90 protein-coding genes and 1 tRNA gene (2 of these 91 cut by a window edge) are annotated in these 115,343 nt (G+C 31.6%); 66 read left to right on the forward strand and 25 right to left on the reverse strand.

What is annotated here, in order from left to right; genetic code table 11:
* The 4 genes from LBP67_08760 to LBP67_08775 all read left to right on the forward strand — a co-directional run.
* A protein-coding gene (locus tag LBP67_08760; GenBank protein MDR2085067.1) for a carboxypeptidase regulatory-like domain-containing protein crosses the window boundary here: on the forward strand, positions 1-309 show its 3' portion. 2,652 nt of this gene lie to the left of the window's left edge; 309 of the gene's 2,961 nt are visible here — the last part of the coding sequence; its start codon lies beyond the left edge, outside the window; its stop codon occupies positions 307-309.
* Between the two features lie 232 nt (positions 310-541).
* A complete protein-coding gene (locus LBP67_08765) occupies positions 542-1,957 on the forward strand; it encodes a leucyl aminopeptidase family protein (protein ID MDR2085068.1) in 1,416 nt (471 codons plus the stop codon).
* A 16-nt stretch (positions 1,958-1,973) separates the two neighbouring features.
* On the forward strand, positions 1,974-3,254 hold the full coding sequence (locus LBP67_08770) for a T9SS type A sorting domain-containing protein (protein MDR2085069.1): 1,281 nt from the start codon (positions 1,974-1,976) through the stop codon (positions 3,252-3,254).
* 35 nt (positions 3,255-3,289) lie between these two features.
* Positions 3,290-3,778: a hypothetical protein gene (locus LBP67_08775; GenBank protein MDR2085070.1), complete on the forward strand. Its 489-nt coding sequence runs from the start codon at positions 3,290-3,292 to the stop codon at positions 3,776-3,778.
* On the opposite strand, the gene LBP67_08780 is transcribed toward LBP67_08775, so the two are convergent.
* Positions 3,775-6,228 carry a bifunctional UDP-N-acetylmuramoyl-tripeptide:D-alanyl-D-alanine ligase/alanine racemase gene (locus LBP67_08780; protein ID MDR2085071.1) on the reverse strand — a complete coding sequence of 818 codons (2,454 nt, stop codon included), beginning with the start codon at positions 6,226-6,228 and terminating at the stop codon, positions 3,775-3,777. The two genes, LBP67_08775 and LBP67_08780, sit on opposite strands and share 4 nt — an antisense overlap.
* 46 nt (positions 6,229-6,274) lie before the next feature.
* Here LBP67_08780 and hflX point away from each other — a divergent pair, with 46 nt between their 5' ends.
* Entirely contained in the window at positions 6,275-7,459 is a 1,185-nt protein-coding gene (hflX, locus tag LBP67_08785) for a GTPase HflX (protein MDR2085072.1), read from the forward strand.
* A gap of 153 nt (positions 7,460-7,612) precedes the next feature.
* On the opposite strand, the gene LBP67_08790 is transcribed toward hflX, so the two are convergent.
* The 5 genes from LBP67_08790 to LBP67_08810 form a co-directional block, all read right to left on the reverse strand.
* Positions 7,613-8,113: a hypothetical protein gene (locus tag LBP67_08790; GenBank protein ID MDR2085073.1), complete on the reverse strand. Its 501-nt coding sequence runs from the start codon at positions 8,111-8,113 to the stop codon at positions 7,613-7,615.
* Positions 8,114-8,134: 21 nt separating this feature from the next.
* Entirely contained in the window at positions 8,135-9,082 is a 948-nt protein-coding gene (locus LBP67_08795) for a GSCFA domain-containing protein (GenBank protein MDR2085074.1), read from the reverse strand.
* Positions 9,079-11,004: an HD domain-containing protein gene (locus tag LBP67_08800; protein MDR2085075.1), complete on the reverse strand. Its 1,926-nt coding sequence runs from the start codon at positions 11,002-11,004 to the stop codon at positions 9,079-9,081. Before LBP67_08800 ends, LBP67_08795 begins: the two co-directional genes overlap by 4 nt.
* A 90-nt stretch (positions 11,005-11,094) precedes the next feature.
* The gene (locus tag LBP67_08805; GenBank protein MDR2085076.1) at positions 11,095-12,777 is read right to left on the reverse strand and encodes a glutamine--tRNA ligase/YqeY domain fusion protein; all 1,683 of its coding nucleotides are present in this window, start codon (positions 12,775-12,777) and stop codon (positions 11,095-11,097) included.
* A 182-nt stretch (positions 12,778-12,959) separates the two neighbouring features.
* Entirely contained in the window at positions 12,960-13,670 is a 711-nt protein-coding gene (locus tag LBP67_08810; protein MDR2085077.1) for a M48 family metallopeptidase, read from the reverse strand.
* A 248-nt stretch (positions 13,671-13,918) separates the two neighbouring features.
* Between LBP67_08810 and LBP67_08815 the strand changes: the two genes are divergently transcribed.
* From LBP67_08815 to LBP67_08835, 5 genes are all read left to right on the forward strand, one after another.
* Complete coding sequence (locus LBP67_08815; protein ID MDR2085078.1) at positions 13,919-15,439, forward strand: glycine--tRNA ligase; 1,521 nt, start codon at positions 13,919-13,921, stop codon at positions 15,437-15,439.
* 13 nt (positions 15,440-15,452) lie between these two features.
* Positions 15,453-15,860 (forward strand): hypothetical protein, encoded by a 408-nt coding sequence (locus tag LBP67_08820; GenBank protein ID MDR2085079.1) that lies wholly within the window; start codon positions 15,453-15,455, stop codon positions 15,858-15,860.
* A gap of 41 nt (positions 15,861-15,901) precedes the next feature.
* On the forward strand, positions 15,902-17,770 hold the full coding sequence (locus tag LBP67_08825; protein ID MDR2085080.1) for a methylmalonyl-CoA mutase family protein: 1,869 nt from the start codon (positions 15,902-15,904) through the stop codon (positions 17,768-17,770).
* Between the two features lie 11 nt (positions 17,771-17,781).
* On the forward strand, positions 17,782-19,914 hold the full coding sequence (gene scpA / locus LBP67_08830; protein MDR2085081.1) for a methylmalonyl-CoA mutase: 2,133 nt from the start codon (positions 17,782-17,784) through the stop codon (positions 19,912-19,914).
* Between the two features lie 92 nt (positions 19,915-20,006).
* Positions 20,007-20,077, forward strand: a tRNA-Cys gene (locus LBP67_08835).
* An 8-nt stretch (positions 20,078-20,085) separates the two neighbouring features.
* Here the strand turns inward: LBP67_08835 and LBP67_08840 are convergent.
* From LBP67_08840 to rpiB, 3 genes are read right to left on the reverse strand one after another with little or no spacing between them, the layout of a single operon-like run.
* Positions 20,086-20,343 (reverse strand): hypothetical protein, encoded by a 258-nt coding sequence (locus LBP67_08840; protein ID MDR2085082.1) that lies wholly within the window; start codon positions 20,341-20,343, stop codon positions 20,086-20,088.
* Entirely contained in the window at positions 20,333-21,703 is a 1,371-nt protein-coding gene (locus LBP67_08845) for an LUD domain-containing protein (protein ID MDR2085083.1), read from the reverse strand. Before LBP67_08845 ends, LBP67_08840 begins: the two co-directional genes overlap by 11 nt.
* Positions 21,703-22,152, reverse strand: coding sequence for a ribose 5-phosphate isomerase B (gene rpiB, locus LBP67_08850; GenBank protein MDR2085084.1), 450 nt, complete (start codon positions 22,150-22,152; stop codon positions 21,703-21,705). The genes LBP67_08845 and rpiB overlap by 1 nt, the downstream gene beginning before the upstream one ends.
* 494 nt (positions 22,153-22,646) lie before the next feature.
* On the opposite strand from rpiB, the gene LBP67_08855 reads away from it, so the two are divergent.
* The 3 genes from LBP67_08855 (at position 22,647) to LBP67_08865 (ending at position 25,374) form a co-directional block, all read left to right on the forward strand.
* Positions 22,647-24,143 (forward strand): hypothetical protein, encoded by a 1,497-nt coding sequence (locus tag LBP67_08855; GenBank protein MDR2085085.1) that lies wholly within the window; start codon positions 22,647-22,649, stop codon positions 24,141-24,143.
* A complete protein-coding gene (locus LBP67_08860; protein ID MDR2085086.1) occupies positions 24,143-24,589 on the forward strand; it encodes a nucleoside deaminase in 447 nt (148 codons plus the stop codon). The genes LBP67_08855 and LBP67_08860 overlap by 1 nt, the downstream gene beginning before the upstream one ends.
* A gap of 119 nt (positions 24,590-24,708) precedes the next feature.
* Positions 24,709-25,374: a hypothetical protein gene (locus LBP67_08865; GenBank protein ID MDR2085087.1), complete on the forward strand. Its 666-nt coding sequence runs from the start codon at positions 24,709-24,711 to the stop codon at positions 25,372-25,374.
* A gap of 4 nt (positions 25,375-25,378) precedes the next feature.
* Here the strand turns inward: LBP67_08865 and LBP67_08870 are convergent, their stop codons facing one another.
* The 5 genes from LBP67_08870 to LBP67_08890 all read right to left on the reverse strand — a co-directional run bounded on the left by LBP67_08870 (position 25,379) and on the right by LBP67_08890 (position 36,170).
* A complete protein-coding gene (locus LBP67_08870) occupies positions 25,379-27,904 on the reverse strand; it encodes a hypothetical protein (protein MDR2085088.1) in 2,526 nt (841 codons plus the stop codon).
* 955 nt (positions 27,905-28,859) lie between these two features.
* Positions 28,860-30,323: a cardiolipin synthase gene (gene cls / locus LBP67_08875; protein ID MDR2085089.1), complete on the reverse strand. Its 1,464-nt coding sequence runs from the start codon at positions 30,321-30,323 to the stop codon at positions 28,860-28,862.
* Between the two features lie 56 nt (positions 30,324-30,379).
* Positions 30,380-32,248 carry a tRNA uridine-5-carboxymethylaminomethyl(34) synthesis enzyme MnmG gene (mnmG, locus tag LBP67_08880; protein MDR2085090.1) on the reverse strand — a complete coding sequence of 623 codons (1,869 nt, stop codon included), beginning with the start codon at positions 32,246-32,248 and terminating at the stop codon, positions 30,380-30,382.
* 141 nt (positions 32,249-32,389) lie between these two features.
* Positions 32,390-32,818: an rRNA maturation RNase YbeY gene (ybeY, locus tag LBP67_08885; protein MDR2085091.1), complete on the reverse strand. Its 429-nt coding sequence runs from the start codon at positions 32,816-32,818 to the stop codon at positions 32,390-32,392.
* 7 nt (positions 32,819-32,825) lie between these two features.
* Positions 32,826-36,170: a DUF4175 family protein gene (locus LBP67_08890; GenBank protein MDR2085092.1), complete on the reverse strand. Its 3,345-nt coding sequence runs from the start codon at positions 36,168-36,170 to the stop codon at positions 32,826-32,828.
* A 290-nt stretch (positions 36,171-36,460) separates the two neighbouring features.
* On the opposite strand from LBP67_08890, the gene LBP67_08895 reads away from it, so the two are divergent.
* From LBP67_08895 to LBP67_08960, 14 genes are all read left to right on the forward strand, one after another.
* On the forward strand, positions 36,461-37,555 hold the full coding sequence (locus LBP67_08895; GenBank protein MDR2085093.1) for a mannose-1-phosphate guanylyltransferase: 1,095 nt from the start codon (positions 36,461-36,463) through the stop codon (positions 37,553-37,555).
* A gap of 15 nt (positions 37,556-37,570) precedes the next feature.
* Positions 37,571-39,385: a penicillin-binding protein 2 gene (mrdA, locus tag LBP67_08900; protein MDR2085094.1), complete on the forward strand. Its 1,815-nt coding sequence runs from the start codon at positions 37,571-37,573 to the stop codon at positions 39,383-39,385.
* Between the two features lies 1 nt (position 39,386).
* On the forward strand, positions 39,387-40,655 hold the full coding sequence (rodA, locus tag LBP67_08905; protein ID MDR2085095.1) for a rod shape-determining protein RodA: 1,269 nt from the start codon (positions 39,387-39,389) through the stop codon (positions 40,653-40,655).
* A gap of 88 nt (positions 40,656-40,743) precedes the next feature.
* The gene (pheT, locus tag LBP67_08910) at positions 40,744-43,218 is read left to right on the forward strand and encodes a phenylalanine--tRNA ligase subunit beta (GenBank protein ID MDR2085096.1); all 2,475 of its coding nucleotides are present in this window, start codon (positions 40,744-40,746) and stop codon (positions 43,216-43,218) included.
* 5 nt (positions 43,219-43,223) lie between these two features.
* Positions 43,224-44,507: a sigma-54 dependent transcriptional regulator gene (locus tag LBP67_08915; GenBank protein ID MDR2085097.1), complete on the forward strand. Its 1,284-nt coding sequence runs from the start codon at positions 43,224-43,226 to the stop codon at positions 44,505-44,507.
* Positions 44,494-45,009, forward strand: a complete 516-nt coding sequence (lptE, locus tag LBP67_08920) for an LPS assembly lipoprotein LptE (protein ID MDR2085098.1) — start codon at positions 44,494-44,496, stop codon at positions 45,007-45,009. The genes LBP67_08915 and lptE overlap by 14 nt, the downstream gene beginning before the upstream one ends.
* Positions 45,009-45,626: a hypothetical protein gene (locus LBP67_08925; protein MDR2085099.1), complete on the forward strand. Its 618-nt coding sequence runs from the start codon at positions 45,009-45,011 to the stop codon at positions 45,624-45,626. The genes lptE and LBP67_08925 overlap by 1 nt, the downstream gene beginning before the upstream one ends.
* Positions 45,627-45,630: 4 nt before the next feature.
* The gene (secG, locus tag LBP67_08930) at positions 45,631-45,969 is read left to right on the forward strand and encodes a preprotein translocase subunit SecG (GenBank protein MDR2085100.1); all 339 of its coding nucleotides are present in this window, start codon (positions 45,631-45,633) and stop codon (positions 45,967-45,969) included.
* 213 nt (positions 45,970-46,182) lie between these two features.
* Positions 46,183-47,880 carry a carboxylase gene (locus LBP67_08935; protein ID MDR2085101.1) on the forward strand — a complete coding sequence of 566 codons (1,698 nt, stop codon included), beginning with the start codon at positions 46,183-46,185 and terminating at the stop codon, positions 47,878-47,880.
* 28 nt (positions 47,881-47,908) lie between these two features.
* Positions 47,909-49,420 (forward strand): lysine--tRNA ligase, encoded by a 1,512-nt coding sequence (gene lysS / locus LBP67_08940; GenBank protein ID MDR2085102.1) that lies wholly within the window; start codon positions 47,909-47,911, stop codon positions 49,418-49,420.
* Between the two features lie 43 nt (positions 49,421-49,463).
* Positions 49,464-52,727: a T9SS type A sorting domain-containing protein gene (locus tag LBP67_08945; GenBank protein ID MDR2085103.1), complete on the forward strand. Its 3,264-nt coding sequence runs from the start codon at positions 49,464-49,466 to the stop codon at positions 52,725-52,727.
* 2 nt (positions 52,728-52,729) lie between these two features.
* Positions 52,730-53,515, forward strand: a complete 786-nt coding sequence (locus tag LBP67_08950) for a PorT family protein (protein MDR2085104.1) — start codon at positions 52,730-52,732, stop codon at positions 53,513-53,515.
* A gap of 69 nt (positions 53,516-53,584) precedes the next feature.
* Positions 53,585-54,454, forward strand: a complete 870-nt coding sequence (locus tag LBP67_08955) for a hypothetical protein (protein ID MDR2085105.1) — start codon at positions 53,585-53,587, stop codon at positions 54,452-54,454.
* A 65-nt stretch (positions 54,455-54,519) separates the two neighbouring features.
* On the forward strand, positions 54,520-55,035 hold the full coding sequence (locus tag LBP67_08960; protein ID MDR2085106.1) for a DUF2781 domain-containing protein: 516 nt from the start codon (positions 54,520-54,522) through the stop codon (positions 55,033-55,035).
* 54 nt (positions 55,036-55,089) lie between these two features.
* Here the strand turns inward: LBP67_08960 and LBP67_08965 are convergent, their stop codons facing one another.
* The 4 genes from LBP67_08965 to LBP67_08980 all read right to left on the reverse strand — a co-directional run bounded on the left by LBP67_08965 (position 55,090) and on the right by LBP67_08980 (position 59,793).
* Entirely contained in the window at positions 55,090-55,278 is a 189-nt protein-coding gene (locus LBP67_08965; protein MDR2085107.1) for a hypothetical protein, read from the reverse strand.
* Positions 55,279-55,484: 206 nt separating this feature from the next.
* Positions 55,485-55,901, reverse strand: a complete 417-nt coding sequence (locus LBP67_08970) for a hypothetical protein (GenBank protein ID MDR2085108.1) — start codon at positions 55,899-55,901, stop codon at positions 55,485-55,487.
* A 323-nt stretch (positions 55,902-56,224) separates the two neighbouring features.
* Entirely contained in the window at positions 56,225-56,890 is a 666-nt protein-coding gene (locus LBP67_08975) for a ComF family protein (GenBank protein ID MDR2085109.1), read from the reverse strand.
* Positions 56,891-57,060: 170 nt separating this feature from the next.
* Positions 57,061-59,793, reverse strand: coding sequence for an LPS-assembly protein LptD (locus LBP67_08980; protein MDR2085110.1), 2,733 nt, complete (start codon positions 59,791-59,793; stop codon positions 57,061-57,063).
* Positions 59,794-60,038: 245 nt separating this feature from the next.
* Here LBP67_08980 and LBP67_08985 point away from each other — a divergent pair, with 245 nt between their 5' ends.
* A complete protein-coding gene (locus LBP67_08985; protein MDR2085111.1) occupies positions 60,039-61,205 on the forward strand; it encodes an N-acetylmuramoyl-L-alanine amidase in 1,167 nt (388 codons plus the stop codon).
* On the opposite strand, the gene LBP67_08990 is transcribed toward LBP67_08985, so the two are convergent.
* The 3 genes from LBP67_08990 to LBP67_09000 are packed head-to-tail and all read right to left on the reverse strand — an operon-like array spanning position 61,206 to position 62,767.
* Complete coding sequence (locus tag LBP67_08990) at positions 61,206-62,201, reverse strand: HipA domain-containing protein (GenBank protein MDR2085112.1); 996 nt, start codon at positions 62,199-62,201, stop codon at positions 61,206-61,208.
* Positions 62,202-62,238: 37 nt separating this feature from the next.
* Positions 62,239-62,562: a HipA N-terminal domain-containing protein gene (locus LBP67_08995; GenBank protein MDR2085113.1), complete on the reverse strand. Its 324-nt coding sequence runs from the start codon at positions 62,560-62,562 to the stop codon at positions 62,239-62,241.
* Between the two features lies 1 nt (position 62,563).
* On the reverse strand, positions 62,564-62,767 hold the full coding sequence (locus tag LBP67_09000) for a helix-turn-helix domain-containing protein (GenBank protein MDR2085114.1): 204 nt from the start codon (positions 62,765-62,767) through the stop codon (positions 62,564-62,566).
* 175 nt (positions 62,768-62,942) lie between these two features.
* On the opposite strand from LBP67_09000, the gene aspS reads away from it, so the two are divergent.
* A complete protein-coding gene (gene aspS, locus LBP67_09005) occupies positions 62,943-64,712 on the forward strand; it encodes an aspartate--tRNA ligase (GenBank protein ID MDR2085115.1) in 1,770 nt (589 codons plus the stop codon).
* 7 nt (positions 64,713-64,719) lie between these two features.
* Here aspS and recO read toward each other — a convergent pair whose 3' ends face one another.
* The 3 genes from recO to folB form a co-directional block, all read right to left on the reverse strand.
* Positions 64,720-65,469 carry a DNA repair protein RecO gene (gene recO, locus LBP67_09010; GenBank protein MDR2085116.1) on the reverse strand — a complete coding sequence of 250 codons (750 nt, stop codon included), beginning with the start codon at positions 65,467-65,469 and terminating at the stop codon, positions 64,720-64,722.
* Positions 65,470-67,806, reverse strand: a complete 2,337-nt coding sequence (locus LBP67_09015; protein MDR2085117.1) for a hypothetical protein — start codon at positions 67,804-67,806, stop codon at positions 65,470-65,472.
* A gap of 65 nt (positions 67,807-67,871) precedes the next feature.
* Entirely contained in the window at positions 67,872-68,231 is a 360-nt protein-coding gene (folB, locus tag LBP67_09020) for a dihydroneopterin aldolase (GenBank protein ID MDR2085118.1), read from the reverse strand.
* A gap of 63 nt (positions 68,232-68,294) precedes the next feature.
* Between folB and LBP67_09025 the strand changes: the two genes are divergently transcribed.
* The 15 genes from LBP67_09025 (at position 68,295) to LBP67_09095 (ending at position 87,652) form a co-directional block, all read left to right on the forward strand.
* Positions 68,295-69,845 (forward strand): TrkH family potassium uptake protein, encoded by a 1,551-nt coding sequence (locus LBP67_09025; protein MDR2085119.1) that lies wholly within the window; start codon positions 68,295-68,297, stop codon positions 69,843-69,845.
* 5 nt (positions 69,846-69,850) lie between these two features.
* On the forward strand, positions 69,851-70,786 hold the full coding sequence (locus tag LBP67_09030) for a diacylglycerol kinase family lipid kinase (protein MDR2085120.1): 936 nt from the start codon (positions 69,851-69,853) through the stop codon (positions 70,784-70,786).
* Positions 70,787-70,815: 29 nt separating this feature from the next.
* Positions 70,816-71,688 (forward strand): permease-like cell division protein FtsX, encoded by an 873-nt coding sequence (locus tag LBP67_09035; GenBank protein MDR2085121.1) that lies wholly within the window; start codon positions 70,816-70,818, stop codon positions 71,686-71,688.
* Between the two features lie 151 nt (positions 71,689-71,839).
* On the forward strand, positions 71,840-72,115 hold the full coding sequence (locus LBP67_09040) for a DUF3098 domain-containing protein (GenBank protein MDR2085122.1): 276 nt from the start codon (positions 71,840-71,842) through the stop codon (positions 72,113-72,115).
* Positions 72,115-72,897, forward strand: a complete 783-nt coding sequence (locus tag LBP67_09045; protein MDR2085123.1) for an undecaprenyl-diphosphate phosphatase — start codon at positions 72,115-72,117, stop codon at positions 72,895-72,897. Before LBP67_09040 ends, LBP67_09045 begins: the two co-directional genes overlap by 1 nt.
* 4 nt (positions 72,898-72,901) lie before the next feature.
* Positions 72,902-73,609, forward strand: coding sequence for a tRNA pseudouridine(55) synthase TruB (gene truB / locus LBP67_09050; protein MDR2085124.1), 708 nt, complete (start codon positions 72,902-72,904; stop codon positions 73,607-73,609).
* 134 nt (positions 73,610-73,743) lie between these two features.
* Entirely contained in the window at positions 73,744-74,799 is a 1,056-nt protein-coding gene (queA, locus tag LBP67_09055) for a tRNA preQ1(34) S-adenosylmethionine ribosyltransferase-isomerase QueA (GenBank protein MDR2085125.1), read from the forward strand.
* Positions 74,800-74,831: 32 nt separating this feature from the next.
* A complete protein-coding gene (ahcY, locus tag LBP67_09060) occupies positions 74,832-76,229 on the forward strand; it encodes an adenosylhomocysteinase (protein MDR2085126.1) in 1,398 nt (465 codons plus the stop codon).
* Between the two features lie 162 nt (positions 76,230-76,391).
* Positions 76,392-76,709 carry a hypothetical protein gene (locus tag LBP67_09065; protein MDR2085127.1) on the forward strand — a complete coding sequence of 106 codons (318 nt, stop codon included), beginning with the start codon at positions 76,392-76,394 and terminating at the stop codon, positions 76,707-76,709.
* A 3-nt stretch (positions 76,710-76,712) separates the two neighbouring features.
* Complete coding sequence (locus LBP67_09070) at positions 76,713-77,138, forward strand: hypothetical protein (protein MDR2085128.1); 426 nt, start codon at positions 76,713-76,715, stop codon at positions 77,136-77,138.
* Between the two features lie 101 nt (positions 77,139-77,239).
* Positions 77,240-80,977, forward strand: coding sequence for a TonB-dependent receptor (locus LBP67_09075; protein ID MDR2085129.1), 3,738 nt, complete (start codon positions 77,240-77,242; stop codon positions 80,975-80,977).
* Between the two features lie 36 nt (positions 80,978-81,013).
* Positions 81,014-85,606: a T9SS type A sorting domain-containing protein gene (locus tag LBP67_09080; GenBank protein ID MDR2085130.1), complete on the forward strand. Its 4,593-nt coding sequence runs from the start codon at positions 81,014-81,016 to the stop codon at positions 85,604-85,606.
* 32 nt (positions 85,607-85,638) lie between these two features.
* Positions 85,639-86,694: a PorV/PorQ family protein gene (locus LBP67_09085; protein ID MDR2085131.1), complete on the forward strand. Its 1,056-nt coding sequence runs from the start codon at positions 85,639-85,641 to the stop codon at positions 86,692-86,694.
* A gap of 86 nt (positions 86,695-86,780) precedes the next feature.
* Positions 86,781-87,257 carry a transcription elongation factor GreA gene (gene greA, locus LBP67_09090; protein MDR2085132.1) on the forward strand — a complete coding sequence of 159 codons (477 nt, stop codon included), beginning with the start codon at positions 86,781-86,783 and terminating at the stop codon, positions 87,255-87,257.
* Between the two features lie 2 nt (positions 87,258-87,259).
* Positions 87,260-87,652, forward strand: a complete 393-nt coding sequence (locus tag LBP67_09095) for an HIT family protein (GenBank protein MDR2085133.1) — start codon at positions 87,260-87,262, stop codon at positions 87,650-87,652.
* 27 nt (positions 87,653-87,679) lie between these two features.
* On the opposite strand, the gene LBP67_09100 is transcribed toward LBP67_09095, so the two are convergent.
* A complete protein-coding gene (locus LBP67_09100; protein MDR2085134.1) occupies positions 87,680-89,590 on the reverse strand; it encodes an amidophosphoribosyltransferase in 1,911 nt (636 codons plus the stop codon).
* Between the two features lie 213 nt (positions 89,591-89,803).
* Between LBP67_09100 and LBP67_09105 the strand changes: the two genes are divergently transcribed.
* The 22 genes from LBP67_09105 to LBP67_09210 all read left to right on the forward strand — a co-directional run.
* Positions 89,804-90,685, forward strand: a complete 882-nt coding sequence (locus LBP67_09105; protein MDR2085135.1) for an NAD kinase — start codon at positions 89,804-89,806, stop codon at positions 90,683-90,685.
* 31 nt (positions 90,686-90,716) lie between these two features.
* Positions 90,717-91,478, forward strand: coding sequence for a DUF6089 family protein (locus LBP67_09110; protein ID MDR2085136.1), 762 nt, complete (start codon positions 90,717-90,719; stop codon positions 91,476-91,478).
* Positions 91,478-92,215 carry a di-trans,poly-cis-decaprenylcistransferase gene (gene uppS / locus LBP67_09115; GenBank protein ID MDR2085137.1) on the forward strand — a complete coding sequence of 246 codons (738 nt, stop codon included), beginning with the start codon at positions 91,478-91,480 and terminating at the stop codon, positions 92,213-92,215. The genes LBP67_09110 and uppS overlap by 1 nt, the downstream gene beginning before the upstream one ends.
* Positions 92,205-94,823: an outer membrane protein assembly factor BamA gene (locus LBP67_09120; protein ID MDR2085138.1), complete on the forward strand. Its 2,619-nt coding sequence runs from the start codon at positions 92,205-92,207 to the stop codon at positions 94,821-94,823. Before uppS ends, LBP67_09120 begins: the two co-directional genes overlap by 11 nt.
* Before the next feature lie 238 nt (positions 94,824-95,061).
* The gene (locus LBP67_09125) at positions 95,062-95,574 is read left to right on the forward strand and encodes an OmpH family outer membrane protein (protein MDR2085139.1); all 513 of its coding nucleotides are present in this window, start codon (positions 95,062-95,064) and stop codon (positions 95,572-95,574) included.
* Positions 95,575-95,669: 95 nt separating this feature from the next.
* Positions 95,670-96,182 carry an OmpH family outer membrane protein gene (locus tag LBP67_09130; GenBank protein ID MDR2085140.1) on the forward strand — a complete coding sequence of 171 codons (513 nt, stop codon included), beginning with the start codon at positions 95,670-95,672 and terminating at the stop codon, positions 96,180-96,182.
* 103 nt (positions 96,183-96,285) lie between these two features.
* Positions 96,286-98,139, forward strand: a complete 1,854-nt coding sequence (locus tag LBP67_09135; protein ID MDR2085141.1) for a 2-oxoacid:acceptor oxidoreductase subunit alpha — start codon at positions 96,286-96,288, stop codon at positions 98,137-98,139.
* 2 nt (positions 98,140-98,141) lie between these two features.
* Positions 98,142-99,164, forward strand: a complete 1,023-nt coding sequence (locus tag LBP67_09140) for a 2-oxoacid:ferredoxin oxidoreductase subunit beta (protein ID MDR2085142.1) — start codon at positions 98,142-98,144, stop codon at positions 99,162-99,164.
* Between the two features lie 239 nt (positions 99,165-99,403).
* Positions 99,404-100,186, forward strand: a complete 783-nt coding sequence (locus LBP67_09145) for a porin family protein (protein MDR2085143.1) — start codon at positions 99,404-99,406, stop codon at positions 100,184-100,186.
* Complete coding sequence (locus tag LBP67_09150) at positions 100,183-101,223, forward strand: S41 family peptidase (GenBank protein ID MDR2085144.1); 1,041 nt, start codon at positions 100,183-100,185, stop codon at positions 101,221-101,223. Before LBP67_09145 ends, LBP67_09150 begins: the two co-directional genes overlap by 4 nt.
* A gap of 6 nt (positions 101,224-101,229) precedes the next feature.
* Positions 101,230-101,796 (forward strand): aminoacyl-tRNA hydrolase, encoded by a 567-nt coding sequence (gene pth / locus LBP67_09155; protein MDR2085145.1) that lies wholly within the window; start codon positions 101,230-101,232, stop codon positions 101,794-101,796.
* A gap of 1 nt (position 101,797) precedes the next feature.
* A complete protein-coding gene (locus LBP67_09160; protein ID MDR2085146.1) occupies positions 101,798-103,411 on the forward strand; it encodes a S41 family peptidase in 1,614 nt (537 codons plus the stop codon).
* Positions 103,412-103,577: 166 nt separating this feature from the next.
* Positions 103,578-104,036: a hypothetical protein gene (locus LBP67_09165; protein ID MDR2085147.1), complete on the forward strand. Its 459-nt coding sequence runs from the start codon at positions 103,578-103,580 to the stop codon at positions 104,034-104,036.
* 472 nt (positions 104,037-104,508) lie between these two features.
* Positions 104,509-105,048, forward strand: a complete 540-nt coding sequence (locus tag LBP67_09170; protein MDR2085148.1) for a UpxY family transcription antiterminator — start codon at positions 104,509-104,511, stop codon at positions 105,046-105,048.
* A 64-nt stretch (positions 105,049-105,112) separates the two neighbouring features.
* Positions 105,113-107,038 carry a polysaccharide biosynthesis protein gene (locus LBP67_09175; protein MDR2085149.1) on the forward strand — a complete coding sequence of 642 codons (1,926 nt, stop codon included), beginning with the start codon at positions 105,113-105,115 and terminating at the stop codon, positions 107,036-107,038.
* Positions 107,039-107,043: 5 nt separating this feature from the next.
* On the forward strand, positions 107,044-108,348 hold the full coding sequence (locus LBP67_09180) for a UDP-glucose/GDP-mannose dehydrogenase family protein (protein MDR2085150.1): 1,305 nt from the start codon (positions 107,044-107,046) through the stop codon (positions 108,346-108,348).
* A 46-nt stretch (positions 108,349-108,394) separates the two neighbouring features.
* A complete protein-coding gene (locus LBP67_09185; GenBank protein MDR2085151.1) occupies positions 108,395-109,711 on the forward strand; it encodes a nucleotide sugar dehydrogenase in 1,317 nt (438 codons plus the stop codon).
* Positions 109,712-109,846: 135 nt separating this feature from the next.
* A complete protein-coding gene (aepX, locus tag LBP67_09190; protein MDR2085152.1) occupies positions 109,847-111,154 on the forward strand; it encodes a phosphoenolpyruvate mutase in 1,308 nt (435 codons plus the stop codon).
* A gap of 1 nt (position 111,155) precedes the next feature.
* Positions 111,156-112,283 (forward strand): phosphonopyruvate decarboxylase, encoded by a 1,128-nt coding sequence (gene aepY / locus LBP67_09195; protein MDR2085153.1) that lies wholly within the window; start codon positions 111,156-111,158, stop codon positions 112,281-112,283.
* A gap of 1 nt (position 112,284) precedes the next feature.
* Entirely contained in the window at positions 112,285-113,403 is a 1,119-nt protein-coding gene (locus LBP67_09200) for a phosphonoacetaldehyde reductase (protein ID MDR2085154.1), read from the forward strand.
* A 66-nt stretch (positions 113,404-113,469) separates the two neighbouring features.
* Positions 113,470-114,354 carry a glucose-1-phosphate thymidylyltransferase RfbA gene (gene rfbA / locus LBP67_09205; protein MDR2085155.1) on the forward strand — a complete coding sequence of 295 codons (885 nt, stop codon included), beginning with the start codon at positions 113,470-113,472 and terminating at the stop codon, positions 114,352-114,354.
* A gap of 75 nt (positions 114,355-114,429) precedes the next feature.
* On the forward strand, positions 114,430-115,343 hold the 5' portion of the coding sequence (locus tag LBP67_09210; protein MDR2085156.1) for an NAD-dependent 4,6-dehydratase LegB. 64 nt of this gene lie beyond the right edge of the window; only the first 914 of its 978 coding nucleotides appear in the window; the start codon lies at positions 114,430-114,432; its stop codon lies beyond the right edge, outside the window.

Below are 115,343 nucleotides of genomic sequence, written 5' to 3' on the forward strand. Positions count from 1 at the left end.
ACAACTGTTGATAAAGCCGGACAAGAATCTGTTGACTCGGAAAATCTTGAAATTATAACAAATTTTATGGGAATAGTTGATTTTGATAAAAGTTCTTTTATCATCTATCCTAATCCTACTAGCAATATTTTAAATATCAAAACAGAAACAAACAAAAATAATATTGTTGAAATATATAATATTTCGGGCAATATTGTTGGAAAATATGAAATGTCAAATAATGCTCTTAATATCGATGTTTCAAAATTATCAAACGGTATTTATTTTATTAAACTTGGAAAGTCTGTTCGGAAGTTTATAAAGCATTAACTAGTAATTAATCTTAGACCATATTTTAAGGAGGTATATATTTTGATGTACCTCCTTTTTATTTATTAAATTGTTTATATCGTATGGATTAATCATATCAAAAATATAAAACTTTCTAAGTCTATAAGACTTGGAAAGTGAAACAAAAATCTTTCTTTTTTCTTAAAAAAGATTCATTCTTTAAATTATATATTTAAATTTGCATGTAAAATAATTGATTATCTACTTAAAAATGAAAATATCCACTACAAAACAAAAAACATATCATAAGGTATATCTTGATTATAGTTTAGATATAATAGAACGACTTGCTTTTACTGAAAAAGAAGTTGTATATATCAAGGAAAAATATTTAACTGATAAAAAGAAACAAATAATTGTTTTAAACAGGTTTGATGAAAAATTGTTTCTCTGTTTATGTCAAAATGATGATTTGGAAAATTTCAGATGTTTGGGGAATGATATTCAGAAGTATATTAATGAAGATAAAAAAACCATTTTTTCTTTTGAAAGTTTTATTGATAATGAAGATTTCTCATTTGCTTTTCTTGAAGGTTTAATTCTCGGCAATTACGCTTTCGACAAATATCTTTCAAAAAAGAAAGAAAAAATCGAACATATTATCATTCTATCTGCTTTTTCTAAAGAAAACACAGTCTTGTTATTAAATCTTTGTGATGCAGTAATTATTGCTCGTGATTTGGTTAATGAACCTGTTACAGCAGTAAATTCAATTATTTTTGCCGAAAAAGTAAAAGAATTAGGTAAAACCGCAGGGTTTAAAGTTGACATCTTTAATAAAACAAAATTAGAAAGTTTGAAATTCGGCGGATTACTCGCTGTAAATAAAGGAAGTATAGATCCTCCTACTTTTTCTATAATGGAATGGAAACCAAGAAATCATATCAACAAAAAACCTTATATATTTGTCGGTAAAGGTGTTACTTATGATTCAGGGGGAATGAATATTAAGACAGACAGATATATGGAAGACATGAAGAGCGACATGGCTGGTGGTGCTGTTGTTGCAGCACTTTTATATATTGTTGCAAAATCAGAATTACCGATTCATGTCATCGGCCTTGTCCCTGCAACTGATAATAGACTTAATGGAAACGCTATGGTCAGCGGAGATATTATTACAATGTTCAATGGAAAGACTGTGGAAATTACTAACACTGATGCGGAGGGACGACTAATTCTTGCCGATGCTTTGAGTTTTGCGGACAAATATTTGCCGGAGCTTATTATTGATATTGCAACCTTAACCGGCGCAGCTTCAAGAGCAATCGGACCTTATGGAATTGTTGCAATGGGTAAAGATTTCGGAAATAATATGTCTTTATTAAATTCTGCCGGCAATCAAGTTTATGAAAGAATTGTAGAATTTCCTTTCTGGGAAGAATACGACAAACTTAACATGTCTGAAATTGCAGATGTTAACAATGTAAGCTCAGGAGGCTATGCAGGAGCTATTACTGCAGGAAAGTTTTTGGCCAATTTTACCGAATCTCCTTATATTCATTTGGATATTGCGGGCCCTGCTTTCATCAAGAAAAGAATGGAATACAGAGTATCCGGAGCTACAGGTTGCGGTGTAAGATTATTATTTACGTTTCTAAAAAATCTTTTAAATAATAATTATTAATTTAAAACCTTTTACTATGAAAAAATTTACCCTAAGTCTTTTATTAATTGCGTTATTTTGCTTTTCAATAAATGCGCAAACTTCATTAACCACAGCTGTCGATTTCGAAACAACAGACTGCCATGGAGAGCCTTTTCACCTCTTTGAAATTTTAGATGGAGGTCAATATGTGTTAATCGATTTCTTTTTCGTTAATTGTGGTCCTTGTCAAACAGTTACGCCTAAAATTGCCCAAGCATACGAACTTTTAGGTTGTAATGCTCATGACATTTTCTTTTTGGAAATATCAAGTATGGATTCGGATGCGGCATGCCTGACATGGGTAGAAACATACGGCATTGAATATCCAACTATAAGCGGTCAGCAAGGCGGTGGAAGTTCAATTTGTAACAATTATGGAATTCCTGCTTATCCGACAATTATTCTCATTGCCCCCGATAGAAGCATTGTTATTCAAGACTTATGGCCGATTTCAGATGCGAATAATATTGTTAATGCTGTGGGTGCATATGGTGTTAACCCTAACGATTGTGACGCTACTTTTGCTCCTCCAACCAATTTAATTTCTTCACTTGATTTCAATGTTGTTGAATTAACTTGGGAAGCACCGGAAGGAAAAAGTGAAGTTACAGGATATAATGTATACAAAGAGAATGAATTAGTGGCAGAAAATATAACAAATACAGAGTTTTCTGAAGAATCGGAAGGAGGAACATTCGAATATTGTGTTACAGCCATTTATTCTGATATAGAATCAGGAGAAATTTGTACTTCTGTAAATGTTATCTTTTGTGATGATGAGATTGATGTAATTCAATTAATCATATGTAAAGATGAAGCGTTAGTTCATATCGAGTGGACGCATGTTTTTAATCAGCATTCCGGAAATTTCCTACATTATAATGTATATCGTGATAATGAAGTTATTATAACAACTACCGATAGTTATTATATAGATATAAATCCTCCTTTAGAAAGTCATATGTATATGATTTCTGCTGTATATTCAGACGGTTGTGAAGCTTTTTCCAATGAAATCGAATGTTATCCAAGTATTATCGGTATAAAAACATATAATTCAACTTTTAATATCTATCCTAATCCTGTTGATGATTATATTAATATTAAATTAAATGACGGCACTTTATCAAATAAATATGTTGAAATATATAATCTTGTAGGAAATTTAGTTTTAAAACAAAAACTTTCAAATACACAAATAAATGTATCGGCACTTTCTCCCGGATTATATATCATCAATGTAAATAATGTGCAACAAAAGTTTATTAAACAATAGATTTATTGAAAAAAATAATTTATATAAAAAATAAAATGAAAAAAATAATTTTAATTTTAATCCCTTGCATAAGCATATTTTTCTTTGCATGCAACAGAGATTTGAAAAACAGTGAGGCTTTTATAGGCGATTATACCGGAGAAGCCACCGCGACCGGAGAGTATACAGCAGTTGACCCTTCAACCGGTGAAAGCATCGTTAATGATATTAATGAAACCGCTGATCTCAATTTTTCCGTTAAACTCGGGGAAGTTGATAATGAAATTGTTTTTTATAATCTGATTAATAATAATACCGAACTTTCTGCTGAAGTAGATGGAAAGGATTTCATTATTAAACCGACAAAAATTATTATGAATATGTTGTTTTATATAATTAATCTTGATGTTTCGGGCAGCGGAACCCTTGTTGATGATAATCTTTCTTTCTCTATTGAAATGAGTGGATCGGGATACGGATTATTAGAAGAATCTTCTACCATTCAGTATACTTCAACAATCACGGGTACGGCAATAAAAAATTAGTAGTAATAAACTCTTTTAATTCTCTGCGAAAGTGTTGATATGATTTCATAAGAAATCGTATCGGCATTTTTTGCCAATTCATCAATTGAAATATTGTTACCGAAAAGTTCCACTTCTTCGCCTTCGGAAATATTTTTTCCGCTAATATCAACGTAACACATATCCATACTTATTCTCCCTATTATCGGAAATCTTTTTCCCGAAATAAAAACTTCCGCCTTATTAGCTAATGACAATTTTAATCCATCGGCATAGCCAATTGGTAAGATAGCAATTTTTGTCTTCTTTTTTGCTTCCCATTCCATGCCGTAACCAATTTTTTCTCCTTTTTCTATTGTTTTAATTTGAGAGATAATAGTTTTCAATCTCAATGCTTGCTCAACATTTAAAATTTCACGAAGTTTTTCATCAGCTCCGTAAAGTCCGATTCCAATACGAACCATATCCATTTGTGCTTCCGGAAATCTTGCAATGCCGGAAGAATTTAATATATGCTTGATGGTTTTATATCCCAAATCTTTTTCAATCTTCGCGGAAACTTCTTTAAATAATTTGATTTGTTTCTTAGTAAATTCATCCATTTTAGGATCATCAGCACAAGCCAAATGTGAAAAAATTGATGCGACTTTTACAAGATTTTTATTTTGTTTGATTTTTTGAATGAGCTCCTCTACTTCATCTTCGGAAAATCCGAGTCTGTGCATTCCGGTATCAATTTTTAAATGAATTTTATATGGTAAATTTTCGTTACCACTATTTTTTAATTCAACACAAATCTGCTCAAAACGTCTAAAACTATAAACTTCCGGCTCAAGTTGATATGCTATCATCTGACGAAGAGCGTTTGTTTCCGGATTCATAATCAAGATCGGATGAGTTATCCCTGCTTCACGAAGTTGAATTCCTTCATCTACAAAAGCTACTGCGATATAATCAACATTGTTTGCCTGCATCAAATCTGCAATTTCAACACTTCCTGCACCATATGAAAAAGCCTTCACAATAGTCAATATTTTTGTTTGAGGTTTAAGCTGGTTTTTAAACTTATCCAAATTGTGTTTTATAGTCTCCATATTAACTTCCAGAACAGTTTCATGTTCTTGTTGTTGAAGCATATTGCTCAGATTTTCAAGTTGAAAATTTCTTGCACCTTTAATCAAAATCGCTTCATTAGAAAATCTTAATGAGTTAATTTTTTTAAAAAATTCTTTTGTGTTTTTAAATGTTTCTATCTTCTTATTAAAAAGATATCTATACGTTTTTAACGTTTCACCTATTAAAATTGCTCTGTCAATCGGCTTATTATTAATAATATCAGCAACTTGTAAATATATCTGGTATTCAATTGCTTCATCTTTTATAGGAGCAAAATCTGAAATAATTATTGTTTTCTTATTAAATCTACTCTGTTGCACAAGAGTATCAATTGCTATTGCAAAAGAATTAATATCCAAACTATAACTATCATTCAGAATAATGCAATTATTCAATCCCTTTTTTATCTCAAGCCTCATTTCAACCTGTGCCAATGCAGCAATTTGCTTTTTAAAATCATTTGGATCATAACCTAAGACTTTTAAAACAGTAATACAATGACCGAGATTTTCTAGAGATGCTTCATTTTTAAATTCATTCGGAAGTTTTACATCTTTAAGAAATCTTACAATTTCTTTCATCTTCCATGTTATTAAGAGTTTATCCGGATAACACCTGTCTATCATTTGTAATAATTCTTCATCATCGGCTCTAAAAATTATTTTTTTCGATTCCTGAAAGAGCTGAATCTTTTCTTTAATTATATCTTTTTTGTTTTCGAAATTTTCCGAATGTGCCTGTCCTATATTCGTTAAGATTCCTATTTCCGGAGAAATTACGGAATTTAATTTTTCCATTTCATGATGTTGCGAAATTCCGGCTTCAATTATTCCTATGTCGCTGTCTCTTTCCATTTTGAGAATAGAAAGCGGTACGCCTATCTGGGAGTTATAGCTTTTCGGACTTCTAGATATTTTAAGTTTCGGAGACAATAATTGCCATAACCATTCCTTAACGATCGTTTTTCCATTGCTTCCCGTAATTCCAATAATCGGATAAGTCAGTGATTTTCTATAATTTGTCGCCAATTGCTGTAAAGCGGTAACAGTATTATTTACCAAAATTAAATTACAATTTCCGAAATCAGTTTTTTCACTCATTGCTTTATTAAGAGTAATAAAATCAATAGAGGAAATTAAAAAATTGCGTACACCTTTTGTCACAAGTTCGGGAATATAATTATGACCGTTGTTTCTTTCCGTTTTAATTGCAACAAAGAGGACATTCTTTGTTTTGCCGATTTGCCTGCTGTCAATTAAAATTTCAGTAACGATTTGTTCTTCTTTCGATGAAGAAATAAGTTTTCCCGAAGTTATTTTCAAGATTTCTTCAATTGTAAATGAGGCACTATTCATACAAAGTCAAATATTTTGATTTAATTTGCAAAATAAAAAAATTTTTATGATAGAAACAACACCTTTAATTGAAACCGGAATTCTTGTTGCGGTCATTCCGCAAAAAAATACTTTTGCAGAAGTCAAAGAATATCTCGATGAATTATCTTTTTTATACGAAACGGCTGGCGGACAAGAAATTGGAAGAGTGTATCAAAAAGTTGAATTTCCTAATCCGAAAACCTATGTCGGTAAAGGAAAATTGGAAGAAATTAAAAATCTTTGTATTGAAAAAGAAGCAAATACTGTTGTTTTTGACGATGAACTAAGTCCTTCGCAACTAAGAAATCTTGAAGACTTTTTGAAATGTAAAATTTTAGACAGGACAAGTTTAATATTAGATATTTTTGCTAAAAATGCACATACGGCTCATTCAAAAGTTCAGGTTGAGCTTGCACAATGTCAATATATGTTGCCCCGATTGACCGGTTTATGGACTCACTTGGAACGTCAGCGTGGCGGTATCGGAATGCGTGGGCCGGGTGAAACAGAAATTGAAACCGATAGGCGTATTATCCGAAATAAAATTTCTCAATATAAAGAGGAATTAAAGAAAATCGATATGCAGAAATCAATTCAACGGGGAAATCGTGGAACAATGAAACGTATAGCCTTGGTTGGATATACAAACGTAGGGAAGTCAACAATTTTGAATTTACTTGCAGGTACCAATGTTCTTGCCGAAAACAAACTTTTCGCAACTTTAGATACTACAGTCAGAAAGATTGTCATAAACAGTCAGCCTTATCTTATTTCGGATACCGTCGGATTTATCAGAAAATTACCAACAACTCTTATTGAGTCTTTCAAATCTACACTTGATGAAACACGCGAAGCGGATCTGCTTCTCCACGTTGTTGATATTTCGCATCCTAATTATGAACAGCAAATTGAAGTTGTAAAAAATACTTTGATGGAAATAGGTGCGGCAGATAAACCTGTGATTTATGTATTTAACAAGATTGATGCGTTGAAAGAAGCAGAAAAACCCGATGTACCGGATTATCCCGAATTACTAGACTTAGAAAGTGGAGAGAATGTGGAAGTTATAGAGCAAGAAAAGGATACCCATTCTCTAGAATATTTAAAAAAACTATGGATTGGAAAGAAAAATACTCCTTCGGTTTTCATTTCGGCAAAAAATAAGGAAAATATTAACGAGTTGAAAGAAGCAATTGTGAAAGTCTTGTGATTTTGGAGGAAATTTCATTTTTATAGTTTATCAGGGATAAAACTAATAAAATGTATTCTTAATAAAATTGTTTTTTATACTTTCTAAGTTTAATGCTATTTATACGGAATAAATAACAATTAATAATGAAGACTTTCTAAGTCTAGGGAAAAATTAAAAAGTCAATACAAATCCTATTCCGTTTGATGTCATTCCTAATTCCATACCAATAACAGGTTTTTCTATTTCTTCTAATGTATTATTGTAAATACTTACACCTTTATTTACATTTTTGCCAGCAGTAGTAACAAAAGGAATAGTAAATCCAATAAATCCGATACATGTACCAAATAATATCCATGTTATTTTTTCCATCCCAAAAATTAAATTGCCCAAACCATAACCTAAACAAAACCCTCCTATAGATGCAAAAACATTTGCCGTAATATTCAGTTTTTTTGCTTTTATTATGTATTTGTATGCTTCTTGATTATTAACCGTTATCCCTAACATTTGATTTATTGACAAGTGTATATTGTTTTGATAATATAAAGATTTGTTTTTATTCTGAATTATTGTTATCGGTTTTGCCTCGGGTTGATAAACAATTACCTCTTGACTTTTGCAATTAATTGCTGTCAGTATTATTACAGCTAATAATAACAGTTTTTGCATTATTACTACGTTTAATATATATTAAATAAATTCATTTCTCATCTTCGCAACTTTATTCCGTTGTTGTTCAATATATTCTTGATATTTTATATATTCAATTCCTTCCGACTTTTCAACCCTGTGTTGTAATGCTTTATTTAATTTTTCAATTTCTTTTATCAATTCATAAGAAGATTCGTTAATATAATTCTCTTTGAATTTTTTCCAAATATAATCAATCGCCACATTATTAAGATGTAACATATCCTCCGAATAAAATCTGTAATCACGTAAATCATCCATAATAATTTCATAAGCAGGAAAATAAAATACATCTTCATTAGAGCTGCAAACTTCATCTACTGCAATAATTAATGTCGATTTACTTCTTTGATTTTCAACAGCTCCATTTTTCCAATGTCTGATCGGACTAATAGTCAAAATAATTTGTAAATCTTCTTTTAAGTTTCGAATATAATTTATGATTCTGTTTAATGATTCAACAGTTTCATCTAAACTTAATCTTCTTTGATAAAATTGATTTGAGGGGAATTTGTGACAGTTACCTACAGGATAATCATTATCTATATTAAAATATACTATTGATGTTCCAAGAGTTAGAAAAATATAATCAGCATTACAAATAAAATCATGGGCTTCGAGTATTGATGAATTAATTTTCATTAAACTTCGTGCTGCTTCAAAATCGGAAAATATTCCATGATGATTAAAACTTAACCATTTATCATTAAAAAAAACTAAATCATTATGTTTGTATTGTTTTTCTTCGGAAATTTCCTTAATCATCGTTTCAATCGAATACGGATTATATAAAATTCCATACGGATTAACAAGCGTATTAAATTGAAGTTGCGTCAAAATATTTCCGATATTTTCACTGAAGCAGGAGCCTATCAATAAAATATTGTCGTTATATGAAATATTTAATTTTTTATCAATTGGAAATGTTGTTCGAAATTCATTTGTCATATGTTTAATTGATTTTTTGCATTAAACCATTTCAATTCAAGTATTTTATATGAGTACCTCGAATATAAATAAGCTGCATTCGGGCATTTTCTGTTATGAATTTTAATGTCGGCATTTTGAGAAATAAATCCGAAAACCTCATCACCCGGATTTACTTCACAACAACCCGCAAAAACGCCTTTAACTCTTGTTTCATCTTCAACCATAACAAGATACATGTTATGCGCAGATTTACTTTTAGTCTGAATTGTTTCTTTCTTTCCCTCGGACAGCTCCTTCATATTGTCGAGAAACCTTTTAACTTTTTGAGGACTAAGTCTCTCAGTCGCAATATCATGATATAAATCATTTCCAAATTTATAATCGAAATAATTTATAATTTCATTAATTACCTCAACAAAATCATATTTCCAATTCTTTATCTTTCTTTTAAGAATATCTTTTCCAAGCTCAACAAGTCGTTCATATTCTTCATTTAATGATTTTCTTATTTGATATTTTGCCTTAGTTGTTGTTGCTATCTTTAACCATTCAACTGTAGGTTTCTGGGTTTTTAACGTCCGAATAAAAATTGTATCACCATTTTGAAGCTTATAGGCCTTATCAACATTTTTATTGTTGATTATGCCGCCAACACATTTATTTCCTATTTCGGAATGAATTTCATAAGCAAAATCAAGTAAAGTTGCACCGGCATTGAATCTTTTAATTTGTTTATTCGGCGTAAAAACAAAAATTTCATCAATTAAGGATTCCGGTTTCATATTTTCGAGGATTTCCGCAAGAGCAAGCTTATCATTTTCAAGAACTTCTCTGATATCCTCCAGCCATTTCTCCAAAGAGGTTGTTTTGGTTTTATCTTTATAAGACCAATGTGCTGCGGGACCATATTCAGCAACTTTATCCATTCTCTTCGATCTGATTTGAACTTCAACCCAAGTGCTGTTTTTACTTTGTACCGTTGTATGAAGAGATTCATATCCATTTTCTCGAGGAATGCTTATCCAGTCTCGCGTGCGAGAAACCATAGGAGTATAAACATCTGTTATTGCAGCGTAAATCTGCCAACATAAAAGTTTTTCATCATTAAAATCAGAATCAAAAACAATTCTAATAGCATAAATATCATGTATATTTTCAATTGAAATATTCTGATTATTAATCTTTTTCCAAATAGAAAAGGGTGATTTTATCCTACTCTTTATTTCAAAAGGAATATTAATTTCTTTTAGTAAATCTTCTATCGGCTTAATAAAATCCGACAAAAAGTTTTTATCCTTTTCAATTATCTCATCAAGCTTGTTCTTAATTTCTTCATAATCAACCTTATTAGTATGCTTAAATGATCTCGTACTTAATTCCGTATAAATATTATACAAACCCATTCTATGTGCCAGCGGAGCATAAAGATACATTGCTTCAATACTAATTTTCTTTTGATAATCATTATTAAAACAAATTATCTCACGCATAGTAATAAGCCTGTCTATCAATACTATCATCACAACTCTAATATCAACGGAAACGTTAATTAAAAGTTTTCTGAAATATTCGGCTTTCGCTTCTACATCAATAAAATCGAGCTCGGTTATTTTTTGAATATTTTTGATAAACCCGATTGTCTCCGAAGACAATCTTTTTAAAAGACTGTGATTCTGATAATCTTCAGGAATTTGATTTCGCGCCAACAGAGTAGCAATAACAGAGTCAATATCAAGGTTTAATTCTCTAAGAACAATTATTGTTACTTTCAGATTATGTTGGTATATATTGAACCCATCTAATATATGCGGAGTCACTACATTACTTAGCTTTTCTTCGGCATAATCATTTATCTCTAATAAAAGATTATAATCACTTTCGGAAAAACGTGCTTTTCCTTCACTAAACAATATTTCTTTAAGCTCAGTTAATGACTTCATGAAAATAATTTGTTGATAAATAAGACTTTCTAAGTCTAGAGAATTTTGTTAAACTTAGAAAGTATCATTCATTTTAAATTCAATATTACTCTAAGAATTTTTCTTAGACCAAGTATCTTTCAATCCGACAGTTTTATTAAAAATCAGATTTTCATTATCAGCATATTTATCCAAACAAAAATATCCTAATCTTTGGAACTGATATCCGATTCCTTTTTTTGCATTTGCTAAAGACGGTTCCAACTTACAATTATTTTTTACTGTAATAGATTCCGGATTTAAAAATTCAAGATAATCGATGTCCTTATGACCATCCGGGTTAGGATCGTTGAATAATCTGTCATAAATTCTAACTTCAGCATTTATAGCATGTTTAGCCGAAACCCAATGTAAAGTTCCTTTAACTTTCCTATTCGACTGAGGTGCACCGCTACGAGTTTCGGAATCATAATCACAATGAATTGCAATAATTTTTCCTTTTGAATCTTTTTTTACTGAAGTGCATTTAATGATATAAGCACTTTTTAGACGAACTTCGTTTCCAGGACTTAGTCTGAAGAATTTTTTGGGAGGATCTTCCATAAAGTCTTCTCTTTCGATGTAAAGTTCATTACTAAAGGGAATGTTTCTTGTTCCCGCATTAGGATCTTCAGGATTGTTTTCCGTTGAGAAATATTCAGTTTTTCCTTCCGGATAATTATCTATTATCAGTTTAACCGGATCTATGACAGCCATAACACGCGGAGCTTTTTTATTAAGATCCTCACGAATCATAAACTCAAGCAATTCCATCTCTATAACGTTTTCCCTTTTTGCAATTCCTACTTTTTCATGAAAAGTGCGAATTGATTCAGGCGTATAACCCCTTCTTCGTAAACCTGAAATGGTTGGCATTCGGGGATCATCCCAACTATCAACATAATTTTTCTTAACAAGCTCCAGAAGTTTACGTTTACTCATGACCGTATAACTCAAGTTAAAACGTGCGAATTCGCGTTGTTTATTACGGATTTTTCCGGGAGTATAAACCTGATCCAAGAACCAATCGTAAAGCGGTCTATGTACTTCAAACTCAAGAGTACATAATGAATGAGTAATTCCTTCTATATAATCGCTCTGGCCATGTGCCCAATCATACATGGGATATATGCACCATTTGTTACCGGTTCTATTATGCTTAACATGCATTATTCTATACATAATTGGATCTCGCATATGCATGTTGGGCGATTTCATGTCAATCTTTGCTCTCAAAACTTTTTCACCATCATTAAATTCACCCGTTTTCATTCTTCTAAATAAATCCAGATTTTCTTCAACAGATCTGTTTCTGTACGGACTTTCAATTCCCGGTTCTGTTGGCGTTGTACGTTGTTGATTAATAATCTCTGCAGATTGGTCATCAACATAAGCTTTTCCATTTTTTATCAACAACTCAGCCCAATCATACAATTGATCAAAATAATCAGAAGCATAATATTCTCTATCCTCCCAGTCGAAACCAAGCCATTTAATATCTTCTTTTATAGATTCTACATATTCTTCTTCTTCCTTTGAAGGATTGGTATCATCAAATCTTAAATTTGTTTTGCCCTTATATTTTTTAGCAAGTCCGAAGTTAAGGCAAATAGCTTTAGCATGGCCAATATGGAGGTAGCCATTAGGTTCCGGTGGAAATCTGGTAAGTATTGTATTATTATATTCCGGTTTTTGTAAATCTTCTTCGATAATTTGTTCTAAGAAATTCAGCGGTTTATGTTCGTTGTTTTCCATATATATAAAATTTAATACAAATGCAAAGATAGAAAACTATTAAAAATTAAAAATTAAAAATTAAAAATTAAAATGACTATTTTGATAACAAGGGAATTAAAAAGAAACTCTAATGTTTTACAGAATCTTCAAGTTTATATATTTTTATTCTCCTAGACTTAGAAAGTCTTAAAAAATCTATATTATAAAATATGATATTCTTTTAATTCTTTTATTAAGTTTTTCTCCTGTCCCAGACAATAATAATCAACTAACTTATGGAATTCTTTACTATGGTTTTTATGAACTGTATGACAAAGTTCATGAATTATTACATAATCTATTAGATTTTCCGGCAACATTACTAGATATTTACTCAAGTTAATATTATTTTTTCCGGAGCAACTCCCCCATCGTGTTTTCGCACTTGTTATTTTTACGGAATTATATTCTAACTTTACTTCCAGAGAAATTTCTCTAATTCTATCTAATAAATAATTATTTGCAACAACAGATAATAATTTATCCAAACATTTTCTAATCTGTTCCTGTGATGAGGTTTTATTAATATCTATATGCTCAGGAAAAGTTATTGTCATTTCCGTCATATTTTCAACCTTAAAACTAATGATATTTTTTTGTTCATTTTGAGAAATAATATTCAAACTTACTTTATCATTGTATTGTTTTAATCCATATAAATAAACTGTTTTTTTGCTAAGTCTGCTTTTAGAATTTATAATCCAATTTTTTTTTGATAAAACAAATTTTTCAGCTTGCTTTATAGTTCCAAACAGCGGAATCGTAACATGTATCTCTTCACGCGAATTTACTTTGATGCGATAGCTTCTTGCTTTGTTGTTTTTTTTATATAAAACACTACCTATTTCAGGATAATTTCTCTCCTCCATCATGAAAGCAAAAGTAATAAATTTTTATGTTTGAAAAATTATTTGAAACTTACAGATTGTTTTTACTTTCTAAGTCTTAAGAAAAATATTATATCAATAAATGTTGTAACCAAAATTGTTTTTATCACCTTCTAAGTCTATAAACTTTTAAAGTAGAACAAAAAAGAGATTTTCACTATAACTCCATCAATTACAAAAAACTCTCAACTCTTAATTCTCAATTCTCAACTATTTACTATCTTTGCCGCATGATTAAACATGAAGATTTTTTCAAGAATTTAGTAGCTCACTGCAAAGAGTATGGCTTTATCTTTCAATCGAGTGAGATATATGACGGGCTTAGTGCCGTGTATGATTACGGTCAGATGGGCGTGGAGTTAAAAAACAATATCAAGCAATATTGGTGGAAATCTATGGTTCAATATAATGAAAATATTGTTGGTATTGATTCCGCAATCTTTATGCATCCGACAGTTTGGAAGGCTTCCGGACACGTTGATGCTTTCAATGATCCGCTAATCGATAATAAAGATTCTAAAAAACGTTATCGTGCAGATGTTCTTATTGAAGATCATATAGCTAAAATCGAAGGAAAAATCGAAAAGGAAGTAGAAAAAGCACGTAAACGTTTCGGTGATTCTTTTAATGAAGAACAGTTTATCTCAACTAATGAGAAAGTTTTGAAATATAATGAAGATATTAAAAATATTTCAAAACGTTTGGCAACTGCTTTAGAAAACAATGACTTGGCAGACGTTAAACAAATTATCATTGACCTTGAAATTGTTTGTCCTATTTCAGGTTCTAAAAATTGGACGGATGTTCGCCAGTTTAATTTGATGTTTTCTTCCCAAATGGGTTCAGTTAATGAAGATACTTCCACAATTTATCTGCGTCCGGAAACGGCTCAAGGTATTTTTGTCAATTTTCTTAATGTACAAAAGACAGGAAGAATGAAAATTCCTTTCGGAATTGCACAGATAGGCAAGGCTTTTAGAAATGAAATCGTGGCCCGTCAATTTATTTTCCGTATGAGAGAATTCGAACAAATGGAAATGCAGTTTTTCGTACGTCCCGGAACAGAACTCGAATGGTTCAAATATTGGAAAGATGAAAGAATAAAGTGGCATAACGCTCTCGGAATGGGTAATGAGAATTATCGTTTTCATGATCATGAAAAGTTAGCTCACTATGCAAATGCAGCAACAGACATCGAATATAATTTTCCTTTCGGGTTTAAAGAACTTGAAGGCATTCATTCTCGTACTGATTTCGATTTGAAAGCTCACATCGAACATTCAGGTAAAAAATTGCAGTATTTTGATTATGAGCTTAATGAAAATTACGTTCCATATGTTATTGAAACATCTATCGGTCTTGATCGAATGTTTTTGTCTGTTGTTTCTTTTGCTTATAACGAAGAAACATTGGAAGACGGTTCCATTCGGTCTGTAATGAAAATCCCGCCTATTCTTGCTCCAATTAAAGCTGCTATTCTGCCTTTAACAAAAAAAGATGGTTTAGCAGAAAAGGCAAGAGAAATTATGGATAAACTAAAATATGATTACATGTGTCAATACGATGAAAAAGATGCCATTGGAAAACGTTATCGCCGCCAAGATGCCATCGGTACTCCTTATTGTATTACCGTCGATTATCAAACTTTGGAAGATAATACTGTAACTATAAGAGAACGAGACACAATGACTCAAGAACGAATTAATATTTCTGAGATTTCCCAAATTATACAAACTCGCATTAAAATTAACTAAAAAAATATTTAAGATGAAAATAATTAAATCAATTACTTGTGCTTTAGTGTTATTGATAACTCTAACTTCTTGTGGTAAAAAAACCGACGAGCAAATCATAACGAATAACGTTAAAAGTTTTGCAAAGGCATTGTATTCCGGTGATTTCAAAAAAGCTGCAAAATATTGCACTAAAGATGCGGCAGAATCTATTATTATGATAGAAGGTTTGATAACAGAAGATATGCTTAAGGATATGAAAAAAACTAATCCTTCTGTAGAAATAATAGAAATTTCTATCGACGAACTTAGTCTTACTGCTCGTGTAAAATGTATAATAAAAGGGGCATACGACTTAAATTCAAAAACCGGAATCAGTCCTGATGAAATTCCTACTTCTTTTATTTTATATAAAGAAGAAAAGAAATGGTTAATAAATTAATTTCGATTACTATATATTGTTTAATCAACATATTATAATTTATGAATGATAAATTGTTCACTCAATTCCCCCCTATTTCTACTCAAGAATGGGAAGATTTGATATTAAAAGATTTAAAGGGTGCCGATTATGAGAAAAAGTTGGTTTGGAAAACTAACGAAAACATCTCTGTCCAACCTTATTATAGAGAAGAAGATTTAGAAAGTGCTTTTCAACTTTCAAAAAACGGCACTTTCCCCTATCGTAAAATGAATGATTCCAATTGGAAAGTACGACAAGATTTTTTTGTTAATGATGATCTGTCGAATATTAACGAACAAATTCATACCGCAATTAACAATGGCGTAACTTCAATCGGCTTAAATATTACAGACTTAGAAAGTCTTGATAAAGAGTATCTCTATAAACTTTTAAGGGGAGTTTGTCCGGAAATGACAGAAATAAATTTCATCTGTAATGATAATGTATTAAAACTTCTCGGTTTAATTAAAGATTTTTTTACGGATGAAAAATTAATTGCTGAAAGAATTTATATAAATATTGAATTTGATCCTTTTGAAAAATTCATCACCGAAGGAAAAAGTTCTCTCGAAGGTATTGAAACCCTCCGTTTGCTAATTTTAAATAGCGGTTTCGCACCTAATATGCGTGTCGGAGTTATTAATGCCGGACTTTTTGCAAATTGCGGTGCAAGTATTGTCGAAGAAATTGCTTTTGGAATTAGTGAATTTGCCGATCTACTTGATTATCTCACCGAAGCCGGATTAACAATTGATGAAATCGCTAAGAGATTAAAATTCAAGACTAGTATTGGATCAAATTATTTTATGGAAATAGCAAAAATAAGGGCTATTCGTTTCATTTGGACAAAAATTGTTGAAGCTTACGAACCGACAAATATTGATAATTGTAATATTTATCTTCATGCCGAAACTTCTTCTTGGAACAAAACTTTGTATGATCCGTATGTGAATATGTTGAGAACAACAACAGAATCAATGTCTTCAATTTTAGGAGGAATTGATTCTCTAAATATTCTTCCTTTCAATTTTATTACAATGCAAAATGATGATTTTGCGTTTAGAATTGCCCGTAATCAACAACTTCTTCTTAAAGAGGAATCTAATTTTGATAAAGTTGCTGACCCGGCTGCCGGTTCTTATTATATCGAAAATTTAACTTCTCAAATAATTAACCGTACTTGGGAACAGTTTTTAATGATTATTGAAAAACACGGATTTATTAATTGTTTCAAAAATAATTTTATTCAAGATATTATTTCCGAATCTTCTACCAAAAGGGATAATGCTATTGCAACCAGAAAAGAAAATTTTGTAGGAGTAAATCAATTTCCTAATATTACTGAAACTATTGATTTCGAATTAAAAGACAACGAAGAAACTCCGGAAATACCATCATGTTGTGCAGGTGAAGAATCTGACAGTTTTAAAACTTTACAAACATATAGGGGGCCGGAAGCTTTTGAAAGACTTCGTTTAAAAACAGAACTTTTTACAAAAGAAACCGGACACAGGCCTACTGTTTTCTTGTTTACTTATGGAAACCTTGCTATGAGAATAGCTCGTGCCGGATTTGCTTCCAATTTCTTTGGTTGTGCCGGTTATGAAATTATAAATAATAACGGATTTACTTCTGTGGAAGTAGGAGTTGCCGCTGCTAAGGCTTCTAATGCAGATATTGTAGTTATTTGTAGTGCCGATGAAGAATATGAAGTAATTGCTCCTGAAATTTATAACGGACTAAAAGATGATGCAATAATAGTTATTGCCGGCAATCCGAAGGACTCAATGGATAAATTAACTTCTATAGGAATTAAACATTTTATTCATGTTAAAACCAATCTTTTGGAAAGTCTTGAGTATTTTCAGGATATAATTCTTAATTACTAAATTTTTTTGTTATGCAACCGAAATATAAGAATATAAATATTAGCAATGTTGAAGAAAATAAAGCTGTTAATAATTCCGGAACTTCTTGGATTACAGATGAACATATAGAAATAAAAAAGGAATTTTCGAAAAAAGATCTTGATAATATGGAGCATTTGCATTATGCTGCCGGATTGCCTCCTTTCTTGAGGGGTCCCTACTCTACTATGTATGTAATGCAACCTTGGACAATTCGTCAATATGCCGGATTTTCAACAGCTGAAGAATCAAATGCTTTTTATCGTAGAAACTTAGCAGCCGGACAAAAAGGCTTGTCTATAGCTTTCGATTTGGCAACTCACAGAGGTTATGATTCCGATCATCCGCGTGTTATCGGAGATGTAGGTAAAGCAGGAGTAGCCGTCGATTCTATTCTGGATATGAAAATTTTATTCGACCAAATTCCTTTGGATAAAATGTCTGTATCAATGACGATGAACGGCGCTGTTCTTCCAATTTTGGCTTTTTATATTGTTGCCGGTCTGGAACAAGGTGTTTCCTATGAACAGATGCAAGGCACTATTCAAAATGATATTTTGAAAGAATTCATGGTAAGAAATACTTACATTTATCCACCGGCCCCATCTATGAGAATTATTGGCGATATTTTTCAGTTTACTGCCCAAAAAATGCCTAAATTCAACAGCATAAGTATTTCCGGTTATCACATGCAAGAAGCCGGCGCAACTGCCGATATCGAATTAGCTTATACTTTAGCAGACGGTTTAGAATATCTAAGAACGGGTGTTAACTCAGGAATGAATATTGATGATTTTGCTCCCCGTCTTTCTTTCTTTTGGGGTATAGGAATGAATCATTTTACTGAAATTGCGAAAATGCGAGCAGCAAGAATGTTATGGGCAAAAATTGTAAAAGAGTTTAATCCCAAAAATCCTAAGTCGATGGCTCTCAGAACTCACAGTCAAACTTCGGGTTGGAGTTTAACAGAGCAAGATCCTTTCAACAATGTTGCTCGTACTTGTATTGAGGCAATGGGTGCCGTATTGGGACATACTCAATCTCTTCATACTAATGCCCTTGATGAAGCTATTGCATTACCTACAGATTTTAGTGCAAGAATTGCAAGAAATACACAATTATATCTTCAAGAAGAAACCAATATTTGTCGTTCAGTTGATCCTTGGGCAGGTTCCTATTACGTTGAGTATCTAACACATCAAATTGCTCACAAAGCTTGGGATCTTATTCAGGAAGTTGAAAAACTCGGCGGAATGGCTAAAGCTATTGAAACCGGAATTCCTAAAATGCGCATTGAGGAAGCTGCTGCCCGTAAACAAGCCAAAATTGATACGGCACAAACCACAATCGTTGGTGTTAATAAATATCGTCTCGAAAAAGAAGCTCCTATTGAAACTCTTGAAGTTGATAATACAGCAGTTCGTGAAGCACAACTTCGCAGACTGGAAGAGTTAAAAACAAACAGAAATAATGAAGAGGTAAAAATTGCTTTGGATGCAATTACAAAATGTTGTGAAACCGGAGAAGGCAATTTACTTGAACTTAGTATTGTTGCGGCTCAAAAGAGAGCTTCATTAGGAGAAATTTCAGATGCTTGTGAAAAAGTTTTTGGTAGATATAAAGCTGTGATACATTCAATTTCAGGCGTTTATTCTTCAGAGTCTAAGGATGACGCACAATTTAAGAAAGCTCAGGAACTTGCAGATAAGTTTGCAAAATTGGTAGGTCGCCAACCAAGAATTATGGTTGCCAAGATGGGTCAAGACGGACATGACAGAGGTGCGAAAGTCGTTTCAACCGGATATGCAGATATTGGTTTTGATGTTGATATGGGACCTCTTTTCCAAACGCCGGAGGAAGCAGCTCGTCAAGCTGTGGAAAATGATGTTCATGTTCTTGGTGTTTCGAGTTTGGCTGCCGGACATAAAACTCTTGTCCCAAAAGTTATTGAAGAACTCGAAAAATTAGGCAGAGGCGATATTATGGTAATTGTCGGAGGTGTTATTCCTCCGCAAGACTATCAATGTTTATATGATGCCGGAGCTGCTGCAATTTTTGGTCCAGGTACTAAAATTACTGATGCCGGTATTAAGATTTTAGAATTACTATTAGAAGCGTATAGTTAATGAAAGACAATGGAAGCAAAAACCATTTCCATTGTTTTTTACAAAGAAATATTGCTCATTAATAAAATTTTATTATCTTTGCATTCCATTTAGGTGTCGTGGCCGAGTGGTTAGGCAGCGGTCTGCAAAACCGCCTACAGCAGTTCGAATCTGCTCGTCACCTCTTCCCGTTTAATTATTTCTATATTTGTAATATAAAAACAAATCGCAGCTTACTAATAGTGCATTAAAAATATACAAATACATTACTAAATCATAATTATAAAGAATTTTGTGGATAACTCCCATAATATATCCTATAATTATAATAATCATAAATGCCGGACTTTTTCCTGTAACTTTTTTTGTTTTAAGTGTTTTGGCAATAGATACGGGCCAGCTGAAAGCAAAACACATTAACATTAATATTTCAAAAATACTATAATTCATTTTTTTTCTTTTCAGTAAATTGTTTTGAAAAACTTTGTTTCGCGAATTCCGGTAATTCTCTCTGATTACCCCAAGGTTTTCTCATCATTCTTTTATACTTCAATCTTTTAAAAGCATAATTCATACCATTCATTCGCCCTCTTTTTAATGTTTTATTATACAACGTTTTAATTATCTTATCATCTGATAAAGAATGAATTTCCCTTTTTACAATTTCATTTCGCGTATTTATAATAATATTATTAATATCAATATTAACAGGACAAACTGTGGAACATTTTCCACATAAAGTAGAAGTATAAGGCAAATGTTTAAAATTCTTCATTGATTCAATAAAAGGCGATGCAATAGTTCCGTAGGGCCCGGGGAAAGCATTTGCGTAAGCATAACCTCCAACTTTTTTACATACAGGACAAACATTGGAACAAGCACCGCATTTTACACATCTTAATACACTTCTTAATTTGCTGTTTTTCAATAATTCCGTTCTATTATTATTAACAAGAATTACATATAAATTTTTATCTTTTTCTTTTGTAGGTGTAATAATTGTTCCGAATGTCATCATTTTTTGTCCAGTGGAAAAAGACGATAATAAAGGAAAAACCACATCCAGATCCCTAACCTGTCCGTATAATTTATCAATTCCTGCCACAATTATATGTGTCTTTGCTGTACTTATAGATCTTAAAATATTTCCTTCATTTTCAATAACCACTAAAGATCCCGTCTCCGCAATAACTGCATTTGCTCCACTAATTACCGTATCAGCATCCAAAATTTTTTCTCTTATTTTTTCGGAAATAAAGTGTGTAATTCCCTCATTAGTGAGAACATTATCTTCAACAGTATATTTTTCTTTTATTATTTCTAAAATTTCTTCTAAGTTATACTCTACAGTTGATAAAACAATATGAGACGATTTTGTTCTTACAATCTTTTCTATATGTTCGGCAATATTTGTAAAAGTAATATCTTCAACTTTTTTATTTATTGATTCTCTTAGATTTATTTCTTCAAGAGTACTGCTTTTTGATAGCAAAACTTTTTTTGATTGTTCTTCTTTTATTATTTTTAATATAATATCCAATACATCTTTTGTATTAGGAACAATAAATAATTTTCCTCCATTTGAAATAAAATTTTTTTCAAATTTACTTATTACGCTATTAAGATTGTATAAATTTTTTTCCTTAATAGAAACTAACTTTGCTTTTGCCGTATTAATATCAGAAAATTGGGAAATTGCATAATTTTTTCCCTTTTCCCATCTATTTAAATTGTTAATAATAGACTTATTAATTTCGATATTAATATTATTCTCCTCCGACGAATAATCAACAAAAGTCATTGTTTCCATTAAAGTAATATTTTATTAATTTTATCTATTCTTTCTTTATGTCTTCCCCCTTCAAAATCTGTTTTTAAGAAAGTACAAACTATTTTTTCTGCTTCATCTTCGGAAATAAATCTCGCCGGAAGAGACAAAACATTAGCATCATTGTGTTTTCTTGCGAATTGTGCAATAATTTCACTCCAGCAAAGAGCAGCTCTAACATTCGGATATTTATTAGCTGTCATAGAAACACCATTTCCGGAACCACATAAAATAATTCCATGTTCAATTTCGCCTTTATTTATTTCGGAAGCTAATGGATGAATATAATCAGGATAATCTACACTTTCTTCACTATTTGTTCCAAAATCATTTACTGCATAACCATTCTTAAGAAGAAATTTTTTTACAGATTCTTTCATTGCAAAACCAGCATGGTCACTTGCCATTCCTATAATATTATTTTTTTTCATAAAAATTTTTTACAAAGATAATATGTTTTTTATCAATTTGTTGTGATGAAAGAAAAAAATACAACTTTCTAAGTTTATAGAAAATTTTTCACTTGTTAAATCAATGTTAATTTTTACACAATTTTCTGTTAATATTTTTTTTTATTTGTTTAAAAATATTTCATTTATAAGTTATCATCAATTTTCGCTGTCAAAAGTTATTATATAAATATAATTTTCAACTGTTAGCAAAATATACGTCTATTATCAATATATTTTGTTAATAATAAAACTATATTTATAAAACTCTTATTTAAAATAAAGTATGTTCATTGAATATTTTTATTTTGAACAAAATACATTTTTTTTTTGTTAATAAATAAATTATCAACAAAATTCACAACATCATCATTAAACAAATCATTTTCTTTTTAAAATAAAAATATTTTTAATAATGATAGATTGTTAATTTCCATTTTGATTAAATAAATAACTTTGCAAAAATAATTCTAAACATGAAATATAAATCTTTTTTGTTTTTCATTTATATGTTTACTTGCGTTCATTTGTTTTCTCAGGAAAATATTGAATATAAAAAGTTCTATTATAATAACGGAACTTTGTCAAGCGAAGGAACTTTAACAGATGGTAAACCAGATGGGTACTGGAAATCATATTACAACACAGGTATTTTAAAATCTGAAGGAAATAGAGTTGATTTTGTTTTAGACGGTATATGGAAATTTTATTCTGAAGATGAAAAATTAAATTTGTCTATTGAATATAGAAATGGGAAAAAAGATGGGAATAGAATTAGTTATCAACAAAATATAATTGTTTCTGAATCTTTTAAAGATGATAAAAAGAATGGGATGACTTATACTTATGATTATAATAATAATGTTTTGAAATCAATCAATTATATTGATGATCTGGAACATGGTTGGATGAAGGAATTTGATAATACTGGTAGAATTATACAAATTACAAGATATAGAAATGGATTTATTATTAGTAGTGAATGGATTAATAGACTTGATAAAAACGGTTTAAGACAGGGAAGATGGGTAGAATTTCATGAGAATGATAATATTTCAAAAGAAGAATTTTATATAAATGATAAATTAACAGGATATGCCAAGTATTATGATAAAAACGGAAATTTAATTGATGTATTCAAGTATGAAAATGGAAATAAAGTTGTTGATTCTAAAGAAGTTGTCAAAGTTGATATAAAGAAAGATTATTATCCGAACGGAAAATTAAAAACAATAGCTACATATAAAAATAATATTCCTGATGGGGTAAGAAGAGATTATGATACAATAGGAAATATTACTGATTCTTTTCTTTTTGAAGATGGAATTGTTATTGGTGAAGGAATTATTGATGAACACATGAAACGTCACGGACAATGGAAGGATTATTATAAAGATGGTTTATTGAGGGCTGAAGGAAGATATAATGACGGAAAAAAAGTAGGAAAATGGATCTATTATCATAATAATGGAAATATTGAACAAGAAGGATATTATAATGAAAACGGAGATTATCAAGATATTTGGATTTGGTATTATTCAACAGGTGAACTTTTAAGAGAAGAAACATTTATTAATGGTTTCGAAAATGGAATATTTTTTGAGTATTCTGAAGAAGGAAATATATTAGTTCAAGGTAATTATAATTATGGTTTAGAAGATGGTTTATGGACATATAATGTTAATGAAATTCTTGAACAAGGATACTATAAAAATGGGAACAAGGATGGAGAATGGATTACGAAAAATAAAGATGGAATAATAATTAAAAAGGAGAAATTTCTTGATGGGAATCCGGATGGAAAACAGTTTTATTATTATTCGGACGGAAAGATATATAGAGAAGAGAATTATATAAATGGTTTTGAGGATAACGATTGGTATTATTATGATAAAAATGGTGATATTTTTCTAATAATTAAATATGATTCTGGACAAGAAATAATGTATAATCAAGTTAAAATAGTGTTTTAATGTATTATACAGATGAATATTTTATGCGAGAAGCTTTGAAAGAAGCACAAAAAGCATTTGAAGAAGGAGAAGTACCAATAGGAGCAATTGCGGTTTTTGAAAATAAAATAATTGCACGATCTCATAATTTGACTGAAAAATTAAAGGATTGTACTGCGCATGCAGAAATATTGTGTGTTACAACAGTAAATGAAATTGTTGGTTCAAAATATTTACATAATATTAGTATTTATGTAAGTTTAGAACCTTGTGTAATGTGTGCTGGTGCGTTGTTCTGGTCACAAATAAACAAGCTTATTTATGCTGCGGAAGATGAAAAAAGAGGATTTTCTAAATTTGGAAATTTATTACATCCAAAAACAGAAATAATTAAAGGAATACTAAAAAAAGACTCGGAAAATTTAATGAAAGAATTTTTTTTGAAGGTTAGACAACGTAATAAATAGATTTTTATTTAAACTTAGAAAGTCTTAAAAAAGTAATCTTAATATTGGTAATGTTTTTAGGTTTTATGCAATTATATTATATAGTAATTAATTTTTTATTAATTAAATATAAATATGTTATGCGTAAAACTAATTTTAAAAATTTATTTGCTTCAATGATTGAAGAAAGAATATATCATATTTTCAATCAGGGAAATAATAAGGAAGATATATTCCGCAGTGAAGAAAATAAAAGATATTTTATGGAAAAATTAAATAAATATATTGGTCCATTTGCTGATATTGGAATAAAATGTTTAATGAATAATCATTTCCATATTGTTTTAAAGATTAAGCCATATAAAATTATGGCATTACAGATTCCACATGTAAAAGGATTAACACAAGTAATAGAGAGACATAAACGAATTGGTAAACGCAATGAAGATAGTATAATAATAAGTGAAATGTTACGAAGATTTTTTATGTCTTATGCTAAGGCTTTCAACAAAATGTATAATAGAACGGGTAGTCTGTTTAGAAAAAATTTCAAAAGAAAATTAATAACAACAAAGAGATATTTGCGAAACATATTGTTGTATATACATAAAAATCCTAAAATTCATAAATTTACAGATGAATTTATAAATTATCCGTGGAGTAGTTACCAAGAATATTTAATAGGAGATATAAAAAATAGTTTTGCCAAACAGATACTTGAATTATTTGATAGTCAGAAAGATTATATTTGTGCTCATATAAAATATGTAATAGAAGATGATGATGACATAATAATATTAGAATAAAAACCTATTTTAATAAAGGTAAAATAATTTGAAATAAAGCACCATTTTCTGAATGTAAATTATAAATTTCACCACCTGAACCTTCAATAATATTCTTAACGATAGCGAGCCCAAGCCCTGTCCCACCCGACTTTGTTGTAAAATTTGGAAGAAAAATTTTTGTTTTCATCTTATTGGATATACCTGGACCATTATCTTGTATTTCTATTATTACTGAAGAATCATTAATATAAGTATTGATATCAATTTTTAAAACTTTTTCAGGTTCTTTTTCATTTTTAAAGGCTTGAATAGAATTTCTAATTAAATTATGAAAAACACGAGTTATTAAATTTTGATCAGCATAAATAAAAATATTTTCTTCATTTGAATGAAGAATAATCTTGATATTTATCTGATTATAAAAATCTATTATTTGATTAATTGTTGCAATAATATTTAATTTTTCATTTTTTGCTTCTGGTAAGTTCGCAAAATTACTAAAAGCTGTTGCAATTTCCGATAAAGAGTCTATTTGGGAAATCATTGTCTCTTTATATTTTTCTATTTGTTTATCAAAGCTTTCCTGATCTTCCTTCCAGAGTTTATAAATATATTGAGTAGAAAGTTTCATTGGTGTTAACGGATTCTTTATTTCATGTGCGATTTGTTTAGCCATTTCTCGCCAAGCACTTTCTCTTTCAGACTTAGAAAGTAGATTAACACTTTTTTCTAACTCATCAACTTTCAGATTATATACTTCAACTAATTTTCCTATTTCATCATCTTGAATGTAATCTATTTTTTCATTTGTTTTTTGTAAACTAAGACTTGAAAGTTTATCTTTTAGCATTCCAAGAGGACGGGTAATAAACCTGGAAAGTATATATGTCATAATAATTGCAACAATAATGATTATCAAATATAAGTTTATAAAAGAAATAATATAATTTCTGATTTCATTCTGTAATTCAACTTGTTTGGTAAAGTATGGAATGTTTAAAAAGTATATCTTATCATTTTTATCTGAAAAAACCATATAAGAAGAAAGATATGTATATGAACCAATGTTTTCCTTATGTAAAAAGCGATTATTATTCTGTAAATTCTGAAAGGCATCAATATTGATTAAAGATGAAGATATATTATTTAAAAGCATTTCTTCATTTGATGTTCCGATAAGAAACCCGTCTTGATCATAAACATTTATGTCTAGAAAATGAATACCGGAAAGATTTACTAATATTTCATTTAAATAATCGTGTTGATCTTCAGAATAGTTAATTATTTGTGCTAATTCTTTACTAAGTGAATGTGTTTTCTCAATTAAAATATCTTCGTTTTTATTATTATTTAGCGAAATAACAAGGGAAATTGAAAATATGCCAATTATTAAGCTTATTATTATAAAGAAAATAATGGATGAATTCTGAATTTTCTGCTTTAAACTTGTATTACCGAAAGACTTTTGTTGTGAGAAAAAATTAACTATTAAACAAGACAAAAAATATACAAATAATAAACAAATAAAAATCAATGAAAATACTGAAAATATGTAAGTTATTATGCTATATGATTTACTTATTATAATCAACAAATCATCTTCTGTCTTATTTTTAAAAACAAAATGTTTATATCCGTGTTCAACGTAATAATAATCTCCATCTCTGCTTTTTTCATCTTCAGAAACATAATCTTTATAAGAATATTTTCCGATGCTTCTAATTAGATAATTATCAATATAAATACCAATTGAATATTTGCTAAGATTAATACTATATAGCTGAGACTCAGGAGTTGATAATATTTCAGAATAACCAATTCCTTCTAAATTATATTTTGGAATAATATCAAACCAAATATCATAATTTTTTGTTTTTAAATGATAAATATAGTACGGAACATCATGAAGATCTCTAATGTAATTTAAATTATTATCTAAGGTTTTTATTCCATAATTTTCTGTAAACCAATTGAAATAATTATTGCAATTGTAAATATTTGTGTCATTATCTATTTGTATTGTTGTTGCAGAATCGGCAATAATATATTTAACATAATATTTTGATAAATAACCGTAATTGAAATGTTCATTAATTAAATTGTTTAGATAAATTGAATTTTCATTCTGTATTAAATTATTCATTGACAAATTGTAAATCAAAGAATCATTTTTAAATTCGCTAAGAATCCAGGATAATGTTTGTTCAACTAAAGAATTTCTTATAAAAATATTATCATTTGCAATTAATTTTGCGTTAATTTCTTCTTTTTTATTGTTTGAATTGTTAAATAAAACAGTTAAAAGAATAGAAATAACAAAAACAATTGAAAGTATAACCGGTGATAGAACCTTATTGGTTTCTTTATTTAATATTCTGAAAATTAAGTTTGAAGAAATTATTATTATTGAGGTAGCAGTTAAAAGAATAGAAAGATATATTAAAATAGAAAAAATATTAGTTTTCGATAATTGTAAAAAGACAATATCAGTTGTGCTGATAATGAATATTTTATTGATAATAAAAAAACATAATAAAATTATTATCATAAAAATGAGGTAGAATATAACGTTTACAAGAGGCTTTTTTCTTGAATTATATTCTTTCTTGTCAATATTAAATATAAAAATAATAATTAATAAAAAGAAAAAGGAACTGATTAATAAATCTCCAGGGTTATCTAACAAAAAGTAAATATTTGAAAACTTTTTATTAAAAATAGGTGAGCAAAAAAATGAAAAAGAACAAATAAACTTAGAAAGTAGTCTTAACGCAATGGTAATTAATATTCCAAAAAGGATTTTTCTTTTTGTGTTAATATGATTATTCGAATTTAGAGAAAAGAACAAGAAATAATAAAGAATAATACATATAAGAAATATAAACAAAATTGAAGATGTTTCTGAAATACAGTATAATAACGATGAATTGTTTTTATAATTTATAGAAAAAATAAAGTCTTTTTCCGAATTAAATATATCACCTTCGTTATTCGTGCTTGAGGAAAAATTGAAATCAAATTTTTCCGAAATTTTAAAATAAGAATTTATTTTATTATTTATATATTGATTTTCTATATTATATGTATTCTTAAGTGGAAGTAAAGTTATAAGTATAATGTTTTTATCTTCGTATTTTTTACTATAATTAATAGAATTATTGGTATAATAAATAGAATTATTTTGAAGGGTAGAAAAAACGATAGGGTAGTTACTTTCATTATTTGACCAAAAAACTAGGGAGGAATCTATATATATTAGAACTGTGGAATAATTTGTAAATATATTATTTTCAATAAAAGACAAACTATCATCATTATTATTTACAAAAAAATCTTCAGCAAAAGAAATAGAATTCTTTTCAAAATTCAAAATTTTATTTTGAACTCTTTTTTTGGTTTGATTAAAGGTATTTGTTGAATAATTGAATAATTCAATACTAACAATTGTACAAACAATTAAAAAACAAAGAGAAAGTAAGATTTTTTTATTTCTATTCATAAACTTAAAGTAGAGGAGCAAATAATCGACAAATAGATTCTTTTATTTTTGTGCCAATTGAACGTTTTTTCCATTCTGAAAGTACAAGTAAATCACAACTTTCTAAGTCTGATTGAAACATCTTCCTCATTTCCGTATTAAAGTGTTTATCATAAAACAAAGCATTCAATTCATAATTGGAAAAAAATGAACGGTAATCATAATTTGTACTCCCGATTGTTGATAGAGAGTTATCAACAATCGTTATTTTAGAATGAATGAATCCTTTTTTATAAATATAAAATTTTACTCCAACAGAAGCTAAACTATCTATATATGAATTTGTTGCCGAAGTTGTTATTTTATTATCGGATTTTTTTGGAATAATAATTTTTACGTCAACACCACTTAATGCGGCATTTTGAAGAGCCATAATTATTTCATCAGGGGGTGCAAAATATGGTGTTTCTATTAAAATTTCTTTCTCAGCATTTGTTATTGCAATGAAAAGAGTATTCAGAATTGATTGATATTCGGAATCAGGACCGGAATCTACTAATTGTACTATACATTCTTTTTCGGTAGAGAAATCACCGGAAAAAATTTCAGATTCGAAGTCATTATTTTGTTTACTAACAAACTTCCAGATGTTAAAAAACTGAAGTTGGAAAGACTTAACAGCATCTCCGCATACACGTACTGCAGTATCTCTCCAAAAGCGTTTATTTTTTGGATTTCCGTTGTTAATATATCTATCGGCAATATTCATTCCGCCGGTATAGGCAATATTACCGTCAATAACGACAAGTTTTCTGTGATCGCGAATGTTTACAAAACGGAAAAGTTTTGGAGTGAATATAGGTAGGAATGAGAAAACTTCTATATTGTTTTCACGAAGTAATCGGAACATTTTTTTGTTAATCGAACGAGAACCGAAGCTATCAATTATAAAACGTACTTTAACTCCTTCATTTACTTTTTGAATTAAAATATTAAGTATTTCATTTCCAATGACATCATTATCAAAAATATAAAATTCTAAATGTATATGTTTTTTTGCATCTTTTAAATCTTTAATTAAATGCTTATAGAATTCTTCTCCGTTTATTAATAGTTTAATGTCATTGTAATAGGTAGGAGAAGCGTTATCAAAAAGAAATAACATGTTGATTATCTTATTCCATTCTTTAAAAGGAGAATTTCTTTTTGTGGATTTTTCTTCTATCATAGAATACATTTCTGTTTTCCAGAGACTTATCTTTCTTCTTTCGCTGTGCCACTTCTTTGATACAAAAGTTGATTTGTTCATTTTGTAAGCTAAAAAAAGAAAAAGAATTAGTCCCACAATTGGAAAAACAATAAGTAAACCGATGAGAGCTGCGGAGTATATTGGTTTTCTGTTTTCTAAAAGTACTTTTATAACTATTGCAATAATTATAATATAGTAAATAATAGAAAGAATTAATAAGATTTTATCAACATGTAACATAAATTAAACAATAAGATGAAAATCAATAAAATATAATAAATGTTCCACGTGGAACACTATAACCCTAATAATACAATTAAAGCCGCAACATCAGCAGGAGAAACACCGGGAATCCGCGATGCTTGTCCAACAGTAGAAGGTTTTATCCTTGATAATTTTTCTCTTGCTTCATAGGATAAATTTGTCATAGAAAAATAATCCAGATCGTGTTTTAAAGGAATCTTATCTATTGAAGATAATTTTTCTGCCAAAGATTGTTCTTTACTTATATATCCTTGATATTTTATGTTTATTTCGGCTTGCTCAATAATTTCTTCGTCTAAATTCCTTTCATTAATATAATTTGCTAGTTCTGTTGAAAAACTTTTTAGTTCAGAAATATGAATGTTAGGTCGGAGAATTAACTTTCCAAGTTTACTTCTTTCCGATAAAACTCCTGTTTCTTTACTTTCAAGAAAACGATTGATTTCTTTTGGAAGTATTGAAATAGAATCTAAGAATTTAATTAAATCTTCGGTTTTTTCTATTTTTTCCTTTACACGTATATACCTTGCTTTATCAGCTAATCCTAATGAATAAGATATTGGCGTTAGTCGAATATCAGCATTATCCTGGCGTAATAAAATCCTATGTTCTGCGCGTGAAGTAAACATTCTATATGGTTCATCAACGCCCTTGGTAATTAAATCATCAATTAAAACACCAATATAAGCTTGTGAACGACTTAATATAAATGGTTCTTTGTCATTAATTAAATTATGTGCATTAATTCCGGCCATCAATCCTTGGGCAGCGGCTTCTTCATAACCCGTTGTGCCGTTAATCTGGCCGGCAAAAAACAAAGATTTGATGTCTTTTGTTTCTAAATTTCTTTGTAATTGAGTAGGGGGAAAGTAATCGTATTCAATAGCATATCCTGGTTTTATAAATTTGGCATTTTCAAAACCTTCAATAGATTTTATCGCTTTATATTGAATATCTTCCGGTAAAGATGAAGAAAATCCGTTTAAATATATTTCAATAGAATTCCATCCTTCGGGTTCGACAAACAATTGATGTTTTTCTTTATCGGCAAAACGATTTAATTTATCTTCAATAGAAGGACAATATCTAGGACCCACTCCTTTTATTCTTCCTTGAAACATCGGCGACTTTTCAAACCCTTCTTTTAGAATTTTATGAACTTTTTCAGAGGTATAAGCAATATAACAACTCTTTTGATTTTTAATCTTCGGGGTATCTGTAAAACTAAAATTTCCTCCGTCTTCATCGCCTTTTTGTTCAATTAATCTTGAGAAATCAATAGTCCTGCCGTCAATTCTGACAGGCGTTCCGGTCTTTAGTCTGTCAACAAAAAATCCGTGATTTTTGAGTTGTTCGCTTATACCTATAGAAGCAGTTTCCCCTATACGACCGCCCGGAAAAGAAATTTCACCTATATGTATAATACCATTCAAATATGTTCCGTTTGTTAGAATAACAGCCTTAGAATGAATTTCTTTTCCAATCATTGTTCTAACACCGGTAACACGATTGTTTTCTAAAATCAAACCGGTTACATTATCTGAAATAAAATCAAGATTTTCAATACTTTCTAATATTTGCAACCACTTTGCCGAAAACATCATTCTGTCGTTTTGTGAGCGAGGGCTCCACATCGCAGGGCCTTTTGATCTATTCAACATCCTGAACTGAATCATCGAATGATCGGCAACAATTCCCGTATATCCGCCCAAAGCATCAATTTCACGAACAATTTGTCCCTTAGCTACACCACCGATGGCAGGATTGCATGACATTTGTGCAACTAAATCTAAGTTCATGCTTATTAATAAAGTTTTTGAACCTAAATTGGCCGCTGCAGCCGCAGCCTCGCATCCGGCATGACCACCGCCAACAACAATTATGTCATATTTTTCAAACATAGTTTATATATAAAAAATCAAAATTTTAAGTCTTGATTTTTATTGTTTATATAGATTTTATATTCCAGATAATAAAAATTAATTATTTAAAGATTTCAAATTTATTTTTTATCTTCATTTGTTCCACGTGGAACAAATTCATTATTTATATGATTTTAAATATTTTTCTTGTAGATAAAACATTTTATCCGAAATACTATTTTCTGTTTTATCTTCATATCCGCATAAATGTAATGTACCATGAACCATAATTCGTACTAACTCCTTTTGAATAGAAGTTTTGAAGGTTTTCGCATTTTCACGAACCATGTCGAGGCTAATATAAATATCCCCGAAAACCTCGTTATCACTATCATTATAAGAAAAAGTAATAGTGTCTGTGTATGTATCATGTCCCAAAAAATCAATATTGATTTTTAATAGAGTTTCATCATCAGTTAAAATAATATTTACCTGTTCGGAAATGTTCTTCTTTTCTTTCTTTATTATCATAAATAATAATTCGCGAATTTTTTTCTTATCGCGAATTATATAATTGATATTTTCCGTAAAAAAATTAATTGCTGGCATGTGATATTTATTCTTGATTATTTAAACCGAATCTATATTGATCAACTTTTTGTTTATAATAATTATTTAAATTAGGCGGAACGGTTTTTAATTGATCCGTCATTCCTTCTTCATTATTTTTGATAAAAAAGATTTCTTCAGGAGATTTCCTATCGAAAATTCTACCGCTGTGAGATTCTCTTTTCTCATCTTTTTCTCTTTCGCGGGTAGCTTTTTCCGAAGTTAATAAACGGGTTAATATTTCTTCTTGTCTTTTAAGCATTGCGTCGGTTAATCTTTTGTTAATCAAGTCGGTTTCTGTTTTTTCCATAGCATTGATAGCTTCTTGTAAAGAACCATCCAGATTTTGACCTTCGCTGCGCAATTCTTTTTGTAATTGTTCCAATTGTCTACGAATAGCCTCTTGCTGTGCAGCCATCTTAGCGTAAGCTTCACTTCCGGTACCTCCGGGAATTGGCATGCCTTGTCCTTTCTGCTGCTTCATCATATCTTTCATTTGTTCATTCAATTGTTCTTGTAATTGTTTCATGGTTGAAATATCAGGTTTATTACCTTTTCCTGGTTTTTTCTTTTTACCATTAGGACAAGATGAAGAACACATTCCCGAATCATCATCATTATTATTATCTAAACTTTCAGATAATAATAACGCTAACTGATTTAATGAAGTCATGCTGTGTTGCAGATTTGTCATCGCTTGGCGAACATTTCTATCTGTTAAATTTTTCGTAGCATCTGAAGAGTATTTCTTTAATTGAGACAGTTCATCAAAAATCACCATACTAATTTCAAAATTTCTTCTCGCTAATGCACTTAAAGAATCTTCTACTAATTTAAGTTGTTGGTTAACTTCATTTTGTCTTAAAATAATTTGAACATATTGAGGATCAGCACGTCTAATACTCTTTAAATCTTCAATATAAGATTCTTCTTTAAATGATAAGTGAATTATATTCTGTAATAATCGACGAATATTTTCTGCATCTTCAGCTTGTTGTTGGCCAAAATCAGCATCGAATTGAATTTGTAAATTTTCGGATAAATCCTTCATTTTCTGAGAGCCGGATTTTTGATCCTTTGAAGCTTTACTATCTTTATTGTCTAATTTGTTTTTTGAATTTTTCAGATCATTACTTATATCATTCTGCTGTTTTTGTTCAAAATCAATTTTATGCTTTTCTTCTAATTTATTATTTAGATCATCTAATTTATTCAATTGATTTTTAATATCATCAAATTCTTTATTTATTTTTTCCTGTTCGTCAGAAAGTTTATCAAAAGAACTATTTTCAGGATTTTCTGTCTGTTCTGCCAATTTATCTAATTTATTAGCAAGACTATCTAAGTTTGCAATAGCTTTATTAAATTCCTGTTCGAATTCCAAACGTTTAAACAATTCAATAGTTTGATCTAATTGTTTTTCCATTTCTTCTGTACTAACCTTTAAGTCGCGCAGTTGCTGATCCATTTCATTTTTGTTGAATTTCTCAAGCATTTTTTCAAGATCAGCTATCAGTCTTCGCATTTCTTCGTCTAAAATCTTATTATATAACTCCTCCAGTTTTTCCTGCTTCTTTAATATATTTTCGTTGAATTCATTATATTCATTTTGATTCATTTTGTCTATGTTCATATTTTCGACTTGTTTTTCAAATGAATCTCTAATTTCTTGATGTTTTTGCAACAGATTTTCCAGTTTTTCCTTGTCCTGAAAACTCAAATTTTCCTTTTCTTTTAAGTTTAGAAGAAAATCGTCAATTTCTTTTTTGATATCTTTTATATCCTCCAAAGAAGTATCAATATTGCTTTTAAAAGCTTCTCTGTTGGTATCGCTTAATTTATCTAATTGAGATGCAGTAAGTTTATTAAAAATATTTCTTGAAGAACTTGTACATTTATAACCTTTTTCCTCATCATTATCACAAACTTCAAAATAATATTCCAAAGCATCGCCCTGAAATAGCCCAATATCATCACTGTTTATCGACCAATAAAAGTTTTGCAGAGTAACATTTTTTTCAAAAGGAACAGCCATGTTCCAATAGTTACCGTAGGGATGATCCCCTTGAAAAATACGATAATAGAATTTCAAAGATGAGAATCCGTAATCATCGGAGATTAATCCGGAGAAATATAAATTCTTAAAGAAAACGGAATCTCTAAGTTCAGTAATTTTAATATCCGGAGCCAGATCATTGTTTACTCGAATGTTAAACCTTAAAGTATCCTCATTATTAATATATTTATTGAATAAAATAATGTCAATATCTGTGTTTTGTGTAAAACGCGAATCGAAAGAGAAAGTATTTACAGCATTAGTAAGTAAAGTATCGGGCGAACCGTTTTTAAGGAGAATTATTCCGTCGGTGTCGCGAGTATAGAATTTCCAATTTACTCTTGTTCCGTAAATTACATTAAAAGTACCGATATTTTCTATTGTTTCTTGAGGATGACCTGTATATTTTGGATAGTTTAATGAAATTTCGAAATTTAGCAAAGACGGTTTTGGTAAAACTTGTAGGGTATAAGTCGGCGAAGAAACATTCTCGCCAATGGCATAAAAAGAAATATTCTTTTGCAATCTTTTTAAAGTGAATTGATATAAAGAATCATTAATTTTTGTCATGTAAGTATTTTCAATATTTCCGGAATTGTTTCCGAAATAAAGCAAAACATTTTCAGGGTATTTTATTCCGCTGATACTGAACAAAATGGTATAATCACTATTTTGGACAGTTGTTAAGTTTTCATTCACTAAATTGATATAAAAATCCTGCGGCTTAACAAATTCCTTTTTATAGTTTATAATCCTTTCGGTTGAGCTTTTAACTAAAACCGGCTTTATAATAAAAATGAGAAAAAAGATAACAATTACCGGAAGAGCGTAGAAAAAATATTTTTTAGTTGCTTTGAAATCAACAGCTTTTGAAAAGTTAAGTGGTTGTAAAGCTTCAATTTTTTGATTGATACTTTGGATGATAAGATCTTTATTATAAGCATCATCCTGGTTCATTTCTTCAAGTTGAAGATAATTTAAAAGTTTATCTCTAATTTCGGGAAAATGTTTTCCAATAATACGTGCGGCATCATGATAGGAAATATATTTTCCAAGTTTAAATAATTTCAATAAAGGAATAATGATGAAATAAATGCTTATTCCTGCCGCACTCAAAATCATTATCCAGAATAAAATAGCCCTGCCTAAAGAATTTAACCAGCTGAAATGTTCGATAAAAATAAAGATCAGTAAAAGACTTATAATTATTCCGAAAAGAATAATTATTCCGGTAAGTATTTGATTATAATAATACTTACGAATGAATTTGTCTATCTTATCTCTAAGTATTCTCACTATTAGCTTAATAAAAATATTGAAAGCAAAATTACAAAAAATTTTGATAGTCAGAGAAAGTTAGGAAATTTTGGGAGAATGAGATAATTAATTAAGAATTTGTTATGGATTATTATATATTTAATTATGTTTATTAGTTCGATTAAAAAAATCATTTAGACTTAGAAAGTCTTAATTATCAATTATCAAATTTTCCTTGTAGTTTGTGAGAATTTGTAAAGTAAATTTAACAATGGAAAAACAACTCCCAATTCTTAATTTATATTTAATTTTGCAAAAATATACATAGAATGAATAAAAATTTTTATGCAATCATAATGGCGGGAGGAGTTGGAACTCGCTTTTGGCCAATGAGTAGGACTCAAACGCCTAAACAATTTATTGATATTCTCGGAACCGGTGAATCTTTACTACGACAAACTTTTTTACGATTAAACAAAATTTGTCCTGCCGAAAATATTTTTGTAGTAACAAGTGAACAATATCAAATATTAACTTTAGAACAGTTACCCGAATTAAAACCGAATAATGTTCTTTGTGAACCGATTAGAAGAAATACAGCTCCGTGTATAGCTTATGCCAACTATAGAATTTTAAACCAAAATCCGGCAGCACAGGTAATTGTTGCTCCTTCGGATCATATTATTCTTAAAGAAGATGTTTTCATTAAAGTAGCTACCGAGGCTCTCAACGAAGCAGAAAAGCATGATTGTTTGATTACTCTCGGTATTACTCCTTCGAGACCGGATACGGGTTACGGATATATTCAAATTGATGAAGATAATAAGGAACGACTTAATGGTAAAATATTGAAAGTTAAAACTTTTACGGAAAAACCTAATTATGAACTTGCCCTTTCTTTTCTTGAAAGCGGTGATTTTGTTTGGAATTCGGGAATTTTTATATGGTCGGCTAAATCTATACAAAAAGCATTTAAGAAATATCTGCCAGAAGTTGATGAGCTGTTCGAAAGAGGAAAAAGTTTGTACGGTACATCTTTGGAAAAAGAATTCATTGAAAAAACTTATTATATCTGCGAAAGTATTTCTATTGATTATGGAATTATGGAAAAAGCCGATAATGTCTTTGTTTATCGAACAGATTTCGGTTGGTCTGATCTTGGTACCTGGGTTTCTCTTTTCGAAAATTCTTTAAAAACCGAAGATAATAATGCTTGCATCGGAACGGATATTTTAACATTGGAAACTAATAATAGTGTTGTTGTTTCTCATAATAATGATAAACTAATTGTTATTCAAGGCCTGAATGATATAATTGTTGTTGATGAAAAAGATGTTTTACTTGTTTGCAATAAAAACGATGAACAGAAGATTCGAAATATTGTTGATATTGTAAAACAAAAATATGAGGATAAATATATCTAATATCCTGCTAAATAGATGAGAAACGATTTTTTTGAAAAAAGAAAATATTTAATAATAGGATTTATCAGTGTTATATTTTTAATAATGCTGGTAAAACTTTTCTTTATTCAAATAGTTAATAAGTCGTATAAAATCTATGCAGAAAATAATTCTGTAAAGGAAAAAATAATTTATCCGGGACGAGGATTAATATACGATAGAAATGATAATTTAATTGTTTGTAATGAAGCTGTTTACGATTTGCTTGTAACACCGAATATGGTGAAGAAAAATTTTGATACAACCGCTTTTTGTAAATTGGTAAATATTGATATTGAAAAATTTGAAGAATTACTAAATAAAAGTAAGAGATATTCAAGATATAAGCCGTCGGTTTTTATTTCACAAATTCCAAAGGAAGAAATTGCAAAAGTTGAGGAATCTCTTTACATGTTCGATGGTATAGAAATACAAGCAAGAACAGTCCGCAGATATCCCTATCCGGTTGGAGCTCATCTGTTTGGTGATGTAGGAGAGGTTAGTGAAAATTTCCTTAGAAATAATCCTGAATATAGACTTGGAGATTATACAGGCTTGAATGGCCTTGAAAAAAAATACGAAAAAAATCTCAAAGGTGTTAAAGGAGTTAAACAAGTTCTTGTAAATGTTCATAATGTGGAAATGGGTCCCTATAATAACGGCGAAAATGATATTTCTGCAAAACAAGGCGACGATTTAATTCTGGAATTGGATATTGATCTTCAGACTTATGCTGAAAAATTAATGAAACATAAGAAAGGAAGTATTGTTATTATTGACCCAAAAACCGGAGGAATTTTAACATTAGTTTCCGCTCCTTCTTATGATCCGAATTTGCTTGTAGGAAGAGAAAGAGCGGCAAATTATAGAATGTTGGTTAACGATACAATATATACTCCTTTGTTAAATAGAGCTTTAATGGGAGAATATCCTCCAGGATCAACTTTTAAGATGTTTAATGCCTTAGTTGCACTTCAAAATGGAAATATTACTAATTATACACGGTTTTCTTGTGCAGGTCCTGAGGCAACGCCGATAAAATGCACCCACTATCATGAATCACCACTAAACGTAGTTGCCGCATTACGAGAATCTTGTAATCCGTTTTTTCGAATATCTTTCGAAAATTATATCAACTCTTTTAGTTCTTCTGCTGAAGGATTAAACAACTGGGCGGAAGCAGCAAGAAGTTTTGGCTTGGGAAAAACTTTTGAAACTGATTTAGCGTACAGCAATAAAGGAAATATTCCGGATGCAAACTATTACGATAGAATGTATAATAATCAAAGATGGAAATCAAGCACAATTCGCTCTTTATCAATTGGTCAAGGAGAAATTTTAGTTACTCCGATCCAGTTGGCTAACTTTGCAGCCGCAATTGCTAATGATGGCCAATACATTGACCCGCATTTTGTTAAAGCCGTTATTTCAAGAAATGATACAATCTATCCTTTTGAAAAAAATGTTCATCAAACACTTATTGATAAGAAACATTTTGTTCCGATCAAAGAAGGTATGTACGAGGTTATTAAGAGAGGAACCGCAAGATGGTACGGACAAGTTGAAGGAATTGAAATTTGTGGAAAAACAGGAACAGTACAAAATGCCGGAGAAAATCACGCGTTATTTATTGGTTTTGCACCGAAAGATAATCCGGAAATTGCAATTGCTGTTGTTGTTGAAAATTCCGGTTACGGAAGTACCTTTGCTGTGCCGATAGCTTCTTTACTCATTGAGTATTATCTTAATAGAGAAGTAAAAAGAATAAATGTAGAAGAATATGTTCTTAACACTAAATTAATTGAATATTGATATGTCTAAAAGAGGTTCAATAATAAAAAGTATGGATTTCGGCATAGTATTAATATATGTTGTTTTAGTAGCATTGGGGTTGTTAAATATTTTTTCTACTACAAGCGGGCCAAATCCTGAAAATATAAATTTTAGTTTTTCAACAAATTATGGACGACAAGCTCTGTTTATCGGAGTGTCTTTTTTAATTGCTTCTGTAATATTATTGATGGACGCAAACTTCTTTAATAAACTTTCTTATGTGATTTACTTTTTAATATGTTTACTCCTAATTCTGGTTTTAATAATCGGAACTGAAATATCGGGAGCAAAAGCTTGGATTCAGATCGGATCGTTTTCTCTGCAACCGGCAGAGTTTGCGAAATTTGCTACCGCATTAGCACTTTCTAAGTTTATAAGTGAAAATCAATTTTCTAAAATGAACAACAAAAACAAGCTAATTGTAATGGCAATAATATTTTTCCCCGTAGTATTGATTATGTTACAACCCGATGCAGGCTCAGCGCTAGTGTTTTTCTCGTTTTTTATTGCCTTGTTCAGAGAAGGTTTATCAATGAATGTTATTTTTTTAGCATTTTATTTCCTCGTTTTAATAGTACTTTCTTTATTGGTTAATCAATTTATTCTTCTGGGAGCAATCTTTGTAATCGCAATATTTGCATATTTCTTATTTCGAAAACAAAAAAGAGTAATCCCGTATCTTATAACTTCCTTTATTCTTTCGGCAATATGCATTTTTTCTGTCGATTATGTTTATGATAATGTTTTACAAACGCATCAGAAAGATAGAATAGAAGTTCTTTTAGGTTTAAAAGATGATATTAAAGGAGTTGGCTATAATGTTCATCAATCGAAAATTGCGATTGGCTCCGGCGGATTTGCCGGAAAAGGTTATCTCAACGGAACACAAACAAAATTCGATTTTGTGCCCGAACAGCAAACAGATTTTATTTTTTGTACGGTAGGTGAAGAATTTGGTTTTTTGGGAAGTATGGTCGTCTTAGGTTTGTTTTTAACATTAATTATCAGAATTATTCTTTTAGCGGAACGACAGCGTTCCTCATTCAGCAGAATTTATGGCTATTGTGTTGCCGGAATTTTCTTTTTACATGTAGCTATAAACATTTCAATGACAATAGGATTACTTCCTGTTATAGGAATTCCTCTACCATTTTTCAGTTACGGAGGATCCAGCTTAATGGCATTTACAATTTTGCTATTTATTTTTGTAAAGTTAGATGCAAATAGATTTAATCAACTTGGTAATTAAAGTAAAAAGATATTAGGGGGAAAATAAAAAACTTATATTTCTTAACTATTTATTATCTTTGCAGGTTATATAAATCAATAAAGATAGAATGAAGATATCATACAGCTGGTTAAAAGATTATGTAGATTTTGAATTAACTCCTGAAGAGATTGCCAATAAATTGACATTTTCGGGATTAGAAGTTGAAAGTGTTGAAAAAGAAGAAAACATAAAAGGCGGTTTGGCTGGTGTTTTTGTGGGTGAAGTTCTTACATCCGTTGAACATCCTGATTCCGATCACCTTAAATTAACTACGGTAAACATAGGTAATGAAGAACCTCTGAATATTGTCTGTGGAGCACCTAATATTGCTGCCGGACAGAAAGTTGCAGTTGCTACTATAGGTACAAAACTTTATTTTACAGACCCTCCATTGACAATAAAAAAAGGAAAAATCAGAGGTGCAGTTTCTGAGGGAATGATTTGTGCTGAAGATGAATTATGTATAGGAAACTCACATGAAGGAATCATGATCCTTGATAAACATGCTGTTCCCGGAACACCATTCAGAGATTATCTAAATATAAAGGATGAGTATATTCTGGAAATCGGTCTTACTGCTAACCGGTCGGATGCAATGGGGCATATCGGTGTGGCTCGTGATATAGCAGCACTCCTGAGTGTTGATAATTACAATGCCGGAAACAAAACATCAGTAAAGCTTCATCTTCCTGATGTTTCTTCTTTCAAAAATGATAATAATGATCTTCCTGTCGAAATCATCATTGAAGATGTAAAAGCTTGTCCGCGTTATGCCGGAGTGAGTCTCAAAGGCGTGAAAGTGCAGGAATCTCCGGATTGGCTCAAAAACCGGTTGATTTCGTTAGGATTGAAACCGATTAATAATATTGTCGATATCGGTAATTTTGTTCTCTTTGAAACAGGTCATCCTCTTCATACTTTTGATGCCGATGAAATTCTCGGAAATAAAATCATTGTAAAAAAATTACCTAAAGGTAAAAAAATTACAACTCTCGATGGAATCGAAAGAACTTTGACAGGAGAAGATTTAATGATTTGTAATGCCGAAGAACCTATGGTTATTGCCGGTGTTCTTGGCGGAAGTAAATCTGGAATTTCAGAAAAAACTACTGATATTTTTATAGAAAGTGCTGTCTTTGATCCTGTAACAATAAGAAGAACGGCAAAACATCACGGCATTTCAACGGATGCGTCTTTTCGCTACGAAAGAGGTGTAGATCCCGAAATGACAATCTATGCTTTGAAAAGAGCAGCTCTGCTCATCAAAGAAATAGCAGGCGGTACAATCGCTTCTGATATTAATGACGTTTATCCGTTTCATATAGCAAGAAAACAGGTAAAAATAAATTTCGAACATATAAGATCCGTAATAGGAAAAGAAATTCCTTCGGAAGAAATGCTTTTTATTTTGAAAGCAATGGATATGGAAGTTCTTTATTCGGATGAAGAAGATGCTGTGATTGCTGTTCCTACAGCAAAATACGATGTTACACGTGAGGCGGATTTAACGGAAGAAATTCTTAGAATTTACGGATATAATAATATTGAAACAGAAAATTATCATAATTTTTCACCCGATTCCGGCGTACAAAATAAAAATGATAAGTTTGTGAACAAAGCTGCAGATTTTCTCAGTTCCAACGGTTTTAGAGAAATAATGAATAATTCGCTTACAGCTGATGTTTATACTGAGTTATCAGACAAATTATCTTCGGAAAATAATGTCAAAATTTTAAACCCGCTTTCTAAAGAATTAAATGTTATGCGGAGAGATTTACTTTTCGGCGGATTGGAAACAATAGCTTATAATATCAATAGAAAAGTTAAGGATTTGAAGTTATTCGAATTTGGGAATATTTACAGCTATAATCCTGAAGTTCCGCAAGATGCGGACGTTAGAAAAAGATATAACGAAGAATATCGTCTTTCTATTCTAATAACAGGCAATGAAATGCATGAAAATTGGTATGAAAAAAGTAAAGAAGTATCTTTCTTCACTTTAAAATCCATTGTTTTAAGAATGCTTCATACCTTAGGCTTGAATGATGCTACAAAAGACGAGGAAGTTATTGATGACGGAACTTTCGGCGAAACTTTAAAAATTTCTTTCGCTAAAAAACAAATTGCTGAAATTTCTATCATCAAGAAAAATATTCTCACATATTTTGATATAAAACAAGCGGTTTATTATGCCGATATAAATTGGGAAAATGTTTTGAATTTACTTGCGACTAACAAAATACAATTTAAACCTGTTCCGAAATTTCCTGAAGTTCGAAGAGATTTGGCTTTATTAGTTGATTCCGATCTGAAATTCGCTGATATAGTTTCTCTTTCTAAGTCTAAAGGAAGCAAACTCATAAGAGAAATAAATCTTTTTGATGTTTATGAAGGCGAAAAGATAGGTTTAAATAAAAAATCTTACGCTGTTAGTTTTATCATTCGTGATAATGAGAAAACTTTAACTGATAATCAAATTGATAAAATAATGAATCAATTGATAGAGTTATTTACTAAAAACCTTAATGCTTCAATACGATAAACATTATGGCTGATATACAATCAATAAAAAAAAGATTTGGAATTATCGGAAATTCTCCTTTGATCAATCGTGCGATTGATATTGCATGTCAGGTCGCGCCAATTGATATTACAGTTCTCATTCTCGGAGAAAGCGGTGTCGGCAAGGAAGTTTTTCCTAAGATAATTCACGAACTTAGTCCGCGCAAACATGGGAAATACATTGCTGTCAATTGTGGTGCAATTCCCGAAGGAACAATCGACAGTGAATTATTCGGTCATGAAAAAGGTTCTTTTACCGGAGCTCATGAAGCACGCCAGGGATATTTTGAAGCTGCCGACGGAGGAACTATTTTTCTTGATGAGGTTGCCGACTTACCTTTAGCAACGCAAGTTCGATTATTGCGTGTGCTCGAGTCCGGCGAATTCATTAAAGTTGGTTCTTCAAAAGTTCAAAGGACAAACGTGAGGGTTGTTGCGGCTACTAATGTAAATATTACGGAACTTATTCAAAGAGGCAAATTCCGTCAGGATTTGTATTATCGCTTAAGTACGGTTCCAATTTATGTTCCGCCTTTAAGAGAGAGAAAGGAAGATATTTATCCGCTTTTTAGAAGTTTTGTTTCTGAGTTTTCCGAAAGAAATAAAATTCCGCATATTAATTTAACTACCGAAGCACGTACTGTTCTTGAAAATTATCGTTGGGAAGGTAATGTTCGCCAGTTGAAAAATATTTGTGAACAAATTTCTATTATTGAAAAAAACAGAGATATTGATGCCGAGACTTTAAAAAAATATTTGCCCGATGAAATTAATTCTTTACCTGTTCTTTACACTCAGGATAATAAAGAAAACTCATCAGGGAGCAATTATTCGGAAAGAGAAATTTTGTACAAGGTGTTGTTTGATATGAAAAAAGATATCAATGATTTACACAATATGATTAATGAAATTGTTTCCGTAACACCGGATTTCAAATTTTCCAAAAATCATAGTGACTTTCCTGCCCGTACCGATGATAAAATAATGTCTTCTTTTAAAACGGAAAATGATGATTATGTTTATAATCCTGTAGTTCAAGTTACAGATACGAGAAAAACTCCTAAGCAGGAAGAATCCGAACCGGAACAGCATGTTCAGGTAGCTGAGGTAGTTGATGATAATTTATCTTTATCGCTTATTCAAAATGAAAAGAATTTAATAAAACGTTCCCTTGAAAAACATAAAGGAAACCGTAAAAACGCTGCGAAGGAACTTGGTATTTCTGAGCGAACTTTATATAGAAAGATAAAAGAATATGATCTTGAATAAAAAAACATATATATTAATGATGATTGTCGGGATGATTTTTCTTTACACTTCGTGCGGAGTTTATTCATTTACCGGCGCTTCCATTGAACCGGAAGTGAAAACGGTTTCTATCGATTATTTTCAGAATCATGCAACTCTGGTAAATCCTGTTTTAAGTCAGACTATAACAGAAGCATTGAAAGACAGATTTCTATCTCGCACTTCCTTAAAATTAATTGATGAAGAAGGTGATTTGCAATTCAGCGGAATAATTACGGGTTATAACACATCGCCTCAAGCTATAACCAGCGATCAAACTGCCGCATTGAACAGACTTACCGTAACTGTAAGAGTTACTTTTATAAATACAATTGATGAAAGAAAAAACTTTAATACTTCTTTCTCAAGATATGTCGATTATGATAGTTCTTTGAATTTGAGTGATGTAGAAGGCTCTCTTATGGATGAAATTGTTGCGGAATTAATTAATGATATATTTAACAGAGCAGTTGTAAATTGGTAATGATTAATAAAGATAAAATATTATCCTATATTAATTCTCCTTTTATGGAAAATGATAAATCTATGAATGATATAGAGTCACTTATAGAAAAATATCCTTATTTCCAAACGGCTCATTTATTATTTATAAAATTTCTTTTTGAAAAAGATGAATATGCTTTTTTCAGTAAGGAATTAAGTAAATCGGCTTTTATTATTTCGGATAGAAATAAATTAAGAGAATTACTTGAATACAAAAAACAAGAGAAAAAGGAAGATTTGAAATTTGTCGGTGTTGAATTATTTGAACCGGAATTTAATTTTCCACGTCAAAATCATATTGTAGAAGAAGAAATTTTTGATAAAAATCAAGGACTTATAGAACATTTTTTGAACAATTCCGATAAGAAAACAGATAAAAATCAAAAAAATTTAATTTATAATATTGATGAAGCTTCTTTAAACAGTGACATTGATAATGAAGAGGTTGTGAGTGAAACTTTGGCAAAAATTTATGTTCGTCAAGGTAAAATTGATAAAGCAATAAAAATTTATCAACAATTGTGCTTGAAAATGCCGAAAAAAAATCGTTACTTTGCAGCCCAAATTGAAAAGTTAAAAACAGAAAATAAATTATAACGTTATGGGTTTATATTATGTAATATTAGCATTAATACTTCTTGCCTGTGTTTTTATAGTAATAGTAGTATTAGTTCAGAATTCTAAAGGTGGAGGATTAGCTTCCAATTTACAGAATCAAAATCAATATATGGGAGTCAGAAAAACAACCGACTTCCTTGAGAAAGCAACATGGACTTTAGCCATTGTATTGTGTGTGCTAAGTTTAGTTTCAGTATTTGTAATTCCGAAACACAGTGATGTTTTTGACACAAGAGACACAGAATTACGCCAAAGTATTGAAAATACAGCACCGATTCAACCTACAGCTCCGGCTGATTATGAACTGCCTCCAACAGAATAATGGATAAAATTTAGAAAGAGATAAAACAGATATTTTTGTTTTAATTTCACTTTCTGATTTATTTTTCAGATATATTAAAGTGCCTTTAATTTATATTATCGGCACTTTTTTGTTTTTATCTGAAAACACCTTACTTTAAAAACTAAATTTTTCTCTTTATTTTGGATTAATTACAATTTTTTAATAAATTTGCCAATTCAAATATGTTTAAATATGAATAAACATTTAAAAATACGGGATTTAACTCTGAGAGATGGCCAGCAATCGCTTTTTGCCACCAGAATGAATCAAAAAGAAGTTGACAGAACTTTGGAAAAGTTCAGTAAAGCAGGATTTTATGCAATGGAAGTTTGGGGCGGCGCCGTTCCCGATTCTATCATGAGATATTTAGGTGAGAACCCTTGGGTGCGCCTCGAAAAAATAAAAGACGGTATAAAAGACGGAGCAAAACTTACGGCTTTATCCCGCGGAAGAAATATTTTCGGATATAATCCGTATCCGGAAAAGGTTATTGAAGGTTTCAACAGAAACTCCATTCAATGCGGAATTGATATAATGAGAATCTTCGATGCATTGAATGATACTAATAATATGATTTCAACGATAAAAGCTGTGAAAGATAATGGTGGTATTGCAGATTGTGCAGTTTGCTACACTGTAGATCCACGTTTTACTTCAAAACAAAAAGTAAAAGCTTTCTTCCAAGGTAAAAAGTTACCTAAAAAGATTTTCACAATTGATTATTTTGTAAATATTGCAAAAAAATTAGAAGGTTTAGGTGCGGATATGATTACTGTTAAAGATATGGCAGGACTCATTCCCCCTAAAGTTGCCGCAGAAATGATTACAGCCTTGAAGAAAACTTTGAAAGTACCTGTTGATTTTCATACTCATTGTACTCCGGGTTATGGTGTTGCATCAACATTGATGGCAATTCTTAACGGTGCGGATATTGTTGATACGGCAATTAATCCTTTTGCAGGCGGTCCTGCTGCGCCTCCGTATGAAATCATTTATATTTTCGCCAAAAAACTTGGAATCGAAATAGACGGCGATCCGCATGTCATTACGGAAATTAGTAATATTCTTTACGATATACGTAAAGAATTATCGGAGTTTGATAATTATAAGAAAGAACTTCCGAAGAAGATAGACATAATTAATTTCGATTTTCCTAAAGAAATTGATAATCATTTTAATGAAGCAATTGTTGCTGCTAAAAATAATGACGAAACAAAACTGTTGGAACATGTCCATGCGATTGAAGCTTATTTTGGATTTCCTCCTCCGAATGAAATGGTTAAAAAAGCGGAAATTCCCGGTGGTATGTATACAAACATGCTTGCACAATTGAAGTCGGCAAATCTTAGCAATTTAGTTGAGAAAGTTTTGGAAACGGTTCCGGAAGTACGTGTTTTTGCAGGGTGTCCCCCATTAGTTACTCCTACCAGTCAGATTGTAGGAAGTCAAGCCGTTAACTGTGTTGTTGACAGGGCAAACAATTTACCTGCATTCACAAATAATTCCGTTCAATATGTTAATCTCGTCAAAGGAAAATACGGCAAAACTCCTATTCCTATTGATCCCGATTTCAGATTTAAAATATGCGGTCACAGAGAAGAACAACCTTTTGTAGAGAGTGATTATGTTCAACCGGAAAATCCTCCATTGCCGGAATATGACGGTGAAAAAATTGCCAACAGTGAGCGTGATATGCTATTATTGGAACTTTTCCCGACTGTGGCAAAACCATTTCTTACGGGTTTCTTGAAATTAAAATACGACAAGATAAAATCTGAAGAAGCGGAGAAATATCGTAAGGCTCGTGAAGAATATGAAGCAATGAGTCCAGAAGAAAAAACATCTCGTTTAATGCAGGGTTTATATCAATATCCTTGGGTAAGCGAATAATCAATTAATTTTAAACATTTAAACTAAAATGAATAACCTCAGCGAACAAGAAATTATAAGAAGACAATCTTTACAAGCGTTGGTAGAGATGGGAATAGATCCATATCCTGCTGCTACTTTTGAAATAAACTGCACAGCAAAAGAAATTAAAGAAAATTATCCGCAAGATAATTCTTTATATCAGAATGTGAGTATTGCCGGCAGAATTATGAGCAGAAGAATCATGGGTGCAGCTTCTTTCGTAGAAATTCAAGATTCTACGGGAAGAATCCAGCTTTATATTAAACGTGATGATATTGCCGCAGGAGAAGATAAATCTTTATATAATTCCGTGTTTAAAAAACATACTGATATCGGTGATATCATAGGTGTTAAGGGTTTTGTCTTTATTACTCAAATGGGTGAAATATCAATTCATGTTACAGATTTTATTTTACTGTGTAAATCATTAACACCTTTGCCTATTGTTAAAGAAAAAGACGATAAAGTATTCGATGCGTTTACAAATCCCGAACAGCGTTATCGTCAGAGATATATTGATTTGGTTGTAAACCCTGAGGTTAAGGATGTTTTCATTAAGAGAACCAAAATAGTTAATTCTATGCGCGAGTTTTTGAATGAGAAAGGATACCTTGAAGTAGAAACTCCTATTTTACAGCCACTTTATGGTGGTGCGGCTGCCCGCCCTTTCAAAACTCATCATAATACTCTTGATGCTACTTTGTATTTACGCATAGCTGATGAATTGTATTTGAAAAGATTAATTGTCGGTGGTTTTGATGGTGTTTATGAATTTTCCAAAGATTTCAGAAATGAAGGTATGGACAGATTCCATAATCCGGAATTTACTCAAATGGAATTGTATGTTGCTTACAAAGATTACGAATGGATGATGAATCTTGTTGAAGAGATGGTTGAAAAAATTGCTATTGATTTATATGGTACAACAAAGGTAAAAGTAGGCGAAAACATTATAGATTTTAAACGTCCATGGAAAAGATATACCATGTATGAAGCAATTGAACATTTTACCGGTATTGATATTTCGGAAATGAATGAAGCTCAATTAGCAGAAACAGCTAAAAAACTTGGTGTTCAAATTGATTCTACAATGGGAAAAGGTAAATTGATAGATGAACTCTTTGGCGAAAAATGTGAAAAAAATCTTATCCAACCAACATATATTACCGATTATCCGGTTGAAATGTCTCCTTTGGCAAAAAAACACCGTTCAAAACCGGGATTAGTAGAACGTTTTGAGGCAATTTGCAACGGCAAAGAATTATGTAATGCTTTCTCAGAACTAAATGATCCTATAGATCAAAGAGAAAGATTTGAAACTCAATTAGAGTTGGGTAAAAGAGGAGATGAAGAATCTATGGTTTTAGATGAAGATTTCTTAAATGCTTTAGAAGTGGGAATGCCTCCGACAGCAGGCTTGGGTATTGGAATAGACAGATTGGCAATGATGATGACAGATTCTCATTCCATTCAGGATGTTTTGTTCTTCCCGCAGATGAAAGTCATTCAATCCGAATAAATTAAAAGCATGAAAATGCTATTATATATTAAATTTTATCGCCATGAATATGAAACCATATTTTAGTGCATTTTTATGCATAATATCTCTAACTTTTTTTTATACTGTTGAGGCGAAAAATTTTCATAATAATGAAATTATTTGCAATATAGAATCTTCAACAGAAACAAGCAATTGTGAAACTATTTATCATGAATTTTGGGATACGGGTTGTTATATGTATTCTTGGAATAGTGAGGTATATACCAACAGTGGTAATTATACTCAAAGATTCACGGCCTCAAATGGTTGCGATAGTATAGTAACTTTACATTTAACGATGTATGTGCCGGCTGAATATGAATATTATATTTCAGTTTGCGGTTCGTACACTCGCAATGGTGTAACATATACGGAATCCGGAACTTACCATCAACCGTTTTATACTCCCGGAAAATGTGATAGTATTGTAACCCTGCATATTACCATCAAACCTATTCATAATGTTCAGATATATGATTATGTATGTAAAGACCATATCTATCAAAATTACGGTTTTTACGTTAACTCTGTCGGACAACAAAGTCCTATTATTAGAACACGGACTGTAACTTCTTCATTGGGTTGTGATAGCATAGTAACGCTTAATCTAACAATAACTAATCCTGAGTATCATCAAAGAGGTATCATTGCTTGCGGCCAATATATTTGGGAAGGAATTACTTACGATGTGTCCGGATCTTACACAAGAGTTTTTCAAAATACAAACGGCTGTGATAGCATTGTAACCTTAAATCTCACTATTTTATCCGTATCTTATGGCGAAACATCTGCTGCAGCTTGTGAATCATATACTTGGTACGGTAAAACATATTATGAAAGTGGCGATTATCAACATGCATTAAGTAATTCTATTGGTTGCGACAGTATTGTAACTCTTCATTTGACAATACACGAGCCTTATAATTTGGAAATACATGATGAAATTTGTAAAGGAGGAATTTATAACCAATACGGTTTCAATATTCCGACGGCAGATCTTTCTGGATTAATTACAGAAACTATTGATTTAGGTTCTACTATACATAATTGTGACAGTACAAAAACATTATATCTTACAGTTCATGAAAGATATAATGATACTGTTGATATAGTTTCTTGCGGACCTTATACCTGGAATAATCATATCTATCCGGTTAGTGGTTATTATCGGCAATTTTTTACCGATCAGTATGAATGCGATAGTATTGTTACAATAAATTTAACTGTAGGCAGAAATTGGGAGATGGATGAATATATAGAATCTTGTGGCCCGACTTATTATCAAGGATATTATTACATTCAATCGGGGATATTTCAGAAGTATTTTAAATCAATATACGGTTGTGATAGTATTGTTAATTTACATGTAACTATTTATCCGCAAATTCAGTATTATAATTACGATACCACAGCTTGCGGTAATCCGTTTTATTGGGGTGGAGGTGTTTATACAGAGCCCGGAACTTATACAAATACTTTTGTTAATTCGCATGGTTGTGACAGCGTAGTTACCCTCAATATATTAGGTTTTCAAGATTTTGCTTATGGAGAATTTGATGAAACTACTTGTGGAAGTTATACCTGGAGAGGAATAACATATACTGCATCCGGTGATTATTCTCAAGCCATATCACGGCCGGGACTTTGTGACAGCCTTGTTACTCTTCATCTTACTATTTTAGAAGAATATTATAAAGTGGTTAATGCTGAAGATTGTATATCATTTACATACAATGGGGAAACATATACCGAGTCTGGACAGTATTTTCAATCTTTTATTAACCATTTAGGTTGTGATAGTGTTTATGAAATTAATGTTATAATTTATCCCGAATACGACATAGTTCTTTATGATAATGCTTGCAGAGGTGAGATTTATGATAAATACGGATTTGTTATTAATACAAGTAATTTATCTGGAGTTATTTCTCGAACTCTGCATTTGGAAAGTATTCATGATTGTGATAGTACAGTAACCTTATATCTTAATGTATTGCCGATTTATCATATGGATATTTTTGATTCTGTATGTAAAGGTGAAATTTATAATAAACACGGATTTACAATAAATACGGCAAATTTAAACGGTACCATTATTGAAAATTTAACTTTGCAGACTATTAATAATTGTGATAGTGTATTGGCGTTGCACTTAACAATACATCCGGTTTATAATATTACTTTAAGTGAATCCGGATGTGATTCTGTAGTGTGGAACGGACAAGTTTATACACAGTCGGGAAGTTATTCTCAAAATTTTATTACTAAATATGGTTGTGATAGTATTGTAACAAAAAATATTACGATTAATAAACCTACATCACGTAATTTATATGAAGAAGCTTGCGATTTCTTTTCTTGGTTCGGGGTAACCTATTCTTCTTCCGGTATATATGAATATACTACTACGGGAGCAAATGGTTGTGATAGTGTTTTAATCTTAAACTTAACAATTTATCCTGTTTATGATGTGTCTGAAACCGTTCATTCCTGCGGGCCATATACTTGGAACGGACAAACATATTCGCAATCTGGAATATATTCACGCACCTTTTCTTCTCATAACGGTTGTGATAGTATTGTTAAAAAAGAAATATTTATTCATTATACGCAAAGTACATATAACCAGCATGTAAGTTGTGGCCCGTATATTTGGGAAGGTGATATATACACTCAAAGCGGCATCTATATTAAACCGTTTAAAGATATATATGGTTGTGATAGTATATCAACCCTTGATCTTACAGTTATTTCCTCTCCCGGTGTGGGCGTAATTGTCGGTCCTTCAAATGTAGCGATTGCTGAAGGCTCTCAGAATGAAGTTTTTGAATATACAGTTACGGGAGTAGATAATGCGAAAGAATATATTTGGAAAGTTTCCAACGAATATTGGGTTGTAGTTCCTAATGGTAAAAAATGTAGATTATTTGTAACAACTCCGGGTAGTGCGGTTTTATCTGTAAAAGCCGTTGGCGAGTGTATAGGAGATCCGGCGGAATTGAATATTAATGCTGTGTTCGGTATTAATGATTATGTTGATGATAATATAAGTATTTATCCAAATCCTGCCGACGATATTGTAAATATTAAATTTGAAGGATTAGAAGGAAAAGTTAATATTAAAATAACCGATTATGCCGGAAAATTAATAGATAACTTCAATGTCTTTATTGATTCAAACAATACTATAATTCCATATTCAGTAAATAATTTTAGCAAAGGGTTGTATTTGTTTGTAATATCCGATGAAAAAAATTCGTTTGTAAATAAAATAATAATAAAATAATTATGAATTATAAAAGAGTTGTTTTTTGTGCTTTGTTTCTGGGATTAATATTTTCCCCGGTATTTTTGCAAGCACAACAAAGATATTTTATGGGAAAAAGATCTTTTGATAGTGATATAAAAATCGGTTTGAAAGCAGGTGTTAATTTTGCTAAAATGACATACTCCGATAATAGAATAGCCGATTTAGATCAGGTTTTTAAAGCTCGTCCTATAATTGGTGCCACTGTAGAAATTCCTTTAACAAAGGTTTTCTCTATTAGTCCGGAAGTATTAATCGTTGGAAGAGGAACTTATACACAATATGATAATAGTAATGGTATTTCCGAAACTTATTCGATAAAATCAAATCATATTGATTTAAGAGTACCGGTTTTAATAAATATTCCTATTAACGGAAAAAATAGATTTTATGTTTATGTGGCTCCTGATATTGCATTTAGAATAGGTGGAAACATTTCTGTCGTAACTTCAAACGTAAACAATCAGGGAAATAAACAAGCCGATGTTAGCAAAAGTAATATGGCATTAACAAGTTTTGGACTTATTGGCGGCGGAGGTTGTCGCTTTAATATTCCCGTAACAAAAAATTTCTATTTAGTAGCAAGAGTTGAACTGGGTTATAATCATGGTTTAATAGACACATTCTCCGATATGGAAAAAGACGGCAGCACAACTCCGATTAACATTAATTCTTATGATATTCAAGGAACTCGAACCCATAGAGGTATTGAAGCAGCCGTAGTTTTAAGTATTCCCTTAGATAAAGGCGAAGCTTTTTGTAGATAATATTAAAAACAATATTAATATAAATTAATAACCGAAGTACCTAATTGGGATATAACAGGGTAAAAGATTATGCGAAAAATATCAGTTATTGTTCTTACACTCATTATGATAATTTCTTTCTCCTCCTGTGAAAAAGAAGGAATTTACAATCCTAAAAGAAAAATCAGTAAAATTTATGTCGAAGCAAAAACAATAGAAAAATATTTGGTTGAAGAGTGGAGTTGGGATGATAATAAATTAGTAAAAATTGAATTTCCGAATAGAGTTAATCCTGAGGATGACAGTTATCAACTTTTTGAGTATGACGGGAATTTAATTTCAACAGTAACAAACTCAGATGGAACAAAAATTATTTTTACATATTCAGGTAAAGAATTGACAAATGTGAAATATACTTTTGGAGATGAAATATTAGAGGACTATGAAATTATACATAGTAAAAATAAAATTTCGAAAATAATTATCACAAGAAATTATGATTATTTAAGGAATTATGATATTAAATTTTCTCCTTTGTATTTTCTGTTCCCAAGGCATATAGCTGATGTTATGCAAAATAAAAGAATGGAAGATAGTTCTTTAAAGAGTATTTCGGAATTTTCGAAAGTTACTACTATCACTCTGACATGGGATGGTAATAATCCGCAAAAAATAACGGAAGAAAGCATGGAATATTTTGGACAATATTTTCTTTATCTTGAATTTAATTATGATAAAAATTATTCTCCATTTTCCGGCTTTTTCTTGGACGAATTTTACGGTCTTTCAAAAAACAATTGTACATACATTAAAAGCACAAACTCAGCAAATGAAAATGTTTTTGAAACCTATAATGAATATACTTTCACTTCCGGCAGTAAATTTCCGATAGAATGTTACCAACATTACAGCATGAACAATTCTATCTATATTAGAACATTTTATGAGTATTTAGATTAATATGTAAAAATCATATAAACACTTTTCTATTTTCATTTCAAATATTATTATTAAAAAAACCGATTATGACAAAATCAAATAGTCTTAGCACTAATTTACGATTAAAAGAACGCCCCATTGATATCTTTTTTATTATTATTTTTTCCATTTTTGCTATTACATCCTGTATTGCAGATATGTTACCAACAATTGGTGTAAATTTTAATGAAGAATCATCTAATTTTATTGTTAATGCTAATCATTGGTATGCTGAAGGAACAGACCCTTTGTTTCAAAATCCTCCGGTTTGGATGAGAATCGTTACTGGATTATCTTCCTTTGTTTATATGCCTTTTTACATAATCTTGGTAATAGCATTAATAAAAGGATGGAATAAAATACAATTACCGTCGGTGATTTATGCCACAATGATTGCTACAATTACCGGGGTAATTGTTTTTGGTGTTGAATTCTTTGGTGAACCAGAATGGAGAACACCAAATCCTGTGAAGTTTCTGTCTTTTAATCTTCCCTATGTTCTTATTCCGATTTTACTTTTAATAAGAATGAGAAAACCTTTACCCTTTACAAGGAAGTTTTAAACAATAGATAATTGATGATGTTTTTTGAGTTATATTTCTCGATAATATCTATCATTATATCAAGAAGATAAACTTTTTATTGGAGAACTCTATTCCGATTGTTTTTCTAAGAATTGTTTTCAGAGGGTTCCATAAATTAATTCCGAAGTTTCGACTTTGGTTATTTTTGATTACTAAACTTAGGAATGCTGTTGAGAGATTCTCCAGTAAAGATGTTTTTTCAACGGATGCTTTGTTTCTCATGTTTTTTATTTGCAGAACTGATAGAAATTTCTCACACTCAATCTTAGAAACAAATGGACAACTTAAAAGCATACTCTTCTTAACTACGTTTTTTACATACTAATTCTTAATTAACTTTTGTAATATTATTTTTTATTGTAATGCTCAAAAACAAAAAAGGTTGTCCCAAAAAGACAACCTTTTTATATAAGTTAAAAAATTTTAATTTATTTTGAACTTAATTTATATTCAGAGGAAATTGTTTTTTCATCTTGACTTGAACTTTTCGAAGATGTACTGATAAAAGTGTCATTATCAATAGTAATTATATTATCTTCTCCTTCTTTAATTTGGAATTTTGAAACAGTATAATATCTATCAGAATAAGTTTGGTTTATAAAAAATTTGAAGGAAATTTGAATTTTTTCTACACCGTCAACTTCGAAAGATTGAGAAGAGGACCCTGCCCCAATAGTTCCGATATTTTCTTGATGTACAACATCATTTCCGGAATAACCAAAACAAATTACTTCAGACAATTGATAATCAGTGCTATTTTTAACAGCAACTGTAGTGGTTTTTGTGCAACTACAAAAAACAATAGTTAAAACCAACAATAAAGAGAATTTTGTAAAAATTTTCATGATAATAAAGAATTAAATTAGTAAATAATGATATTTTTTGCAAAATTAAATAAAAAATTTCAATAATATACAAGAAAAGGTTTTTAATTTTAATTAAGAATCGTCTGATATTATTGTTATGCTAATAGTAAATACACTTTGTTACAAAATTCTTATTTAAATAAGAATATGGATAATCTTTTTTCCGTTCTTCTTCTTCCGATTTTATTTTAATAAGAAAAAACCAATTACCCTTTACGAGGAAGTTTTATTAGATATAATTTAATTATAAATTTGTTTTGAATTCCGTTTCATGCTTTTGATATTTGAATATTTTTAAATTTTCATTTCACAAATCCCAAAGTAAATACACTAACCTTTACATTGTATTTTAGAAGTTTGGAAATACAGGACTCCAGAGTTGCACCGGTTGTTAAAACATCATCAACAATTAGAATGTGCTTATTATCTATTTCTTTCTGATTTACAACTACGAATTTATCTTTGATATTTAAGTATCTACTATATTTGTCTTTTTTTGTCTGTGTTTCTGTTTGTTTAGGCTTAATTAAACATTTTGTTAATACGGGTTTAGATAATTCTTGTGCCAATCCGTTAGAAATCACTTCACTTTGATTATAACCTCTCGTTTTTAATTTTTCCGGATGTAAAGGAACAGGAATAATAATATCAATGTCCGAATAAAAAGATCTTAATTCTTTTCCGGCTATTTTCCCTAAATAAAAGCCTATTTCATGCTTCCCTTTATATTTTAAATAATGAAGTATTGATTGGGAACTACTATGTTTACTAAAATAAATAAATGACGTTGCTTTCACAACAAAAACCCTTCCGTAAAATATTTGTTCTATGATATTATTAGATGTATTATGCAGATTTGTCACCGGCAAATTAAACTTACAATAATCACAAAGCAAATATTCATGTTCATATAAAGGTTTTTTGCATCCGTAACAAATCTTTGGGAAAAATAAATCTAATAAACCCATACAATTTTATTCTTAATCATTATGATATAAGAAATGTCTTTGTTTTTTTAGAAAAATTATAACAAGAAGTGAGACAATGTAAAAAAGTAAAATATAAAGTGTGTGCGGAAGTAGAAGAAGTAGAAGAGCAAATTAAACAGGATAATACTCTGATTTATTGAGATTAAGTGTTAATAATTTCTATAATCTTCACTTTTCATTTCGTATTTCAAAGAGTTCAACATTGAAGATTTTACATTAATTGTAAAACTCCAGCTTTTTTGTCCCCCGAATGGTATCCAATTGAAACTCATTTCCCAACAATGCAAATCACGATATATGGATAATTTTGCATAAGTCAACTCTAATGCTTTAAGATCATAAGTTAAATTATAACTTATTTTCCACTTGGGAGTTATATTAACGTTTCCTGTACAACTTATTGCATTTACTAATGTTGTTTGTTTTTCATATTCACCGTTCACCATAATATTTCTAATCTCATACCTAAAGTTGTAATTTAAAGAAATACTCCAGGGGTTATCCCAATCAATATATTCAAATGAATTATAAAAAATTGGGTCAATTTCGGGCGGACTATCATTTTGCTGCTGAATAGAGTTGTTATTTTTCTTTTTAAAAGTATTTTGATTTAAAGTATAAGAGAAACCTAAGTTCCAAGATTGTGAAGGAGGAGCAAACAATCTCTTTTCGGTTTTCCAAATAAATTCATTTATAGTAACCCCATCTTCGTTAACTTTATATGGACTTAACTGTGTGGAATAGCTGATATTTAATCCCTTAATAATGGATGTTCTTCCGGAAATAGTCAAAGGAGCAAGTCTTAAAGAATCTTTTGCAAAATCATAATATGTAGAAATAGTGAGATTTTCGATCAGTTTAATTTTTTTTGTTCCTGTTATTGTGTCGTTTTTAGATCTGACTTTTATTTCTAAATTATTTCCCAAAGCAAAATTTATTCTTCCTGAGGTACCGTCACTTGGAGATCCATACAAAGAAGAAAAAGAACTAACATTATAAATAGAATATTTTACCGAATCACCGTTTTTATCTTCATAATAATCGTAATTACCCCAAAAAGGAGTTCCAAAATCCGGAGTATATGTAAACGAAATACTTGGTGTAAATACATGCCTGACCGCTCTTAAGAAACCTTTCTTAAATTGAACCATACCATACAAAGTTGTACCTATTGAAGTACTAAAATTAAAATCACGGGCTGCTTTAAACTTATATAATTCTTCAACAATTAACTGAGGAGGAATGGCTTCTCCATCAACATATACCGTATCTTGTTGATAATAAGCATTAGCATATTTTGAATACCATCTTTCATTATAATTTGCAGAAACAGAGAAATTCAACACTTTGAGAATATTGGTATTGAAACTTGCATTTAAAGTGTGCTTAATACCGTTTTTCATCTTATCAAGAATCGGTTCGGTTAATAGTAAAGTATCTATAGAAGTTATTTCATTTTTTCCTGCCATAGAATAATTAAAACTTATTTTTTCATACCAGCGGGTATTTCCTACTTGGACTTTTCTTTTGAACGGATATAACTTTGCCACTGAAAGAGAAAACTCAGGTAGAGTAAATGTCATTGACCGTGTTTTTGTATTTTGTGAATGCCCGAGGTTTATTGCAAGATTTACCTTGTTTTTTAGAAAAGAAGTTTGATAGGCAATACTCGACTTAAAAGTGCTTGATAAATAGTCGGTTGTTGTTGCGGGATTATATTTATTATAAGAACTAGTAAAGAAATTAACATCGGCACTAAAGTTATTATTTGGACGTGCTTTAGCATCTTGATTATGTTTCCAAGTGATTTTAAAATCGTTTCGAGAAGTAAAATCTTTGGTTCCCTTAATTCCCAATTTATTATTAGCATAACTGAAACTAAAGTTACCTTTATATTTATATCGTTTATTATAATTAATTGAAGGTTTGATAGCCCAACTTCCGCGAGAATATATATCTCCAACTAACTTTAAGTCGATACGATCATTAATATACCAATAATATCCGCCGTTTTCCAGAAAAAATCCTCTATCGGCCGAATTACCGTATCCGGGAACAACAATACCTGATGTTCCTCCTTCAATAATCGGAAATATAGCAAAAGGTAAGCCCAAAGGAGTAGGAATACCTTCGATTTCAAGATAAGTTAAGCCCGAAACAATTTTATCGTCCGGAATTACTTTTCCTTTGTTAAACTTAAATTGAAAATGAGGATGTTCCTGATCGCAAGTTGTATATCCTCCGTGTCTGATCAACGTAATATCATCTTCAAGCAGTTTTACCTGCTCACCATGTAGAAAACCGTCTCCTTGTTGAGTTATAATATTTGTTACATATCCTTTTCCCGTATCAAAATTATATTTAATAGTTTCGGCAATAAACTCTTGGTCGCCATCCTTGAACTTCGGTTTTTGAACTAATTTTCCTTCATCATCATAATATCCGCGAGTAAAGAGAGTCATTTCATTCATATCAATTTCAGCATAACCGGATTCGATATGCAGATTTCCGTAGTCAATAACAAAATTATTATAATAATAAATCTTTTTGTTTATTAAATCGTTTACCATGGAATCTGAAGATTGATTCTTAATAATGTTTTCTAAAAACGATTTTTTCTTGTTCTGTTTAATAATTTTATTTACATCGTCTTGAGCATTTGATAAAAATGAGGAATCTGGAATACTAAAAGCAGAGTTGGGATACGTTATTAATGTGTCTATTTTATTGTTATTTACATCAAAAATAGAGTCTAATAAATATTCTAAATCGTTAAAAGTTGAATCGGGATATAAAGATTTGTAATAAGAAATAGTATCAGGATGATATAATTTATATAAAGTTGAATCAATGTTTTGTGAGAGTATATGTTTAGAATTCAACGATATAAAAGATATCAACAAGTACAGGCTAATAAAAATAAAATTATATTTCAAATTTTTAATCAAAATTCAATTACTTTTAGACCTGAATTTTTTAATCAAAAAACCAAGTAGTTTTAACAGACAAAGGTACAAAATTTAGTTATGAAATCAACAAGCGAGGTAGATTTTCAGAGAATTAAGTTTTATTGTCTTTGATTGCATATGACAAACAAATATGTATAAACAAATTAATTTATTTTGATATGAAACGAGTTTTTTTGTCTTTTAGTCTTTTCTTTTTTATGTTTTTAATTGTAAAAACTGTTAATGCACAAACAAAAAGTGCTAAAGGTTTTTACATTAACACAGTAGTAATTGATGCTGGGCACGGCGGCAAAGATCCGGGAGCCGTAGCCGGAAAAGTTCAGGAGAAAGATATTACTCTCGCAATTGCAAAAAAACTCGGAAGCAAAATAAATAAAGCATTTCCTGACGTTAAAGTTATTTACACAAGAGATACTGATGTTTTTATTGAATTACACAGAAGAGCTTCAATAGCAAATAAAAATCATGCCGATCTTTTTATTTCAATTCACTGTAATGCGGCTAAAAATACAGATGCTTCAGGAACCGAAACATGGGTAATGGGTTTGCAGAAATCCAAAGATAATCTTGAGATTGTTAAGTTGGAAAATGAAGCTATTTTATTTGAGGAGGATTATGAAGAACATTATGAGGGATATGATCCGAATTTACCGGAGAATAATATTATTTTTTCTTTATACCAAAACGTACATCTTGACCAAAGTTTGAATTTATCTTCAAAGATTCAGAATTATTTTGTCACAAATAATCGAAAGAACAGAGGAGTAAAACAAGGTCCTTTCTTGGTTTTATATAAAGTTGCCATGCCAAGTATTCTTACTGAAATCGGATTTATTAGTAATGCTTCCGACAGAGCATATATAAACAGTGCGAAAGGACAGGAAGAAATCAGTGAATGTCTTTTTCAATCATTTTCAGAATATAAAAAAGATGTAGAAAATTCTAATAATAGAGTAAAACCGGCTACTACACAAACTGTTGAAGAAAAGGTCGAAACAACTCCAATTATTGAAAAGAATAATACAGAGACTGCCAAGCCGAATAAAAAAGATGAAAGTAAAAAAACCGATAACAAATCTTCCGCTAACAATAAAACTGTTTATAAAGTTCAATTCTTAACAAGCGCTTCAAAGATAAACACAAAAGCTTCGGAATATTTTAAACTGAAAAATATTCAATATTATGAACATGACGGGAAATATAAATACACGGCGGGTTTATTTGAAACAGAAGAAGAGGCGAGAGCATATAAGCAGGAAATAGCTAAATATGGCTTTAAAGATGCTTTTGTTGTTACTTTTAAGGAAGGTAAAAGAATAAAATGATTATAAGCCGGACTTGAAACGTTTAGTCCGTTGTTCATAAACATCAATATATTTTTTCTTCATTCCTTTATCAAGAAAAGATCTGCTTACAAGATCATAAACCTCATGTTTGAGTTGAAGAAATTCGGTATTTATTTTCTCTATCATTATATCGGGTGCTTCAATCATTTTGCCGAAAGTAATAAAATCATTTACACAGGGGTGTCCTTTCCATTTATATGTTTTGGAATAAAAAGTCTTCTGAAATAATCCTCCTTCCAAAGCAAAATCATTGATATTATTGTGTATGGCAGTATTTATCAGATCATAAGCAGGAGTTAAAATATAATCACCATCAGTTGTTTGATAAATAGAAAAATTTTTAAGATGAGCATCTCCGTTACCAAAGATATAATTAAAAATTACTAATTTGTAAAATTTATAAAGTTCTATCTGCCAGGCAGCACAATAAGTTTTAAATAATGCTCCCAAACCTGCGTAGGTACCGATATATCTGTAATTATGTCCATTTGTTTCAAAGCTCCTGTTTGTTAAACTTGCAAAATCTTCTTGTTTTATTTTTTCTCCATTTTCGCAAAAATCAAAACGTTTAGTAATGTAAGCAGAATTACCGTTAGGTAAAAAAACTAAAGCGTTTTCCGCTGTATTTATTTTGTAAACCTGTCGGGCAATTTGCATTGTTAAGTGTTCGTTTGCAGTCAATTGCGACAGATTATTAAAAGATAATTTAGTTGGTGCAAATTTTATAATGTATTTTCCTCGGGCACCGTTTTCAGCAGGCACTATTTTGCCTTTTTCAATGTTTACAGTAATTTTCTTTTGATTTCCCGGAATAGAAATACTACATATATTTTCGTTAATATTATTCAAAAAACCTGAATCCAATATATGATTAACATTTTTATTGTCGAATAATCTTCTTATGGCTGTGTAACTATACGAATTATATCCGGGAGCAAGTGTTGAGGGGCAGTTATTTATTTCTATATGTTTCATATTTTATGTCTAAATGATCTTTTAGAACTATTATTTATTAAACAATTTCTTCCAGTCTAATTGCTCCGATAGTATCATATTTTGCAGTAGCCAATAGAAGATCAAAATATTCACTTTTGAGTATTTTTAGTTTTTGAATTTGAATGTCATTATTTTTACCTTCGGAGAGCATATTAAAAAAGAAAGGAAAAAGAGTATCGGAAAAATATTCCTGTTGTTTTTTTGATAAATTTAAACTGATAGACTGAGCATCTTCATCCAGAAAGTATTCATCATCATATTTGAAAACATAACTATTATCATCAAGTTTGGTAAGAAATCCGGCCAATCTGTGGTTTATATATACTTTTGCTGACCTCATGTTATTGCACAATTTTCTTTATTTCGATTTTTACTTCCATACCCAAAGCTTCAACCAATTTTTCCAGAGTATTCAATGATGGGTTTGCCTTTCCCGATTCGATTAATCTGATAGTTCTTAATCCTAATCCGGTAATGTCTGCCAATTCACTTTGACTGACTTTTAATACATCGCGCCTCTCTTTTATTAATTCGTGTATTTTCATTTGTTTGTTTTCTTCTAAAAATTAAATATGAAATAAAAAATCTTAATTATTATTTGAAATATTATAAAAAACGTAAGTTTTATGCAATATATTGCATTTACTTAAAAGTAAAAATCTTAACTCTTAACCCTTAATTATTAATTAAAAACATTACTTTTGCAAAAATTTTTGAAATATGTATAGAACTCATACTTGTGGTGAACTTCGTATAAGTAATGTAAAAGAAACAGTAACACTTTGCGGTTGGGTAAAAAAAGTTCGTAAACTTGGAGGAATGACTTTCGTAGATTTACGTGATCGGTATGGAATAACCCAGTTAGCTTTTAATCTTGAAACTCAATCGGAACTTTTTGATGTTGTTGATAATCTCGGAAGGGAATACGTCATTAAAATTACCGGAATTGTTGCGGAAAGAACCAATAAAAATCCAAACATACCTACAGGTGATATTGAAATAAATGTTTCGAAAATAGAAGTTCTTAATAAATCTAAAACACCTCCTTTTACAATAGAAGATGTTACTGATGGCGGAGAAGAATTAAGAATGAAATACAGATATCTTGATATTCGCAGAGATCCTGTGAGAAGAAATCTGGAAATAAGGCATCAACTTGCTATTGAAACAAGAAAGTTTCTGAGTGAAAAAGATTTTTTGGAGGTAGAAACCCCAGTATTAATAAAATCTACTCCTGAAGGTGCTCGCGATTTTGTAGTTCCTTCAAGAATGAATGCGGGACAATTCTACGCACTTCCTCAATCTCCGCAAAGTTTTAAACAATTACTTATGGTTGCCGGTATTGATCGGTATTTCCAAATTGTAAAATGTTTTAGAGATGAGGATTTACGTGCAGACAGACAACCTGAATTTACTCAAATTGATTGCGAAATGTCTTTTGTTCAGCAAGACGATGTCCTGAATGTTTTCGAAGAAATGATTAAATACCTTTTTAAAATGGTAAAAGGCATTTCTTTGGATTTTAGTTTTCCTAAAATGCCTTATGAAATTGCAATGAAATTTTATGGTTCTGATAAACCGGATGTTCGCTTTGATATGAAGTTTACTGATTTAACATCAATAGCTAAAAATAGAGAATTTATTGTATTTAATAATGCCGAAGTTGTTCTTGCAATTGTTGCCAAGTCTTGCGCAGAATATTCGAGGAAAGAATTAGACAGCTTGACCGAATTTGTGAAAAGACCGCAGATTGGTGCGAAAGGTTTAGTTTATGTAAAATATAATGAAGACGGTACTTTTAAATCATCTATTGATAAATTTTATACAGAGGAAGATTTTAAAAAATGGGCTGAAGAATGTAATGCACAACCCGGTGATTTAATATTGATCTTAAGCGGTGATTTAACTCACACGCGTAAAGCTTTGTGTGAGTTGAGGTTAGAAATGGGAGAAAGATTGGGTTTACGTAACCCCGATATTTTTGCTCCGTTGTGGGTTGTAGATTTTCCTTTATTGGAATGGGATGAAGAAACTCAAAGATATTATGCCATGCATCATCCGTTTACATCTCCTAAACAAGAAGATGCCGATAAACTTGAAAGTGAACCCGGAAAGGTTAGAGCTAATGCCTACGATCTTGTTATGAATGGAGTGGAGTTAGGCGGCGGCTCAATTAGAATTCATGATAGAGAATTGCAAAATAAAATGTTTAAGATTCTTGGATTTACAGATGAAGAAGCTCAAAAACAATTCGGATTTTTAATGGGAGCTTTTGAATACGGTGCACCGCCTCATGGAGGTATTGCTTTCGGTTTCGATAGATTATGTGCAATGTTCGGAGGACAAGAATCGATACGTGATTTTATTGCATTCCCGAAAAACAACAAAGGTAGGGATCTTATGGCAGATTCTCCTTCGGAAATATCCAAAGAACAATTGAATGAGTTAGGGTTGATAATAAATCAAACAATAATAAATTCAGATAAATAACCGTTCCTTATACTTCAAAAACTTTTCTAAGAATAACAATAGATTTTATATCCTTGAAGTTCGGGATATGATATCTGTAATATAATTGGAGATAATTAAGTATATTTCTTCTTATTTCATTGGAATCACAGCCAATAATTCTATCATTAAGCTTTTGTTCGGTTGCTCCTTTGATAATATTTACATATTTTGGCGGAATATATAAATCATGTTCCGGTGTAGATTCTGTAAGTATTCCTTCAGGAATATTAAAAACCGAAGAACGAGATAAATTATCGAAGTTCATAGCTAATCCGAGATATTTTAAAAGCTGAATTGTAAAAACTACGTGAAAGTCGGGAGAAATTAATTTACAATTATCCATTTCCATTAAAGCAGAAAAGATATAATCATATAATTCCTTAGATTGACTTTCATCCTTAACACATTTGTTAACAAGTTCATTAATAAATAAATAAACACAACTTTTATTAATATCATGACTAAAAGTCATATAAAAAGCATAAACATAATCTATTTTAACATCAATAACATTATAGAACTCAGAATTTTTATGTTTTTTTAATTCAAGATTAAGAATAGATAACTCTTTAAAGTATATGAGTTTGTTTTTTGCTGTTTTTGTTCTTATACCTTTTATCAAACATGGTATTACACCATGATGGGGCGTAAATACTCTGGCGATACAACTTGTTTCCGAATATGGAAAAGTTTTTAAAACAATTCCTTGTGTCTTTATATAAGGAGAAATAGACATTTATCTAACAATCAAAATTTTGGTTGAAGCTTTTTCTTGTCCTTGATTGTCAATAACAAAAACGACATAAACTCCGGAAGCGGCTTTTTTACCTGAAGGAGCATAACCGTTCCATACAACTTGCCCGCCATTTGAAATATCTGAAAAGACTATTTTACCGGAAGAGTCGGTGATTTTCACGTAAGAATTTTCCTTTAATCCTTTTACTGCAATAGGACCATCATAACTGGGACGAACCGGATTGGGATAAGCATATATTGAATCTAAATCGTCAGTTGGTTCGGATGAATTGCCTTTAAAAGAACATAAACCATTATCTGTTGAGAAAAATATTTCTCCAGAAGAGTTAATTTCAATATTAGTAATAGAGTTGGATAATAAGGAAGAATTCTCTTTTGTGAAATGAGCTAATTCGGTTTTCCCGTCTTCACTTGTATAATATACTCCCGATGAAGAAGTTCCAAACCATTTGTTGTTACCGAAATCAACACAAATTGCTGTAACAGTTTCACTTTCAAGGAGAGGACGTATGTCCTCATCAGTTTCGACTAATATTTGGCTGGCATCAAAATTTTCTCCTGAAAATATTTTTTCAGGATAGTGAAATACAGCAACACCTTTATCGGTACCAATCCAAACTTTTCCGTTATTATCGCAAGTGATAGCATAAACTGATTGTCCCGGTATTGCTCCATTACCTATTGCGGTAGTAAGTATTTTTGAGTGATCATCTCCGGCGTATTCCGGTGTACCATTATCATTAACAACATATATTGCTCCGGCGGTGCGGGTTTTTAACCATTTTTGTCCATGTTGATCTATTGTAATTTTTGATACTTCAATACTACTGAAATTTGAGCCTAATCCTATATTACCCCAAGTTCCGTCTGCCATTAAAACGTGAAGAGATTTACTGCTTACACAATTAGTTACCCATAAATTATTTTTGTTATCAAATTTTACTCCGCCAACACGCACTGCTGCGGGATTTTGTAAAACAGTAGGAGCCTCTAAAGGACTATTATTACCATTATATACATTAACAACCTCATTATTTAGAATTTCAACAAGACCTGTCCCATAGCTCGCTAAAAAATAATGATTCTCGTTTCTAGGGTCAACAGCTAAATCCACAATATCAGAATGATTATTAAGAGCAGGAATAGTAGACCTGCTGATGGTTGTCCACTCATTTGAATTGAAAATGCTGAAAGTAGGTTGTCTATATAAAGGTACCCATGAAGCATTGATGGCTCCGGAAAGGGCAAATATTTTATTGTTATGTGAAACAAGATTAAATATACTGGCAACCTTCGGGCCGGAAGGAATAATTGAAACACCATCCCATCCTTCATAATAATATACTAATCCGGAATTGATGTCTGCAACCCAAAAAGTTCCATTGTTATCTATAATAGTTTGATTTGGACGAGGAGTAACTTTTCCGTCATATTGCCAAGAGGTTAATAGTCTATTAAAAGATGTATCATATGTAGCAGATGAGGAGTAATAATTTAGAATTAATTTGTTTTGGAAAACATCCATATTATATATGGTTAATGAACTTTCGTAAAAATAATCCCATCCGTTTCCATTATTATATAATAAAGTATCTGTCCCGTAAACTCCATTAGAAACATTTATTAATAAGCAATTTGCAAACGTTTCAATATGATTGACAGATTTATTTGATGTAGGATAATCTATAATATGTTCCCAATTATCATAATAAGACAAATTAATACTGGGATCGTTTTTTGCCCAAAAAATACCATCTTCCGAAGAAGCAACAAAAAGACTTTCTTTTTCCCAGTATGTGAAATCGCGTACATCCATATATTGTCCGTTTTCACCGATAAAATATGTATCAGCAATTTCATATTTATCTACATCAACAACAACGATACCGAAACCACAACTTAAATATGCGTATTTGTCATGAAAATAAATATTATTTATAGTTTTCTTTCCGATAATATTACTTCTATAAATATCGGAAATATTGATTGTTCGGCCATTTTTTATTATGTCAATATTAGAATTGCTGTATGCAATAAAAAGTAAATCATAAGTGTGATTATATTTAATACAAGAAATTCCAACATCCGATAAACTATTAATTTTAGAAAAAATATTTATGACACCGTTTTCGGTATTATAAGAAAAGATTCCATATTGTGACGCGGCATAAATAAGTCCTTTTTCATCTGCAGCAACAGATATTAAATTATTATAAGGAAAATGGCTCCGCCAATCGCCGATACTAAAATCTTCATCTTGACTGAAAACAAAGACACAATTTAAAAGCAATAAAGCTGACAGTAAAAATTTTTTCATTGGTTTATTATGTGATTATTAATTATAACTCTAAAAGATCTGAAAATATTATTGAATCAGGTAAATTATTTGTAAGACAACATAATTGAGGCAGAATGAATTTCTCCGGAAATAGGGGGTGATAATTTTTGAATAGTAATAGTAGAATTATTTAATTGAGGAAAATGATAATGAATAGTATTTAATATCTTTCTTCCTAAATGTTCAATAAGATTTACAGGAGTGGAAAATTCTTGCACAATTATATCATATACAGTAGAATAGTCTATAGTATCATGAATATAATCACTCTTTTCGGCTTTTGCTGTATTTAAAGATAAAGAGATGTCAATTAGATATTTTGATCCGATTTTTTTTTCCTCTGGTAAACAACCATGATATCCCCATAATTGAATGCCGTTTAATGAAATAGTACTATTTGCCATATTGGTAATATTATTATAATTTGCAAAAATACTTTTTTTATACAAAAAATAAAAATTTTATGTATGTTTGCCATTTCGGAAAATTTAGCCGGAAGGTTTTTTATCAGAATGAAAATAAGACAATTAAACTTTCGTTTTGTAGCTAAAATAATCAGTTATCTGATTATTCTGGAAGGAATTTTTATGGCCGTATCTTTAATATTCTCTTTTGTTTACGGCTCCCGAAAAATTGGATGGAATACTTTATTCATAAAAGAATATGACGCTCTTGCAATAATATTATCATCATTAATTACATTTTTATTCGGCCTAACACTTTTAATTAAATTTAAAAAAGCTAATGTACATCAAATAGGAAAAAGAGAGGCATACTTGACGGTTGTCTTATGTTGGCTTACACTTTCTCTTTTCGGAACATTACCATATATTTTTACAGGAATTTTACCTTCATTTACCGATGCTTTTTTTGAATCCATGTCGGGTTTCACAGGAACAGGTTTTACTATTATTAATGATGTGGAAGCTTTACCTAAAGGAATAGTTTTATGGAGAGGATTTACTAATTGGCTCGGCGGTATGGGAATAGTATTAATGACTTTGGCTTTTATTCCGACTGTGGGTGGAAAAGGCGGATTACTTTTTGCTGCCGAAACGTCAAGTGACGTACACGATAAAGTACATCCAAGAATAGCTGTTACGGCAAAACGTTTATGGTTGATTTATTTCGGATTGACTATTACTTGCTCCTTATTACTGATTTTAGGTAAAATGAGTGTATTGGATTCTGTTTGCACGGCTTTAGGTACTGTCTCTACAGGAGGTTTCTCCAATCTGAACGCAAGTCTTACATATCAAACTCCTTATGTGCATTACGTGGTAATAGTTTTTATGATAGTTTCCGCAACAAACTTTAATCTTCATTACTTGTTTTTAAGATTTCAATGGAAGAAGGTTTTCAGAAATGAAGAGTTCAGAGTATATTTAATAATGATTTGTGTCTGCACCTTTATTATGGCAATTGTTTTATTTTTTAATAAAAGTTGTAATTATAACTCAGAGGTAGCTTTTCGACAATCATTGTTCCATGTAACATCAATGATTACAACAACCGGTTATGCAATTTCGGATTTTTCTATTTGGCCGGCCAATACATGGATAATTTTATTTTTGCTTACTTTTATGGGAGGTTGTGCGGGTTCTACATCCGGAGGTATAAAAATTTACAGGCATGTAATAATGTTTAAAAACTGCAAGATGGAACTCAGAAGATTAATTCATCCGCAGGCAATTATTCCGGCCAGATACAACGGTAATATAGTTTCTCAGAATACGATCAATAATATTTTGGTATTTTTCTATTTCTTTATTTTTATTTCATTTGCCTCCAGTGTTTTGATATGTTTGACGGGAGTTGATTTTAAATCGTCAATGAGTTTAACAGTCAGTTGTCTCGGTAATACAGGTTGTGGCGTAGGCTCTCTTGCAGGTCCCGGCAGTAATCTCAGTGAAGTAAATGGTTTTATCAAGTGGCTCATGTCTTTTCTTATGATTATCGGACGTCTTGAGATTTTTACAGTTTTCGTAATATTAAGTAAATCTTTTTGGAAAAAATAAATGATATGTCGGAATGGCTTATAATTGTTAATCCTAATTCGGGAAAAAGAAAAGGCGAAAAAGATTGGTCGCTAATTTCTAAAAAGTTGGTTGATAAAGGATTTTATTTCAGAGCCATTTTCACTCAACATAAAAATCATGCGATTCAACTTACTAAAACATACATAAAAAAGGGTTTTAGAAAGTTTATAGTTGTTGGTGGCGACGGCACTCTTAATGAAGTGGTAAACGGAATAATGACGCAAAATATTTGTAAATCGACAGATGTTATTATCGGTATAATTCCCGTAGGTACCGGAAACGATTGGTGTAAAACTTATGGTATTGAACACGATTATGATAGCGCAATTGATGTAATAAGTAAAGAAAATATTTTGTTACAGGATGTTGGAAAAGTAAATTATTATGAAGATAATCTCTTTGTAAATAGATTTATTGTAAATTCGGCCGGAGTAGGTTTTGAAGCCCTTGTAGTAAAAGCAACAAACCAGCAAAAAGAAGCGGGTAAAAGAAATCCTGTTTTATATTTATATAATGTATTGAAATATTTTTCTTCATATAATGGAAGAAAAGTAATTTTGGATATTGACGGAAGAGTTGAGAAAAAAGATCTTTATCTCTGTAGCATCGGTATTTGTAAGTATAAGGGAAACGGGATGAAACTTCTTCCTTATGCAATTCCCGATGACGGACTTTTTGATGTAACTCTTATCAATAATGCACCGATAAGAAAACTAATGAAATATATTTTCAAAATTATTAAAGGTGAAATGGACCAGGTAAAATTTGCGGAAACTCTTAGATGTAAAAAGATTTCTGTAAATTCCGATTCCGAAAAATTAATTATGGAAGTTGATGGAGAATCTCTCGGTAATAATCCGTATTCTTTCGAAATAATTCCTTTGGCTATAAATGTTATAATAAATAATAAATCTTGGTAATTTTTTTATCTTTGCAAAAATAATTTTTAATGAATCAGGAAGAAAAATTTAATAAACGTCGATTAAGATCTTCTTATGCAAATGTTGTTATAAGTATCAGCTTAATGTTGTATCTATGCGGCGTTTTGATGTTTTTTGTTTTCAATACCAATAAAATTATTGATAGATTAAGAGAAAGTATAGGAATTACTGTTATTTTGAAAGATAATATTAAAGATTCCGACCTCCATGTTTTTATCAAACAGTTATATTTGAAACCTTATGCAAAGCATATTACTTACACGTCCAAAGAAGATGCCGCGCAAGAAATGGCTGAAGATTTAGGCGAAAGTTTTGTGGATTTTATAGGATATAATCCGTTACCTTCCAGTTTCGAATTGCAGGTTTTTTCGGAATATTCCAATAGCGACAGCCTTTCCGTTATTCATAACGAACTTATCAAAGAAAAATTTATTGATTCTGTTTCTGCTCAATATGATATGATCGATAACCTTAATAAAACAAAAACAAGGCTGAGCGCTCTTCTCTTGTTTCTCATGGCTATTCTTCTTCTCATAATCATAATTATCATCAATAATACAATTAAACTGTCGATTTATTCAAACCGACACTTAATAAAAACAATGCAAATGATAGGGGCAACCTGTTCTTTTATAAGACGGCCATATCTTTCCCGAAGTATTGTACAAGGAATGATAGGGGCAACAATAAGTGTTATACTTATGTCTGTCACAATCTTTCTTCTCGCAAGATATTATCCTGATCTTGAAGTGTTGTTAAGCATTTCTCAATTAATATTGATTATCTTGGCTACTTATATCTTCGGAATTTGTGTTTCGTTCTTCACATCCCTTTTTGCCGTTAATAAATATTTGAATATCAGAACAAAAATATTATATTAAAATGAAATCAACATGGAGAACTCACCTAAACTAATAGAAAAATCTGTGTGGTTTTATAATACGTATTGAAGTTTATAGTAATCACGTGTTTGTTACACTTGGTTTATTTGAACGAATCAATTTGACATCAATGAATTAAACATATTTTTATATGAAAAAACCAAAAGAAACTAAGAAAGAAATAACTCAAGAACCCGAAAAAAAGGTTATTTTTCAAAAGATGAATTATATATTATTTTTTGTCGGATTAGCAGTAATAATATTAGGATTTCTTCTTATGATTGGGGGCGGTTCGGACAATCCTGATGTTTTTAATGAAAAAATGTTCGGCTTTCAGCGGTTAACACTCGCACCAATATTATTAATACTGGGTTTTGCAATTGAATTTTTTGCAATATTTTATAAACCGAAAAAGAAAAATAATTAATGACCTGGTTTGAAGCACTAATTTTAGGTCTTATTCAAGGTCTTACGGAATTTTTGCCTGTCAGTAGCTCAGGTCATCTTGAACTTGCAAAGGCAGTTTTCGGTATCGAAACAGAAGGCGGGCTAATGTTTACGGTGGTTGTACATGCTGCTACGGTTTTAAGTACATTGATTGTTTTTAGAAAAGATATTGCCGATTTGTTTATCGGCTTTTTTTCGAAAGGACATATAGAAGAAAAAAACTATGTGTTTAAATTGCTTATTTCTATGATACCCGTTGGGTTGGTAGCTCTCTTTTTTAAAGATGAAATATCAAGCTTATTTAATGGAAATATTGTATTTGTAGGTAGTATGCTCATAATTACGGCATTGCTTTTAACATTAAGTTATTTTAAACGACACGGCACAAGAAGTATAGGTTGGCTCGACTCAATAATTATAGGCTTGGCTCAAGCGGTTGCGGTACTCCCGGGAATATCCCGCTCTGGAGCGACAATTGCAACGGGAATGATTATCGGTAACAAACCTTCCGAACTTGCAAAATTTTCATTTCTTATGGTTATAATACCAATCCTTGGTGAAACTTTTCTTGATATTATCAGCGGCGACCTTTTGGCAAGTTCAATAGGAATTATACCTCTTGTAATAGGTTTTGTCTCTGCATTTTTATCAGGATTTTTCGCGTGTAAAGTAATGATTAATATAGTAAAGAAAGGTAAACTTATTTGGTTTGCCGTGTATTGCCTTATCATTGGCTTGATTGCAATTTTTATAGGAATATAATTAAATGAGTTATAATTTTTTAGAAGGCGAAACGCTTTTATTCGATAAACCTTACGGTTGGACTTCCTTTGATGTGGTTAACAAAGTAAAGGTTTTTCTTAAATACTATTGTCATAATCCGAAAATAAAAGTAGGTCATGCGGGAACTTTAGATCCGCTTGCAACGGGCCTGGTAATTGTTTGTACCGGGAAAAAAACAAAGGAAATAGATTTGATTCAGGCTTACGAGAAAGATTATGAAGGAATTATTATAATCGGAGCAACGCGCCCTTCGTTTGATAAAGAAACAGAAATAGATCAAACATTTGATTATTCACATATTACAGAACAAGATATCTATAGTACGGCTGAAAAATTTATCGGAAAACAACAACAAATTCCTCCGATATATTCTGCTGTTAAAATAAATGGTGTTAGAGCTTACGAACATGCCAGAAAGAAAAATTTTGAAATAGAAAAAAAAATACAAGCCAAAGATATAGAGATATTTGATTTTGAAATAACAAAAATAAACTTACCTAAAGTGCATTTCAAAATAAAATGTAGTAAAGGTACATATATCAGGGCAATTGCAAGAGATTTCGGAAATATTCTCGCTTGCGGCGCTTATCTCGAAGAATTACGTCGTACGGCAATAGGAAATTTCCGGGTTGAAGATGCTATGGATGTAGAATCATTTCGAGAAATAATTCTATCAAATACAGATAGTTAGAAAAAAAGACTTGACAAAACTTTCGTTTTATATTATCTTTGCAAGCTTCGTTTGATTATACAAATGTGCAAAGAATAAATCTTAAATTTGTATATATCTAAAATAATTAAAAAACGATTAAAATAATATTTCGAATGAAATTATCTCAATTTAAATTTAATCTTCCCGACGAACTGATTGCTTTAGAACCTTCTACTTATAGAGATGAAGCAAGATTAATGGTCGTCGATAGGAAAGCAAAAACTATTGAACACAAAATGTTTAAGGATATCCTTAAACATTTTGAAGATGGAGATCTTATGATTTTAAATAACTCCAAGGTTTTTCCCGCCTTGCTCTACGGTGAAAAAGAAAAAACGGGAGCAAGAATAAAAGTTTTGCTGCTTAGAGAATTAAACAAAGAAACTCGCTTGTGGGATGTTATTGTTGACCCTGCTAGAAAAATTCGTATCGGAAATAAATTATATTTCGGAGATAATGATGAATTAGTTGCGGAAGTTATTGATAATACAACCTCACGAGGAAGAACAATTCGTTTCTTGTTCGAAATGCCTTATGAACAGTTTAAAAGTATTATATACCAATATGGAAATACTCCGTTACCCGATCTTTTGCAAAAGAAAAGGGATATTAAGGAAGAAGATGAAGAATGGTTTCAAACCGTTTATGCTAAAAATGTAGGCTCTGTTGCCGCTCCTTTTGCAGGATTGCATTTTTCGAGAGAACTTCTAAAGCGTTTGGAAATTATTGGAGTTGATTTTGCTGAGGTTACTTTACATACAGGTCTCGGTAATTTCAGAAGTATTGATGTGGAAGATCTTACAAAACATAAAACGGATTCTGAAGAAATGGTTGTTGATGAAACTGTTGTACAGAAAGTTAATAGAGCTAAAGATGAAAAAAGAAATATTTGTGCTGTAGGAACAACATCAATGAAAGCTTTAGAAACGGCAACAACGCTTTCGGGAAAAATAAAAGCATATAGCGGGTGGACTAATAAATTTATTTTTCCGCCGTATGATTTCACTGTTGCAAACAGAATGATTACCAATTTCCATATGCCGATGTCTCCAATGTTAATGATGACTGCTGCTTTTGGCGGCTATGACCTTATTATGGAGGCTTATAAAATAGCTATTGAAGAGAAATATAAATTTTTTGCATACGGAGATGCAATGTTTATTAAATAAGAACGTTAAATATAAAGTAATAAAAATAAAATATGGTAGATTATAAAATTAAAGATATAAATCTTGCGGATAGCGGCAGAAAAGCAATTGAAATGGCTGAAAAAGAAATGCCTGGATTGATGGCATTGAGAAAAGAATATTCAACTTCAAAACCATTGCGCGGCGCAAGAATAATGGGCTCGCTACACATGACAATTGAAACTGCAGTCTTAATTGAAACACTTAAAGAACTCGGAGCCGATTTAAGATGGGCGAGTTGTAATATTTTTTCGACGCAAGATCATGCTGCTGCAGCAATTGCAAAAGCCGGCATCCCTGTATTTGCTTGGAAAGGTGAAACTTTGGAAGAATATTGGAAATGTACATTAGAAGCATTATCTTTTCCTGATGGTAAAGGTCCGAACATTATCGTTGATGATGGCGGTGATGCTACACTATTAATACATTGGGGATATAAACTCGAAGAAGATAAAGGTAAGTTTGCAGAAAATAATCTTAATAAAGAAGAAAAAATTATTGTTTCTCTATTAAAAGAAACATATAAAAACAATCCGACGAAATGGCATGATTTAGTGAAAGAAATGAAGGGTGTTTCCGAAGAAACAACTACCGGCGTTCATAGATTATATAAAATGTTTGAAGAAAAAACCTTGCTTTTCCCGGCTATTAATGTTAATGATTCCGTTACAAAATCAAAGTTCGATAATTTGTATGGCTGCCGCGAATCCCTTGCGGATGGTATTAAAAGAGCTACGGATGTTATGATTGCGGGAAAAGTTGTAGTTGTTCTTGGCTATGGCGATGTAGGTAAAGGTTGCGCAAAATCTATGAGATCTTACGGTGCAAGAGTAATTATTACGGAAATAGATCCTATTTGTGCTTTACAAGCATCGATGGAAGGCTTTGAAGTTACTACTGTTGAAGAAGCGGTTAAAGAAGGAAATATATTTGTAACTGCTACGGGAAACAAAGATGTTATCACTTTCGAAACAATGTCTAAAATGAAAGATCAGGCTATTGTTTGTAATATTGGTCATTTTGACAACGAAATACAAGTTGACGCGTTGGAAAATGCTTCTGATGTTAAAAGAATCAATATTAAACCTCAAGTTGATAAATATACTTTTGCAGACGGACATTCAATATATTTGCTGGCTGAAGGCAGATTGGTAAATTTAGGTTGCGCTACCGGACATCCCTCTTTCGTTATGAGCAATTCATTTACAAATCAAACTTTGGCACAAATAGAATTATGGACGAAGCCTCATGAACTTGGTGTTTATCGTTTACCCAAAATTCTTGATGAAGAAGTTGCAAGATTACACATAGGGCAGCTTGGCGTTAAACTTACAAAACTAACCAAGGAGCAAGCAGATTATATTGGCGTTCCTGTTAACGGTCCATATAAACCTGAACATTATAAATATTAAAACATGCAGTCGAACATGCAGTCGAAATTAAAAATAGTTGCAATAATTTGTTTTTTGATATTTTCATTTAGTAAATGTATTACTTATAATGTAAATTTTCCCTTTGTTTCCTTTGAAAGAACATATGATTTGTATTTGTCTTCAAATGCAGATCTATATTCGATGAGCGGTTCAATTATTGATACAACTGTTGGAGCGGGATATAAGGGAATCATAGTATTTCGTAGAGCCTCTGATGGTTATCCCGATGATTTTATTTGTTTTGATAGAGCCTGTACTAGTGATGGATGCAACTATTATAATAAAATTGAATTAGGCCGTTTTGATATTTTTGCAAAATGCCCTGTTTGTGGTACTCAATATGATTTATTAAGTTACGGATGGCCAACAACCTCTAATGCAGAGGGAAATAAAAGCAATCCGTTACAACAATATAGTACATATTTTAGTGGAAGACATGTAGTAGTTGAAAATAAATAAGTTATGGAAGAATGGATTTATTTGGCTTTAGGCTTTGCTTGGATAGTTTTATCGGCAGTATTAAGTAATAAAAAGAAGAATTCGGATAAAGCTTCTACAACAAATAATAAAGAAATAACAAAATCTTTTAAAGAAGAAATAAAAAGTGTTTTTAGTGATTCGGAAGATATTTTTTATAAACCGGAATTTTTAGAAGAAAAAAACATCAATAAAACTACCCCCTCAAGGACAAAAATTGCACCTCAAACAGAGAAATTATCCTCTCCAAATGTTAAAATTTTGCCTTCGGAAAAAATTTTAACAAAAAAAATACAAAATGAAATTTCTCAAAATTCATTTGATAATCAAAATGTTGAAGAAGATAATCATTTTAATTTGAGGCAAGCAATAATTTTTTCCGAAATTTTACGCACTCCATATATAGATTAATTTTAAAAATTAGTTAAATTTGCAGGCAATAGTGTTTTCGATAAAACACTCGTGTGAATTATGTAATTTTTGAAAAATAAATAATAATAAAACTATATGGTATGTTAAAAAGATTACTTTTTTCAGTAGGATTTTCACTTGCTTTTAGTATCGGGCTATTTGCTCAATTTGGTACTTTGCAAGGTGTTATCAAAGACAAAACAACAAACGAACCAATACCTTTAGCTAATGTTGTAGCCCAAGTTAGTGGTCTTCAAAAAGGCGGTGCTGCTACCGATTTTGACGGGTTATTTTCCATTAAACCTCTCGAAGCCGGTACTTATGATGTTGTTGTTTCTGCAATTGGCTATCATAAATTTACTATGACGAATGTTCGGGTTATTGCGGACAGAATTGAAATTCTTCGCGATATTCAACTTACACCGGAAACAGTAGATATCGGTGTCTTTGAAGTTGTTGAATATGAAGTTCCTCTTATCCAAAAGGATAAAACTACAGTGGGAGGAACAATGACTTCTGAGGAAATCGATAAAATGCCCGAAAAATCAATTGCTGCTGTTGCAACAACAGTTGGAGGGGTATTCTCTCGTGACGGTGAAGTTGGTAGTATTCGTGGTCAACGTTCGGAAGGTACGGTTTATTACATTGACGGTATTAGGGTTACAGGCTCTACTTCATTACCTCAATCTGCCTATGACCAAATTTCCGTTATTCTCGGTGGTGTTCCTGCACAGTATGGTGACGTAACTGGTGGTGTTGTTTCTATTACAACAAAAGGCCCAAGTCGTGACTTTAGTATGGGTGTTGAATATCAAACTTCGGGTTTTGGAGAAAAGAAAGGTTTGGATGCTTATGGATACAATAGAGTTGGGATCAACTTAACAGGTCCGCTAATCAAAAGTAAAAACCCAAATGATCCTTCCTCAATTTTAGGTTATTTTTTATCTGCTGAAGCAACATATCAGTTTGACGGTGCACGTAAAATGAATGGTATTTGGACTGCAACTGATGAATATCTTGATTATTTGTTGACTAACCCGTTAAGGGTTAATGATGCAGGTACAGGAACTTGGACTAATGCAAGTTTTGTTACCGAAGATGATCTTTATTTTAGAAAATCTACTGTAAATACACCTGCAATAAATGTTGCTGCTTCCGGAAAAATAGATATTAAAACAACTCAGAATATGAACTTATCTATCGGGGGTAATTATAGTTATTATAACTATAGAGGTTATAATTATGCTTCAAGTATGTTTAACCATTTTAATAACTCTCAAAATATAGGCCAAACCTGGCGTGTGTACGGTCGTTTATATCATAAATTTAATACGGGAGAAGATGCAGTTCTTCAAAACGTATTCTATACTTTACAATTCGATTATACACGAGTTACAGCTGTTTCTCAGGATGCAACACATAAAGACAATTTGTTTGATTACGGTTATATAGGCCAATACCAAAGAAGTAGATACAAACAATATGCTGAAAATTCAACTATAACAGTTAATGTTGATGGAGAAGACAAAACTTTATCAGGAGTAAGAGTTTTTACTGGTTATGTTGACTCTTTAGTTACATTTAATAGAGGTGAGGCAAATCCGTATTTAGCTAATTATATGGATCAATATTACAGTTTATTTACAAATTCTACAGGACATTATTCAAATATTGATGAAATTATATCTGGCGGAGGCTTCCTTAACGGAACAGGTCCATCATCTATTTACTCTTTATTTACTGCACCAGGTACACTTCAAAGCAATTATTCCGAAACATTTAATCAACAATATGGGATTTCTTTCAGATTAAATGCAGACATCAAAAAGCATGCTTTGCAATTAGGAGTTCAATATGAACAAAGAATAAACTCATCTTATGGTGTTAATGCTCAGAATTTATGGCAATATATGCGCCAGTATGCAAACACTCATATTTCAGAGTTAGACCTTGAAAATCCTATTTTATTATATGACGGTGACGTGTTTTTGGGACAAGTAGATTATAATTATATTTATAATGCAAATGCACAATATAAAATAGATAAAAGCTTAAGGAGTTTATTAGGTCTAAGTGTTGATGGTACTGAATGGATAGATACAGATTCTTATGACCCTATTAATAATACTATTAATTATTACGATAATAGCGGTAATTATATTACAGGAAACTTGAATGGTGATTTAAGCATTGATATGTTTTCTGCCGATGAACTTTTAGATAATGGACTGGTTACTTATCGCGGCTATGATGCATATGGCAATAGAATAAAAGGAACTCATTCTGTAGATGATTTTTTAACAAAAAAAGATGACTCTGAAGAATACTATACCAGACCGATTGGAGCTTCAAGACCTAATTACCTGGCATTTTATCTTCAAGATGTATTCTCTTTCAGAGACCTTATATTTAATATTGGTGTTCGTGTAGACAGATATGACGCTAACCAATCAGTATTAAAAGATCCGTATCTCCTTTTTGATGCATATACTGTAGCAGATTTAAAAGCAAATAATACTCAATTCGGAATTCCTGATAATATGGGAGATGATTATGTTGTATATGTTGATAACATGAATGATGTAAACGAAATAATGGGTTATCGTTACGGAAATACTTGGTATGATGCCAATGGTATTTATATTACCGACCCGGAAACGGTATTAAATGCGGGTAATGGTATTTCACCGTATTTAAAAGATCCGTCTAATACATCAACTATTGAAGGAAAAATGTTTACAGACTATAAACCACAATGGAATGTAATGCCTAGAATATCTTTCTCCTTCCCAATATCTGATGAGGCTCTTTTCTTTGCTCACTACGACATTCTAACACAAAGACCGACATCTTATGCAACTTTAGATATTTCTGACTATTATTATATGCCTAGTAAAGGTTCGGGTACTACACCAATTAATAACCCTAACTTAAAACCTGAAACTACAATAGAATATGAAATAGGTTTCCAACAAAGATTAACTCAATCTTCTGCTTTAATTATTTCGGCTTTCTATCGTGAATTGCGTGATCAAATACAAATATACCGTTATACGGGTGCTTATCCAAGAACATATTATTCTTTCGAAAATCTTGATTTTGGTACTATTAAAGGGTTAACGGTTTCTTATGACCTTAGAAGAACAAAAAATATCAGAATTAAAGCTTCTTATACCTTACAATTTGCTAATGGTACCGGTTCTGATCCAACAGCAACCCAATCTATTGTAACATCAGGTCAACCTAATTTACGTACTTTAACCCCAACTAACGATGACCAAAGACATAGAATTACATTAAATGTTGATTATCGTTTTGGCGAAGGAAAAAGATACAATGGTCCTAAAACGGTTAGAACTAATAAAAAAGGAGAAGAAAAAACTATTAATTGGTTACAAAATACAGGTGTGAATATCGTTTTCCAAGGTGGAACAGGTACTCCTTTTACAAAAGCTAAATATTCTTACTCTTTGGTTGACGGTAGCAGAATTATTGACGGTTCAATTAACGGTTCTCGTATGCCTGCTTTCTTTAGATGTGATTTGCGCCTCGATAGAGACTTTAACATCACTTCTAAAAAAGATGCTAAAACACAACATTATTTGAATGTTTATTTACAAGTATTAAATGTGTTTAATTCAGCTAATGTTCTCAGCGTATATTCATATACAGGTAATGCAGACAGTGATGGATATTTGAGTGATCCTCAATTCCAATCTCTTATACAACAACAATTAAACGAAGCATCTTATAGATTACTTTACTCAATTAGGGCTAATGATCCAAGTAACTATTCTGGTCCAAGAGTTATCAGATTAGGTGTAAGCTATAATTTTTAACGATTAATTATTCTTGAAATGAAAAATTATATAACTATGAAAAATATATTAAGTTTATTATTATCAATTGTTTTGTGCTTTTGCCTGACTTTTGAGGCTTTTGCTGAGAAAGAGAGAGGATCCGGCGCAAAATCATCTGCTCAAATTAAATCTAATTCGGCGGGTTGTGCTCCTGGTGCCGGCTATAAAATGTTACAAGTTAATAATGTAAGTTGTCGTATAAATACAGGTGGTGATATGTGGTGGAATTTTGAAACTGCTATGTATGAAATCCCAAAAGGTTCTAATAAAACCAGTATGTTTGCTGCCGGGTTATGGATTGGTGGTGTTGATGACAATGAGCAATTAAAACTTGCTGCAATCCGATTCAGACAAGGACCGAGATCTCTTAGATTCCCTGGTGGTAATGACTATTGGCCGGGTCCGTTATCAACCGATAATAAAGCCGATATTAGTGCAAGTATGTGTTTGGAATATGATAAGTTATTCTCTATGTCACGTGACATGGTTAATGAATTTCTTTCTAACTGTGATCCCGAAACAGGAATTTATGATCCTTCTATTGATCCTGAATATTCTATTCCTGCCGATATTACAAATTGGCCGGCTCATGGAGATGTTACAGAACCAAATTTCCACAGTTTTTATTTGGCTCCATTTTTTGATAATGATGGAGATGGTGTTTATAATCCACTTATGGGAGATTATCCATATTACGATTTAAATAATGATTTATGTCCTACAAATTATGCAGGAGATCCGAATTATAAACCTGAAGTAACTATGGAAGAAAGATTAGGTCATGGAGGACTTTCTAATACTAATCAAATATTTAATAGTGTTCTTGTCGATCAAGTTATTAAAGGTGATGAAACTCTTTGGTGGGTGTTTAATGATAAGGGTAATATTCATAGCGAAACTTTCGGTCAACCTATCGGTTTCGAAATTAGAGCTCAAGCCTTTGGCTTTTCTTCTAATGACGAAATTAATAATATGACCTTCTATAGCTATGAGATTATTAACCGCTCAACTTATACATTAAATGAAACTTATTTCAGTCAATGGGTTGATACGGACTTAGGATATGCAAAAGATGACTATGTAGGTTGTGACGTACTAAGAGGTCTTGGTTATGCTTATAACGGAAAAGATGTTGATGGTTCCGGACAATATAATGCATACGGAAGTCAACCTCCCGCAATTGGTGTCGATTTTTTCCAAGGTCCTTATTTAGATCCCGATGGTTATGATAATCCGGGATTTTATGGAGACAGACTTTTAGGTCCTTCATATAATCTTACTAATACTGCAAACGCAAATTTAAATTGTAATATAGTTTCACAAGACGGTTTTCTTATAGATTTTACTTACGGAGAATCTTCCGAACATAGTGGTAGATTCTTGGTAAATTCTGCAGCTATTAATGGTATCAATTTCGGTAATGGTATCGTTGATGATGAACGTTATGGTATGCGCAGATTTGTTTACCATAATAATGCTGATGGTTATATGGGAGATCCGGATATGGCTATTGACTATTATAACTTCTTAAGAGGTATCTGGAAAGATAATACCAAAATGAAATATGGGGGTAATGCTCACTCTAGCTCTGGTGCAGAAGATATTGAAACAGATTTTATGTTTCCGGGAGACTCCGATCCTTGTTTATGGGGAACAAAAGGTATTCCTCCTGCTAATGTTTATTGGACAGAACAAACCGCTGGTAACCAACCTGAAGATAGAAGGTTTATGCAATCTGCAGGTCCTTTTACACTTAAACCGGGTCAGGTTAACTATATTACTGTCGGTATTCCTTGGGCAAGGGCTACATCGGGCGGTCCATGGGCTTCTGTTGAGTTGTTAAGAAAAGTTGATGATAAATGTCAAGCTTTATTTGATAATTGCTTCGCTGTTACTAATGGTCCTAATGCTCCTGATTTAACTATTCGCGAACTTGAAAACTCTCTTGTGTTCTATTTAACTAATAGGAGAACCAATGACTCAGGTAATAACTTTGGTGAAAGTTATATTGAAGTTGACCCGTATCTTGCTACACTTCCTCCTTATGAAGAATATGATTCGACAGGTAATGTTATTTCAACAATATATATGGATTCGGCTTATAGATTTGAAGGATATATAGTTTATCAACTAATAGATGCCGAAGCTTCTATTGCTGATATTGGAGATCAATCTAAAATTAGAGAAGTGTTCCAATGCGATATTAAGAATAGTGTAACTAAGCTTGTTAATTATGATTATGATTCTTACTTAGACGCTAATGTTCCTACGGCGAAAGTTAATGGTTCTAACGAAGGTATTACCCATTCTTTTGTTCTTACAAAAGATGCTTTTACTGAAGGTACATTAGTTAATCATAAAAGTTATTATTTTACTGTTGTTGCTTACGGTTACAATGAATATATGAAATATTCAGATCAAGCTGATCAATGGATAAGTGGAGTATGTGGTATAGACGGACAAAAGACTCCGTTCCTTTCGGGAAGAAAGAATATTAAAACTTATGAAGCCATACCTCATATACCTATTGGCGGTGTTAGAGCAAATTCAACCTATGGAGAACAACCGGCTATTACCCGTGTTCAAGGCCGTGGTAATGGAGGTTTTGTTCTTATGATTGAAGATAGCTCAATAGATGAAATTTTATCTAAAGATCCAATCAAGTATGAATTAGATGAAAATAATCAGCTATCTGTTTCTACATTATTTTTCCCGCCAAGTGATTACATTGATAGAATTTCTCATCTAACAAACTTAGGTGATGAAGATTATCCTATTGCTTATGACTTAAACTATAAGAAAAATTATGCTCCTCTCGCTATTAAAGTAATTGATCCGTTAAATGTTATTCCTGGAGAATTCGAATTAAGATTTGAAGAGATGGAATATGTTGTATTAAATAATGTTAGTGGAGACACAAGAGGCGCGGATACTGCCGGAAAATGGGTTAACGGTTGGGTATTAACAGACCTGAAATCGGGACAATCTTATAGATCAGACACAACTACAGTATTCCAGAACGAACAATTGTTTTTTGATTTCGGACTATCCATAATGTTAGAACAAACCTATTATTCCAGACCTTATGATGTAGGCGTATTTATGGACGGAACTGAGCAAAAGAAGACAAGATCAATATTGGCTCCAAACAATGGTTTATTATTCTCTGAAATTGTATATGCTGATAGTTTAAAAAAATGGTTAACAGGGATTCAAGACTTTGATGAAAGCGGTCCTTATAACTGGATTCGCTCCGGTGAAAGTGTTGATTCTGGAAATCCTTCTGATAATGACTGGAACTTGTCTATAAGTGGAGGTACACCAAGTGGTACGGCTTATGACCCTCAAGGTATTTATGAGAATGTTGCCGGTAAATGGTGGGCTCCTTATTATCTTGCTAGTCACAAAGACCAACATGTTGTTGCTCCAGCTTATACCCCTGCTTCTAAAAGCACTTTTAATAGCACATCTTTGTATAGTGTTGATATAGTATTCACTTCTGATAAATCAAAATGGACAAGATGTCCTGTTGTGGAAATGTGTCCTGATAAAACATTATCGGAAGGAAATCAAGATAAATATTTTGTAAGAAAATCTTTATCAGTTGATAAAGACGGTAATAAAGCTGACCCAAGTAAAGGAAGTGTTTTTAACGATCCTGAATCACCAAATTATATTAGTGCAACCGGTATGGGTTGGTTCCCTGGTTATGCTATTAATGTTGAAACAGGGGAAAGATTAAATATGATGTTTGGTGAAGATTCATGGTTGGTTGGTGAAAATGGTAGAGACATGAAGTGGAATCCAACTCCAAATATTGTTCTTAATATGTACTATCCGCCTGAATATTATACTAATCCGCCATCATCGGCATTGCTCTTTGGAGGAAAACATTATATCTATGTTTTTGGTGCTAACAAAAAAACCAGAACCGGTACAGGTATGGAAATATTTGATAGCCCTGCATATGATGCTGGTACCTGGGCTCACTTCAACTTGAGCAGTACAAATTTCCCAACAGATAGACTTAATGCTGTTTATGGAAACGTTATGTGGGTTGGTATTCCTCTAATTTCAAGTCAATATTACTCTGAAGATCAAGCATACCTTGATAATCAGGCTACTGTTAGAATTCGTATCAACAGACCTTATGAAAGATATTTTTCCGGAACTAATATAATAGACACTATTATGGTTCCAAGTAAATCAAATAATTATTTCTATCCTACTTATAGATTCTCTACAGGTGATATTGCAGCGGAAACAGATGTTCAAGCACTAAAAGAATCAGAACTTGAGATTATAAGAGTTGTTCCTAATCCATATTACGGTTTATCTGATTATGATGCTAACCAATTGGAAAATAATATTAAGATTATTAATCTACCGCATACTTGTACAATAACAATCTACAATGCCGGCGGTCAATTCATTCGCCAATTCACTAAATCTAGTGAACAAACATATCAAGTTTGGGATTTGAAAAACTCTAAAAACATTCCAATTGCAAGTGGTATGTATCTCATCCATGTTAATGCTCCGGGTATCGGAGAGAGAACTGTTAAATGGTTTGGTCAATTACGTCCTGTAGACTTAAATACCTTCTAATATCATAATGTTTATAATATTAAAAACTATAAATGATGAAAAAATTATATAGAAAATATTTATCAGCTTTCATTGCAATCATGTTAATCAGTCCTGCCATGCTTTTTGCTGGAAATAAGGACCGTACCGGGGAAGCTGGCGCATCCGAAATATTAATTAACCCTTGGGGAGCAAGCTCCGGATGGGGTAACTGTAATACTGCTTCGGTACGCGGTATTGAAGGTACTTTTATGAATATTGCAGGAACAGCCTTTACAAAAGGTACGGATGTAAAATTCTCTTATACCTTTTATGTAGGTCAAATTAACTTATTAACTGCGGGGCTCAGCCAGCAAGTTGGTAAAACAGGCGTTCTCAGTATATATATATCTAATATGGCTTTCGGAGAAATTCCAATCATACATGCAGATGACCCTGATTTACCAAAAGGAGTTTATTCTCCAAATTCTTTAAATATTGGTCTTGCTTATGCTAAAGTCTTCTCCAATAGTATTTATGGAGGTATTCAAGTTAAACTTATTAACCAAAGCTTATATAACTTATCTGCTACCGGAGTTGCTTTTGACGTCGGTATACAATATGTTACAGGTAAAAAAGATAATTTGAAATTCGGTATTACTCTTAAAAATTGGGGCCCTAACATGAAATTTTCCGGTGACGGACAATCCATTCGTGTTAATGTTTCCGGTAAAGGTGAAAACCAGTTTACTCTTCAAATCAGATCGGCAACTTATGAATTACCTTCTCAATTGTTGATAGGACTGTCTTACGACTTTATTACAGAAACCGAATATAGATTTACTCTCGCAGGTACATTTATTTCTAATGCATTTGCAAAAGATCAAATAGCTCTCGGTTTAGAAATATCTCTTAAAGAATATCTCATCCTTCGTGGCGGATATACTTATGAACAAGGTATTTTTAACTTCGATACAAGAACAACATTGTTCTCAGGTCCAAGTTGCGGTCTAACGGTTAATATTCCTGTTAATAAACAAACTCGTAACGGCTTTGGCTTAGACTATAGTTACAGGTTTACTAATCCTTTCGGAGGCGTACATACAGTTGGCGTAACAGTCGATTTTTAGTAATTAAATTTACATATTAATTCCTTGAAAGAACCCTTAAATCAAGGGTTCTTTCATTTTATTATTTAACCACCAAAAAAATATATATTATGGCAGAAGTGAAATATTTTACAGCTGAAGGTCTGAAAAGATTAAAAGACGAATTACAGTATCTTATTTCTGTTGAAAGACCTGAAATATCACGTAGAATTGCAGAAGCTCGCGATAAAGGTGATCTCTCCGAAAATTCGGAATATGATTCTGCTAAGGATGCTCAAGGTATGCTTGAGATTAAAATTGCCCAAATGCAAGAAACCCTTGGTATGGCTCAAATTATCGATGAAAGTAAATTGGATGGAGATAAAGTCCTTATCCTTAGTAAAGTTACTATTAAAAACCTTACTACACTTAAAGTAATGGAATATACTATAGTTCCTGAAAACGAAGCCAATATGAAAGAAATGAAAATCTCAGTAGCCTCTCCTATTGCTAAGGGGCTTCTCGGAAAATGTATTGGCGAAATTGTAGAAATTAATGTTCCCGTAGGCTTAATCAAATTTGAAATTATTAATATCTGTAGATAATTATGGCTTCAATATTCTCAAAAATAATAACGGGCGATATCCCAAGCTATAAAATAGCTGAAAATGAATATTGCTACGCTTTCTTAGATATAAATCCTCTTACGGAAGGTCATACTCTGGTTGTACCTAAAAAGGAAATTGATTATTTATTTGATGTTGAGGATCCTTTGTATGCTGAGCTATTTTTATTCTCTAAAAAAATAGCAAAAGCTCTTAAGGAAGTTTTTAAATGCGAAAGGGTTGGAATGGCAGTTCTCGGCTTTGATGTTAATCATGCACATATTCATCTTGTGCCGATGAATAAACTTTCCGATCTTGATTTTTCTAAGGAAAAATTAAAATTAAATTCGGAACAATTTCAAGAAATAGCAACAAAAATAATTAATACTCTGTAGAGGAGCAAAAAAAGCTCCTCTACAGAATTAATATGCTCTCATATTTTTTCCTTGATAATAATTTACAAAAGCAAGATTCGACACCCTGTTACCTCCGGGCGTAGGAAAATTACCGGTAAAATACCAATCACCGTGGTTATTTGGGCATGCTTTGTGTAAACTCTCAATGGATTGAAATACTACAGTAACTTTTGCGTTGCAATCTTTAGGCTTGACAATCTGACTTATTTTTGCGGAAATTTCCTCGGTCGTAAACGGTTCGTAAATCTGTTTTACGTAATTAGTTTCCATTAAACTATTATTTTCTTTAGCCCTTATAATATCATTGTAAACTTTTTCAATAATATATTGCATGTTGCGCTCTTTTAATAAAGATATTGCAGCATTAAAGGCAACAAAATCAGATAATTTAGCCATATCTATACCGTAACAATCGGGATATCTTATTTGTGGAGCGGAAGAACCTATTATTATATGTTTAGGACCAAGTCTGTCTAATATTTTAATAATACTTTGCCTTAGAGTCGTTCCCCTTACAATGGAATCGTCCACAATTACTAAGTTATCAATGTCTTCTTTTACAATACCGTAAGTAGTATCATAAACGTGGGCAACAAGATCGTCGCGTTCGGAATCTTCGGTAATAAAAGTTCGCAACTTAATATCTTTTACTGCAACTTTTTCAAAACGGGGATGAAAATCTAAAATCTCTTTCAATTTTTCAGTACAAATCTCTCTTCCTTCGGCACAAATCTGTTCATACTTCAAATTATCGCAATACGAATTTAACTCATCCATTAATCCGTAATAAGCGTCTACAGCCGTATTAGGAATATAAGAAAATATTGTGTTTTTAATGTCGTAATCAATCTTTTCCAGTAAAGTCTTACTCAGATACTTTCCTAATAACTTCCTTTCTCTATAAATATCTTTATCCGTCCCGCGGGAGAAATAAATTCTTTCAAATGAACAAGGAGAAGGATTCACTGCTTCCTTTTCAACAAAATAATCAATAATAACATTTCCGTTATACTTAACAATTAAAGTTTGTCCCGGGAGCAATTCATGAATATCCTCTACTTTAACATTAAAAGTAGTTTGAATTACCGGTCTCTCTGATGCTGCAACAACAACCTCATCATCAATATAATAATAAGCAGGTCTGATACCGGCGGGATCTCTTAGAATGAAAGAATCACCGTGGCCGAACATTCCTCCGATAACATAACCGCCGTCCCATTTCTTTGTTGAACGCTGTAATATAGACAGAATATCAATATTTTCAATAATTAATTTAGTGGCATCAAATTTATTAATACCGTCTTTTTTAAATTGTCTATATAATTTTTCGTTTTCATCATCCAAAAAATGCCCGATTTTTTCAAGAATAGTAACGGTATCCGATGTTCTTTGAGGATATTGACCTATTTCTTCCAAATGAGAAAACAACTCAGGAATGTTTGTTAAATTGAAATTACCGGCTAACACGAGATTTCTCGTTTTCCAGTTATTCTTTCTCATCACAGGATGAAGGTTATGTATATCGTTTTTGCCGTAAGTCCCGTAACGTAAATGTCCCAAATAAGTTTCACCTACGAAAGGTAAAACTTCCTTTAAAATAGTTGTATCTTCTAGATTTTTATTAGAATTTTCCTGTAAAGCATTATTAAGCTGAGAAAAAACTCTCTTAAACAAATCCTTAATAGGAGCCTGGTCATTAGAACGTAATCTGTCAATATATTGAATGCCAGGAGGTAAATCGAATTTAATACAAGCCAAACCAGCCCCATCTTGTCCGCGATTGTGTTGCTTTTCCATTAATAGATGCATCTTGTTAAGAGCATAAAAATAAGTTCCGTACTTATTCTTATAATAATCAATAGGTTTTAATAACCGAATAAATGCAATACCACATTCATGTTTAATAGGTTCACTCATTTTGTGTCTGGTTAAAAATATTTTGCGAAAGTATAAAAAAAAATCCAATCTCTAAAATAATCATAAAAAAGACTAAATCAGCAATATAACTTCATTTTTGTGAATAAAAAGTTGTATTATTGCACTTTAATTTTTAATCTTGAAATAAAAATTAACATTACTTCAAGAAGTTCTATATCTAGAAATTAGAAGTGAAATTGAAAAACTAAATTTATGCAGTTGATAGCCGTATATGGTAAAGAAATTTTAAATGAGAATCTGGGTTTTTTACAAAAAATTGTAGATAGAGTAGAAGCCGAAGGCTATCAGTTAACTTTTTTTTCAGATTTTTATAAAAAAATCTCTGCTTCCATTACCTTTAAAAATGAAGTAAAGACATTTACATCTAATGTTGATCTGAATTCCGGTGTAAAATTTTTATTTTCAATTGGTGGCGACGGAACAATGCTCGAATCTGCAAGAATAACAAAAAATCTGAATATTCCGGTTTTAGGTTTTAACCTCGGAAGAATGGGGTTTCTTTCCATCGTTAAGCAAAACAATATTGATGATGTTTTAGATGAATTATTTAACAATAAATATATTGTTGAAGAAAGAACTTTAGTTAAGTTGGAAGATGAAAATAATTGCTTTAATGGCAATAATTTCGCTTTAAACGAAGTCTGTTTTTTGCGAAAGAACCCGTATTCATTATTAACTATAAAAGTTTGGATTAATGATATTTTTTTAAATAGATATTGGTCAGACGGACTTATTGTCGCAACACCTACAGGTTCAACTGCTTATTCTTTAAGTTGCGGCGGACCAATCCTTGACCCAAAAGTCGATAGCTTTGTACTAAGCCCCATCGCATCACACAATTTAACTGTTAGTCCGATCGTTATTCCTGATGATAGTATTATTAAGGTGTGTGTTGAATGCCGCGATCCGGAATTTTGCGTAAATGTTGATTATGTATCCAAAATCTTTAAAAGCGGTAGCGAGTTTATTGTGAAAAAAAACGATTTCAGATTTAAACTTATTCAACCTTTCAGCATAAACTTCTTTAATACAATTAGAGATAAATTAAATTGGGGAATTGATGTCAGAAATTAAAAAAGATTGTACTTTTGTGGCTTGTAAAAAAATGAAGATAAACAAACTGATATTAATATTCTTGCTGTTGGTTACCGCTTTTTCTTGTTTCGGACAAAGGATGGAAGTAGGAGTCAATGGCGGTGCAAGCTATTATCTCGGTGATATTAACCCCGGAAAACACTTTATTGAATCGGATTATACTTTCGGACTTTATTATAGATATAATTTTACCAAAAGAATTTCATTGAAAGTCTCAGGTAATTATTTAAGACTACATAGTGCAGATGAAAAAACCAAAGAAGACTTAATTAGAAATGCATGGTTTAAGTCCGATATGATTGATATTAGTTTACTTGGTGAAATTAATTTTCTTCCTTTCTTTATTGGTGCAAAGCAGCATATATGGACTCCGTATCTTACAGGTGGGTTCAGCATTGGGCTCCCGATGAATATTGAAGGAGGTTTCTTAAATGATGAGTTTACCTTTAATAATGAAGGTTTATATAGCGAAAGAGAATCTGTCGGACAAAAAAATTCAATTATACCGAATTTGGTTATAGGATTCGGTATTAAAGTCTCTTTATCAAAAAAAGTAGGAATTCATGTAGAATGGGTTATGCACAAAACATTTGTAGATTGGATTGATGGAATTTACTATTATGACAATTATGATTTTTTCGACAGAAATAATATTTTATATGTATGTAATACTACCAATACGGATTGGTATTCAATGTTTCAACTAGGATTATCTTATAAATTTGAAATGCCGAAAAAGAAAAAATGTTTAGAACATTTGAATAATTTCTGATGATGAAAGAAAAATCTTTACCAAAACATATCGCTATTATAATGGATGGCAACGGCAGATGGGCAACGGCACAGGGCAAAGATCGTAGTTACGGTCACTATAAAGGAGCCGATTCCGTTGACGAAGCTATCCAAGCTTGCATGTCTAAAGATATCCCTTATCTTACTTTATACGCTTTCTCTAAAGAAAACAACAATAGACCTAAAGGCGAAGTTGATGGTCTTATGAAACTGGCAATTGATGCGGTTAATGATAATATTGAACGCTTGAAAGAAAATGAAATCAGAGTCAGAATTATCGGTGACCTAAACAAAATGTTACCCGAAGTTGTTGAAAAATATAAATGGTGCATGGAGGAAACTAAAAATTATAGCAAGCTTACTTTAATTCTTGCGTATAATTATTCTTCCCGCGACGAGATCACACGCGCTACTCAAAAAATAGCTCAAGATATAATCGAAAATAAAATCTCTGTTAATGATATTAACGAAGAATTAATATCAAACTATTTAGATACAAAAGATTTCCCGGATCCGGATATGATTGTTCGTACCGGTGGGGAAAAACGACTTAGCAATTTCTTGCTCTGGCAGGCTTCTTACGCCGAATTATTCGTTACGGATATCCTTTGGCCGGATTTTAAAAAAGAAGATCTGATTAGTGCAATAGACGATTATATGAATAGAGAAAGAAGATTCGGTTTAGTGATTAATAAAAATGATGAAAATGAAAAATAGGCTACTTTTAATATTGTTCTTTGCTGTTTTGATAAGTACCGAATTATATTCGCAAGTCACTTTCTCAAGCGAATTGGATAATATAAATTACAACAGGCCAAAAGAATATACTATTGGTGGAATCTCCGTATCCGGTGTTAAATACCTTGATGAAAATGTGCTGAAAATGATTTCCGGACTTAGAGTAGGAGACAAAATTACCGTTCCCGGAGATCAGATTTCAAACGCAATTAAAAATTTGTGGAAACAAAATTTGTTCGCAGATATTTCTATTACTGCTACATCTATTGTTGATGATCAAATTTTCTTGAATATCTACATGGAAGAAAAACCAAGACTTTCCAAGTTTGCTTTCAAAGGAATAAGTAAATCCGATGCCGATAACCTGCGTGATGAAATGAAGATTGTGAGAGGCGATGTGGTTAATGATAATATGTTGATGAAAGTTAATAATACAATTTCTTCATATTATTCCAAAAAGGGTTTTTATAATGTTAATGTTGATATCCTTCAAGAAAAAGATACTGCCGAAATTAACAGCCTTATACTTACTTTCGTTGTCGATAAAAATAATAAAGTTAGAATCAGTAATATAAACATATCCGGAAATGATTTTCTTGATGATTCACAGGTTAAAATGACATTAAAGGAAACCAAACAAAAAGGTAGTTTTACCGCTTTATCATATATTGATACGCTTTTTATTTCGACGGTAAAGAAATCTATTACTTTCGACTACGGTGAAATATTATATAATATAGGGAAATATGCAGTCCAAAATACTAATATTCGTTTATTTAAAAGTTCGAAATTCGTTGAGGATAAATGGGAAGAAGATAAATTACGTTTAATCGAAAAATATAATTCGCAAGGATTTAGAGATTTTAAAATATTGAGAGACTCCGTATATTTTTCCGAAGATAGACAAAGCCTTGTTTTGGACATAGATGTATCTGAAGGACAAAGATATTACTTTAGAAATATTACCTGGGTTGGAAATACTAAATATACCGCTGATGAACTTAATTCTGTTCTGAAAATTAAAAAAGGCGACGTATATAATAAGAAAGAACTTGATGCTAATCTGAATTTTAACTTGACGGGAATGGATGTTAGTTCTTTGTATATGGACGACGGATATCTTTTCTTTAGAGTTAACCCAATGGAAGTTCTTGTGGAAAACGATTCTATTGATATTGTTATCCAAATTGTTGAAGGTAATCAAGCTAATATCAATAAAGTTAAACTTTATGGAAACTCCAAAACCAATGATTTTGTTGCTATGCGTGAGATACGTACTCGTCCGGGTGATTTGTTCAGCCGCTCAAATATCATACGCTCGCAAAGAGAATTAGCAAGCTTGGGATATTTCAATGCCGAAACAATTACTCCCGATGTTCAGCAAAATCCGATGGACGGAACCGTTGATGTTATTTATACAGTTGAAGAAACTTCTTCCGACCAACTTGAACTTTCTTTAGGATGGGGTTACAGTAGACTTATCGGTACTATCGGTGTTAAGTTCTCCAACTTCTCTTTAAGAAATATATTTAAAAAAGAAGCCTGGCGACCGGTTCCTGTCGGTGACGGACAATCTTTATCCTTTAGATTTCAAACTTACGGAAAACAATATATTAATTTAAGCGCATCATTTACCGAACCATGGCTCGGAAGGAAAAAACCTAATGCGTTTAGTACTACTTACTATTATTCCCGCTATACTAACGGGCTCGCTAAAACAAAAGAAGGTTTTGGCTCTTTCCAGCAACATGCCGTGATTTTAGGTTTAGGAAAAAGATTACAATGGCCGGATGATTTCTTTACTTTGTATCAATCAATTTCACTAATACATTATAATATTAATAATATGGATGTGTTTGATAACGGAATGACTGACGGGTTCTTTTATAATTTTTCATACGGAATAACCCTTTCGAGAAATTCTACCGACCAACCGTATTATCCTCGCAGAGGTTCCGATATTTCTTTGAGTTTGAAACTAACTCCGCCGTATTCTCTTTTCTCGCAAAAAACATCAAGCGATTATGAGGCAATGGATGCTGCCGACAGATATAAATGGATTGAATATCACAAATGGGATTTCAGAGCTGCTTATTATCAAAAATTAATAGGAGATTTAGTTTTGATGGTAAGGCTTAGATACGGTTTCCTCGGTAGCTATAACAGCGAACTTGGAATTACTCCATTTGAAAGATATTATCTCGGTGGTGACGGACTTTCCGGTGCATATAATTATGACGGACGCGAACTTATCGGCTTTAGAGGTTATTCAAGCGAAAGTTTAAGTCCTAATTCCGGCGGTACGGTTTATAATAAAAATACACTTGAATTAAGATATCCTATTTCCCTGAATCCTAATGCAACCATCTATGCTTTATTATTCTTGGAATCAGGTAATTCATGGGCTTCAATTAAAAACTTCAGTCCGTTCGATACCTATCGTTCTGCAGGAGTTGGCGTACGTGTATTTATGCCGATGTTCGGCTTATTAGGTCTTGACTGGGGTTACGGATTTGATCCGGTTCCCGGAAATTCGAGCGCAGGCGGAAGTCAATTCCATTTCTCAATTAACGGATCTATTGATTAATTGGTAATTAAAATTGATAAATTGGCACAATGATTGATAAATAATATAGCTATCTGAATATTTGAAATTTATTAAACAAACAATTATGTAAAGATTCCGGGATCTATCTATTTGAATATGAAAACATGTAACATCGAACTTTCATGAAATATTTTACAGTATTTAAAATAGCAATGTTGAACATCGGGATTCAGAATCAAAACTAAAAAAGAGTATTAACAATTAAAATTATTTTTATATGAAACGTTATTTTTTAGTAATAGTATTAGCAATTTTTAGTATGAGCCTTAGCGCTCAGAAATTTGCTTATGTAGATACGGATTATATCTTATCTAAAATTCCGGAATTTAATGATGCACAAGCCCAATTGGACGATATGGCTAATTTATGGCAAAAAGAAATCGAAGCTAAATTTTCAGAAGTCGATAAAATGTACAAAGACTATCAGGCTAACAGAGTTTTATATCCTGAAGAAATGAGACAAAAAAAAGAAAATGAAATCTTAGCCAAAGAAAAACAGATTAAAGAATTTCAGCAATCTAAATTCGGTACCGAAGGCGAACTTTATAAAAAGCGCCAGGAATTGATAAAGCCGATTCAAGAAAGAGTTTATAATGCTATTCAAGATGTTGCCGAGAAAAACAATTATGCAATAATATTTAATAAAGCCGACGGAGTTACTATGATTTATACTAGTGCAAAGTATGATATTAGTGATGATATCTTGGATAATTTAGGATATTCATATTAAAATTAAAAATTATTGTTGTTTTATAAAATTTGTTTACCTTTGTACACTGAAATTTTATAAAAATTTGAGAAATAAAAATTATAATTAAAATAAAAATGAGAAAAGTATTAATCCTCGCAGCAGCCTTAATTTGCTGCTTTTCTACAGTAGATTTGCAAGCTCAAAAAGCAAACAAATTCGGTCATGTTGATTTTGCCGCATTATTCGAATTAATGCCCGAACAAGAAAAAATCAGAAAAGATTATGAAGAATTCTATAAGACAATTGAAGGACAATTAATTGCTATGCAACAAGAACTTCAATCAAAATATACTGCTTATCAACAAAGTCAAGCGAGTATGTCTGATATTATTAGAGAAACTAAGGAAAGAGAAATTGTAGATTTACAAACTCGTATTGAAGAATTTCAAGTTTCCGGTCAAAAAAGATTAGCTGATAAAGAAACCGAGCTTATGCAGCCCTTGATTGACAAAGCTAAAAAGGCTGTTGAAGATGTTGCTAAAGAAAACGGATATACTTATATATTTAATAGTACGGAAGGCTTATTACTTTATGCAGAGCCGTCTGATAATGTTATGAACTTAGTTAAAAAGAAATTAGGTCTTTAATATAGAGAAATAGATAAGATTATCAAATAAATACAGAGGCACTGAGTAGTAAAAACTTAGTGCCTTTATGCTTTACGGTATAAATTATTTTAATTTTAAAATCATGACAGAGAAAAAAAGTAAGGTAATAGAATTAGAAGAAGTAGTTGTAAAATTTGCCGGTGATTCCGGTGACGGAATGCAACTGGCCGGATCATTATTTGCAGATAACACAGCAACTGTTGGTAATGATTTCGCAACTTTTCCAGATTATCCTGCTGAAATCAGAGCACCTCATAATACAATATCGGGTGTTTCAGGTTTCCAAATTCATTTCGGATCTAAACTTGTTATTTCTTCTGGCGATATCGCCGATGTATTAGTTGCAATGAATCCTGCTTCATTGAAAGCTAATCTCAATAATGTAAAGTACGGTGGTACAATAGTTGTAGATGCCGATACCTTTGTAGGAGATGGTATCACAAAAGCAGGCTATACCAATAGTCCGCTTGATGACGGCTCATTGAAAGACTATCATCTTATTGCCGCACCAATCACCAGCCTTACTCGTGAAGCTCAAAAAGAGCTTGGCTGTGATAACAAAACAGCTGATAAATGTAGAAACGTCTTTGCTTTAGGTATAATTTATTATCTATTTAACAGAGAATTAGAATCTACTTTTAAATACTTTGAAACAAAGTTTGCCAAAAATCAAACTATTGTTGAAGCAAATAAAAAAGTCCTTGCAGCAGGTTATAACTACGCAGAAAATGTTGATGCAAACAAAACAACTTTTATAGTAGATAAATATCCTTTGAAAAAAGGTAAATATCGCTATATTACAGGTAATAGTGCAACAGCTTGGGGTATGATAGCCGCTGCTGAAAAAGCCGGACTCGAACTTTATCTCGGATCCTATCCTATTACTCCTGCTACTGAAATTCTTATTGAACTTGAAAATAGAAGAGATCTCGGGGTTAAAGCTTATCAGGCTGAAGACGAAATAGCGGGTATATGCTCTGCTATCGGTGCTGCCTTTGCAGGTGCTCTCGCCATAACAACTACCAGCGGTCCCGGACTTTCTTTAAAAAGTGAAGCTATAGGACTTGCCGTTATGACCGAATTACCGATCGTTATTGTTGATGTTCAACGCGGAGGCCCTTCTACAGGTTTACCTACAAAAACGGAACAATCCGATTTGTTACAAGCTCTTTATGGTAGAAATGGTGAAGGACAGGTTGTCGTTATCGCTGCTTCATCTCCCGGTAACTGTTTTAACTTTGCTTTCGAAGCAGCTAAAATAGCTCTTGAACATATGACTCCGGTTATACTTCTTACCGACGGATATATTGCTAACGGTTCTGAAGTTATACCTGTTCCTAAACTTGCTGATCTTCCAAAAATTACTCCGCGCCTCGCTAAAGCTAATGACCCTAATTATGCTCCATACCGTAGAGATGAAAAAACTCTTGCAAGACAATGGGCTATTCCGGGAACTGAAGGTTTAAGACATAGAATAGGCGGATTGGAAAAAGAAAATATAACGGGAAATGTTTCTCATAATCCCGAAAATCACCAACTTATGGCTACTCTCCGTGATGAAAAAGTACAAAGAGTGGCTGATGTTATTGGTGATCAAAAAATTATCGGTGACCAAGAAGGTGATTTGTTGATAGTTGGATGGGGTGGTACTTATGGTGCTCTTAAAAATTCCCTTGATAGCGTTAAGAAAAAATATCCTGCAAAAAAAATTGGTCTGGCTCACTTTAACTATATTAATCCACTTCCGAAAAATACGGAAGATGTATTCAAAAAGTTTAAAAAGATTGTTGTATGCGAACTTAATTTCGGGCAATTTGCTAAATATCTTAAAATTAATTTGCCGCAGTTTAAATATGAACAATATAATAAATTGAAAGGTTTACCTTTCTTTGTCTCTGAACTTGTTGATGCTTACTCAAAATTATTAGAAGAATAGTCATGGAAAATATATTAAAGCTTACAAAAGAAGATTTTATTAGTGATCAAATGGTAAAATGGTGTCCGGGATGCGGAGACCACGCTATTTTGACTTCCTTGGAAAAAATAATGCCGCAACTTGGTAAAAAGAAAGAAGATATTTTAATAATATCAGGTATCGGTTGTTCATCAAGAAGTCCTTATTATATTAATACGTACGGATTCCATGGTATTCACGGTAGAGCTCTTCCTATTGCTTCCGGTGCTAAAATAGCAAATCCGAATCTTAGCGTATGGGTTACTACGGGTGATGGAGACTGCCTTGCAATTGGCGGAAACCACTTCATACATACTATAAGACGTAATATGGATATAAAAATAGTTCTTTTCAATAATGAGATCTATGGACTAACTAAAGGCCAATATTCCCCGACAACTCCTTTGGGAAAAGTTACTAAAACTTCTCCTATGGGCACTATAGAAGAACCGTTTAATCCGGGAGAACTTGTTATTGGTGCCGGAGGAACATTCTTTGCCCGTTCTATGGATATGAACCTCAAAACCCAGGAAGAAATTTTATTGGCAGCATCACAACATAGAGGTACTGCCGTTACCGAAATATTGCAAAATTGCGTGATATTCAATAATGGAGCCCATGCTTACATTAATGACAGAGAACATAGAGCCGATAGATTGATTCATCTCCAACACGGAAAACCTATGATTTTTGGTAAAGAAATGAATAAAGGCATTCGTTTAAGCCCAAATTCATATCAGTTGGAAGTAGTTAATATAGGTGAAAACGACATCACTGTTGATGACCTCCTTGTTCATGATATTCATCAGGAAGATAGAGGTGTTCATATGATGTTGGCACGTATGAAAGCTCCGGATTTTCCTGTTGCCGTTGGCGTTATTAGATCTGTAATTAGACCGATTTATAGTGATTTACTTATAGAACAAATTGTACGAGCTAAAAACTCTTCAACTATAACTAATGCCGATGAATTAATGCAATCAGGTAATACCTGGAATGTAGAATAATGTGTGGAAAGGTTTGAAAGTGCAGATGTGTTAAATAAATGATATTGTCATCTCTAACAAAGAGAGAGATTTTAAGAGTTAAAATCTTAATGACAACTGAATTTAATAATTAATAAAATCTTGATATATAGACAAACAAAGTTATAAATTTTGTGATTCTTCTGTATATGAATTGTTTTGTAATTGATAGAAGTGCAATATCAAAACATAAATTTTAAACTTTGAACCAAAAAACAATTATGAGAAAATTTTTACTTATAACATGTTGTTTATTATCGTTTAGCTTATCTGCACAGAATAAATATAATGCCTTATCCTTTAACGTCGGATTATCTCAACAAAACTTACTTAATAAGTTTAATAGTCCCATAACATATTCGGGATTTGGTATCGGCGGAAGTCTCGGTTATATAAATACTGATTATGACAAAGTACATCACGAAGTCAGATTGTCCTTTTCCGTATCAAACTTAAAACCTGTGTATATTGATCCGGCTTCGTACAACCCGAATGTTTATGTTTCTTCAATAAATGCCGAACTTAAGTATCGTTATGCTCAAAAAGTTTATAATTTCTCAAACGGAATTAAACTTTATGCCGGCGGAAATGCGATGATAGATTTCGGGTTACGAAATAATAGTGTTATGGGTAACGGAAGCACGGATATTAACCTTTCATTACTTTCTTTGGGTATATCCGGCGGAATGTACTATAAGATAAATCAGAGAATGAATCTGCTCTGGTTTATTGATATTCCGATAATTTCATATATATATTGCACTCATTATTTAGGAGGAGTTTTTGTAGATGAAAAAATTGAATTTAAACTCGCTTCTTTTGGCTCATATCAAAAGCTTGCTTCTGATTTATGTTATGAGTATTATTTGAAAAATGGAAATGCTTTCCGTGCTACCTATGCTTTTTCGGTTATTAATAATTCTAACAACCAAAAGCTTACCATCGGAAACCATACTTTATTTCTCGGATTCTTGTTTAATCTCTCTAAACCACGGAAATCATGAAGAAAATATTTATATTGATAATAACTGTTTTTTCGTGTATAATAACTTCTTGCGATATGTTATTTATGACCAATGAAGCAAGTAATGATGCGGTGGACAATTTCGAGTCTATGTGGAAACAACTTGATGAAAAATATTCTTTTTTCGAATATAAAAATATTGATTGGGATTCGGTTTATAATGTTTATAAACCGATGGTTCTTTCTGATATGGATGAACAGGATCTTTTTGATATTCTTTCGAAAATGATGAACGCTTTATACGACGGACATTCAAATATTTTTGCTCCTTTCGATTATTCTAGAAATTGGAGTTGGTTTCTTGATTATCCGCCTAATTTTGATCAAAATATTTTAGAAAGAAACTATCTCGGAAATGATTATTCCGTCACAGGACCTTTTAAACACAAAAGACTAGAAGGCAATATAGGATATATTTATTATTCAAGCTTCTCCGGTTCATTAATTACACAAGAACAATGGGATTACCTTGTTAGAGAATATGTTAATACTAATGCAATAATCTTTGATATTAGAAATAATGGCGGAGGATATATGGCTAATGTGCAGTTTATTGCCTCTCAATTAATTAATGAAACCTGTACATATGGTTATTATAAAGTAAAAAATGGTCCTGAGCATGATAGTTTTAGTGATAGAATAGACCTTACCGTTACTCCTGCAAACAAAAATAAAGATCATGAAGGCTGGCAAAGACCGTTGGCTAATAAAGATTTTTATCTTCTTACAAACAGGCATTGCTATAGTGCGGCTAACTTTTTCGCAACGTTTATGAAACAACGTCCTAATACGGTTATTATCGGTGATAATACTGGCGGTGGCGGCGGATTACCGATGGATTACCAATTGCCGAACGGATGGAATTACAGGTTTTCCTCAACAATTACTTACACTAATGATGGTTTTAATATCGAACACGGTATTGAACCTGATATAAAAATGGATATGTCTCAGGAAGATATTGCTCAGGGTAAAGATTCTTTTATCGAAAAAGCTTTATCAATTATTGGAGATTAATAGAAAATGGATAAATATTTAATCGTCGGACTTGGAAACCCGGGTGTGGAATATGAAAATACCCGCCATAATATTGGTTGGATAATACTTGATGCACTTTGTAAAGATCTTGATACTCCTTTCAAATCGGAAAGATATGCGTTAACAAATACTCTTCGTTATAAAGGAAGAATGTTAAAACTTATTAAGCCGACAACATTTATGAATCTTAGCGGAAAAGCAGTGCGCTATTGGCTTGATAAAGAAAATATTTCAATTGAAAACTTATTGGTTATCTCCGATGATATCGACTTGGATTTGGGGGTTCTGAGATTAAAAACAAAAGGTAGCGGAGGCTCTCATAACGGATTAAATAATATTATTGAAATTCTTGGTACGAATAATTTCAGTAGATTGCGCTTTGGAATTGGTCATGACTATCCTCAAGGTTATCAAGTAGATTATGTATTAGGAAAATTTAACCACGAGGAAACGGAATTTCTAAAAGAAAAAATTAACTTTGCTGTTTCTGCTGTCAGAAGTTTTGTCACTGCAGGTGCAAGTTTTACAATGACTCATTATAATAACAAATAATATGTCGCAAAAAACAAAATCGTATATTCCTCTTATAATAGCAATAGCTTTATGTATAGGGTATATTCTATGCTTGTTTATCAACAATGCTCCTTTAAGAAACGCGCATTTTATTTATAAAAACAATAATCGTGAGATTGATAAATTCGAAAGAATAAAATATCTGATCGAAAATAAATATGTAGATGAGGTAGATATTAATCATCTTGAAGAAATAGCTATCGTAAGTATGCTCGACAGCCTTGACCCGCATTCGACCTACATAAGCGCCGAAGATCTTCGCGCCAGCCAGGAATCAATAAAAGGTAACTTTGAAGGAATTGGAGTTCAGTTCAGAATAGAAAGCGATACTGTTTTTATTGTTAATACCATTCCTAACGGGCCGTCGGAAAAGATGGGAATTCAAGCGGGCGACCGCATAATTACTGTTAACGACAGCCTTATTGCCGGTGTTGGAATTACCAATGCTAAAGTTATGAAACTGCTGAAAGGACCTAAGGGAACTTCTGTTCGGGTTGGCATTCACAGAAGGAATGTTGATGAGTTGCTTCATTTCGAAATAATTAGAAATGTTATAGACAGCAAGAGTGTTGATGTTGCTTATATGATTGATAATAGTTTGGGCTATGTTAGAGTTTCGTCTTTTAGTTTAAAAACAGGAGATGAGCTGCATGCTGCTTTGAAAAGACTTAAAAACCAAGGAATGACGGAGTTAATTCTTGATCTGAGAGGTAATGGCGGCGGCGCTTTAAGAAGTGCTGTTGAAGTTTCTTCGGAGTTTTTTGAAAGAAAAACTTTAATTGTTTATACTGAAGGTACTCATAGCCCGCGAAATAACCTCTACAGTTTTGGTGGAGGACAATTTATTAATGACAAGTTGGTGGTTCTTGTTGATGAATCTTCTGCTTCCGCAAGTGAAATTGTTGCGGGCGCTATTCAAGATCACGATAGGGGAACTATTGTCGGCAGAAGAACCTTCGGAAAAGGTTTAGTTCAAGAACATATTGAACTGCCGGATCAGTCGGCTATACATCTTACAGTTTCACGATATTATACTCCAAGCGGAAGAAGTATTCAAAGATCTTATTCCGGCGGTAAAGACGAATATTATGCGGATTTTCTGGATAGATATATTTCGGGAGAATTAATTTCTGCCGATAGTATTCATTCTTTTGATACTACACAAAAATACTTTACATCTTCAGGTAGAGTAGTTTACGGCGGCGGCGGTATCAATCCGGATGTTTTCGTACCTATTACTAATTTGAAAGATAAAGAATTTTATTATCAATTGATAAATAAATCTATAATCTTCAGATTTGCCTTCGATTATACAGATAAACACAGGAAAGAACTTATTGATAAATATATTGATCCGCAAGGCTTTATTAAAGAGTTTAATGTTACTGAAAAAATGCTTTTCGAACTTCTTTCTGAGTCTGAAAAGAAAAATATTACTTTCGACAAACAAGGTTATGATGCGGCAAAAAATGAAATAAAAATTTTGATTAAAGCCTACATCGGAAGAAATTTATTTGATGATGAAGCGTTTTATCCTATTTACAATCAGATGGATAATGATGTGATTGAATCGATAAAGGTCGTTAAAGAATAAAAAAATCTAAAATATTCAGCAACAAATTAATAAATCATTATCAATTGCCTATTTTCATAAATTGATATTATAATATAAACCATCATTCCAATAGGAAAATATAAATAAATCATATAGTTGTATATAAACGAATAGCTTAAGAATCAATAAACAAAAATATTTACTTATGAAAAAATTATTAAAAATATTGCCGACGCTTTTTATTGTAATTTTAATTTCTTCTTGTACCAGCCAAGAGGATATTGAGAATTTTATCGGTAATTATGAAGGTAGTTACCATGGTTATCAACGCTTAACATTTGGGTATTCTTATGAGCAGGAAGATTTTTCTGGTGAAGAAACCTTTTCTATTATTTATAATGACGACGAGTCTGGAGTACTTTTATTGATGGACGATCAGGTTATACCCGGAAAAGTGCGAAATAAAAAAGTAAAATTTGAAACATATACCATAACAACAGTAAATGAAGAAAATAATAAAGCAAATACGAACTATACAATGGAAGCTAAGCTAAAGAACGGTGAGTTGCGTTATGGTACAATAATTGAAGGAACTGCTGTTGTCGGCAATTCTATATTGCCTATTGACGGTTTTATTGAAGGAAAGGCTAAGAAAGTTAATTAAACGGTAAAGGGTTATAAATGAAATAATAATATGTTATTTGTTATGTTTTATTAATAAACCGATTATCTAAAGTTAATTTATGTATAGAGTAATATATCAAATTATGTAAAAATTCTTTAATTCTCTATACAATAATGGTATAGCTGAAAAATAAATTTTCATTGACTAAGTTGCTATAAATGAATTGGATTTTTTTAAAAGTCTTTTCTTTAAATTCTTTAATTTTTGTAAAATATTTATATCTTTGCAGCGTTTATGGTACTTATTCTGAGATAGAAAAAGCGCTTAGTGCCGGAGCGTTTTAGTAAACCAACGTAAGCGGCTAAACATGGCTGTAGATCAGGCGGTTACACTCGCGGTGATAACTTGGAGGTATGCGTTATCAAGTATTTATTATTCAAATTAAAAAAATAATAGATTTGAAAAAAATTCCTTCAAAAAATGAATTATAAATAATTAGTGTGAAATCTCTATGATTAGACAAGATAGAAAAGCTTGGTATACATTGAAAGTTACTTATTGTAGAGAAATGAAACTTAAAAAAATATTAGACGAAAACAACATAGAGAACTTTATTCCGTTACAAAATAAATTAATAGTTAAAAATAATAAAAAACAAAGACAACTAATTCCTGCTATTCATAATCTAATTTTTGTTAATGCAACAAAATCAGATATTGATGATTTAAAACAACAACTTGCAACTACTATCCCTATTAAATACTTTTTCGATAAAAATACCAATAATCCTATGATTATTCCGTCTTTTCAAATGAACAGTTTTATAAAATTATCCAGGACTTATGATGACGGATTAATTTATATGAATGCTTCAAAAGTCGTATTTAAAAAGGGTGAAAAGGTTAGAATTATAGATGGTCCCTTCAAAGGTATTGAGGGGCAATATATGCGTGTTCAAAATGATAGACGAGTGGTTATTGCTATTGAGGGTATAATGGCTGTTGCAACGGCTTTTGTTCATCCATCACAAGTACAACGACTTGATGACTGATTTTATAATTCGGAACTCGTTAATACGTTTCTTATTTAAAAGAAGTAATTTGTAAAGAAATCTAATGAGAGAAAAAATACTACTTAACAAATTTTTACAAAGAGTAACATCAAGTTATATAAGCTATTGGGTAATATTGCTTATAGATGTTTTATTATCAACAATATGTACAGTTCTGTCTTATGCATTAATAAGATATTACCTTAAAACAAATTTATTCGAACTTCATAATGATCTTTTCGTTATTGTTGTGTTCTCTTTTATAGCGAGTCTCATATCTTCTTTAATTCTAATGACTTATAAGAGAACAATAAGACATCTCAGAGCAAAAGATTATATTAGAATAACCGGCCTTGCTCTATTGAAAATAGTTTTCGGGTTACTCTTAGTTTTGGCGTTTATTAATATAGATTCGGTAAATTGGGACTATTTTTTCCTTTTTATTCTTGTCGATTTTCTTCTGACTCTGGCAGCAATCTTCGGTGTTAGAATGATAATGGTTGTAACTTACGAGCTTTTGATGAGTTTTACACGTGATAAGTGCGAAAATATTCTTATTTACGGCATTGATGAAAAAAGCGTTTCTTTAGAAATGCGTTTAAGAAATAGTAAACATTATTTTGTTTGTGGATTTTTCATATATGGCCATAATTATAAATCTTATAAAATCAGCGGAAAATCAGTATATAATTTTAAAACGGAACAAGATTTTATAAATATTATTAATAAAAAACATATTAAGGCGATAATATTTGCTAAACACAATGATGTTCAAACAGAAAATGAAAGACTTATAGGATATTGTGAAAAGCATAGTATTAAAACTTTGATAACTCCTAATATTAGTGATGATATTTCCGGAAGAGTTAATATTAGAAAAGTTAAAATAGAGGATTTATTAGGACGAGATGAAATTGATTTGGATATGGATCATCTGAAAAAAAATTTTAATGATAAAGTAATATTTGTTACAGGTGCTGCCGGAAGTATTGGCAGTGAAATCTGCCGCCAACTTTCAAAATTGGAAATTAAACAATTGATACTTTTTGATATTGCGGAAACACCGCTTCATAATATCCGTATTGAGCTTGAAACAAAGTTTCCGAAAGCTAACATTACTTGTATAATAGGAGATATTAGAGTTAAGGAACGCCTCGAAATGGTATTCAAAAAATATTTACCCGAAATAGTCATTCATGCAGCTGCATATAAACATGTTCCGTTAATGGAAGAAAATCCCTGTGAAGCTGTCCTCGTGAATGTTGTTGGTACAAAAAATGTTGCCGATATGGCTGTAAAATTCGGAGTGAAAAAAATGATTGTGGTTTCTACAGATAAAGCTGTAAATCCTACAAATATAATGGGAGCAACAAAACGCCTTGCCGAAATATACGTGCAAAGTTTAGGCAGCGCCATAGAACAAAATACTATTGAGAGTTGTACCTCTTTTGTTACTACACGCTTCGGCAATGTTCTTGGTAGTAACGGTTCTGTAATTCCGCATTTTAGAAAACAAATCGAAAATGGTGGCCCTGTTACAGTAACTCATCCTGATATTATAAGATATTTTATGACTATTCCCGAAGCTTGTCGTTTAGTTCTTGAAGCAGCCATTATGAACGAAACAAACAAAATATTCGCTTTTGAAATGGGTGACCAAGTAAAAATAATTGATCTTGCTAAACGTATGATAATGCTTTCAGGATTAGTTCCAAACGAAGATATTAAAATTGAATTTATTGGTTTACGGCCGGGTGAAAAATTATATGAAGAGGTGCTTAATAATGAAGAAGATACAATTCCAACAGAACATAAAAAAATCAAAATTGCAAACGTTCGTAAATATAAATTCAAGGAAATAATAAATGATTTCGAAAAGATAGAAAGTCTTTCTCGTAAAATAGAAATAGACGAAACCGTACGATTAATGAAAATGATGGTACCGGAGTATAAATCACAAAATTCTGAGTTTACGAAATTTGATAATTAGAATTTATGAAAATCATTGTGATTGGAACCGGATATGTAGGGCTTGTTACCGGAACTTGTTTTTCGGAAATGGGTATAGATGTTGTTTGTGTGGATGTAGATAACGAGAAGATAAACCTTCTTAAACAGGGTGTTGTTCCTATATATGAACCCGGTTTGGAAGATATGATCAAAAGAAATTGTGAAGCAGGCAGATTACATTTTACAACCGATCTGGTTTCTGTTATAAATGATGTTGATGTTATCTTTAGTGCTGTTGGAACTCCACCGGATGAAGACGGTAGTGCAGACTTGCGATACGTTTTAGATGTAGCCGAAACAATAGGTAAAAACATGACAAAATACGTTTTGCTGGTTACTAAAAGCACTGTACCCGTTGGTACCTCACAAAAAGTTAAAGCAAAAATTAAGGAAGAACTCGATAAAAGAAAGATTGATATTCCTTTTGATGTAGCTTCTAACCCGGAATTTCTTAAGGAAGGGTCTGCCGTTGCCGATTTTATGCGTCCGGATAGAATTGTCGTCGGTATTGAAAGTGAAAAAGCAAAGGACATAATGGATAAACTTTACAAACCATTTACAATCAATAATTACCGTACGATATTTACTGATATTCCTTCCGCTGAAATGATAAAATATGCTGCAAATGCAATGCTTGCAACACGTATTTCCTTTATGAACGATATAGCAAATCTTTGCGAGTTGGTAGGTGCAGATGTCAATATGGTGCGTCGCGGCATAGGGTCAGATACTCGTATTGGAAATAAATTCCTATATCCGGGTTGTGGATATGGTGGCTCTTGTTTTCCTAAAGATATTAAAGCTCTTATCAAAACCGCCGAAGAATCGGGATACGAAATGAGAGTTCTTAAGGCTGTAGAGGAAGTTAATAATGATCAAAAAAGAATTCTCTTTAAAAAGTTAAATAAACATTACAAAAATATTAAGGGTAAAACCATTGCAATATGGGGGTTATCTTTTAAACCCGAAACCGATGATATGCGAGAGGCTACTTCTTTAGTTTTAATAGATGAATTGTTGGCAGCCGGCGCTAAAGTTAAAGTTTTTGATCCTGTTGCTATGGAAGAAGCTAAAAGACGTCTCGGCAATAAAATAATTTATTGCGAGGATATGTATCAAACAGCCAAAAACTCTGATGCCTTAATACTTGTTACTGAGTGGAAAACATTCAGAATACCAAATTGGCATAAACTCAAAACATTAATGAATAATCCCTTAATAATTGACGGTAGAAATATCTATGATAAACGAGAGTTGATGGAGATAGGGTTTGAGTATGAAGGAATTTAGTTAATAATGTTTGGGTTATTGATTTCTAACTTGAAATTTTAAACTAATGAAAATAGCAATTATAGGACTTGGCTATGTAGGCTTGCCGCTTGCAATTGAATTCGGCAAGAAATATAATGTCATTGGTTTTGATATCAATAAAAATAGAGTTGAAGAACTTCAAAAGGGAGAAGACCATACCGGCGAAGCCGATACGACAGAATTAAGAGAGGTTTTAAATTCTGATTTCAAATCCCTAAATTTACTAAATGAAACTTCCGAAAATGCTGTGAATGGAAGTTTGACGTTTACTGCAGAAGAACAAGATATTAAGGATTGTGATATATATATTGTTACCGTTCCTACTCCTATTGATAAACACAATGTGCCTGATTTACAACCTTTGATTAAAGCTTCGGAAATGATAGGAAGAGTTATTTCCGGCGGAAATGTTGTAATATACGAATCAACTACTTATCCGGGGTGTACTGAAGAAGATTGCGTTCCGGTGATTGAAAAAACTTCCGGATTGAAATTTAATAAGGATTTCTTTGTCGGATATAGTCCTGAGAGAATTAATCCCGGCGATAAAGAAAAGAAACTCACTAATATTGTGAAAGTTGTATCCGGTTCAACACCAATTATTGCCGATTTTGTTGAAAATCTTTATTCTTCGATAATTACTGCCGGTACTTACAAGGCTTCTTCCATAAAGGTTGCGGAAGCATCAAAAATAGTAGAAAACGTACAACGCGATGTTAATATTTCATTTGTTAATGAGCTCGCGCTTATATTTGATAGAATGGGAATAGATACAAATGAAGTTATAGATGCGGCATCAACTAAATGGAATTTTGTAAAATATACGCCCGGACTTGTAGGCGGACATTGTATTAGTGTTGACCCGTATTATTTGGCAAGTAAAGCGGAGAAATTGGGCTATCTTCCTAAAGTAATTCTTTCCGGAAGAGAGGTTAATAACAGCATTGCCCCTTTTATTGCTCATAAAGTGCTTAAACTTATGATGCAAAAGAATAATACTCTTGAAAATGCTAATATATTGATACTTGGAGTAACTTTTAAAGAAAACTGTCCCGATATTCGTAACACTAAAGTCGTAGATATTTACAAAGAACTTATAGCCTTCGGTGTAAATGTTGATGTCTGTGATCCATTCGTTTGCGAAGAAGAAATTAAACAAGAATACAATATAGATATTATCAAGCAGATAGATAAAAACAAAAAATATGCTGCTGTCATTCTGGCGGTGGCACACCAAGAATTTTTATATAACTTCGATTTCGAAAGTTTCCACAAATCAGGTACAATTATTTTTGATGTAAAGGGAAAAGTGGATAGAAGGTGGGTTGACGGAAGATTATAATTGGTTGATAATTAAGATATTTTAAAATAAACAAATTGTAAGATAATCGCTATAAATGAATAATTAAATTGACTATAAATCATATATTACGGACAATCAATTTTCATTAAGATATCTAATAAATAAATTTAAATGATGCAGCAAAATAAGAAAGTTTACGTAGGAATGAGTGCCGATATTATTCATCCGGGACATTTAAACATTATTAAAGAAGCATCTAAATTGGGCCGAGTTATAGTTGGTGTTTTAACTGATGAAGCTATTGCAAGTTATAAAAGATTGCCGTATCTGAATTTTGACCAACGTTCTTTGATTGTTGAAAATATTAAGGGAGTTGATGAGGTTGTTGCTCAAACAACTTTAGACTACGTTCCTAACTTGGAATTAATAAAACCCGATTTTGTTGTACACGGCGACGATTGGAAAGAAGGTATTCAAAAAGAAACTCGTCAACGTGTTATTGATACGATTTCAAAATGGGGAGGAAAAGTTATAGATGTGCCTTATACAAAAGGGATTTCTTCTACACAAATTAACTCTAAATTGAAGGAAATAGGCACAACTCCGGAAATTAGACTTAAAAGATTAAGGCGCTTAATAGCTGCCAAACCGATTGTTAGAGTTTGTGAGTCGCATAGCGGACTAACAGGATTGATAATTGAGAATACTTCTGTTGAAGTTAACGGAATAAACAAGGAATTTGATGCTATGTGGGCAAGTAGCTTAACCGATTCTACATCAAAAGGTAAACCCGATATTGAAGCGGTAGATCTAACTACTCGCTTACATGATTTGAATGATGCTCTTGAATGTACAACTAAACCTGTTATTTTTGATGGTGATACGGGAGGCAAGATAGAACACTTCGTTTTTACAGTTAGAACACTCGAACGTTTAGGTATATCTGCCGTAATCATAGAAGATAAAATAGGCTTGAAAAAGAATTCATTGTTTGGTACGGATGCTGTCCAAACACAAGATTCTATAGAAGGTTTCTCGGAAAAAATACGGGCAGGTAAAAAAGCTCAAGTTACGGATGATTTTATGATTATTGCCAGAATAGAAAGTTTTATTGCAGGAAAAAATTTGCAGGATGCTCTGGAAAGAGCCAAAGCTTATGTTGAAGCCGGTGCCGACGGAATCATGATTCATAGTAAAAATAAATCGGGAGAAGATATTAAAGAATTTTGCATTGCTTTCAGACAAGAAAATAAATCTACTCCGATAATTGTTGTCCCTACAACCTTTAACCGCATTACCGAAACCGAACTTGCTTCTTGGGGAGTAAATATTGTGATTTATGCAAATCATTTATTGAGAAGTGCTTATCCCGCAATGCTTAATACGGCTAAATCTATTTTGTTGAATGAACGCTCTTATGAAGCAAATGAATATTGTATGCCGATTAATGAAATATTAGAATTAATACCGGGCTCTAAATAAAATGTCTCCAAAATATTTTATAGAAACATTAAGAAACAATAATATTGATTTTTTTGCAGGTGTGCCGGATTCTTTGTTAAAATCAATTTGTGCATATATTCAAGATAATACTCCTGCAGAAAATAATATTATTACTGCAAATGAAGGAGCTGCAATAGGATTAGGAGCAGGATATTATCTGGCTACAGGTAAAATTCCTGTGATATATATGCAAAACTCGGGACTTGGAAATATTGTTAATCCTTTAACATCTTTAATAGATAAGGAAGTTTATAATATTCCCATGTTATTGTTAATAGGATGGAGAGGCGAACCGGGCGTTAAAGATGAACCGCAACATATAAAACAGGGAAGAATAACAATTCCTCTGTTAGATACTTTGGAAATTAAAAATGAAATATTAACTAAAGATGATGATGCCTTTCCGGAACAATTATCACGAGTGCTTTCATACATCAATTTAACAAAAGAAGCTTACGCTCTTATCGTTCAAAAAGATACTTTTGAGAATTATTCGCTTAGAGAAAAAGTAAAAAGTATTGATTATACGATGAATCGTGAAAATGCAATCAGTATTATTCTTGATAATATAAATGATAATGATGTTGTTGTTTCAACAACAGGAATGACTTCACGCGAGCTGTTTGAACAACGGGAAAAAAGAAATCAAGGACACGATAAAGATTTTCTGACTGTAGGTTCTATGGGGCATGCCTCGCAAATTGCCTTAGGTATCGCAATTAGTAAAAAATATAAAAAAATATATTGTTTCGATGGAGACGGAGCTGCATTAATGCATATGGGGTCTTTACCTGTTATAGGTTCATTAGCTCCGCAAAATTACATTCATATTCTTTTTAACAACGGAGCTCATGATTCGGTAGGTGGTCAGCCGACAGTCGGATTTACCACTGATTTTTGTAAAATAGTTTTATCAAGCGGATATAAAAAAGCTTATTCCGTTGAAACAGAAGATAGTCTTAAAAGTACTTTGAATGAAATAAGAAATCTTCAAGGACCTATTTTTATTGAAATTAAAGTACAGAAAGGTGCAAGAAAAGATTTAGGCAGGCCTACAAGAACGCCTTTACAAAATAAAGAAGCCTTGATGAAATTCTTAAACGAATAAAATGCCGGAAAAACAAATATCATATATCGGAAGCAAATCAATATTTAAGCTTACAAGTTTATTGCAAAATAAGGGATATAAAAATGTTTTTCTTGTCAGAGCTAAAAAATCATTTGAACTGAGTGGTGCAAAATCTCTTTTTGATGATTTAACAGACAAATTGAATTTAAATATCATAGAGTTTTTTGATTTTTCAGAAAACCCGAAAGTAGAGGATTTGAAAATCGGCCTATCTTTACTTTCTGAAAAGAATATTGATTTGATAATAGCTGTTGGCGGCGGAAGTGTTATTGATATGGCGAAGTTAATACGTTTCTTTTATTCTTATTCGGGAGATTTTACGGGAAGAGATTTTCAAAAAGAAAAAAATATTATTCCTCTGGTAGCAATTCCTACAACAGCCGGTACAGGTAGCGAAGCAACTCATTTTGCCGTATTATATAAAGATAAAGTAAAATATTCAGTTGCACATAAAGATATTTTACCTGATTATGCAATTATCTATCCGCCTCTTACATATTCAACGCCGAAAAATCTAACCGCAACTACAGGTTTTGATGCGCTGGCACAGGCAATTGAGGCGTATTGGAATGTGAATGCAACAGATGAATCCGATGAATATGCAGTAAAAGCCATTAAATTGTTATGGCAAAATCTTCCCGAAGTTGTAAATAATCCGACAGACAGAATCAGAAATAAAGTTTCGGAAGGAGCTTATTGGGCTGGCAAGGCTATTAATATTACAAAAACTACAGCTCCGCATGCATTATCTTATGCATTTACTTCTTATTATAATATTCCTCACGGAAATGCAGTTGCATTAACATTTCCTTTCTTTATGAAATATAATTTGATTATTCCGCAAGATGAATATTGCGGTGTAATATCTTTGGAAAAATATAATTTAAAAATGAAGTATTTAATGAATTTATTGGAGATTAAATCTGAAGATGAAATTTATGATAAATTCAATGATTATATAACGAAACTACAATTATCTACAGATTCACATAAAAATGTTAATATTGATATTATTATCAATAACGTTAATATTGAACGTGCAAATAATAACCCTCGGAAAATAACACGGCATTCCTTAAAGAACTTGTTGGTTTGCTGAAAGTTAAAAACAGAGCGCTTAAAATTAATAAACCATTATCAATTAAATAAAATCGGAACTTAATATATGAAAGGAATTGTATTGGCAGGAGGTTCGGGAACAAGATTGTTTCCGATAACCAAGGGAGTTAGTAAGCAAATGTTGCCGGTTTATGATAAACCAATGATTTATTATCCTATTTCCGTATTAATGCTCGCTGGAATTAGAGAAATATTGATAATATCAACACCGCAGGATTTGCCGTGTTTCCAAAGATTATTGGGAAACGGTTCCGACTATGGCGTTCATTTTGAATATGCCGAACAACCATCTCCCGACGGATTGGCTCAAGCTTTTATTATTGGTGAAAAATTTATTGGAAACGATAGTGTCTGTTTGGTGCTTGGGGATAATATTTTCTACGGGCAAGGATTTAGGAAAATGTTAACTGAAGCAGTAGCCGATGTTAAAGAAAACAACAAAGCTACCGTGTTCGGATATTGGGTTAGCGACCCCGAAAGATACGGTGTTGCGGAGTTTGATAAAGAAGGCAATGTCTTAAGTATAGAAGAAAAACCTGCAAATCCGAAAAGTAATTATGCGGTAGTAGGATTATATTTCTATCCTAATAAAGTAATTGAAATAGCAAAAACAATAAAACCTTCTGCACGTGGCGAACTCGAAATAACAACGGTAAACCAGACTTTTCTGAAGGAAAACGCTTTAAAAGTAAAAGTCTTCGGCAGAGGTTTTGCCTGGTTGGATACCGGAACACATGACTCTTTGAGCGAAGCTTCGAATTTTATAGAAGTGATAGAAAAACGTCAGGGACTTAAGATAGCTTGTTTGGAAGAAATAGCTTATAATAGCGGCTGGATTAACAAAGAGAAAATGATTGAATTGGCTAAGCCTATGGAGAAAAATCAATACGGACAGTATTTGTTGAAAGTAGTGGAATCTGTAAAAAAATAAATTGTTTGTGATAAAATGGATATTTGTGAAAAGAAAATATTCATTTAGAACTAAAAAATTTTGATAAAAGAGTATATGAATAATGTATTAGTAACGGGAGCAGACGGATTTATCGGGTCTCATTTAACAGAAATGTTGTTGAATGAAGGATATAATGTAAAAGCATTGTCTTATTACAATTCGTTTAATTATTGGGGATGGCTGGATGATATTAAGCATCCTAATTTAGAAGTAATTACAGGAGATGTTAGAGATTCACATTTTTGCAAACATATTACGCGGGGAGTTGATGTCATCTATCATCTTGCTGCATTAATTGCTATTCCGTACTCATATATTGCTCCCGAAAGCTATGTTGATACTAATGTTAAGGGAACTTTAAATATTTGTCAGGCAGCTAAAGAAAATAATGTAAAAAGAATTTTGGTAACATCAACATCAGAAGTATATGGAACGGCTAAATATATTCCGATAGATGAAAATCATCCTAAACAGCCGCAATCTCCGTATTCTGCTTCCAAGATTGGCGCCGATGCAATGGCTTTAAGCTATTATAACGCTTTCGGTTTACCTGTAACCGTTGTTCGACCTTTTAACACATACGGACCAAGACAGTCTGCAAGAGCAATAATTCCAACCATTATTACACAAATCGCAAATGGTAAGAAAGAAATTAAACTGGGTGATATGACTCCAACCCGTGATTTTAATTATGTTAAGGATACTTGCCGCGGTTTTATTGAATTATCGAAATGTAATGCTGCTATCGGACAAGAAGTGAACATTGCAAGTAATTATGAAATTTCAATGAGAGAAACCTTGGATATAATTGCTGAAATTATGAACTCAGATGTAAAATTTGTTGAAGATACTCAGAGATTAAGACCGAAAAACTCGGAGGTATTTCGTTTATGGGGCGATAATACTAAAATTAAGGAACTAACGGGTTTTACAATGGAATATCCTATTGAAAAAGGTTTAAAAGAAAC

This window comes from Bacteroidales bacterium (assembly GCA_031276035.1).
Classification (GTDB): Bacteria; Bacteroidota; Bacteroidia; order Bacteroidales; family BM520; genus RGIG7150.

Bases quoted from the DNA above. Each gene is read 5' to 3' on its own strand.
- LBP67_08765 (MDR2085068.1), top strand. From the start codon at position 542: ATGAAAATATCCACTACAAAACAAAAAACATATCATAAGGTATATCTT.
- LBP67_08770 (MDR2085069.1), top strand. From the start codon at position 1,974: ATGAAAAAATTTACCCTAAGTCTTTTATTAATTGCGTTATTTTGCTTT.
- LBP67_08775 (MDR2085070.1), top strand. From the start codon at position 3,290: ATGAAAAAAATAATTTTAATTTTAATCCCTTGCATAAGCATATTTTTC.
- LBP67_08780 (MDR2085071.1), bottom strand. From the start codon at position 6,228: ATGAATAGTGCCTCATTTACAATTGAAGAAATCTTGAAAATAACTTCG.
- hflX (MDR2085072.1), top strand. From the start codon at position 6,275: ATGATAGAAACAACACCTTTAATTGAAACCGGAATTCTTGTTGCGGTC.
- LBP67_08790 (MDR2085073.1), bottom strand. From the start codon at position 8,113: ATGCAAAAACTGTTATTATTAGCTGTAATAATACTGACAGCAATTAAT.
- LBP67_08795 (MDR2085074.1), bottom strand. From the start codon at position 9,082: ATGACAAATGAATTTCGAACAACATTTCCAATTGATAAAAAATTAAAT.
- LBP67_08800 (MDR2085075.1), bottom strand. From the start codon at position 11,004: ATGAAGTCATTAACTGAGCTTAAAGAAATATTGTTTAGTGAAGGAAAA.
- LBP67_08805 (MDR2085076.1), bottom strand. From the start codon at position 12,777: ATGGAAAACAACGAACATAAACCGCTGAATTTCTTAGAACAAATTATC.
- LBP67_08810 (MDR2085077.1), bottom strand. From the start codon at position 13,670: ATGATGGAGGAGAGAAATTATCCTGAAATAGGTAGTGTTTTATATAAA.
- LBP67_08820 (MDR2085079.1), top strand. From the start codon at position 15,453: ATGAAAATAATTAAATCAATTACTTGTGCTTTAGTGTTATTGATAACT.
- LBP67_08825 (MDR2085080.1), top strand. From the start codon at position 15,902: ATGAATGATAAATTGTTCACTCAATTCCCCCCTATTTCTACTCAAGAA.
- scpA (MDR2085081.1), top strand. From the start codon at position 17,782: ATGCAACCGAAATATAAGAATATAAATATTAGCAATGTTGAAGAAAAT.
- LBP67_08840 (MDR2085082.1), bottom strand. From the start codon at position 20,343: ATGAATTATAGTATTTTTGAAATATTAATGTTAATGTGTTTTGCTTTC.
- LBP67_08845 (MDR2085083.1), bottom strand. From the start codon at position 21,703: ATGGAAACAATGACTTTTGTTGATTATTCGTCGGAGGAGAATAATATT.
- rpiB (MDR2085084.1), bottom strand. From the start codon at position 22,152: ATGAAAAAAAATAATATTATAGGAATGGCAAGTGACCATGCTGGTTTT.
- LBP67_08855 (MDR2085085.1), top strand. From the start codon at position 22,647: ATGAAATATAAATCTTTTTTGTTTTTCATTTATATGTTTACTTGCGTT.
- LBP67_08860 (MDR2085086.1), top strand. From the start codon at position 24,143: ATGTATTATACAGATGAATATTTTATGCGAGAAGCTTTGAAAGAAGCA.
- LBP67_08865 (MDR2085087.1), top strand. From the start codon at position 24,709: ATGCGTAAAACTAATTTTAAAAATTTATTTGCTTCAATGATTGAAGAA.
- LBP67_08870 (MDR2085088.1), bottom strand. From the start codon at position 27,904: ATGATAATAATTTTATTATGTTTTTTTATTATCAATAAAATATTCATT.
- cls (MDR2085089.1), bottom strand. From the start codon at position 30,323: ATGTTACATGTTGATAAAATCTTATTAATTCTTTCTATTATTTACTAT.
- mnmG (MDR2085090.1), bottom strand. From the start codon at position 32,248: ATGTTTGAAAAATATGACATAATTGTTGTTGGCGGTGGTCATGCCGGA.
- ybeY (MDR2085091.1), bottom strand. From the start codon at position 32,818: ATGCCAGCAATTAATTTTTTTACGGAAAATATCAATTATATAATTCGC.
- LBP67_08895 (MDR2085093.1), top strand. From the start codon at position 36,461: ATGAATAAAAATTTTTATGCAATCATAATGGCGGGAGGAGTTGGAACT.
- mrdA (MDR2085094.1), top strand. From the start codon at position 37,571: ATGAGAAACGATTTTTTTGAAAAAAGAAAATATTTAATAATAGGATTT.
- rodA (MDR2085095.1), top strand. From the start codon at position 39,387: ATGTCTAAAAGAGGTTCAATAATAAAAAGTATGGATTTCGGCATAGTA.
- pheT (MDR2085096.1), top strand. From the start codon at position 40,744: ATGAAGATATCATACAGCTGGTTAAAAGATTATGTAGATTTTGAATTA.
- LBP67_08915 (MDR2085097.1), top strand. From the start codon at position 43,224: ATGGCTGATATACAATCAATAAAAAAAAGATTTGGAATTATCGGAAAT.
- lptE (MDR2085098.1), top strand. From the start codon at position 44,494: ATGATCTTGAATAAAAAAACATATATATTAATGATGATTGTCGGGATG.
- LBP67_08925 (MDR2085099.1), top strand. From the start codon at position 45,009: ATGATTAATAAAGATAAAATATTATCCTATATTAATTCTCCTTTTATG.
- secG (MDR2085100.1), top strand. From the start codon at position 45,631: ATGGGTTTATATTATGTAATATTAGCATTAATACTTCTTGCCTGTGTT.
- LBP67_08935 (MDR2085101.1), top strand. From the start codon at position 46,183: ATGAATAAACATTTAAAAATACGGGATTTAACTCTGAGAGATGGCCAG.
- lysS (MDR2085102.1), top strand. From the start codon at position 47,909: ATGAATAACCTCAGCGAACAAGAAATTATAAGAAGACAATCTTTACAA.
- LBP67_08945 (MDR2085103.1), top strand. From the start codon at position 49,464: ATGAATATGAAACCATATTTTAGTGCATTTTTATGCATAATATCTCTA.
- LBP67_08950 (MDR2085104.1), top strand. From the start codon at position 52,730: ATGAATTATAAAAGAGTTGTTTTTTGTGCTTTGTTTCTGGGATTAATA.
- LBP67_08955 (MDR2085105.1), top strand. From the start codon at position 53,585: ATGCGAAAAATATCAGTTATTGTTCTTACACTCATTATGATAATTTCT.
- LBP67_08960 (MDR2085106.1), top strand. From the start codon at position 54,520: ATGACAAAATCAAATAGTCTTAGCACTAATTTACGATTAAAAGAACGC.
- LBP67_08965 (MDR2085107.1), bottom strand. From the start codon at position 55,278: ATGAGAAACAAAGCATCCGTTGAAAAAACATCTTTACTGGAGAATCTC.
- LBP67_08970 (MDR2085108.1), bottom strand. From the start codon at position 55,901: ATGAAAATTTTTACAAAATTCTCTTTATTGTTGGTTTTAACTATTGTT.
- LBP67_08975 (MDR2085109.1), bottom strand. From the start codon at position 56,890: ATGGGTTTATTAGATTTATTTTTCCCAAAGATTTGTTACGGATGCAAA.
- LBP67_08985 (MDR2085111.1), top strand. From the start codon at position 60,039: ATGAAACGAGTTTTTTTGTCTTTTAGTCTTTTCTTTTTTATGTTTTTA.
- LBP67_08990 (MDR2085112.1), bottom strand. From the start codon at position 62,201: ATGAAACATATAGAAATAAATAACTGCCCCTCAACACTTGCTCCCGGA.
- LBP67_08995 (MDR2085113.1), bottom strand. From the start codon at position 62,562: ATGAGGTCAGCAAAAGTATATATAAACCACAGATTGGCCGGATTTCTT.
- LBP67_09000 (MDR2085114.1), bottom strand. From the start codon at position 62,767: ATGAAAATACACGAATTAATAAAAGAGAGGCGCGATGTATTAAAAGTC.
- aspS (MDR2085115.1), top strand. From the start codon at position 62,943: ATGTATAGAACTCATACTTGTGGTGAACTTCGTATAAGTAATGTAAAA.
- recO (MDR2085116.1), bottom strand. From the start codon at position 65,469: ATGTCTATTTCTCCTTATATAAAGACACAAGGAATTGTTTTAAAAACT.
- LBP67_09015 (MDR2085117.1), bottom strand. From the start codon at position 67,806: ATGAAAAAATTTTTACTGTCAGCTTTATTGCTTTTAAATTGTGTCTTT.
- folB (MDR2085118.1), bottom strand. From the start codon at position 68,231: ATGGCAAATAGTACTATTTCATTAAACGGCATTCAATTATGGGGATAT.
- LBP67_09025 (MDR2085119.1), top strand. From the start codon at position 68,295: ATGTTTGCCATTTCGGAAAATTTAGCCGGAAGGTTTTTTATCAGAATG.
- LBP67_09030 (MDR2085120.1), top strand. From the start codon at position 69,851: ATGTCGGAATGGCTTATAATTGTTAATCCTAATTCGGGAAAAAGAAAA.
- LBP67_09035 (MDR2085121.1), top strand. From the start codon at position 70,816: ATGAATCAGGAAGAAAAATTTAATAAACGTCGATTAAGATCTTCTTAT.
- LBP67_09040 (MDR2085122.1), top strand. From the start codon at position 71,840: ATGAAAAAACCAAAAGAAACTAAGAAAGAAATAACTCAAGAACCCGAA.
- LBP67_09045 (MDR2085123.1), top strand. From the start codon at position 72,115: ATGACCTGGTTTGAAGCACTAATTTTAGGTCTTATTCAAGGTCTTACG.
- truB (MDR2085124.1), top strand. From the start codon at position 72,902: ATGAGTTATAATTTTTTAGAAGGCGAAACGCTTTTATTCGATAAACCT.
- queA (MDR2085125.1), top strand. From the start codon at position 73,744: ATGAAATTATCTCAATTTAAATTTAATCTTCCCGACGAACTGATTGCT.
- ahcY (MDR2085126.1), top strand. From the start codon at position 74,832: ATGGTAGATTATAAAATTAAAGATATAAATCTTGCGGATAGCGGCAGA.
- LBP67_09065 (MDR2085127.1), top strand. From the start codon at position 76,392: ATGAGCGGTTCAATTATTGATACAACTGTTGGAGCGGGATATAAGGGA.
- LBP67_09070 (MDR2085128.1), top strand. From the start codon at position 76,713: ATGGAAGAATGGATTTATTTGGCTTTAGGCTTTGCTTGGATAGTTTTA.
- LBP67_09075 (MDR2085129.1), top strand. From the start codon at position 77,240: ATGTTAAAAAGATTACTTTTTTCAGTAGGATTTTCACTTGCTTTTAGT.
- LBP67_09080 (MDR2085130.1), top strand. From the start codon at position 81,014: ATGAAAAATATATTAAGTTTATTATTATCAATTGTTTTGTGCTTTTGC.
- LBP67_09085 (MDR2085131.1), top strand. From the start codon at position 85,639: ATGATGAAAAAATTATATAGAAAATATTTATCAGCTTTCATTGCAATC.
- LBP67_09095 (MDR2085133.1), top strand. From the start codon at position 87,260: ATGGCTTCAATATTCTCAAAAATAATAACGGGCGATATCCCAAGCTAT.
- LBP67_09100 (MDR2085134.1), bottom strand. From the start codon at position 89,590: ATGAGTGAACCTATTAAACATGAATGTGGTATTGCATTTATTCGGTTA.
- LBP67_09105 (MDR2085135.1), top strand. From the start codon at position 89,804: ATGCAGTTGATAGCCGTATATGGTAAAGAAATTTTAAATGAGAATCTG.
- LBP67_09110 (MDR2085136.1), top strand. From the start codon at position 90,717: ATGAAGATAAACAAACTGATATTAATATTCTTGCTGTTGGTTACCGCT.
- uppS (MDR2085137.1), top strand. From the start codon at position 91,478: ATGATGAAAGAAAAATCTTTACCAAAACATATCGCTATTATAATGGAT.
- LBP67_09120 (MDR2085138.1), top strand. From the start codon at position 92,205: ATGAAAAATAGGCTACTTTTAATATTGTTCTTTGCTGTTTTGATAAGT.
- LBP67_09125 (MDR2085139.1), top strand. From the start codon at position 95,062: ATGAAACGTTATTTTTTAGTAATAGTATTAGCAATTTTTAGTATGAGC.
- LBP67_09130 (MDR2085140.1), top strand. From the start codon at position 95,670: ATGAGAAAAGTATTAATCCTCGCAGCAGCCTTAATTTGCTGCTTTTCT.
- LBP67_09135 (MDR2085141.1), top strand. From the start codon at position 96,286: ATGACAGAGAAAAAAAGTAAGGTAATAGAATTAGAAGAAGTAGTTGTA.
- LBP67_09140 (MDR2085142.1), top strand. From the start codon at position 98,142: ATGGAAAATATATTAAAGCTTACAAAAGAAGATTTTATTAGTGATCAA.
- LBP67_09145 (MDR2085143.1), top strand. From the start codon at position 99,404: ATGAGAAAATTTTTACTTATAACATGTTGTTTATTATCGTTTAGCTTA.
- LBP67_09150 (MDR2085144.1), top strand. From the start codon at position 100,183: ATGAAGAAAATATTTATATTGATAATAACTGTTTTTTCGTGTATAATA.
- pth (MDR2085145.1), top strand. From the start codon at position 101,230: ATGGATAAATATTTAATCGTCGGACTTGGAAACCCGGGTGTGGAATAT.
- LBP67_09160 (MDR2085146.1), top strand. From the start codon at position 101,798: ATGTCGCAAAAAACAAAATCGTATATTCCTCTTATAATAGCAATAGCT.
- LBP67_09165 (MDR2085147.1), top strand. From the start codon at position 103,578: ATGAAAAAATTATTAAAAATATTGCCGACGCTTTTTATTGTAATTTTA.
- LBP67_09170 (MDR2085148.1), top strand. From the start codon at position 104,509: ATGATTAGACAAGATAGAAAAGCTTGGTATACATTGAAAGTTACTTAT.
- LBP67_09175 (MDR2085149.1), top strand. From the start codon at position 105,113: ATGAGAGAAAAAATACTACTTAACAAATTTTTACAAAGAGTAACATCA.
- LBP67_09180 (MDR2085150.1), top strand. From the start codon at position 107,044: ATGAAAATCATTGTGATTGGAACCGGATATGTAGGGCTTGTTACCGGA.
- LBP67_09185 (MDR2085151.1), top strand. From the start codon at position 108,395: ATGAAAATAGCAATTATAGGACTTGGCTATGTAGGCTTGCCGCTTGCA.
- aepX (MDR2085152.1), top strand. From the start codon at position 109,847: ATGCAGCAAAATAAGAAAGTTTACGTAGGAATGAGTGCCGATATTATT.
- aepY (MDR2085153.1), top strand. From the start codon at position 111,156: ATGTCTCCAAAATATTTTATAGAAACATTAAGAAACAATAATATTGAT.
- LBP67_09200 (MDR2085154.1), top strand. From the start codon at position 112,285: ATGCCGGAAAAACAAATATCATATATCGGAAGCAAATCAATATTTAAG.
- rfbA (MDR2085155.1), top strand. From the start codon at position 113,470: ATGAAAGGAATTGTATTGGCAGGAGGTTCGGGAACAAGATTGTTTCCG.